Below are 115343 nucleotides of genomic sequence, written 5' to 3'. Positions count from 1 at the left end.
CAATATCAGAAATATGAGTACATACCGCATCTAAAAAGTGACGGTCATGCGATACAACAATAACACAATTATCATAGTTTGCTAAGAAATTTTCGAGCCATGAAATGGTTTCATAATCTAAATCATTTGTTGGCTCATCCATAATTAAAACATCTGGGTTACCAAATAGTGCTTGTGCTAATAAAACACGCACTTTTTGTTTACCATCCAAATCACTCATTAAAGTATAATGAAATTCTTCCTTAATACCTAAATTAGACAACATAGCAGCTGCATTACTATCGGCATTCCATCCATCCATTTCTTCAAACTTTACTTGAAGCTCCCCTATTTTATCGGCATTTTCATCCGTATAATCTGCATAAAGAGCATCCATTTCAGATTTAATCTTAAACAAAGGCTTATTCCCCATTAAAATGGTTTCTAAAACGGTATGGGCATCATATAAATTATGATTCTGTTCTAAAACAGACATACGTTTTCCAGATTCTAAAGAAACATGTCCAGATGTTGGATCTTGCTTACCAGAAAGTATCTTTAAAAATGTTGACTTCCCCGAGCCATTGGCACCAATAATTCCGTAACAATTACCATTATTAAAGGTTGTATTTACTTCATCAAAAAGAACACGTTTTCCAAATTGAACTGAAAGATTTGATACTGATAGCATAAAAGTTGTTTTAATTTACTCAGAAATTTTATTATAATAAATCTTGATAGACTTACATATTGATAAGGGTACTCCTTGACATACACCTTGATTGTAAGTTTTTGCAAAAGTAGAAAATTCAAATGGTACAAAACAACTTAGCTTGTTTATTTTTAAACAAAAAAGGGCATTTTTTTTAGCTATAATAATTTTTAACAACGCATTAACAGCTCTTTATAAATACAACGCATATTTTTGTATAGTAATACGTATTTAATTGAATACAATTAGGGGGATTTTATGAAATTATACTTTTCAATAATATTAGCAATATTAGCTCTTTCGGCCTGCAAACAAGATACGAGTGAAGCGGACATTAATTACGCGTATATTGGTGGTGAAATTATTAATCCAACCACTAATTATGTAGTATTATTAAAGTCTGAGGCTACTATTGATACTATTATGCTTGACGGTAGAAATAGGTTTTTATATAAAATCAATGATTTAAAAAAAGGCTTATATTCATTTAGTCATGGTTATGAATTTCAAATGATATTATTAGAACCTAAAGATAGTGTTCTTTTTAGGTTGAATACTTTGGAGTTTGATGAATCACTTGTTTTTACTGGTAAAGGCGCTAAAAAAAACAATTATTTAATAAATGGTTTTTTAGAAAATGAAGTTGAAGAAAAATATATTTTTAAGCTTTGCCAATTAACCCCATCTATTTATCAAAAACGTATAGATTCTTTAAAAGCTGTAAAGGTTAAAAATTTGAAGGCTTTCAAAAAAAAGTATGAGACGTCTCCTCTATTTGAAAAAATAGCACAAGTAAATATAGATTTTAGCTACTATTCCAGTAAAGAGGTATATCCATTTGTACATTATGGTAAAAACAAAAGAGCTATTTTAAAATCACTTCCAAAAGATTTTTATGACTATAGAAAGGATATAGATTATAATAGTAACTTTTCTAGTAATTATCATAAATACAATAAATTTTTAAGGTACAGTTTTAGTAATATGGCTTTAAGAGAGCATAATCTACATTCTAATAGTAAGCATTTTAACAGAAATTCGTTATGCTATAATTTAGACAGATTAAAGCTTATTGATAGCTTATTAACAAACGTTGCTATTAAAAATGATTTACTTTATGAGTTAGCAATAAATTATATATCAAAAAACGAAAATATAGAAAATAACAATACTATTTTAAAATCTTATTTAAGCAAAAGCGAAAGTAAAAAAGGCAAAAAGAAGATGATAAGCTTCACAAAATCGCTAAACAGGTTAAAAAATGGTTCCAAACTCCCCAATGTTAAACTTGTTGATTATAATAATGTAGAATTTGATATTAGTACTATTATAGACGCTCCTTCGGTTATAAGCTTTTGGTCTCACACCTATCATGAGCATTTTAAGGACAGTCATAAACAAATCAAAGAATTAAAAAACAAGTATCCTGAAGTCGCATTCATTACTATTAATGTTGATAATTACGGATTAGAAAAATCGAGAAAATCATTAAAAATAAATAGATTTATTTTTGAAAACGAATATGTACTTAAAGATTCAAAAGAAGCTAAAAAAACTTTAGCTATTCACCCCATAACAAAAACAATCATTGTAGATAAAAACAGTAGAATAGTAAATAATAATACAAATGTTTTTTCTGTAAAATTCGAGAATCAGCTTTTGGGATTAATTAATAACTAAAGTATACGTTTTAGAAGTATTATCAGAGCATAGTCTCCCATTAATTCTATCATTTCCATAGGTATTATAATGAGGTACAACCTCTAAATAAGCTCTAATAACAAAACTTCCAGATGCTTTCGGTATTCCTTTAAAAACAACTTCTCTATGTCTGTTATAGTAAACATCTATTCCTTCTGGAAGTCTGCCTGAAATATCAAAATAATAGTCATAATCATTATCATTCGCTTCATTCTTAATTTCAGCAGAAATAGTTTCAGAATAATATGCATCAACAAGTCCTACTGCTAAGGTTTTATTATGCAATTCTGGTCTTACATTAATAACACAATCTAATACATCTTCACAGCCACTAAAAGAAAAAAAGGAAACTAGAAGAATTACAAATACATACTGCTTCATCGGTTTTAATTTTGAAACAGTAATATCAAATAATATGCCGAAAATATTTTTAAATCCGTATGAGCCATTATACTGCGAAAATGAAGAGTGAAAATACCATGAAATTTAGAGTTTTATTAATTTCAACAGAATTAAGTTTACTCTAATTTCTTTTAGTGCATGACAAAAATTATCAAATACTTTTAATGTTTAGGTACAACCTGCTTAGCACTTTACAAAGCCAAAAGCATGGCAGGTTTCAAATCTATATATGTTTGACAAACTGAAAGTCTGATTCGTGTTTATTTAACCTACAGAAATCCTCAAACACAAGAAACTCAGTTCGTATCTTAATAATATTTAAGAGCGCTTGTTAAAGCTTATAATGATTCATTAAGAGTTTTTCATAAACCTTATCTGGTAATAGTCTTTTTAAAACAATTGAGAATTTTTGCATAAACTCTCCAACCTTATAATGTACTTTCGGATTACCTGTATTTATAATGTTATGCACAGCTTCTGCCATTAAGTTTGGATTACTGCCATTATCAACATGCTCGTCCATTAAACTTAATGTATCTCCATATGGCTTTTTATAAGGGGATGTTTCAAGAAGTGGTGCATGATAGCGCCCCGCTGCTATATTTGTTGCAAAATCACCAGGAGCAACATTGGTCATTTTAATATTAAAATCTTTAAGTTCCATTCTAAAAGCTTCAGTTAAAAGCTCTAAAGCTCCTTTACTTGCACTATAAACACCTCGATATGGTAATCCCATATAACCTGCAATAGAAGTTATATTTATAATTAACCCAGATTGTTGCTCACGCATTTGTGGCAATACAGCTTTAATAACATTAATAGGTCCAAAAAAATTAGTATCAAAATTATTTTTAATTTCAGCTTCTGGTATTTCTTCAATAGGTCCAGTAATACCAGCTCCAGCATTATTTATAACAACATCTAACCTCCCCTCCTTTTCTATAATAGTACTCACCGTTTTTAATATGGTGTTGTTTTCCTTAACATCTAATGCTAAAATAGGAAACTTACTCTCTTTATACTTCTCAGGATTTCTACTAGTACCATAAACTACAAAGTTTTTTTGGATTAAATATTCTCCAATAGATTTTCCGATTCCTGAGGAACCGCCTGTAATTAAAACAACTTTACACATATTTTTAAAATAATTGAAGGGTTAAAAATACAAATAAAAAAATTCTTAAAACAGACCAGATTATTATCAATATTGATAAATGGAGACAACCTACTTACTCGTTGTATTTAGGCTATTCCTTATATCCTATAAATCGTAATTTAAGATACTTTTAACACAAATAGCATAAGGTTAATTTTCAAAAACAGTGTATTAAGCTTATATATTACCTAATGGTATATCTAAATTTATATTTATGAAGAAAATCACTTTACTATTTAGTCTCATTTTGCTAAGCAACTATTCTTCTTTTGGACAAGAGGTTAGCCCAGAGATACCAACACCTAATTATCAATTAGCATCAAAGTTTTCACCAAAAAAAATTAGTAAACTTGTACATTCTACTTCTGTTACACCTAATTGGTTAAAAAACGGAAATCGCTTTTGGTATCAATATAAAACGACTGAAGGTTCTAACTACTACATCGTAGATGCCGATAAGCGCACTAGAACAAAATTATTTGACAATGCGAAAATGGCTAAATGGTTATCAGAAATAACTAAAGACCCCTATGATGCAAAACACTTACCACGTTTTAATTTTAAGTTTGTTAAAAACGAAACAGCGATTAGATTTAGAGTAACTTCCAAAGAGAAAGTTGAAGTTGTTGATGAGAAAAAGGAAACCTTAAAAACGAAAGACACGACTTCTATTAAACAAAAGACTAAAAAGAAGACTCCTAAAATGACGAATAAGGTTTATCATTTTGAATATAAATTAGGTGGTAATGGTTTAACCATAATCGACAATAAAAAAGAAAATAGAAAATGGAAAGCATGGGCGAACATATCCCCAGATAGCACCATTGTTCTATTCTCTAAAAACTTCAATTTGTATTGGATGGATAAAGAGAATTTCTTAAAAGCGTTAAAAAACGAAAAAGACTCAACTATTGTCGAAAACCAATGGACTAAAGATGGTGTGGAACATTTTGGATATGGATCTGAGAGTAGAGGCGAAAACAACGAAACTAAAGATAAGAAAAAGGGCGAACGTAAAAATATTCATGGGTTTTGGTCTCATGACTCTAAAAAGTTTGTATTTCAAAAAACTGATTCCAGACATATAAAAGATTTATGGGTAATTAACTCGATTTCCAAAAAACGTCCAACTTTAGAAACTTATAAATACCATATGGCTGGCGAAAAAGAATATTATAAAAGAGAGATTCTTATTTTCGATATAGCATCTAAAGAAGTCAATAAAGTTAAACTAGATACTACTGTACAACAAGACTTATTTATTTATAGAGCTCCAAGAAAAAAATCTAGTTGGTCTGATGAATTTAAACCATCGTTATTACTTTCTAAAAAAGGAAAGATTTACTTCAATACTACAAGTAGAGATAAGAAAAAAATAAATATTTGTGTTGCCGATATTAATACAGGAGACGTAAAAACATTAATTAAAGAAGCACTAAACACTTATGTTGAAGTTAAGCCTTTAGTGTTATTAAACAACGAACAAGAGCTACTACATTGGTCTGAACGCGATGGTTGGGCACATTTTTATCTTTACGATAATAATGGAACATTAAAACATCAGGTAACAAGCGGAGAATATCATGTTAATAAATATACTAATTTTGATGAAAAAGAACGCGTTTTATATTTTACAGCAAATGGTGTTACCAAAAACCAAGACCCATATTATGAGCATTTATTTAGAATTAACTTAAACGGAACAGGCTTAAAAAACATAAATCCTGGTAACTATAATACAAGTACAAGTATGTCTGACTCTAACAAATACTTTGTTAGCAACTACTCTAGAGTGAATACCGTTCCTAAATCTGAATTACGTAGTAGTACAGGCGCTGTTATTATGAATCTTGAAGAAGCTGATTTATCACAATTAATGGCTACTGGGTATAAATTCCCCGAACCTTTTAAAATGAAAGCGGATGATGGTATTACAGATATTTATGGTGTTATGTATAAACCTTTTGATTTTGATAAAACGAAAACTTACCCCCTATTAGAATATGTATACCCAGGACCTTGGACTGAATATGTAAACAAATCATTTTCGGTTAAAATGGATAAATTGGATCGTATGGCACAGGTAGGTTTTATTGTAGTTACCTTGGGTAATAGAGGCGGACACCCAGCACGATCGAAATGGTATCATAATTACGGTTATGGTAATCTAAGAGATTATGCATTAGCAGATAAAAAGTATGTAGCCGAACAACTTGCTGATCAACACTCATATATAGACATTAATAAAGTGGGGATTTATGGGCACTCAGGTGGCGGGTCTATGTCTACTACTGCCATGTTAGTTTATCCAGATTTCTTCAAAGTAGCGGTATCTTCGGCTGGAAATCATGATAATTCTATATACAATAGTTGGTGGAGTGAAACCCATCATGGTATTCAAGAAGAAAAAGATGCATATGGAAACAGCAAATACAAATATGCTATTGATAATAACCAATCATTGGCTGGAAACTTAAAAGGACAATTGATGCTTATAACTGGCGACATAGATAATAATGTACACCCAGGAGCCACTATTAGAATGGCGAATGCATTAATTAAAGCAAATAAGCGTTTTGATTTTATGCTCATGCCAGGGAAACGTCATGGTTTTGGAAATATGAATGAATATTGGTTTTGGTTAAAAGCAGACCATTTTAGCAAACACTTTCTAGGTAAAAAGGCTATGAGTGTTGATATAACAGAAATGAATAGAGATAAACCTTTGAAGAATTAATATTTTTAGAATAGGGTTCTGTTATATAAACGTGAATTCGAAGTAAATTAAAAAAACAAATAATTTATATTATTGATATATAGTGTTTTGTCAATGTAGACAGAGCGAAGCATGTGTGAGGTCGTCTAAAAATTACTTTTTAGACGACCTCTTTTTCTATCACTCACTTTATTATTTATAGTCTGGTTAAAAACAGCAGCTAGTCTGTCTTCCTTAAACGTATAGGTTAAACCTTTAGTAGATCTACCCCTACTTGCTTTTATTTATAAAGAAGATTGATTGTTATTAGCCACCATATATATACTTACATATCACCTTTGTTTTCTTTCTTACCTATAGATGCTATATAATTTTGCATATATTCAATTAAATGCTTGCGCACATTATATTTCAGTGGAATTTCAAAACGAGAAAACCAACCAGACCTAACACTAGATTTTACCATATCAAACTCCTCTGCTACTTTTTCAAAAAAATCTTCTTTATTAGATTTATTTATTTTACTAAAAAGCTGCTTAATATGGTCTATGTCATTAATATCTCTCATAATGCTTTTTTAATGTTTTTTATGTTTTCACTTAGGAACGTACAGGTTTTCGCAAATCCATGTATAAGACAGTTGCTGAACTAAATAGCTGTCATCACTTTTTCCCGAAAACCATTAAACACTAAATGAACTATTCTGTTTTTCTTACTCTGTAGGTCTTTATGTATTAATAATACTTTACTAGTAATTTAATCTCATTTGTTGTTTTACAAGATTTTACAACATATATTTGTTGTAGTATCGCAAATAACACATCGCATACAAATGTACGAGTATTTTTACTCATTTACAATAATTACAGAGTAATTTTACTCAACAAATTAATAACAACACCCCCTAGATAACACATAGTCAATTATTTTTCAACATGTTAGACATTAAAAAAGAAAGAGAAAAATTAGACATGACTCAGAAAGAGTTAGCAGATCTTCTTGGTGTCACCAGAAAGACTATAGTAAATTACGAAGGAGGGAGTAATATTCCTGAAAGTAAAGAAAAAATTTTTAAGCGCTTACTGAATAATCACTATGCTCAAAAAAAAGCCAGTTATAATATCGATAACGCAACCCATCGATTTAATGAACCAAAAAAGCATAGGAAATTAGAACAAAAGGAAATAGACTTCATCACATGGGGCTTTGAGAATAACTTTGATCAATTAATGACTCATAAGCCATTTAAAAAAGAGTTTTTATATAGAAATTCAGAATATTCAGACTCTCTTACTCCTAAAAAATCGAAGCAATAACCTATTTAAGTATAGTATTCTTTTTTTGTCCATACTCATTATCTCCTCTGCAAAATAATTTCTTCAGTAATCTCTTCACATTTTTTCAAATTCTTAGTTATAAAATACCAAGGTTATTTTGAGATATTTTACATGTACCATATCATACACCCACAACAATAAATGTGGAAAATTCTGTAAATCATCTCTAAAATTTAACCATAAGTATACTTAAATAAATTTATTTTACATATATATATAATTTTACCCACCCGAAATTTTGTTGTTGTTGTTGTAGTTATACATATTAGAAATTAAAAAAATGCGGAAATATATAATTGGATTATTTTTTACAATAGTTCCTATTTCATTATCTCTATATCATATTGGAATTAATCATGGAGAAAACAACAAAAATGTAGAATACCTCGAAAAGGACAAACGATATGATTCACTAAAAAAAAATGTGTTAAAGTTTAAAGATTCAATAGCAAAACTTAACACAACTATAAGTTCTCTTAAGAGTAAAAATAATAATGATTCTGAGGCAAAAAAGAATTACACTATTTTAGTTATTAATAATGAACCAGATAAATATAGATTGATATATTGGTTACAACACTAATAAAACAAAAGGAAATACTCTAAAATATCAAAACTAAATCACTCCTATGGACTGGAAGTCCATAGGTTCGTTTTGGCAGACTGAAAGTCTGCTTCGTGAAATATGGTAAAACTGAATTCGTGTGAATTCGTGAAATTCGTGTCAAAAGTTTTTAGAAGCTGAAAGCGACATGCATTAAAGTACATAGTTTTAACTCCATTTGAGACCAATAAAAAGGGATCAAGGTTTTAACTAACTTATATATTGGTTTTTGCAATTCTTTACAAAATCTTATCAAACACCACAAACCCTACAAAAACAAAAAGCCTCACTATGTCTAGTGAAGCTTTTTGTGAGCACTGAAGGATTCGTATTCTATAGTGTTGAAATCTTATTTATAAAATTCTATCTGTTATAAAACGTTCTTCTAGTTCAGGAAGTTTGTGTTGTTTTTTAGGATCAAAACTTTCTTTATGAAAATTAATGATTTCTATACATGCATCATCTTCTGGAGTTGGATCATCAATATCTTCTTCAAAAGTACCTCCAAGAACCATATAATCTCTTCTGGGAAAAATATATCCATGACCACTATATAAATAAGGTAAGTCCTGGGCTTTTAAAAGTGCTAACTGACCTTTTATTGGTTTCATTTTTTCATCATTAAAAATAGCTTTTGCACCATAACCAGAACAATTAATAACGATTTCTTCGGGTAAGTCTAACACATCCTGAACATTTAAAAACGTTTTTTCAATAAGTTTAGAGCGACCTGTTATTGTATTTCTCACTACTTCATCAAGTAATCTTTTTAGAAAAATATAAGGTTCAATCAATAAAGTTTCGTACGAATAGCCTTCCATATCATGTCCTTCAAAAGGAAGTCGGCTATAATACTTAGGCTCAGGAATAATATCTTTAGGAACCAATTCGAATGATCCCTTATTGTTACGTACATAATTCGTTCTTCTTGAAACACCATATTCATCTCCTATTTGACTTTCAAACATTCTAAACGATCTTCTTAAAATTCTATGAAATCTCTCTATATCTTTTTCTTCAAAAGAAACGGTGGAGGGATTCCATTGTCCCCCAGCGACATCTGAAGTAGTCCCAGGTGGAGTTTTTTTAGTATAAATCGAGACATGATGCCCTAAATGAAGCAAGCGAATTGCAACTGTTAAGCCCATAATGCCACAGCCCATAATAGCTATATTAGTTTTATTGGTATACGAATCAAGTCCAACAAGCAAGTCTTCAACTTCTAAGGCACAGCCCCAACTTAAGGTTACCCCTGCTCCTCCATGACCATAATTATGTATAATTAATTTTTCGTTAATCTGCTCTTTTTCTAAACGGTAAGTTTCTTCCCTATAAGGCCTTATTCCAGCAATAAATTTTGAATCGTTTGGTGTAAAATCAAAATTGGGTGAAGGTAGGTTAATTTTCATTGTATTTAAATTTAATATTTAGTGATTGCTTACATAAATATAAGAAAAAACACAAATAAATTCAAAGTAATAGTTTACAATATTCTTGCTCATTAAAAATGACATACCCCTCTCTTCAGCTATCACCTTGAGACACAAGAAGTCAATATATATCAGGTACAGAAAAGTTTATCCCTGCACAAATGGGTGGGGTATTTAGTTTGTGTGTGAAAGCGTGAGGTGTTTTAAGGTAGGGGTGCGTATACACTATATTAAAGTGAAGGTATTTTTTATAAAAAATTCAGAAAATAATATATTTATGTAACCCAAACTGGCATCTATACCCCTTATAGTCCAAAACATCCTTCTAAGATACGTTTTCATCCCTTAAAAATAAGTTTAATTTCATATACTAATAGTAACAGCTATAGGGGGTAAGACCGAAAACCCGTAAAATAGAGTAGGTCATTAATATTAAATACCTACATTATGAAAACAAAACTTTTCAAAATCATTTTACCAGCCTTCGCATTTATACTTGCTATTACGGCTTCGTTTGCGTTTACTTCTTCTAAAGAAGATATAGAGAGTCAACAATATGCTACTAGTGGTTATATTCAAACCAATCTTTTTGGTTCTCCTGAATGTCATCCTGTTTTTCTATTTCCAGATGAGTATTGCACTACTAATTTTGCCCCATTCTTGTGTACTATTTATTATTTTGGTCAACAAGAACAAGTATATCAACATAGATTAGATATTACGACTTGTATAGTTCCTATGTGGAGATATCTTGAATAAAAATTTATAAGAAAAGCTATCTGTCTTTATTATTTTCATTAGGAAAAGAGGTTTTTTGGGATTAACAACTAGTAGTTTTTGGATCCACTTTATAATTCAATAAAATTTTAGTAAAAAGGCATAAAAACAAAAAAGCCTCACTATTTCTAGTGAAGCTTTTCGTGAGCCCTGAAGGATTCGAACCTTCGACCGCCTCCTTAGAAGGGAGGTGCTCTATCCAGCTGAGCTAAGAGCCCTCAAAGAAAACATTTTTGTTTTCTGGTGTGCAAATATAAAATTAACTACATACCTAGCAAAAGAAAAGTTCATAATTTTTATCATAAAATCATAATATTCTAAAAACCTTGTAAATAGCATGGATTATTCATTTATAAATAGACTTATTGAATTAAAACATAACAAAAAAGCACCATATAAAATGGTACTTTCGTAATGTATTATTCATTTAACTACCAAAACAAGCTATATAAAACCGTTAAGATAATCATAACTGCAAACGATCCAATATTAAATAATGGCGATGTTTTAAATAGTTCTTTTGTAAGAGGAATAGCTTTAGGGTCATCCGCACCTTTGTTTTGCATATTACTTAATACCGCTATAATTAACATCGTTAACAATGTCGTTATACCCATTTGGTGCATCCATGGCTCAAATACTGGGATAGGTAAAAATTTAAGAGCTAATGCAATTGGAATAGATAAAATAGCTCCCCAAATAGCTGCATTGTTTGTTGTTTTTTTCCAGAATAAACCTAAAATAAACACGGCTAATATTCCTGGACTTACAACACCTGTATATTCTTGAATGAATTGAAATGCCTGATCTATACCTCCTAAAAGAGGCGCTACAATTACAGCGATTAATAAAGCTATGGCAGCAGAAATACGTCCAACATTCACTGTCGTTTTATCATCAGCATCTTTATTAATATATTGCTTATAGATATCCATAGTAAATATAGTCGATGTAGAATTTAACATAGACGCTAAAGAAGATACTATAGCAGCAGCTAAAGCAGCAAAAGCAACACCTTTAAGTCCTGTTGGTAAAAACTGTAACAACCATGGATATGCTTTATCAGCTTGATCGGTTGTAGGCACATTTAACATACCAGCTTCACCTAAATTAGCCATAATTGACGGATCATTAACCATCACATAAGCAGCAATTCCTGGAACAACAACTACTACAGGAATGATCAGTTTTAAAAAAGCAGCCAATAAAATTCCTTTTTGAGATTCTTTTAAAGATTTTGCTGCCAAAGTTCTTTGTATTATATATTGATTGAAACCCCAGTAATATAAATTAGCGACCCATAAACCGCCTACTAATACCCAAATACCAGGTAAGTTCACATAATTATCATTTGTTTCTTCAAGTATCATATGGAATTTCTCTGGAGCAGTTTCAACAACTTTGGAGAAACCAGCTAAAACGCCTTCTCCTCCAGACACCGTATTCAATGCTAAATATGTAGTAACCAAACCACCTAATACTAAAAATACAACTTGTATCACATCGGTCCAAGCAACAGCAGATAATCCTCCATATAAAGAATAAGCAGCAGCAAATAATGCCAGACCTATAATAGCATACACCATATCAATTCCCATGATCGTCTCAATAGCCAAGCCACCTAAATATAAAACAGATGCCAGATTCACAAAAATGTAAAGAGCTAACCAAAATACAGCCAGGATCGTTTTTAAATTCGTTGAAAATCGTTTTTCAACAAATTCAGGAATTGTGTAAAGGCCTTTTTCAATAAATATGGGTAAGAAATATTTACCAACAATAATTAAAGTCAAAGCAGCCATCCACTCATAAGATGCGATAGCAAGCCCTAGAGCAAATCCAGATCCAGACATCCCAATAAATTGTTCTGCCGATATATTTGCTGCAATTAGAGACGTACCAATCGCCCACCACGGTAAAGATTTACTTGCTAAGAAATAATCTTCTGCATTTTTTTGATGACCATCTTTATCTCTAGATACCCATAACCCTACTCCTAAAATTAAAATGGCATAAGCTATAAAGACTACATAGTCCCACATTTCGAATCCTGCTGTCATAGTAAAATAATTTAGTTTAAATTAGTAAATTAAGACTCAAATATAAAAATTAAATTTAAGATTAATGCAAGTTTAGCACAAAAAAACCAAACTAGTAGGGTCTAGTAGTTTTTTTAAAAAATAAATGATACATTTGTAGTCGTTTATGATAAAGATCAAAAAAGCAATAGGAATTCCAAAGTATAAGCAAATAATCAATTCAATTGAAGATGCTATACTATCTGGCACTTTAAAAAAAGGGGATCAAATCCCTTCCATTAATAGTATTAAAGACACCCATAAACTGTCAAGAGACACTGTTTTAATGGCTTTTAACGAGTTAAAAAACAGAGGGATTATTCAATCTATTGTCGGAAAAGGCTATTACATTACTAGCGAGGATGTCAATGTAACTCAAAAAATATTTTTACTTTTTGATGAGCTAAATTCTTTTAAAGAAGACCTGTATAATTCCTTTTTAGAAAACTTAAAAGGTAATATTCAAGTAGATATTTTTTTCCATCATTTCAATGAAACCATTTTTAGCAAGTTAATTAATGACAATGTTGGCAACTACAATTACTATGTAATCATGCCAGCAAACTTAACAAACACAAATAAACACATACAAAAATTACCAAAAGATAAAGTCTATATTTTAGATCAAATACACGAAGATTTATTAGAATACGCTGCCATTTATCAAGATTTTGAAAAAGCAATATTTAATAACCTTAACAAAGCTTTGCATCTCATTAAGAACTATAAAAAGATGATTTTAATCTTTTCTGAAGACAAACAACCACAAGGCATGCTAAAAGGTTTTAATCGATTTTGCAAAAAAAACAAAATACCTTTTGAAGTTATAAACTCACTAACAGATAGGGATTTAGAAAAAGGAGAACTATATATAATGCCCGACGACAAAAGCTTACTTCAAATTATTAAAGAAATGAAAAGTAAAAACCTATCATTGGCTAAAGACATTGGAGTTATCTCATACAACGACACCTTGCTTAAAGAAATTGTTGAAGGCGGCATTACCACCATTTCTACAGATTTTAATATGATGGGACAGCGTTTAGCAGACATGATATTAAATAAAGAACAAATTAAAATAGAGAATTATAACCATTTAATTATCAGGAATTCATTATAAAAATTAAATCAAAAAACAGTGTACAAAATCAATCACAATAACACGTTAAACATTTTAGAGATTGAAAACTCCCTAAACAATGTGTATGGAAAAATCCACCTTAACTCTGGAGCTAGTTTACAAGAGTTAACATTAAATGGACATGCTATTATAAAAGACCTATCGCCTTTAACCTACGCCAATACCTATGCTTCTTCAATCTTATTTCCTTTTGCAAATAGGATTAAAGACGGAGCATATACTTTTAACTGTAAAGATTTTCAATTTGAAATCAATCAAAAAGAAGAAAACAATGCCTTGCATGGATTGGTTTACAACAAAACATTTCAAATTATAGACCAAGAAACCAGTAATGATTCAGCATCTATTTTGTTAGAATATAATGAAACCGAATTCTCTACAGGCTTTCCTTACACATATACTATTCAGTTAAAATATATTTTTACTTCAACCAACTTAAGCCTAGACGTATCTGTAAAAAACACAGACACTAAAGAGTTTCCTTTTACTTTAGGATGGCACCCCTATTTTTCAAGCGCCGATTTATTTAATAGTTCACTAGATTTTAATAGCAGCAAAAAAATAGTTTTAGACGAAAAAAATATAGCGACTGATATTGAAGATTTCGAATTAGAAAATGTTTTCAATATTGAAGACAAACAATTGGATGATTGCTGGATTTTAGATTCAAACAAAGTCACTTTCCATACACCTAAATATCGATTAATAATTGAATCTTCTGCAGAGGATAATTTTCTACAAGCTTACACGCCCCCTAAACCAAATACTATTGCTATTGAGCCTACAACAGGTGTTTCAAACAGTTTTAATAATAATATAGGATTAGAAATTTTAGATGCGAATGATACTTATAATATTAACTGGAACATAAAAATAAATAGCAACTTTAACTAATAGCAACAAATGAGTACCACATTAATAAACGATGTAAAAACAACATTCATAAATACATTTAAAACCGAGCCAATTCTTATTTTCTCTCCAGGTCGAATTAATATTATTGGAGAACATACAGATTATAATGATGGCTTTGTGTTTCCTGCAGCAGTAGATAAAGGCATTGCAGCTGCTATCCAAAAAAGTGATTCAAATATATCTACAGCATATGCTTTAAACAAGGAAAGTCGCATAGAATTTGAATTAGATAAATTAAAACCATCAGCCGAGGGCAGTTGGGAAAATTACATCTTTGGTGTTGTTGCCGAAATTCAAAATAAAAACAAAGTCGTAGGTAATTTTAATATTGTCTTTAAAGGTGATATTCCAGGAGGCGCAGGCATGTCATCATCTGCAGCATTAGAAAACAGTGTTGTATTTGGTCTAAATGAGTTATTTAATTTAGGATTAACTCAACATGAAATGATTTTAATATCCCAAAAAGCAGAGCATAATTATGTGGGTGTAAAATGTGGAATCATGGATCAATATGCCAGTATGTTTGGTATTAAAGACAATGCTTTACTACTAGATTGTAGAACTGTAGAATCTAAACCCTATAAGATAGATTTTAAAAATCATCAACTCATGCTAATTAACACGAACGTCAAGCATAGTTTATCTGATAGTGCCTATAATGACAGACGTTCTGCCTGCGAAAGCATTGCTGAATTACTCGGAATAAAAGCATTAAGAGATACTACTGAAGCCGATTTAGAAGCTATAAAAGACAAAGTAACCCCAGAAAATTATCAAAAAGCATTGTATGTTATTCAAGAAAACAATAGAGCTATAAAAGCGTCAAAAGCTATTGAAAATAACGATTTAGATACCTTAGGAAGCTTAATTTTTAAATCGCACCAAGGTTTACAACATCAATACAAAGTAAGCTGTGATGAATTAGATTTTTTAGTAGATCAGGCAAAAGCAAACAAGCATGTTTTAGGTGCTAGAATGATGGGAGGTGGATTTGGTGGTTGCACCATTAATCTAATAGCAAAAAGTGAAGCCAAAGCCTTTGGAGAAACAGCATCTATAGCATATAAAAATAAATTTAACAAAGCGTGTTCCGTATACTTCATAAAATTATCTGAAGGCACACACCTAGTTAAATAATCAATAACAATTTCTTTAAAATGAATCATACAGATTTACAGGACTATTCACATAAACGCTTAAATATACTTACTGGCGAGTGGGTTTTAGTATCCCCACACCGTGCAAAACGTCCTTGGCAAGGACAAAATGAAGCCGTATCGAATGACGTTAGACCTGCTTACGATGAAACATGCTACCTATGTGCAGGAAATACTAGAATTAATGGAGAAATCAATCCAAAATATCAAGATGTATTTGTTTTCACTAACGATTTTGCTGCCTTACAAAAAGATTCTAAATCTTTTTCGGTTGAAGATGGTTTATTAGTAGCCGAAAGCGAAACAGGAATATGCAAAGTTATTTGCTTCAGTCCAGATCACTCAAAAAGCTTAGCAGACATGGATGCTAAAGATATCCAAAAAGTGGTTTTCGCATGGCAAAGAGAATTCAAAGAACTTTCAGAAAACCCCCATATAAATTACGTTCAAATATTTGAAAACAAAGGCGCTGTAATGGGTTGTAGCAATCCGCATCCACACGGACAAATCTGGAGCCAGTCTACCCTTCCAAATGAAGTTGATAAAAAAAACACACGGCAACTCGCTTATTACAACAAAAATAACAGCAGTCTTTTAGGAGATTATTTAACTCAGGAATTAGAAAAGCAAGAACGCATTATTTTTGAAAATGATTCATGTGTTGTTTTAATTCCGTTTTGGGCAGTATGGCCGTTTGAAGCTATGATTGTTCCTAAAAAACAACAATCAAATATTCTAGAACTAAATAATACCGAAGCTTTAGATTATGCCGAAGCCATTTCGGTACTAACAAAAGCATACGACAAATTATTTAATACATCCTTTCCTTATTCCAGCGGTATACACCAGGCACCAACCAATGGAAACGATAATAAACACTGGCATTGGCACATGAGTTTTTATCCCCCTTTATTAAGAAGTGCCACAGTAAAGAAATTTATGGTAGGTTATGAAATGTTTGGATCTCCGCAACGAGATATCACTCCTGAAATTGCTGCAAAAATGATTAAAGCACAAATTTAACCACCATCAATTGATTGATAGCAAATATTGTTTAAAAAACCTGATGTTACCCATCAGGTTTTTTTATATCTCATGTTAAGAGTTTATTAAAACCGTTGTTAAAATATCTTAATTATCAATAATTCAGATTATAAAATACGTTAATTTGAAAAACGTTAACCAATAAAAAAATCTTGAAACTGATTATCCTTTAGGCAATCCCAAGAGGCGAAGAATTTTAGATTAAAACAAAAATGAAATACCTCATTTTTATTCTTGTACCATTTTCGATGCTTTCTCAAAATATAACAGGAAAAGTATACGATAACGATACTACAGTAAAAGGAATAGATGTCTTTAACCTTAGCAAACAAACTAAAACGTATACAGATAATTATGGTAACTTTACTATTAAAGCGAGTATAGGCGACACCCTTTCATTTCATTCCATATTCCATAATAAAAAAATCGTAGAACTTACTAAAACCGATTTTAACCATATTATTGTTATTGAATTAAGAAAAACTATAAATAGACTTAATGAGATTTTAATACAGAATAATATAAGACCTAAAACATTTACCCCCGTTCAAGTACAAAACACGCTTGAAGAGCAAACCAAAGAAGATATAAAGAGAAATCCGCATAAATATGGATCTTCTTCAAAATACGGACTTGATATTGTTAGAGTAGCCACATTAATTGGTAAGATTTTTAAAAAGAATAAAACAAAAAACGCTGCTACAGTTCCTATCTCGTATAAAGATCTGGATTCGTTATTTTCCAATAATACATTTTTTAATGAAGCATTACTTATTAATGATCTAGCAATTCATAAAGACTATAAACACCTCTTTTTTGAATATTGTGGCACCAAAAACTTAAATAAAGAATTACTCACAAATAAAAATGACATAATTCTTTTAGACAGCCTAGTAACCTATAGCAAAGCATTTTTAAAAATAATTGAAGAATCTAAAAAAAAGTAGTCCTTTATTTATTTTTTCGATTAAAATAAAGCATATCATACTAAATCATTGTTTCAAAAGTTATATTTTTAGCCTCTAATAGGCTTTTAATTTATACATGTCAATGAAACGTTACCTATACTTCACACTAACCTTAGGTTTTTTAATATTTTGGAGTTCTTGCAGAAAGGATTTTGAATTTTCCCCAAGCACTGGTAATCTTGAATTCTCAAAAGACACCGTTTACTTAGACACCGTTTTTACTAATATTGGTTCCAGTACCTATAACTTAAAAGTTTACAACAGAAGTAATAATGACATTTCCATACCATCACTAAAATTAGCATTAGGTGAATCTTCCAATTACAGATTAAATGTAGATGGTGTATCTGGTAAAGTTTTTGAAGATGTACAAATATTAGCCAAGGATAGTTTATTCATTTTTATTGAATCGACTATAGATATTACTAATTTTACAAACACAGATCGTAGTTATTTATACACCGACCAAATTGAATTCGATGCCAATTCAAACTTTCAAAAAGTAGAACTTGTTACGCTTGTACAAGACGCCATCTTTATTTATCCTAATCGAGATAATACCACAAAAGTTATTGAAACACTAACACTTGATATTGGTGGTGAATTAATTGAAACCGAACTCCAAGGGCGCGAATTATTACCAACCGAACTCACTTTTACAAACGAAAAACCCTATGTTATTTATGGTTTTGCAACGGTTCCAAGTAATGAAACCTTAACGATAGAAGCAGGTGCACGTGTATATTTTCATGATAACTCAGGAATAATTGTATCTAATAATGCATCATTACAAGTAAATGGTGCCTTTAGTAACGATCAAGACCAATTAGAGAACGAGGTTATTTTTGAAGGCGATCGTTTAGAACCTAATTTTGCTAATACGCCTGGACAATGGGGAACCATTTGGTTATTAGATGGTAGTATTAACAACTCAATAAACTACGCCACCATTAAAAATGCATCAGTTGGAATACTATGTGATGGTAATCCTAATACTATTTCCGATAAACTTACCATCACCAATTCACAAATTTATAACTCTAGCAATTTTGGTATTATAGGAAGAAACACCTCAATTTCTGCAGAAAACATCGTTATTAATAATACTGGCTTATCTTCGTTTGCAGGAACATTTGGAGGTAAATATAATTTTACACACAGTACGATTGTAAACTATTGGGATAATGGGTTTAGACAATTCCCCTCAGTATTACTCAATAATTTTGTTGTAGACGAGGACAATAATGTTACAATTACAGATTTAACCGAAGCCAGTTTTAATAACTGTATTATCTACGGAAATGATAACCCTGAAATCCAGTTTGAAGAAGAAGAAAATGACGCTGTTGTTTTTAATTTTAAATTTACGAATTGTTTAATCCGTTTTGAAGACAATAACAACAATTTTACTGGATCCAATTATGATTTGGATGATACCAATCACTATGAAGGGAATATTTTTAATGAAAGCCCTAATTTTCTTGATACAGAATTAAATAAGCTTGTTATAGGAGAAGAATCAGCCGCAATAAACCAAGGTTTATCAACTTTTGCTACACAAGTACCAACAGATATTTTAAATGTAAATAGAACAACATCTCCAGACTTGGGAGCCTATCAACATATTACGTTTCCTGAAGAAGAATAAAAATATTGTGAGATTAGGAAAGTTATCACTGAAACAATCATTTTTATTTAAAGCTTTACATAAAATATACTTATAGCTAAAAATATACTTATAGCTAAAGTTAAAAGGTTCTCACGTTCTTCCCCCAATGTCATTAAATATGCTTAAAAATAATACAATGCTAAACTCAGTTTAAAGATGTCAAAAATGTAGAATTCTTTTTATTCAGAAATAACTAGAATCTTTGTCTAAATACAACCTTTGCACATAGTATCTAAAACATTTATTTGCATATTAGAAACAAAAAAATCCTGCATAAAGCAGGATTTTCTCAATTAACACATTGTATTAAAGCTTCTACACGAATAAAGGTTTATCCCTCATCATAGCGTTCACTTTATCTTTTATTGCTTCTAAAGCTGATTCATTTTCAAAATTTGTAATCACTTCATCGACTAATTCTACTATAGCCAACATAGCATCTTCTTTTAAACCACGAGTTGTAACAGCAGAAACCCCTAAACGAATTCCAGACGTTACAAACGGAGACTTATCATCAAAAGGAACCATGTTTTTGTTTACAGTAATATCTGCTTTTACTAAAGCCTGTTCTGCATCCTTACCAGAAAGGTTTTTATTTCGTAAATCAATTAACATACAGTGATTATCAGTTCCTCCAGAGATAATATTATACCCTTTAGATACCAAAGCTTCAGCCATAGTTGCAGCATTTCGTTTTACTTGCAACTGGTAATTTAAAAAGTTATCTGTTAACGCTTCTCCAAAAGCAATTGCCTTAGCAGCAATAATATGCTCTAAAGGCCCGCCTTGATTTCCTGGAAAAACAGCAGAATCTAATAAAGAAGACATCTTACGAAGGTTTCCGTTTTTTAAAGTAATACCAAACGGGTTCTCAAAATCTTCCCCCATCATAATAATTCCTCCTCTAGGACCTCTTAGTGTCTTATGAGTTGTAGTCGTTACAATATGACAATGTGGTATCGGATCGTTTAAAATTCCTTTTGCTATTAATCCAGCAGGATGTGAGATATCTGCCATTAAAATAGCACCAACACTATCTGCAATCACTCTAAAACGCTTAAAATCAATATCGCGAGAATACGCAGAAGCACCTGCAATAATTAATTTTGGCTGTTCTTTAGTTGCTATTTCTTGAATCTTATCATAATTTAAAACACCTGTCTCCTGCTCTACCCCGTAAAATACAGGATTGTAAAGCTTACCAGAAAAATTTACAGGAGATCCATGTGTTAAATGGCCTCCGTGAGACAGATCGAAACCTAAAATTTTATCCCCTGGCTTTAAACACGCATGATACACCGCTGTATTTGCCTGACTTCCCGAGTGCGGTTGTACATTTACATATACAGCACCAAACAATGCTTTTGCTCTATCGATAGCAATTTGCTCAACTTCATCAACAACTTCACAACCTCCATAATACCGTTTTCCAGGATAACCTTCAGCATATTTGTTTGTTAACACAGATCCCGCAGCTTCCATAACCTGATCACTTACAAAATTCTCAGATGCAATAAGTTCGATACCATGTAATTGGCGTTTTTTTTCAGCTTGAATAAGTTCAAAAATTTGTTCGTCGCGTTGCATAAAATTAAATTATGATTAAATATTCGGCAAAAATAGGAAATAGAATAATTAATATCATTAAAAAAGGGTTATTTAAGATGAAGTTTTCAACCATTTTATTAACGGTTGTATTAAATCTATTTTTTTATCCATTTTTTCAATTAAAATAAAAAAAATGTGTAGGTTTGATACGAATTTAATAAACAATAAAACATTTTTAAGTTATGCCATTATCAGCTAACAATCCAGATAGAAAATCGTGGTTACACGTAGATAAAAACTCAGATTTCCCCATTCAAAATATTCCTTTTGGAGTTTTCTTAACTCGAGATGATATCATTACAATAGGAACACGTATTGGTGACACCGCTATAGACCTTGGAGCTTTACATCAATTAGGGTATTTTAAAGGAATTCCTTTAACCGAAGATATTTTTCTTCAAGATACTTTAAATGATTTTATTGCAGACGGGAGAAAAACATGGCGTTTAGTACGTGATAGAATTGCAGATATTTTTGATTCTGAAAACACATCCCTTAAAAACAACAAAAAACATAAAGAAGTTGTATTATTTCGTTTAGATGAAATTGAAATGCAATTACCCGTACTTATTGGAGATTATACAGATTTTTACTCCAGTAAAGAACATGCTACTAATGTAGGTACCATGTTTAGAGATCCAGACAATGCCTTATTACCAAATTGGTTACATATTCCTGTTGGATACCATGGTAGAAGTTCTTCTATTATTCCTTCTGGGATTCCAGTTCACAGACCACAAGGACAAACACTTCCTGGTGATGCCAAAGAACCTGTTTTCGGACCAAGCAAATTAGTCGATTTTGAATTAGAAATGGCTTTTATAACAACAGATGCGAACGATTTAGGAGAACCTATTCCAATTGAAGAAGCCGAAGCATATATTTTTGGACTCGTTGTTTTTAACGATTGGAGTGCCAGAGATATCCAAAAGTGGGAATATGTCCCATTAGGACCGTTTTTAGCTAAAAACTTTGCATCTTCTATCTCCCCGTGGATTGTAACACTAGATGCTTTAGAGCCTTATAGAGTTGAAGGTCCAAAGCCTATAAAACCACAACTTGAGTACCTTCAATACAAAGGAAAAAAGAGTTTTGATATTAATTTAGAAGTTGCTATACAACCAAAAGGTGCTAAAGAAACAGTAGTTAGCAAATCGAATTTTAAATATATGTACTGGAATATGGCGCAGCAGTTAACACACCATACCGTTAATGGCTGTCCTATAAATTCTGGTGATATGATGGGAAGCGGTACCATTTCTGGACCAACGCCAGATTCTTATGGATCTATGCTAGAACTTTCATGGCGAGGTGAAAACCCTATAAAAATGAAAGATGGTACAGAACGAAAGTTTATTAATGACCATGATACTGTTATTATGAGAGGGTTTTGCGAAAAAGATGGTACACGTATAGGTTTTGGTGAAGTAAAAACGGAGTTGTTGCCTGTTTTTAGTAAAAAATAAAAGGTATTAAACATAGATCCCGCTAAATACTGAAACAAGTTCAGCACAGGAAGTGGGATTAGCCAGCCACGATAAAACAATAGTGCACCCACAAATATTAGCAAAGGCGTAGTTCAACTTACAATTTTGAATGCGCCTTACTAAACTTCTTATAATGAGTATTCCTGCCACACAATAAGCGTGGATTAATAAAAGCTAACTTCAGTCAGGATTAAATACAAATCTTTTCGAGAAAGGCAATGATACTTTTTAGCACTTCAGAATCCTCTATCCCTTGATTTGGCATAAAAGTACCTGGAGCAAAAGATTGCGGATCTCTTAAGTATGCCTCTAAGTTTTCCTTAGTCCATTTACCATTCTTAGAACGTAAACCTTTAGAATAATTTTTATAATCGGTAGTAGCTATTTCTCTATCAAAAATGGCACCTAAGCCTGGTGCTTTTTCATGATTATAATTATTAAACTCATGACATTCCATGCACTTATTTGCATACGATAAAAACTTATTCTGCTGAATATCATTCAATTTTTGCGTTTTGCAAAAATTCTCTAACTGAGACTGAATATCTTTATTATTAATAGGTGATATAAATTGTATCTTTTTACTATCAGTCCATAAAACAATTTTGCCGTTACTATGCTGGTGTACATACCTTATTCTTTCCCCAGTATCAATCGGTTCTGCAAACAACACTCTTTTGTCCTTGATGCGAATTCGAACTATTTTTTTGGCAATAAGTGAGGATACTAACAAATCACCATCCCAAGCGGGATGAAAATTATTAATTTGAGTAATCCCAGAAACAGCTATTGAGGGAATCCATGCGTAAATTGGAGCCGTATATTTCTCATGCCTACCGTAACTACTACTCATTGGCCAAGGATTATGGTTATAAGCAGTGCCTAAGGTTTCATTAGGCCATCCATAGTTTTGGTCTAGTTCAATTAAATTAAGCTCATCCCCGCCTCGTACGCCATGTTCGGTAATCCAAATTTGACCTGAATCATCTACTACCACACCTTGCATATTACGATTTCCAATTGATAAATGCTTAGAAGTTCCTAAGTCCAAATCTATCTCTAAAACTTTACCATAATCATTGTCTGTTGCCTGAGCATAAGATTTTGGAGCATATACGCCATCCCAATGGTAATCACCATTACCAAGAACCATTTTATGCCCCGAACGTATCGCTATTCGCCCGCCCGCCATGTGGCCTTCTATAGCCCTGTATTTTGATTTAAGTTTCAGGCAAGGTTGCGTACGGTATACAACATCCCAATCTGTAGGTTTTATTTTAATATCGAGTAACGAATTCGTATTTGCAGGTAATTTAATCCTGGAAATGGTTGTTCCATAACATTCATTTTCAGCAATCCATTCGGTATAAGATAAGACTAAATAATCATTTTCATTTTCAGAATAATAGAGTATATCGTTATATCTAAACCAATCAAAGACATGTGTTAAATCCTTAAACTTATCAGATAAGGATGCTTTTTTGTAAGCTTCAAATCCATTATCAGGAGCTAAAATTTCTGTTTCTTTATATCCAGCTTCATTTACCAAAAAAATTCTACCTTCATGGGTAATTACTACAAGCTCGTCTTTAAAAGACGTTACAGCCCCACCTTCTCCAATGCGATCTGTTGGAATAGAAACCGATACAGTCTCTAATTCTGTAAATATGGATGTCATTTTCACTATTGGTTCAGAACTTAATTCAAGTCCCTTTAACAAACTCCTAATCTTTGAATGACCTCGCATCTCATCCTCAGATACAAGAAAACCTAAAAAAAATATACAAGCACAACAAAACATGACCAATAAAAGTAAAAGAAGTTGTTTAAATCTTGAGAATTTCATGTAGTAAGTGTATTTAATTGTAATAGTTGTTCTAAATCCGAAAAGGCAGTTCTTAATTGCTTACGAATATAAAACAAAAGGATTTATATTCCCTTTAATACTTTTCCGAAATATAATATTGATTACTCAATAAAAAAGACACTTAAAATCTTTGTTTATAAAATAGAAATTGAATAAAAAACTTAACCTGTAAGCCAATGAAGACGAGACATTTTTCGTAAATAGACTTTTATACACATAATTAGCTTTAGTTATTGTAGAACGTTTTTTCATAATTTAATTTCCATCTTTTTTACAAAATCAATGGTGGTCACTAGCAATGATCACACACCTGTAAATTATCATTCATAATAACCATTGTGAGAATGATGGAACACTAATTGGTTTTGGTGAAGTTTCTAAGAAACGACTTTCCGTGTGTAAAAAATAGTACAATATATTATGATTCAATAGATTAAGTTAAAAATAAATGACTCAAAATTTTGTATTTAAAGCTTTGGCATTATATTTGGCATATAAACATCATAACTGTAAACCCCTAACATTATGAAAAAACTACTACTTTTTACTATAGGTCTTATATTTATAGCTTGCAGCGGACGAAAACAGGTTGAAGCAGCCGTTAATTCTGGTAACTACGACCAAGCTATTGTAACAGCTTTAAATAAACTTAAGATTAATAAAGACAAAAAACGTAAACACGATTATGTTTTAATGCTGCAAGACGCTTACTATAAAGCGGCAGAACGTGACTTAAACACTATAAACCATTTAAAAAAGGATAAAAATCCTGAATTATATAAGGATATTTATGAAATCTATCTGGACTTAAATGCACGCCAAGAAGCTATTAAGCCTATTTTACCATTGACTGTAGATGGGAAAAACATTCCTTTTAAATTCAGTGATTATAGTAATGATATTGTACAATCTCGCGAGAATGTTTCAGATTTCTTGTATGAAAAAGGATTGGATTTATTAGAATTAGAAGATAAAACAAAGATTAGAGAAGCTTACGGTGTGTTAAGCTATATTGAATCTATTAATCCAAATTACGAACATACCAGAGATTTAATAAAAGAAGCTCACGAACGAGGTACTGCTTATGTAAGCGTATCCATAGAAAACCGTACCCGTCAAATTATTCCACAGCGTTTAGAAGAAGACCTGCTAAACTTTGATACGTATGGATTAAATCAATTCTGGACAGTATACCATGCGCAAACAAGCAAAGACATTAATTACGATTATGCCATGCAGTTACAACTAAAACAAATTAATGTTTCTCCAGAAAGCGTTAAAGAGCGTGAGTATATAAGAGAAAAAGAAATTATTGACGGTTGGAAATATCAATTAGACAGTAAAGGTAATGTTGTTAAAGATAGTTTAGGCAACGATATAAAAATTGATAAAATAGTTAAAGTAAAAGCGCGATATAGCGAATTTACTCAAATAAAATCTACTCAGGTAATTGCAGATGTTGTTTACTTTGATGTAAAAACAAATCAGTTATTAGATACTTTTACTATTGATAGCGAGTTTGTTTTTAAAAACCTTTTTGCTAGAATGCGAGGCGATAAAAGAGCTTTAGCATCTAAGGATCGCAAAATATTGAACAAAAAAAGAATCCCCTTCCCTAGCAATGAACAAATGGTTTATGACACTGGCGAAGATCTAAAACTCAAACTTAAAGATATTATTAGCTCTTATAGAGTTAGAGGTTAACTAAAAAACTCCTAATTTATGTTGGGAGTTTTTTAATAGTAATCATTTTATTGTTGCACCCTTCTAGAAATTAAGATGCTCAGAATTCAATTGCAATAAATCCCATAAATTTCCATATAAATCCTTGAATACAGCGACCATCCCGTAATCCGCTTCCTTGGGCTCTCTAACAAACTCAATGCCTTTTGAGACCATTTCATTATAATCTCTCCAAAAGTCATCCGTATTTAAAAATAGAAAAACACGTCCGCCTGCTTGATCCCCTATAAACGTTTCCTGTTCTGGTTTTGATGCTCTTGCAAGCAAAATTGTAGTTCCAACAGATCCTGGTGGAGCAACAACAACCCAACGTTTATCCTGTTCTGGTTGGTAAGTATCTTCAACCAGATCAAAATTTAGTTTCTTGGTATAAAAGGCTATGGCCTCATCGTAGTCTTTAACTACTAATGCAATATGAACTATTGACTGTTTCATTTTTAGTTATCGATAAATAAAATAACATATTGATTTTGCAAAGCAGTTATCCTTTAATAATAACTAACTTCTTTTTTCGAGAACCCCAAAAAGTTCTTGCCCCTTTCTACTCGAAACCGAATTATAAGCTTCTTCAAGGGTTTTAATTTTAAAATACGTTGAGAATAATGCTACATACTCCGACTTTGTTCCTCCAAACGGACGTTTTTCTAAATCCCCAGAAAGCGGGATATCAAACCAAAGACCTACTAACTTTCCATTAGCATTTAAGAGGTCATACATTTTTTTAATATACTGCGGTCTAATAGTATCAACAGGTGGAAAAGAACACATAAAAGTTTGTTCTATAATTAAATCGAAAGTACTGTCAAGTTTAAAAAAGTCGTTATGAATAATCTGTTTAGAAGGAAAATCTGAAACCCTGTCTTTAAAACTATTTAGCGGAAGTTCCGATATATCAACAATATAAGTATTCTTAAAACCAGACCTATACAAATATTCAGCCTCATAAGCATTACCAGCGCCAGGCACTAAAATCTTAATATCTTTATTCTTTAACTGATCCACATAACAACGAATAGGCTCTGAAACATGCCCCAAATCCCATCCAGTAGATTGATCGAGATACCTTTTAGACCAATATGTTTCTAAATCATTGTTATTATCCGCTTTCACTATAAAATGTTGAAGTTAATAATAGTATGAATTACACAAAACTATTTAAATCAATTTCATTAATAGCACCATGAGATGCATGCGCAACCACTACGCCATTTCTAATAACTAATAACTGAGGAGATTCATGCATAACTTGAAACTTATACCCTACCTCATTAGAAACGTCTCTATAATTTATTAAATCCAAATAATATAAGTCTAAATCTTTTTCGGTTAAATTATAGCTACTAACAAACTGTCTCATAACCATACTACTAATTCCGCAACGCGTAGAATGCTTAAAAATAACTTGCGTTTTAGTAGCCGATTTTTTTTCTATAAAGTTTAATTGAGGCATTTCATTTAAAGGAATCCAAGGGATTACCTTCTCCTCCTTTGTTTCACCAGTTCCTCCAAATATTTTATTTAATAATCCCATAATTTAAAATTTCTATGACACACAAACTCATTAATATATTCAATTATTGCCAATGTAGTAATTTTGGAGAGAATATGATTCTTGAACCCATTAAAAAAGAATTAGCATCACTTTTTCTAATTGAGTCCATTTATTTTAACTTAGCTTACAAATTTGACGTAAGTAATTTGATTGTTTCTTTACAATTTTTAAACCCCTTAATATTTTAAAAACTTAGCTATATTTTTATTTATTGCAGTATTAGCTTTAATAACGTAGATACCATCACTAAATTTAGACATGTTTATTCTATTAGCATCTAAAGATTTAAAGTTTAGTACTTCTTGACCAACAGAGTTATATATGGATATAGATTGTATATCATTTAAAATGCTATCATTGTTTATTATTAAATTTTCAGTTTTCTTATCATAAAAAACCGAAAGATTTTGATTTTCGTAATTACCCGTTGTTAAACTATTATTTTCCTGAAATACAATAACATATTGATCTTCGTATGTATTCTTTTGTAAATACAATTCAATAGTCTCATCTTTTAAATTATAATAGGAGTTACTGTAATTATCTTTCAAGAAAACATTTAAATCCTCAGGAACATTTTCCTTTTTATCAATAGCAAATTTATATAAGCCATCATCAGTTACTTTTATAGTAACAGGCAATTGATCTTCAATATTAATATTGGGTAAAGCTTGAATGATTAATTTTTTATCATTTAGCATCCAATACATATCATTTTCTTGGTCTCTGTATAATTTGCCATCATACCCTTTATCATACCCCGTAGTAGCATTATTAGAATCATATCCTAAACCTAAAAAACTTGTAAATTGACTAGGATCTGTAAAGGAGAACCAAATTTTCGGTCTTAGATCCTTATCACTATTTACTTTTGCTGTTTTTTCGTTTGTGGTTTTATGGAATATAGGAGCATCTGTAATATCTGATTCTTTAGCAAATATTCTTTGCTGGTTATTAAAAACAATACTCCCAGTATTATCTATAGCTGTAAAGAAACCTTGAGCGACACTAATATTACCAGTAGGTATTCCTTTCGCAGAAAAGCTAGTACCGCTTGCAAGCCCCGATGCATCTGGTATTGCGGCAGCGGCGACTCCCATTAGTGAATTGTAAGTAGCAAATCCGCCTATATATTGAGATAGATAATGACTATTGTTTGTTGTTCCCTGCTCCCAAAAATATAATGTGCCTTCTATAACCGAAGCGTTATCAGTTATAAATTGGTCCGCATTTAAAGCCGAAGGGTATGGATTTCCTATTAAAATCTCATTACCAGCGGTAACAGATATAGAGTAATTACCATCATTAGGTGTGCCTTTAAATATATATTCTTGTTCAGGGTCTGTGGTACCAGATCCTTTCATAGTATAACCAATACCTGGGGGTAAATCGCTAGTTGTTGTAAATGCGCTCCATTCTGAAAACGTATTTAACAATCCATTATACCCATATAGCCATCTACTACTAAGCGTAGTAGGAGATGTAGCAGCATTAGCATTAATGTTACTATGAAAATTTATAACGCCAGCGGCATCTTCTAAATACCCAATTTGCCAAAAACCACCAGTGTTTACAGGTGCACTCCAATAATTATAATTAAATAAGCTATTAGTTCCTTGTTGTCTTTTTACTAAGACCCCAGTACCAGAGTTGGACGTTGTGTTAGTATGTTGTTGAATAAGTTGTGCTTCACCTAATAAATCGATAACTCCATCAATAACAACTTGGTCATCCACTTCTAACAATATACCATCGGCAACATTTAATGTACCTCCAGATTCAACTTCCACTTCACGAACATAAGCATCAAAAGTAAGCAAACCAGTTATACCAGATTTTACAGTAAGTTTTAAACAGTTATCTGAACTGTTAGGGGCATTAGCAGCACCAGAACCATTAAAAAAAGAAGTGCCATCCCACACGATTTGATCTAAATATCTAAGTGAGAAATAGTCTCCATCATTAAAATTCACTAGAGTTGCTGTCGCTGTAGACCCAGAAATGGTTAAGCTGTATACAGTAGGTGAAGAAAAATCACTATCATTATCAACAACAAATTCTAAATCTCGGCAACTTTGCTTAGCAGATAAATCTATACCAGAAATATCGAAAGAAACAGTAACAGTACCTAAATCGTTTATTTTACTAACGCGCCATTTAGAGTTTAGGTGTTCTCTATATGTTGAAGAATTAGTAGAAAAAGTATAATCTTTAGTGTCTTCACCCCAAAATAAATAATCACCATTAGAAAGCGCAGAAGGGTTATTTATTCTAACAATACCTGTACCTTGAGAATCTGAATGAGAATTAGAACCATTAACTCGGCCTATACCAGCTACATGATGGTCAAAATCTCCGTTCCCAGAATCATCTTGTGTATATAAATCGTTTGCAGCAAGTGTGGTACCATATTTAGCAGAAACATAGTTATGAATAATAATAAACTCTGCATCATTAATTTCCCTATCAAATACAATAAGTTCACACATATCACCATCATAAAAACGGGTAATATTACGATTAGCACCTATCCTAGCAATTTCATTATCTGTGTTTATAGTTTGGACGTTACCGGCAAGACCAGATGATGCTATAAGTCCACCATTATCATAAAATGTAAACTCATCAGAATCTGTACTACCTACCGGAAAAACAATAGTTCCTACACGTAAAGCTGTAGAACTTGTTAAAGTACTTCCGTACCTCTGGCCATTTATAGCCATACTAATTTCATTATGATTATTCGTTATGTTAATTCGCCTTCCATAACCAGCTACAGTAGTGTTGGTAGATCCATGATAAAGAAGGTTTTGATTTCCAGCACCAGAAGAACCTTCTCCAACAAATATATATGTCCTGTCTTCGTTACCCGATGGAAAATTAGTATAATCAGGAATATTCATATACTCACTACTTACACTTGTAAAATGTACAGCAGGGTAACCATTATGTTGAGCCGTTTGGTAGTTAGGCGCATTAATTGAGCTAGCATCATTATTATCGCCGCTTTGATCAAGCCATGAAGATACATTGTCGCCATTTGTAGCATCAATACCAGTTGAAGATTCAACACCTACATCGGCACGTAGCCATAACATTAAATTTGCAGATCCGTCGCCTACACCACCAGGACCAGTTTGAGAATTAGTTTTTAAAAAAAAGGTAAAGCATACCAATAATAGCAGTAGGTTTTTGGGACTATACATAATTTTAGAGAATTGAGAGTTGAGAGATTGATAATTAGGGTCTTAATTTGAGGTTAAATTGCAACGCAAATTACAGATTAAATTTAATCTGTTGGTAATTAACAAGCTACTAATTTTAAAATTATTAATAATTTCATAAAATATAGCTTATTACGTATTAAACCACTGTCAATACAGTTATTTTAGGAAGAATAAAACTCTAATTAATATAATAAATAACTTTCAAAAAAATAATTTATGAGGCTATATAACCCTTAAAAAAATAGCGTAATTTCATACAAAAAGGCATTAATTACATCATTCAATATGCATAGATTTAAAAAAAATGGAAGAGTCTATTTATAATTATGCCAATTTTTTCATATTGGTGTATAAATTTAATACTATATATTTATTTTCTTAAAATGAAAATTATATTAATTCGATATATCATTTAAACCAAAGCTAATTCCAAATCTTATAAACTGACTAAAAGTCAGCAAACTAATGCTTTTGTATGACATTTTGTCTCTCGAAATGTATTGGTAAGATTATTGACTTAATCAAGTTGTAAAAGTAATAAACACATTCCTTATTGCGAGAGAATGATAAAAAACAAATCGATGAATTTAAATAATTATACCATAAAATCTCAAGAAGCCATCCAGCAAGCACAGCAAATTGCACAAGGCTTCTCGCATCAACAAATTGAAAATGAACATCTTTTTAAAGGTATTTTTGAAGTTGATGAAAACGTATTGCCATTCATTTTAAAAAAATTAAATGTAAATATTTCCATACTTCAATTAGCTTTAGATAAACAATTGGAAAGTTTTTCGAAAGTTTCTGGTAGTGAATTAATGCTATCTCGTGACGCTGGTAAAAGCCTTAATGAAGCATCCATTATTGCAAAAAAAATGAAAGATGATTTTGTTTCTATAGAACATCTCATCCTAGCTGTTTTTAAATCAAATAGCAAAATAGCACAAATGCTAAAAGACCAAGGGGTTAATGAAAAAGGCTTAAAAGCTGCTATTGAAGAATTGCGTAAAGGTGATAATGTGACCTCACAAAGTCAAGAAGACACTTATAACTCATTAAATAAATACGCAAAAAACTTAAATCAATTAGCAAAAGATGGAAAATTAGACCCTGTTATTGGTCGTGATGAAGAAATACGTCGTATTCTTCAAATTTTATCACGTAGAACCAAAAACAACCCCATACTTGTTGGAGAACCAGGTACTGGAAAAACAGCCATTGCAGAAGGTTTAGCACATAGAATTATTGATGGTGATATTCCCGAAAACCTAAAAGACAAACAAATCTTTGCTTTAGATATGGGAGCCTTAATTGCTGGCGCCAAATATAAAGGTGAATTTGAAGAACGCCTAAAAGCCGTTATTAAAGAAGTAACTACAAGCGAAGGCGATATTGTTTTATTTATAGATGAAATCCATACCCTTGTTGGTGCTGGTGGCGGACAAGGTGCTATGGATGCCGCCAATATTTTAAAACCAGCTTTGGCACGTGGTGAACTTCGTGCCATTGGAGCAACTACTTTAGATGAGTACCAAAAATACTTTGAAAAAGATAAAGCTTTAGAACGTCGTTTTCAAAAAGTAATGGTTGACGAACCAGATACAGAAAGTGCCATTTCAATACTACGTGGGATTAAAGAAAAATATGAAACACATCATAAAGTTCGTATAAAAGATGAAGCCATTATTGGAGCTGTCGAATTATCTGAACGTTATATTACCAATCGTTTTTTACCTGATAAAGCTATCGATTTAATGGACGAAGCTGCTTCTAAACTGCGTATGGAAATTAATTCCAAACCAGAAGAACTGGACGTTTTAGACAGAAAGATCATGCAGTTAGAAATTGAAATAGAAGCTATTAAACGTGAGAAAGACGAATCTAAATTAAAAAGCCTACGTGCCGATCTTGCCAATATAAAAGAAACCAGAAATGAAATTAATGCAAAATGGAAAAGTGAAAAAGAAGTGGTTGACACGATTCAGAATACAAAGCAAGATATTGAAAACTATAAGTTAGAAGCAGAACGCGCCGAACGTGATGGCGACTACGGAAAAGTAGCAGAATTACGTTATGGAAAAATTAAAGACGCGCAAGAACAGCTTGAAACATTTCAGGTACAATTACAAGCACAATCTGAAAACTCATTGATAAAAGAAGAAGTTACTTATGATGATATTGCAGAAGTCGTTGCCAAATGGACAGGAATACCAGTAACAAAAATGGTTCAAAGCGAACGTGAAAAACTACTTAAACTTGAAAATGAGCTACATAAACGCGTGGTTGGTCAAGAAGAAGCCATTGTTGCTGTTAGTGATGCCGTTAGAAGAAGCCGAGCAGGTCTTCAAAATTCGAAAAAACCAATAGGTACGTTTCTTTTTTTAGGAACAACAGGCGTTGGAAAAACAGAATTAGCAAAAACTTTAGCTGAATATCTTTTTGATGATGAAAATGCAATGACCCGTATTGATATGAGTGAGTACCAAGAGCGACATGCTGTAAGCAGACTAGTTGGTGCGCCTCCTGGATATGTTGGATACGACGAAGGCGGTCAGTTAACCGAAGCTGTAAGACGCAAACCTTATTCTGTGGTACTTTTAGACGAAATTGAAAAAGCGCACCCAGACACATTTAATATTTTATTACAAGTTTTGGATGAAGGACATTTAACAGATAACAAGGGTCGTATAGCAGATTTTAAAAACACCATTATTATCATGACTTCAAATATAGGAAGCCATTTAATACAAGAACGTTTTGAAGCTACCAAAGATATTGATTCTGCCATTGAAGCAGCAAAAATCGATGTCTTAGGATTACTAAAACAAAGTGTTCGTCCAGAGTTTTTAAATAGAATTGATGATATTATTATGTTTACGCCCTTAAACAAAGAAAATATTACAGCTATTGTTGAGTTGCAATTAAAAGCACTTAAAAAAATGATAGGTCAGCAAGACATTATTTTTGATGCAACACAAGAAGCCATACTATATTTAGCTGAAAAAGGATACCAGCCAGAATACGGTGCAAGACCAGTAAAACGTGTGATTCAAAAAGAAGTTTTAAATGCCTTGAGTAAAGAGATATTAGCAGGAAAAATTACGACGGATAGCGTTATTTTATTAGACGTTTTTGATGATGAATTAGTTTTTAGAAATCAAGGTAATTTAATCGCAGAAGAGTTTTAAAATTTAACAGACTCAATAAAAAAACTGTATTTCAGTAGTTTATTAATTGATTGGTTAGTTGAAAAGCAACATGAATCTTTAATGAGATAATTGTTGCTTTTTTAATAAAGGATTTTTTGAAATATTATAATTTGTTAATAATTAATAAATTACGTAAATTCCCACATGGGGATAATCAAATATATTAAATTGAAAGACACGGAAGTTTTTGTCTTTGATGACTTCATTATAAATCAAATTAAAGAAGGTGTTTCTATTGAAAGTCATCACAATGATAAATTGAATGAGATTGTGCAGAAATATTTTAGTGGTAAAAACATGGTTTATATTTCTAATAGGGTAAAATCTTATTCCGTAAATCCACTCATTTATTCAGAAACTGAAAAAATACCCAATTTATTGGCCATTGCTGTGATTGCTAAAACTCAATTAATGCGTAATAATGCAGAATATGAATTAAAGTTTTTTGATAAGCCTTATCAAATTTTCGACTCTTTAAGCCTCGCTATGGCTTGGGTACATAAAATCATAATGGAAAATAAACCTGTCTCTCTTCAATAGTTTGTTGTTTATCATTAACAACCAAAACTTCAGTACTATATAAACGATCAACATAAGCAGTTAAAAATATCATTTTTATTTAAAATATACCAATTGGTATATTTTTTTGTATCTTTGTAAAATATGACAACAAAAGCAGAACTTACATCACAATACATACTGGAAATAGTAGCGCCTATTTTTAATAAGAATGGCTATGCTGCTACCAGCCTAAGCGATGTTACTAGTGCCACAGGCTTAACAAAAGGTGCTATATATGGTAATTTTAAAAATAAAGAGGATTTAGCTATAGCTTCTTTTAAGTTTACTGTTAAAAACATGATGAAACGAATTGCTGATCATTTATCAAATAGTGATTCCCCAATTAAAAAATTATTTCTTATAACCGATTTTTATAGAAACTACTATGACTACAGTAAAGAACTTGGTGGTTGTCCTATTATAAATATTGGTGTGGATGCAAACAATCAAAATACCCTTTTGCTTCAAAGAGTAAGACAAGTTATAGAGCGTATTCAAGATCAAGTAGCAACACTAATCGAAGATGGTATTGATGCAGGCGAAATCTCATCAGAAATAAACGCCATGCATTTTGCTAAACGATTAGATACTATGATACAAGGTGCCATATTTATGACTTATACCATGGATGATGATTTTTACTTACAAGACACTATGGACATGATAGACAATGTAATAAACACAGAACTAAAAATATAATATTTTTTTAATCAAAACATACCGTTCGGTATATTTAAATAATATCCATTATGAACCAATTATTAGATATTTTACAAAGTAAAACGAAAATCAGATTTCAAGACTGCGATCCTTTCAATCATTTAAATAATGGAAGTTATATAAACTATTTTATGAATCATCGTGAAGATGCACTCATAAAACATTATGACATAGACATCTATAAAATGGCAAAACTAACTGGAAAAAGCTGGGTATCAAGCAGTAATCAAATTGCCTATCTAAAACCTGCTTTTTTAATGGAAACTGTAACTATGGAGTCTCAATTAATACGTTTTACAAATAGTGAATTACAAGTAGAAATGCGTATGTATAATGAGGACAAAACTCATTTAAAAGCTATTATTTGGTGTGGTTTTGTTCATTTTAATTTATTGAAACAAAAACGAGACATCCACACAGAAGATTTAATGCAACTGTTCGAAAATGTCAATAATCCTGTAAATGCATTTACCTTTGATGAGCGACTCAGCCTTCTAAAATCCAACCTTGTTAACAATATGTAAGTTTACTCATACAGAACGGTGGTTTAGTAGTAAAATATTAGGTCTTGATGTTAATAAAAATAGGATTTTGTAAATTTAATATCAAGATAAATATGTAAATTTGTGTCTTGTGTAAGTCCCTAAACTTATACAAAAAATAGACAATTCAAGTTTATACCCTTAAATGAACTTTTAAAACCTACTAATAGCAATGGACATTTCCAAGTATATTGATTATACACTTTTAAGCCCTACTACCACAGAGCGTAATATTATTGACCTATGCCATGAGGCAAAAAAAAACAAGTTCTATGCCGTTTGTGTTAGCAGTTCTTACGTAGCATTAGCAAAACAATTATTAGAACAAACAAGTATTAAAGTTTGTTCGGTTATTGGATTTCCTCTCGGTTCTACGGCTACACCATCAAAAGTGTACGAAGCAAATCAGGCTATTAGTGATGGAGCTGATGAAATTGATATGGTTATTAATCTTGGATTTCTTAAGAGTAAAAATTATGTATCTGTTTTAAAAGATATTAGCGATGTTAAATTTGCTATAGGAGAAACCCCTTTAAAAGTTATTATAGAGGTTTCTGAGTTAAACAAAAATGAAATCATAAAAGCTTGTGAAATTTCTTTAGACGCCAAAGTGGACTATATTAAAACCTCTAGTGGATTTTCAAAAGGAGGTGCCACATTAACCGTTGTTAAAATTATTAAAAAAACGGTTAAAGATAGTATTAAAATATGTGCATCAGGTGGCATTGATGATATTGAAACTGTACAAAAATATATTGATATAGGCGTTAGTAGAGTATGTGTTTCATCAGATTTTAACAAAAAAAAGCAATCTATTTAAGATCGTTTAAATTATAGAAAAAGGCTTTTGAAAACATTTTTAAAAGCCTTTTTTTTATGAAACAAATCGAGAAATTCTAAACTTCTGCATGCTTTAAAATCTGATTAAAGTTATTGTACGTATATAAATAAGATACGCACATTTAACTTAATCTAAATTATACTTTTAATCCAATTTTCGGTTTAGAAAAATAATCTTAATTTTAACCAACATTACATGAAACCAATTAATCAATATATAGATCATACACTTCTAAAACCAACTGCCACCTTAAATAATATTGGTAAACTTTGTGAAGAAGCAAGAAAACATAAATTTTTCTCTGTTTGTGTGAGCGGTTGTTATGTAACTTTAGCCAAAGAGCTATTAGTAAATACCAATGTTAAAGTTTGTAGTGTTGTTGGTTTTCCATTAGGGTCAATGGGTACTAAATCTAAAGTAACAGAAGCAACTGTGGCTTTAAAAAATGGTGCTGATGAAATCGATATGGTTATTAATATTGGTTTATTAAAAAGCAAAAACTTTGATGCCGTATTGAAAGATATTGAAGCTGTAAAAAAATGTATGCCAAATAATACCTTAAAAGTTATTTTAGAAACATGCTATCTTGAAGAATCTGAAATAATTATAGCTAGTGAATTAGCTATACAAGGCGGTGCAGACTTTATAAAAACATCAACAGGATACGGAACTGCTGGTGCTACATTAAACGATGTAAAACTTATAAAAAGTGTTTGCTTAGATGGTACTAAAATAAAAGCTTCTGGAGGTATAAAAAACTATAAAACGGCTATAGAATATATTAACTTAGGAGTGGATCGTATAGGCACATCATCTGGAGTTACTATACTAAGAGGAGCTTCTACACATACAATTTACAGAAAATGAGCTTACATATAGAAGCTAAAAAAGGTGACATTGCTGAAACTATTTTACTTCCAGGCGACCCTTTAAGAGCTAAGTGGATCGCTGAAACTTTTTTCGAAAACCCAGTTTGTTTCAATAAAATAAGAGGCATGTATGGATATACTGGGATATATAACGGTAAGCGAGTTTCTGTAATGGGAACTGGCATGGGGATTCCTTCTATATCTATTTATACACATGAGCTAATTACTGAATATAACGTTAAAAATTTAATACGTGTAGGTAGCGCTGGATCGTACCAAAAACATGTAAACATTAGAGATATTGTTCTAGCAATGGCTGCATCTTCAAATTCTGGTGTCAACAAATTACGATTTAGTGGTGCCGACTACGCTCCTACTGCTAATTTTGATTTATTTCAGAAAGCTATAGAAGTTGCTAAAAATAAAAATATTCCATTAAAGGCAGGAAACGTTTTTACTTCGGACGAATTTTATGAGGATGACTTTGAATCTTATAAAAAATGGTCTAAATTTGGAGTACTTTGCGTCGACATGGAAACTGCTGGTTTATATACCATCGCAGCAAAACATAGTGTAAGTGCTTTAACTATTTTAACAATTTCTGATTCTTTAGTTACTGGAGAACATACTACAAGCAAAGAACGCGAAACTACTTTTAAAGAGATGATAGAAATCGCGTTAGAACTGGCTTAATTTTATGATATCAATTTCTAAAACGCTTCTTCTTCAAAGTATCAAATTTGAAAACCATTCGGTATTAGTTGAGCTTATGGATCGTATTTACCCGCCACCATACAAGCATTTATGGAAACATGAAGATTGTAGCTGGTATTTAAATAAAAGCTATGGTATAAATAACTTTAAGGAAGAGTTAAAGAACACCGATGCTTCTTATTTTTTCGTGATTTATAATTCAAAAATCGTTGGAATATTAAGACTGGTTGTCGATCAAGAGTTAAAAGAATTTCCTAATCAATTAACAACTTATTTACATCGTGTTTATTTAAGCGACGAAGTACAAGGTAAGGGAGTTGGGAAACAATTATTTAATTGGGTTGAAAAAATAGCAAGACAAAATAATAACACACATATTTGGTTAGAGGCTATGGATACTCAGCAACAAGCTTTAGCTTTTTACACCAAACAAGGCTACAAAGAAATTAATAATATGTCATTAGAATTTGATCGTATTCACAAACATTTAAGAGGGATGTTACTTATGAGTAAATCACTATAAAACTATTGCTATTCAACTTTTATTTCCTCAAGATCAATTCTTGATAATTCTTTTAAACCGTTAACAGCATATAAACTATCTAGAGATAATAGATTTGCATTTTTATCAAGTGGTTTAAAATTAATATAATCTACAAATCTTATTCCTTTTATATAACGCTCATTATAAGCTGCTCTAAAACGAAATCCTAATTCATCATCTTCTGCATAAGAATAAGCCAAATAATCCATTTTAAATGTTTTAGTATCTACCCAATAGATAAATTCATCTTCAAAATCTTCGCCGCCTCCTTCTTCATTAAAAGTAATTTTAATTTTATAATACGTTTTTTTCTTAATAGTAGCTTTACCTAAATATTGCTTATTCACCGCCTCACTATTTAAACCATATGGCAATACCGAAAAATAATGTACAGAATTTATAGAACTACTATATTTTACTGCCATACTATCTGGTGTGTCAACAAAATTGTTATTTATAAAACGTTCAAAGCCTTTATTCGTTAAAATATCTAAAATGGAATCAGTGGAATTTGTAAATGATCTCCCGTATAAAAAACTGCCTTTATTACGCTTTGCGATATAATGTTTATCTCTAAAATTAAAACTAATATTCGATGAATCTAATAATGAGCCACCAGAAACATTTATTGCTGTATCTATAATAAATTGTGCATTTTTATTTTCACAACTTGAGAGGCACGTTACTATAAAACAAAATAATGCTACTTTTTTAAAAAATTTCATGTGATTTTTTTATTGTAAGTCGTAAAGCTAATTATTACTTACTTTGGGAATTATTAAAATTATGCCTTTTTTCTTTATTCTTAGGGGTTAGGTTTAAGTCTTTATATTTTTTAAGACGCTAAGACGCAAAGTAGTACTTGGACTTTTTATGATATAATAGATACTCACTTTTATTGGATTTTTTAGATATGTTCTTATAAATGTGGATTACAATGATCTAAGATTACTATATACATGTTTTTTTTATTGGTTCTATGGGCTTTGGTATGGGGCTCGCTAAGACGCTAAGGCGTAAAGATATACTTGGACTTTTCTATGATATTATAAATACTCACTCTTATTGGATTTTTTGGAAATGCTTTTAGGAATATGGACTACTATGATTTAAGATTACTAGATACATATCCTTTTTATTGGTTCTATGGGCTTTTGTATGGATCTCGCTAAGGCGCTAAGGCGCAAAGATACTTGGACTTTTCTATGATATTATACTCGACTTTTTAAAACTAATATTGAAAACTACTTCTTATAAATATGAATTACAATGCTTCAAGCTAACTATAAACAAATCTTTTCTCTTTCGTCTTACTTCTTATGTCTTTCATCTTTTTCCCTCAACCCAAAATCAATAATTATTTAAGATCAAAACGTATAGAATCTCCTGTAATTTTTTGTGCTAAACTGTTAATCGAAGACTCTTTTAACTGCAAGACTCTTGGGTAGCCTCCTGTCGTTTGACAATCTCTCATTAAAATAATAAGTTTTCCAGAAGGTGTTAATTGTATGGTTCCTGGTAATACTGAAGATGTAATAATGGGTTCCAAATTGTTTTCTAAAGATTCTGTTAATTGGTAAGCCATCCTATTGTTATCTTTAGAAATAGTAAAAGGTTGTGAAAACAATAAATCTTGTTGTTTTTTTGAAAGTTTATCAAATTCTGGTCCTTTAAAAACGTCCATGGTTTTATTAGTAAAATGTGTATTTTTTACTTTTATTCCAGCGTGATTCTTATCAAGACCATCCAATGATGTATCAATTATTAGCGTCATGTTTTTAAATAACATAGCATACTTAGTAATACCAGGATACATACTATAACTATTCATCACCTTTTCAGTCTTAAATCCCCCTAAAACAGATAAATAAGATCTAAATCCAGAAACTAATTTACCAAAAGATACTATATCGCCACTTTTTACTGAAATTGGCTTATTTAGCCTTATTTGACTCTCGTTCAGTCTAGGAGAGAGATCTGCTCCCGAAATACAAATACTAGTCTCACAGTTAAATTCTAAAGTTGGTCCAGTCATCGTAATTTCTATAGTGGCAGAATTGGCGTCATTCCCTAATAACACATTCGCCATAGATGCCGAATAAATATCCATAGCTCCAGAATATGGCACACCATATTCTTGATAGCCATGGCGCCCTAAATCTTGAATTGTGGAATATAAGCCTGTTTTTAAAACTTTAACCATCAAGCACCTCACTTTCTAACTGATAAACACCAGCGTCAACCAGCGTTTTAATATCTTTATATTCTTTAAGCGATATCGGTTTAAAAATAATTTTATCGCCTGCATTCACAAAGCAAGGCACATTATTATTAGGATTAAAAAATGCTATAGGAGAATTTCCTATAATATTCCAACCGCCAGGACTATGACTTGGGTATACCCCTGTTTGTTTTCCTCCAATGGCTACGGCTCCTTTTTCTATCTTTAATCTAGGCGTAGCTTTTCGTGACATGTGAAGCTTTTCATTTAGCCCACCCAAATACATGAATCCTGGTAAAAAACCAATAAAATAAACGGTATAAACAGTCTTAGAATGGAGTGTGATAATGGACGTTTTAGACAGATCCTTTTCAAGAGACATCTGCTCTAGGTCGATAGCAAAAGTAGCATCATAACACACAGGTATTTTCCATTGTTTTTGTGTGAATTTAACATCGTCACTTCTTTGAATATATAATTGTTTAAGTGTATCAATACTGTTTTCTAATGACTTAAAAACAATATCATATACAACTAACAACGAATTATATGCAGACCTTAACTCAATGACACCTTTAATATCATTGTTTTTGATTTTTTCTTTAAATATAATAATATCAGAAAGGGTATGCTCATCAATAACTGCTGGCCACTCAATTAAGACAGACCGTTCCCCAAAAGGTTTATATGTGAGTTTATAGGTCACTTAATTTGAATACTGTGTTTTTTTAAACGAAGTTCTAAATTCTTAATCAAATTTACCGCATTAGGATTATCTCCATGAATACAAAATGTTTGGACCTTTATGTCAATATCCTTTCCTGTGATTGTTTTAACCTTTTGTTTTAAAATCATATAAAAGATATGCTCAAACAAATGATTTTCATTGTGTATGGATGCTGCTTCTTTTTTTCTAGAAACGAGCGTTAAATCATCATTGTAATTCCTATCTGCAAAGGCTTCATAAATAATTGGAATATTTTGGGATATGGCTAACTTTTCAATTTCCGATTTAAAGGGTACATAGAGCTTAACAGGTGAGCTTATGGTTTTTATAACTTCTATAACAATATGCGCTATTTTTTCATCAACGGCTGCCAAATTATATAAAGCACCATGTGGTTTTACATGATGTAAAGGTTCTTGTTCTTCATCAAGAATAGCTACTAAATCATCAATCTGGTCTTTAATGCTTTTAAATAAAGCTTCATTAGACATTTCCATATTAATTCGACCAAAATTCACTTTATCTGGAAACGAAGGGTGTGCTCCTATTTTTACACGATATTTTTTAGCCAACTTAACGACGTTCCGCATGGTATCTGTATTTCCAGCATGACCGCCACATGCAATATTACAGGAAGAAATGAATGGCATGAGTTCTGACTCATTACCAATCCCCTCTCCTACATCTACATTAATATCAATAGTTTTTGGTATCACTAAAAAATATTTAACTGAAAAACTTTGTTAAGTGTCGCAACAGATAGCAAGATACTAATTCCTAGAATTATAAACCCGAAGATATTCTGCTTTATAGTATTCTTATAGATCCCTAAAACGGATGGTTTGTTCATAATCCAAATTAAAAAGCCCGCAATAACTGGTAATAAGATACCATTGGCTACTTGAGCAAATTTAATAATATCGATAGGTTTTATTCCTAAAGACGAAAATAAAACGCCTAATAGCAAAATAAACATCCACACGCTTCTAAATTTTTTAGATTTTAAATTAGAACGCCAACCCAAACAGCCACTCGTAACATAGGCAGCTGCCAAAGGTGCTGTAATCGCACTAGTAATACCCGCTGCAAACAATCCTAAAGCCAAAAAATATGTAGCAAAACTTCCGAATAAGGGTTCTAATCCTTTTGCTAAATCTGAGGCACTATTGATATCTTGAGATTGAATGGAAGCTGCAGAAATAATAATACACATAGACACCAAGCCTCCTAAAACGATGGCGATAATAGTATCTTTTCTCGCGTATTTCAAATCGCTCGTTTTATGCCATTTTTCTTTAACTAAGGCGGCATGTAAAAACAAATTATAAGGTACTACCGTGGTTCCAATTAATCCGATAACAGTTAATATACTATCGTTTGAAAATTTTGGAATAAAAATACCTTTGAAAATGCCGACTACATCGGGCTTTGTTATAATAGCTGTAATTAAAAAAGCCAAACTCATTAACGTTACCAATCCTACCAATACCTTTTCAAGGAGTTTATAATTGCCAATATATAGTAAAACAAAAGCTATGGCGCCAATTACCATACTTAAAAAATTCAGCGAAATACCTCCTATTTCTATATTCGGATTTCCAACAATGGTTTGTAATCCCAAAACACCACCACTTATATTACCTGCTTCGTACGCTGCATTACCAATTACGATAGCAGATAGGATTAATACAATGGTAAACCATTTTAGAATAGGGTTCTTGATTTCTGTTCGTATAATTTGTGATAACCCTCGCTGAGAAATAATTCCCAAACGCACAGACATTTCCTGAAGCACGATAGTCGCTATTACAGATAACAACATGGCCCATAGTAAGGAATAACCAAAGTCAACACCAGCAAGTGTACAAACGGTAACAGTACCAGGACCGATAAATGCCGCAGCGATCAACGGTCCAGGGCCTATATTTTTAAAAATGTTTTTCAGGTGGCGTAAAAATTAATTTTCTAGCTTAAGAACCTGTTTAAATTTTATCCTTTAGTTTATCCAAAAACAAAACTTAAACAGTTTCTAAATTTATTACTTTATTTGGGTTAATAAAACCTCAACCGCTTTTTTTAACTGTGTATCTACTTTTTTAGACTTATCATCTGGGTTGTTATATACTAAAACATCTGGTACTGCTGGTCCTAATTCCATATTAGATTCAGAATCTTTCACATACCATCCTCTAAAAGGCATTCTAACAGTAGAACCATCAATTAGTGATGCTCTTCCTGTAGAGATAACAGCTCCAAAGGTCGGGACTCCAACCAGCGTCCCTATATTTAATGCTTTATAGGCATGCGAAAATATTTCAGCATTAGAATAACTGGATTGGTTACACAACGCTACAGATGGTTTTGTCCAGGCTGCTAGTGGTAATCGTTCACTAAAAGGATAATGATTTTTAAACGTTTTGTGTTCTTTTTCTAAGTTTTTCGCGGCACCTCTAGGCACTGTATACGCATGTTGTTTTACACTAAGTACAGCCATTAAATAATCGGTAGTCCAACCACCTCCATTAAAACGCACATCTATTACAATACCTTCCTTTCCTAAACCAGCTGCTGTAAGTTCTCGCTCAAAACGCTCAAAACTTGACCAATTCATACCTTCTATATGAATATATCCTAACTTTCCATTAGAATACGTATTAGTTAATTGCTTGCGTTCTTTTACCCAAGCATTGTATTTTTCAACACGGTTGCTACTTTTTGGTCTTATAACTATTTCTTTTGCTGTACCACTTCTATTTACTTCTAAGTAAATTTTTTCGTCTGAAGTGCCTTCTAATAGACTATATATATTTAGGTTTTTAGTAAGTTTTGTACCATTAACAGCAATAATAACATCTCCAGGAGATACTTTACTTGTACTTCTATCGCTTGGCATATTATTAACGATTGCTACTACTTTAAGATTTCCATTTTTTTCTGGCATTAGTTCTAGTCCTAATAACCCTGTTCTTTCTCTTTGCAAATCTTCTCTTTGTTCTCCACTTCTAAAGCCCATATGACTAGCGTTTACCTGACCCAACATCCAATTAAACATATTTTGGAAATCGATACGAGTAGATGCTTTTATTGCCAAAGGTTTATAAGTCTTTTTAAGACTTTCCCAACTTTTTCCATGGAAATTAGGATCATAAAACCCATCATTAATAACTTTCCAGGCTTCATCAAAGATTTGATTAGACTCTAAATTGTAATCAATATCTAGCTTAGCTTTTATAGGTAGGCTTTCAGATTTATCATTCGATAAATTAAGACTAGTAAGGCTTCCAGAACTTTTCGTCATAAATATTTTAGAATATTTTTTATCGACTATAATATTAGAAGGTTTACTATTTTTTGTTGTAATTGCTTTTTTATCTTTTCCTTCCCATGAAATTTTAAATAAATCGGATTCGACACTAGCATCTCCTCTACTTCCATTTCCTGTTGTATAATAAATAGTTTTTCCGTCTTTAGAAAAGGCGTGACCAAACTCGCCTCCTAAAAATGATGTTACCTGAACTTGACGCTCATGAATGTCTTGAAAATCAATAACAACATCGTCTACAGCATCTTTTTGTTTTTCTTTGTCTCCTTTATCAGTATCCTTTTTGTCTTTTTTCTTTGGTGTATCTTCTGAATCTTCTTCCCAATCACGTGTTGTTTTTTCCCAATCTTTCTTTTTCAGCCATGTAAACCAAACATCATAATCGTTATTATTTCTATTAGATGAAAACATTAATTTTTTCCCATCAGCACTCCAAATAGGATTTCTATCTTGTTTAGGATGCATCGATATATTTACTGGTTTTCTACTATTATCTGCTTTATGAATATATATTTCGGAATTAAAATCTAAATCTTTTAAACTATAGGCTAACCATTTGGAGTCTGGAGACCAAGACACACTACCAGCAGTATCCCAACCATCTAATAATGTTATTTCGTTAGATAACTTTCCTTCGTTATTAATATTTGCAACGACTAGTTTTCCTCTACCTCTATTAAAAACAAGTGATTTCCCATTAGGTGAAAGTATAGGATTAGATTCTGGTGCATCCGTTTTAGACAATCTTACTACTTTACGCTTTAATGTTTTGAATAAATTAGTTTCTTTATCATCTTTAGATTTCACAAGATATAAATCATTTTGTCCATCTCTATCCGACACAAAAATCAAGGTACTATCATTTAACCACGTAGGCATTCTATCTCTAGAAGACGACTTAGAAACATTAACTGTTCTGGGTTTTTCTTTTTTGTTTTCTCGTATAAAAATTTCTCCTCTAATTACTAAAGCTGTATGCTTCCCATTAGGAGACAAGGCTATATCTCTAATACCACTACTATATGTTTTGTGCTCTATCGGGTCTAATCTATTATCTGAAGAAATATTTATTTTAATTTCCTTTTGTTTTTTTGAGGCTGCATTGACTAAAAATACTTGATCGCCTTTCGTCATAATCAAATCTTTTCCATTTCTGCTTATACGAAATGAAAAGATCCCCATATCTTTAAATGAGGTTATTGATGTTAAGTTTCCTTGCTTCTCTCCTGCACTATCAATTTCTAGTTTATGTATATTATACTTGCCACTTCTAGCCGATTGAAAATAAATAGTTGTATCGTTACCCCATTGTGGATAAAAGTCCTGACCATTAAAAGTAGTGAGCTGTGTATAAGTATCTTTTTCAATATTGTATAGCCAAATATCATTATTTGCGGGTCCTTTATAAGCTTCACGTTGTATTCTACAACTCCCTTTTACAAAAGCTATAAACTTTCCGTTAGGTGATACGGTTGCCTGAAGTCCCAAAGCACTCATATATCTATATGGAGTCCCTCCTTTTTCGTTCACTATATGTATTTCGTTTTCCCACTCAACCTGAGCAAAGTTTCTTCGTGTTGAAAAGAGAATATCGCCATTTTTAGTATAATCTGTAATATTATCACTTGTAGAATGATAGGTTATTCGCTTTGCAATGCCTCCTACAGATGCGATAACATATACATCATTATTACCATATCTATTGCTTGTAAATACTATTGACTTGCCGTCGAAACTCCAAATTGGATTCGTATCGTAAGCTTCATGTATTGTAAGTCGCTTTGCATTTTGTCCAGTGATATCTGAAGTCCAAATATCGCCCTGATAATTAAAGGCTATAGACTGTCCGTTTGGACTTATTGAAGGAAAATTAATTAATGGATTCTGGGCAGAGATACTAATACTTAATAGAAAACTAAGCACTAATGTCGATTTGAAAAATAACTTCATTTTTGATGGTTAATTTATATATCCATCAAATCTAAAAATATTATATTTTATGAGTCAGTTATTAGGGTTTCTTTAACATTTAGAATGGTTATTAAGTGAATAAATAGCCAAATCCCCAACTTAACATCTATTTTTATTAGCACCTCTTATCACTTAAGAATACGATTCAATCCTCTATATAGATTTTGCTCTAAAATGTCATATTTATTATCACTTAAAAAGAGCGTTTTCATCTCTTCAAATAAGCGATCTACTGCATCATTTGTATAACCATGATCTTTAATTGATGATCTGATCTTTTGGATACTTTGATAATCATTATCCTTCTTAAACTCATCATGAATTTTTTCAAAATCACTAGTTTCTATTTTCGACTTGATATAGTCTATTTCTGCTTTAGATTCTGAAAAGTCGGCGTTAGCGCAATAGATTAGTATGTAAATTTTCAGTTCTTCTTTTGTCCAATCTGTCTTGAAATCTTTCATCAATTATTTTTTAATGATTTTCAATAATAGTTATTATCGATTAACGAAGTTTGTACATTTTGTTGGGCGGGATATCAAAACATCTCCAGAATAAAATAAATTACCTTTTAAAACAACTTGCATACAGAATAGAAACTGCCTCAGTTTTATATTAGCAGAAAGCCCCTTCTGAAATATTTTTAACCTTATGTCGAAGCAGTTTCTATTCTGTATCCTAGCCTATCTATATTCTGAAATTAATTAACTTAAATAAAACAAAACACCTCTTCAGTATTTTGTGTTATTTTTAATACAACAAAAGATAAAAATGGGTGGTACAATTTTATATGAATTTTTAAATAAATGTCATTACTACTTTTTTCTATTGAGTAAATCAAATAAAGGTTGATAACATCAAGAGTTGAAGAGTTTTATATTAACCTTTAGATCTAAAATATTCACTGTAAGTAATTTCCTTTAAATCAAGTGTATTTTTGTACAAAAATGACCCATAAGTTACATTTATTGGTCTAATTTTTACAATTACTCTCCTCACTAAGTCATATCTTTATTAAAATCCCAATTATTTAGTTAAAATTTTAACAACTAAGCCACTCCTAGACAGGAAGTCCATAGGTTCGTTTTGGCAGACTAAAAGTCTGCTTCGTGAAATATGGTAAAACTGAATTTGTGTGAATTCGTGAAACCTGCCAGCCGGCAGGCTGGTTCGTGTCAAAAGTTTTTAGAAGCTGAAAGCGACATGCGCTAAAGTACATAGTTTTAACTCCATTTGAGACCAATAAATAAACTAATAAATCTAAAAGTTTGACTAAAAAAATTGAAAAACGATAAACCCTATTTAATCTGTAAACTATAACTAAAATTAATTAAAATGAAAAAATTATTCTATTTAACAGTATTAACACTATATTTTGGGGTAGTCAATACCTTAAACAGTCAAACTTTACTCAGTCACCATTTTAATAATGGTGAAATTTACCCCTTTGAGATCCCAAAAGTAGATCAAGAGGCCAGGGTTAGCATCGTAAACAAGCGAGTAGAAACTCATTGGGATGAGGATTTATATAACGGTACTAACTCTGGCAGAAAAGCACAAATAAGACCAGAAAATAATGCCTATCACTTCACCCAAGAATTTTGGACAGGCTTTTGGCTTAAAATTCATCCAGATTATATGGCAAACAACACCAATACAGATGCTTGCCTGATGCAAATTTGGGGACACAATGATGCTACTGGAAGCGCAAACCATTATGCCATGCTTAAATTTGATGGTCGTAATGGAGGTGCGCTGGTCTGGCAACATCGATATAATAGTGTTGCAAATAAGGATCATTATCTTATATACGGTAATTTTCCAAAAGACACCTTTGTAAGAGTTGTAATTCGTGTTAAATTAAGCAGTAACGGGGGTATCGTTCAAATTTGGGTAAATGATGTTCTAAGATTAAGTAAGACAGGCCAGACAATAGGCTGGGGTGATATGAATGCTAATGGCATGTATAATCAGACATATTCCTCAATTTCATATGGACAGTACAATTATCGCGAATCTGCTGGCTATGATCAAACTTATGACTCTGAAAATCATTTGTTCGACGGACATATGGATGGTGAAACAAGAACAGTTACTTACGATGAGCTTTCTCTTTGGAATGGTAGTAATGGGTATGCCATTGTAGATCCTAATGGTGGTGGTATTCCCAGCAGTGATAATTTTCAATTAATTAAGCGAAACGCAACAGGCTTTGCCATCAATGGCGGATCTACTAATGCTAGCCTGGATGGTCGTTCTGTGAGGCTATATACAAATATTAATCACAATAATTTAACCTGGACAGAAATAGACCGTGGAGGAGGCTATTATTCCTATGAAAAATTGAATTCTGGCTATTGCATGGATGGTGGTTCTGGAGGTAGTAATGGACAAGATATTACTATGGCATCATGTAACGCATCCGATTATAACCAACAATGGGAAAAAATAGATGCGGGAAATGGGCATTATCGCTTGCAAAAACGTGGAACTAATTACTCAATAGATGGTGGTAATGGAGGTGCGAGTAGTCAAAATGTTTACCTATGGACTTCAAGCGCTACAAATCAAAACCAACAGTGGCGGTTTGATACCTCTGCAGCAAGTACATCTAAAAATTCTATTCCAAAAGCAGAAGCAGAAGAACCATTGGAAGAGAATTTAAATGCTTTTAGTGTATATCCAAGTCCCGTAGAAAATCAACTAACTATCAAGTTTAATAATAATTATGATCAAGAAACAGCTATAACACTACATGCTGTTAATGGCCAAAAAGTTATACAAACTAAACCAAACGGAGAAGAACTTAAGTTAGATTTATCTAAATTAAATAGCGGTATTTATATTTTAAAAGTAAACTCTAAAACGCAAAATTTGACTAAAAAAATCGTGAAATTATAGTAGAACGAAGGTATATAAACTAAACCTATGGACTAGAAATCCATAGGTTCATTTTGATAGCCTGAAAGTCTGCTTCGTGACATACTGAAATAAAAACATAAACATACTAAAACTGAATTCCTGTGAATTCGTGTCTGAAATTTTTAGAAACTGAAAGTGACATGCACCAAAGCACATCTTTTTAACTACAGTTGAAACTAATAATATAAGACTGACTATCTAGGAATGATCCTTTTTCATTCAAAACAAAACAGCTTTAAGCTGCTTCTCAATAGACTTACTGATTTAAGATTTTATTGCAAAAAAATCTTTTCAAAATACACCTTTTCCCTTTTTTAAAGATCACAGAATAATGCAAACGGAACTAAAACTCGCGCTTACCAAATTCGCTATCAATAAATTTCGATTTGTTTTTTACTTTATTAAATGTGTACGACAGATTAAAAAATACCATATCTACTTCGTAAACATAATTGGTGGTGGTATAAAACTCATTAGGTCTAGATGTGGTAATACGCTGTTCGTTAGTATTTAATAATCCCATATCTATATTTTGCCATTGTAGGGTCGCTACTAATTTATCATCAAGAAACGTTTTCCTAAAGGCCAGATTAGGCGAGTAATATCTGGAATCTTCACCCATAGCTGTATTTCTGTCTGATAAATAATTAAATGTAAACTGTAAAGAAGCATTATCCCAAAAACTAACGGTTGAATTTAGATTAACTGAGTAAATAGTAGATTTCGTATCTATATCGTACGATCTGTCAATACCATCTCTATGCTTAAAATTCAAAACACCATCTATAGCATAATTGTAAATATTCGCACCAATAAAATTAGTCCAGTTTTTAGTAGGTTTTATGGTTGCTCCTACTTCTAAACCAATCGAATTACTTTTTCCAACATTAGAGTAAACTCTGTTTATAATACTATCTATAACAGCACCATTAGGTTGATAAGCTAAGGTATTTACACGATTTATTACATTATCTACATGTCTAAAATATGTGGTAGCATATACCGAATTTCCTCCTTTTAATTTTTTTGTGACTCCTAATTCAACCAAATCTATAAACTCTGGAAGTAAGGTGTTATCGCCTTGTTCAAAAACTTCAGAATGCTCACGTTCGGCAAAACTATTCATCTTAAATGTGGTGGTACGCTCTACCCTTTTGCTATACGCTGCTTTTAAATCGGTAGTTTTATTTACTGTATATTTTGCAGACGCTGAAGGAAATAATTTTAGAAAATCGTATTTATAAATATTGCTGTTATTTTCACTTGCTAAAGCTTCTGTATAGGTTCTATCCATAGATTCTAAACGCACACCCGCAGCATAATCCCATTTGTTTTTTGCTCCTGTAAGTTGTGCATAACCAGAATGTATCGTTCTTTTTAACTTGATATTACTAGAGAATTCTGGAACTAAATTACCATCACGTTCGTAAACAAAATCGCCTGTATGATCTAAATCTCGGTATTGATAACCCGTTTCAATAGTTCCGAAAGACAAAGGTTTCAACGCATAGTCCAAATTGATTCGAGTACCATATAAAGGATTATCATTTGTATTATATTCTTCCTGATAAACAATGTTATTATCTGGGAAACCTACATTATCATTTTCGGTTGGACCACCTAAAAAAGTATATTCATATAAAAATGAAGCAGATAGTTTCGATTTATCATTAAAAGTATGAGCATAATCAAAACTACCCAAAGCAAAATCACCTTTTCTAATTCTTAAATTATGATTGAAATACGCAAAGGTATAAAGTCTGTTTTCACTTCCTATTGGAGATACGGCATGATTATCGAAATACACAATATCGGCAAGTCTTTCTTTGGTGTGTTTCCCTGCAAAAAAACCTAAAGAATACGTGTTGTTATCATTAGGCATAAAATCTACATGTAACCGTCCATTATATGTGATTTCATCAAAACTACGCTCCCCGTCCGATGGTAAGAATGTGGTGGTATTTTCAGCATTATTTACTATAAACATATCCCCTTCTCGTCTACCTGTTTTATCATTTCTTTGATAACTGGCTCCTAACGAGATATTCCATACATCGGTACGTTTATTTAAAGTAGCATCAATCCCATAACGTTGCGCATCTTCTTGGGTATCGTATGCTTCGATTGATGGAAACCCACTACGGATATTAACTTGTGCATAAGTCCCATTAGCAGCCCCTTTTTTAGTAATTATATTTAAAATCCCACCTTTACCTTCAGGGTCATATTTTGAAGAAGGCGCGGTGATTAATTCAACTGTTTCTAAAGCGTTTGCTGGCAGTTGTGCTAAAATAGCACTAACATCACCTTGGGTGGGTTTCCCGTTTACTAAAACAGCAAAACCTTGACTCCCACGAACGTTTATCTCTCCTTGACCGTCAATGGTTACTGATGGTAAGTTTTTAATCACATCAATTGCATTACCTCCTTGGCTATTTTGATACTTTTTACTATCAAATACCTGCCTGTCTATTTTATGTACAACCGAAGCACGTTCTCCTTTTACAACAACTTCACTTAACTGACTCCCTAATTGTAATGTTATAATACCCAATTTGAGGGCTTCATTTTTTCTGCTTACTATAATATCTCCTATTCGTTTTGTGGTGTACCCCATAAAAGATGCTTTTAAATAATAAGTACCAGGTTTAACACCTTCAATAGAAAAAACACCAGCTTCATTGGTTATAACACCTGTTACTAAACTATTGTCTAATCCCTTATATAGTGCAGCTGTAGCATATTCTAATGGGTAGTTATCTTCAGATTCAATAATTTTTCCTGAGATTTGAGCAAATAGGCTATTTGTTATAAAAAAAAATAGAGTAGCTAGTAGAATACCTTGTATTGATTTCGTCTTATCTAACCTTGTCATGTGATACATATATATTTAAGTTATAGGGACAGTAAATGTAAATAATAAGACGTTTTTGGAGTATAAGCGTTTAGGGAAATCAATAAAATTTCGGGAATCGTTTTTATTAAAACGGTTTTATTAAAAGAATCTAAACAATCAATCTAAAATATTATTGATTTCATAAATTGAGATTCTAAATAAGGGAGTGATACTGAAATTAAATACAGTACTGGCATTCTTTAAGGTTTATAGGTGTTTGAGTTCTTATTTTTAAAAGCTAATCTATTGCAATAATGTCTTTGTTTCACCTAAAGAGAAGCTTCGAATATTAAGCATATAAAGTCCAGATACAGAAATAAAAAAAAGCTTAACATATCTTATTTAGGTATTCCTTAGTTTTTTTACTTCTAACTCATCAAGTTCTTTCTCTAATTTCTCTCTTATTTCTTTATAAGCTGGATCGTAAGCCAAATTAGTAATTTCTGTGGGGTGTTTATAAGATCATATTGTTATAAAAAGAGCCTAATACTGTAATTATTCTTTTAAAAGTCTTGCTAAATTCTCTGAATTTATACTATACTTTTTTTCAATGAATAATTGCTTTTCTAAAGATGTAATTTCTGATAAAACGTTTATTTCAAAATTTTCTATATAGTTTTTTACCTTAAAAATATAAATAGTAATATTTTTATTTGGCTTGGAAAATGTTTCAGGAAAATTAATTGTTCCATAACCTTCATCCAATTTTTGTACCGTTTCATTTTCTCCGACGGTTCGCTTAGCTAATGGATCTGGAAATTCTGTAAAATAGATTAACTTACCATTTTTGTAAGCAACTAGAAATAGATCAATAGGAGATACTAAAAAATAGTTTAACTCTCCTTCTTGTTTATCGGCAGAAATGAATTCTATTTTTGACTCTGTGAATATATAGTTTACGGCAAAATAATGTGCTTCTTGTTTCAACCCATCACCTTCAGGTTTTATATCTACTAAATCTTTTGTATTCTTATTTGAGCTTTGAGCTGTTTTAGAAAAGTTATTACAACTGAAACTTAACCAAAATAAACTTACTATTAAAATGTAGTTTTTCATGAGTTTTTCTTTATAACAGAATACATTCAGTTTTGTGAAATTAATAATATATATTTAGAACACAGGATCTTTTCCCGTGTTCTAAATATATTAACTAAACACCTATTTTTTTAGTACCATCCATAATCATGGTGCTTAAATGCGTGAATATAATCTTTATACATTCCCTTAATATATAAACCTGAATTACCAGACCACATATAACTAAACCAATTGGTATTATGTATAAACAAATTATCTCGTCCTGTTTTTCGGTTACCTACAATCAATTTATCCGAATTACCTAAATTCCAGCCACCTATCCAGTTGCTTTGGTAATTTACATTTACTGTACTTCCATTAGTAATAACTCTTCCCAAATATTGCGTTGACCAATCTTGGTTATTAAACACAAACAAATCCTCTTTTCCATTACCATCTATATCGGCAACATAAAATTTGTCACGGTTGTTCATATTCCAGCCTGGTAAGGCATCATCGTATCGCTTAGTATAATTATATTTAGTTCCATCTGAACGTAATAAAAGTAAATATTCTGGTCCCCAATTCGTACCATTAAACACATAAATATCATCCTTTCCATCTCCATTAATATCTGCTATATAATATTTGTCTCCAGATTTACTTGTCCAACCAGGAAGATTAGCAAAATACTCTTTGGTTTTACTTAATGAGGTTCCAGAAGATTTAAACATTCTGGTAACTTTAGAATTTGGATTAAATAATACTAATTCCTCCTTATTATCTCCAGTATAATCAGCTACATGATATTTATCTGATGCTGACATATAGTGCCCTGGTAAATATTTATCATATCGTTTTACATAAGAAAAATTGCTCCCAGTGGATCTAAACATTCCCATGTACCCTTGATTCCAATTGGTTGCATTGAAAATATAAAAATCATCTTTATTATCGCCATTAAAATCAGCAATAAAAAATTTATCACCATCACGCATTTGCCATCCTGGAAGGTTGTAATATACCTTTTTAATACATTCAAAACCATTTGGCACCGATTTTAGAATTCCGAGTCTTGAATATTGTCCATTTGGATAAAAAACCAACAAATCGTCATAACCATCTCCTGTAAAATCACCAACATAAAATTTATCTTTACTGGAAATATACCAAGTACCTCCAGAGCCTTTTACTTTTTTAGTTGTGATATACGAATTAGCAGGCCTCGTTGTACTCGCACCACTTCCTGTAAACCCTTTAGGACGTTCTGTTGGGTAAGCTGTTATATAGTTTCCATAATGTAAGACGACATCACTATAACTATTGCCTTGAAAATTACCAATAATTGGTTTATTGAAATTATACTTACTTTTTGGTTTATTTCGTTTCCAAAATTCGTTATAACTAGGAGGATTGAATAAATTGGTATTTCCTTTCATGGTACTGTTACTAGATGGACGATAAATACAATCTGTTTTATAATGTCCTCCTTCAAAACCATCAACATTATACTCTAAAGGATTTCCTGTTGTAATAGAACTTCTGGCAAATTTATTCCATTTATTTGGATTACTATTTTTATCCACATTAACAGCTGAAGGGTTTGATGGTCCATGGCAACCTGCTCTTGTGTATTCGTCTGCTAATTTCCCCACAGAATGTCCTAATTCATGCAACAATACTTTGTTGCTGGTCGTTTTAGTAATAGACAATACTTTACCATAAGAACAACCTCCAAAACCAGTTTCATTAAGTATAACTACTACAAATTCTGCTCCTGACAAACCTACAGCACTAAGTGCGTTATTTATTTTAGTGTTCGTATTTGAAGATTTACTCATCCAACAGCAATTCCAGCATCCTGAATATTTAAAATTTAATGAAGTGTTTTTTTGATTTGGTGAATTATTACTGCAATCATCATTATTACAGGTATATTGAGTAACTCCAGATTCTGCAGATGTAAGGTTTACCCTGTACACGTTAAAAGCGTCTTGTAATTCTGAAAGTACGTTATCTAGATTACCATTATCATGAGTGAACATAGCTTTAAAATAATCGGCTACCATATTGTTATATTCCGTCTGGTTAGCTGAAGAAAAACCATCTCCCATAAATACAATATCAAATTTAGAAGCTGTACTTCCATTGTATAATAAGGTACTTTTAGTTTGTGAAAAACTTATACTTTGAATACAAATACTCAAAATAAGAACGAAAATTATTTTTATATGTTTCATTTTTCTAATTATTAATAATTATTGATTTTTTTAACTTTGAAAAATCTGCTTTTTGAGCTGTTTTTAATACTTGAAAAGAGGCATTAATGCCAGCACTTTTCAGTTCTTTTGCTTTTACTTTTTGTAACACGCTTTGCGCTTTTGATTCATCTTTAAATCGAACCATTTTAAGTTCTAATTTTTCAGAAGCTACTGCAGATTTATATTTTATTGGCATAGACACATTAATATAAGCCTCAGTAGCTGTAAATTCTTTATGGTCACTTACCCCTGGTTCAAAAATGGCTCTATATGTTAATGGGTTTTCAAAAGTTTCTACTAAAACGGCTTTTCCGTTTTCTACCCCAATAATAGCCTGATTTCCTGACACTTCAGTTGACGAGGCATATTCTCCATTTGCTTCTATAAGAGATACTGGAGAAATACCGTTTTCTGTAACTCTATATGTTACTACTAAATGCTTTTTTGCTTTTTGAGTTGTTACTATTTCGCCATTAGTTAAAACTGCCTTATCAAAACTCCTTATTTTAGAAGCTGTAACAGGAGTAATTTTGTTTACCGCTTTCATCTTTTTAGAATTTTTGAAAACTGCATTTTTAACCTTGAAAGGATCTTTTATTTTAGAAGAAGTCCTTAATGCCAAAACAGGTTTAGAAATAATTAACTTATTGGCACTTTTAAGTTGTGGTTTATTTTTATCTGAAGCTCCGTTTTTATCACCTTTTTGGCTTGAGATCTTGCCAACTGAACTCATAACTGTGGGGGTTCTAAAATTACTTTTTGCTACAAAAGCTTTTTCTTTAGTTTCTGAAATTACTTTGTAAAAGTATTTAACACGCTTTGGAATAATCTTCGACAATACACGATCAATATCTGTATTTGCATATACACCACTTACTTTAAAATTTTGATTATCACTTAATATATACAATTGTAGACCTTGCTTGATTAGCTCATCTATTACTTTTGTAATAGGTGTTTGATTTAAATTTACTGATAATGTATTATCCTTTGAATTGTATTTTATTGCTGTATTTTGAGCAATTAAACTATTACAAAACAAAAGACATAAAATTACCTTTACTATTTTATTTTTCATCTCTAAAAATTTTATGGGTTAATGTTTTTACTAAAAATTGAATTCATTTTTATAAACAACTAAACTACAATGAACTACATTTGTTTTAATCTAGTTTTACCCTCTTTTTAAATAGGTTTTATCCTCTTTTTTAAATAGGTTTTACACTTTTTCAAATAGGGAAATCACTTATTTTGTTTCAACCTTTTTGTGCATATTACTCACAATACGACACAGAAAAATATTTAGTGTACTTAAAAATTCTTATCAAAATTGGGAATGGAACCATAATTTTCCTGATATTAAAAGCAGAAAAAAGTAGCTAATTTTTTGGACTTTAATTACTGGGATGATGGTATGGATTCACTTTCAAATAAAGTTTTGTTTTATCGTATTAAATCTGAATTGGCTATGAGTAAATTTGCTCAAAAAATTAATGTTTCAGTACGAACAAGGCATTGAAAATAATGAAAATGCATATTTCTGAAAAGAATGAACAAAAAAGCTGAGAAGCATATTAAAAGACTAAATTTTGTCTTTATCGTATATCTAATTAAGATACCTTCTTTTGTATTATATACCACCTCTTTATTTATTTTTTTGTCATAACTTTATAGAATCCTTAATTTAGATTTTTTTAGAGTGTTCAAATCATATACACCAGATATCAGAAGATTGGAATCAGATACGAAAAACTAAATTCAACTCAGTTTTAAACTAGAGCCATTCATAAATATTTAAATTATTATTTATTTTTAATTCAGAATTACTTACTATAAAATTAAAAAGCCTCAATGATGAATAATAGCATAGAAAAAGCCATAAATTCTATTCCATATTTTTTTTATGATTTATTTGCATATATAATACCAAGTGCTATTCTGGTTTTTACTATGTTTATTGAGATATTGACCAAATATTCAAACTCAAAATCCGAAAATATAGTTTTAAAAAATCTTAAAGAAATTTTTTATGAAATAGTATCACATGACTCTTGGGTCTATGAATTAATATTTAGCTTGATATTTCTAGGCGCATTATATTCTTTGGGACTTATCATTTCTTCTTCTTCAATTTATTTAACAAAATCATTAAAATTAATTGAGTGGCTTAAAAGCAGAAAAATAATTATAAATTTATATCAGAAGATCGGAATAAATAATAAACAAGATGAAATATCAACTAATCTTGGGAGTTTAATGCTAAAACTTGCTAAAAAAATAGATATAAAGCCTCTAGTATATTCTGAAATGGTTAAAAGATATACAAGAGTTATCATGCTTAGAAATCTAGCTTTTGTGACGCTACTACTGTTAATTATAGGTGTAATAATTAATTACAGCAGAGCAAAACTCCTCATCGAAAGTTTAATATTTATATTCATTTATATTTCTTTTAGAAATAGACATAAATGGTTTAATGCGCAACTTAATTACTTTCTAAAAAACGAGAGTGTAAAAACTAATGATTAATCGTTTTTTGTTGCAGAAACAATTCTAATCTCCTGAAAATTGGATATAAGGAAAGAATAGTACTTATTCTTAAACCTTAATGTTTATTATGATACTTAACTAAATCATTATTTAAGTGATGATATACCTTATTTTTAATAATGAAGGCTTGATTATTTTTTTGTAACAAAAAATATATTCGTTTTTAATTACTTGTTATATATTCTGCAAAAACAATAATTTCATCAGTCGTGGGAAATATCAAATAGTCAAAATATAGTTAAAAAAAATATCAGAATGTTTCTTTTAATCACAGAAAACATTGTCTTTCACAAAATAAGTGTTAATATACTCATTTTTAAAACTTTAAATATCAAAAAATCGTACCTTTAATATACTTTTTTTAAGCCTGTAACGTAACTATTTAGCTTATGAAAAATTGTATTTTTTTATTCATTTTACTCCTTGTTTCTTGTAGCCAATCAATGGGGAGTACAGCGAATTATATTCGTGAAATGACCCCTCATGAAAGTGGGAGTTATCAATACGCTAATATCCACATTAGCCAATTGAGGAAATTACAAAAGAAGTATAATAGAAGTTACCAAACCACAATGCATCATAGGAAAACTGGAGCCAATCATGACCATAGTGAAGCTATGTGGAGGGACTTATATAATCTTGGAAGATCTTTTATAAAACTTGCTCCTGATTCTAAGCAAAAAATTATTGTTCCAGAATCTATGAATGGTATTAAATATGCATTTAATGCAATTAAAAGAAAAGGAAAAAGCTTAGTTTCAGAAATAGGCTCATCTAATAGCCTGAAAAATGTTTCTAAAGAGTCTTGGAATGAAGTAATAAAACTTACTCAGAAATTATTAAGCGAAGATAGTAAGTTTCGCTCTCTATATTATTTTCCAAAATATGGCTACGGAAATAGCAGCAAAAAATTCACACATAATTTATCCGTTCAATACAGTGGAATACCTCTTGCTTTGGATTTAACGGATGGAAAATTTTCTATAAAAGGAACGGCTAGAATTGGTCCATGGAAATTTACATCAAAAGTAGGGTATCAAAAAACATCGAGTAACCTTGGAATTAAAATACTTAAAATCGTTCACAGTGACGGTAGAATTTTCCTTTATGATGTCCGGAAAACAAGCTTATCCTTTTATTTTGAAAAAGTTTACGTCGATATAAATAAGGATATTATCACATTGAATGTTATTTAGGGACTTATCATATTCATGAAAAAGACTATCTAACACATATTAAACAAATTTTGATTGAACTCCCCCTAGCTAGTTCGAGCACAATGTCAATAAGTTAAGGGTTTTTAGTACCTCAATTGTCTGTTCGAGCATTACTGAACGACAAAATATATTTTGTTGTGAAAGCAGCAAGCATAGCTTGTCTAGAACTCATCATTTTAACAAACAAAGAGGTTTTAACTGTTCTCGAACAGACATACCCCATTAACTTATTGACATTGAGTCTATCTAGCACGAACATCTTGTTCATGCCGTTAACGTTAAAGATTTACTTTAAAATATCAAATCTATACTATTTCTTACTCATGCCTTCATCAGCGTGACGCACACACTAGTGCAGGAATGACAATGTCAATGGAAACCCCGCCTTTACTAACCAAGCAGACCCGAGACTCCACATCAGGAAATTCTTTTCGATCAAAAAAAGGAAAAAAACCTTCAAAAAAAGGGAAATACTCCCTTTTAAAAAAGAGGAAAAATCCCCTGCAAAAAAAGGGGAATTTCAAAAAAACAAAAGCGAAAACATTAATAATTTTACTCAAACTATCAATGCCATGATCTACGAAACACTCGAAATTGTAATGGACCAAATCACCAAGTTCTTAGAAACAAAGTCAAATGACGACAGTATTCTTGTGTTAGAAAATATAGCAAAACAGGATGATGCTTTGGTAACCAGATTGAAAGATCGAGTTGCAGTTTCCTTGCTTAATATGGAAGAAGAAGCTACCCTTAAAAATATTCCCAATACAAGTTTTAAGAATGGGAAAACAATCTATAAAAACAACAAAGTTAATTTAAACCTCTATGTACTTTTCTCAGCAAATAGAATAGCCTATGACAAAGCACTTATATCTATAAGTAATATTGTTGAATTCTTCCAATCGAAAAAAGTTTTCACACAAGTTAATACACCGTTCACTTCTACGAGTTCCATTTTTGATGACCTCAAAGAATTCAAATTCATTGTAGACTTGTATACACCAACCTTTGAACAACTCAATTATATCTGGGGAACACTCGGTGGCAAATCCGTTCCAAGTGTCCTTTATAGAATAAGTATTATTGAAATAGAAAGCACAAACATGCACGATACAGGCATCCCTATTAGCAATGTAGCAGGCGTATTAAAAGACCATACAACATGAGTTTTAATCACAAATACCGTACCCTTTGCACAGTCAATCTGTACCATCAATATTTTCTAAATGATGGTGTAGAAAGATTTGATAATCTTGCCAATCCTGATTTAAAAAAAGAACAGTTAGAAAAATATAACGTCCAAAGTTTTCTGCAAATCAAGCCTACAGAACGAACAAAAAAACTTATGTCTGGACAAAAAATAGTGATGAAGCAAAACCGAAGTGGTTTTGTATTGTGGATCCAAGCAGAAGACACTATAACAGACGGGATTTATAAACCAAAAATAGATGTATCTCAAACCGATCAATTTGACTTTTTGTTATATGTAACAGACCCTTTATTCGAGAACTATTCTACTGTGGTTGGTGTGCCAGATATCCCCTTTTATTTTTCAAATAAAAAACCAGCAACAGAGTTAGGAGTATTCAGCGAAATAAATATTGAAACTGATATCCCTCAAACACCAATAGAAGATTATGATATCACAGCTTTTACTTATGAAACGGTTTCAGAAAAACTCTCCTCAAGCGAGAAAAAAGGTTTATTTGGTATCATTTCATTAAGTGTTCAAGCAGATACTGCAAGTAATAGCCTTCTTGATACAAGCGGGCTAACACAAGCAACCACACCTACCTTTAAAGTTCAATTAAGAAATAGAGAAACCTTCTGGAGCTATTTAGACGCAACAGACGGGACTCTAATACATAAATCTCCAACTCTTTTACCATTAGTACAGAATGGTATCGTTGGATACACTTTTGATACAACAGCCAAAAGAGCATCAGCAGAACCAAACCGCCTCGTTTTTGTAAAAGACGGGAGTGGTACTATTATAGAAACAATTTCAGAAATATTCATATCAAATTAAATTTAGAAAATTATGGGAACATCCTTCAAAACACCTGGAGTCTACGTAGAGGAAATTTCAACGTTTCCTCCCTCAGTAGCACAGGTTGAAACAGCTATACCTGCCTTTATAGGGTATACAAAAATAGCAAAGAAAACAGTCACTGGCGACTTATTAAATGAGCCCACGAAAATTTCATCAGCACTTGAATTCGTGACCTTTTTTGGAGGAGCACCAGACGTTAATGTAAATTCTATTGACCTAAATGCTTTACAGCAGGTTACAAAAGTAGATATAAAAGAATTGTACTATCTATACGAAGCAATAAGGATGTTTTATGCGAATGGTGGCGGTGATTGTTATATCGTATCAGTTGGTACCTATGGAGATACCATAGAAAATGGAGACCCTAGCGATCCTTTAGCCAACCCAGGGCTTTTAGTTGGTCTTGACAAAATTAAGAAGGTCGATGAACCAACGCTACTAATTGCACCAGATGCACCAATGATGTCTCAAAATGACATGAATTCGCTATACCAAGCCATGCTAGCCCAATGTAGTAAACTTCAAGACCGATTCGCTATTCTTGATACGAGAGAAAATAGTGATCCACATGATAATGCAGTAGAAAATTTCAGGAATGGAATTGGAATGAATAACCTTAAATACGGTGCAATTTATACACCGTGGATAAAAGCAAATTTGCCAAGAACTGTCAATTATAAAGATATTAAAGGCAAAATTACCTTAAACGGTCCAACAGTAAACCTATCCGATTTAATTTCAGATGCAGAAGCCAAAGCCTTAGCAGATGGGTTAGACGATCTTGTAAATGATCAAGCAACCGTAGAAGCAGCCATTGCAGCTATAATTGGAAGTTCAACATCCTTAGACGTGCATTTTGAGGGATTAATGACTACTCTGAGAAACAGTACAACAATTGGTAACCTTGAAGATGTTTTACAATTCTTAGCCAGTGTAACAGATCTAATTGTAGATTTAATTGATGCCGAATTTGGAGCTGCCGTAGGTGCTTTGAGTTTAACCCATGACAGTGGAGATGCCTTAACATATCCAATTCCTGAAGCAAATCGTGCGTTTTTATTAGACTTCCTTTATCAAGAACTTTTCCCTTCCTTAGATACAGGAGGCTCTCTACTTGGAGTTATTGATGAAATCATGAAAATGCAAGACGATTGGGCAGCTGGAACCCCGTTAGGTACAGGGTTATCAATTCCAGATAATGCAGTTACAGGAATTGATTACGACTCAGGTGTTCCAATATCTGTTAAAGCTTATTTCCCAACAGAAGCTACACAGACAGAAAGAATTACACCATTTTTAAATGACATTGCAGCACTATGGAATCCAATAAAATCTGCAATAGAGATGATAAGTTCTTCTACCGAGAGTTTTACATCAACTTTTGAAGAGTCTGCAATAGAAGCCATTCCTGCACTTAAAAATATTGTTTCTGCCATTGCTGAAGAATATCTCGAATTACCTCCTAGTTCTACTCTCGCTGGTGTATACGCACAAGTAGACAGTAACCGTGGCGTATGGAAAGCACCTGCAAATGTAACGCTTAACAGTGTTATTGGTGTAACCGAACTAATCGATAAACAAGAACAAGAAAGCCTTAATGTAGATGTTGTAGCAGGTAAATCCATAAATGCCATTAGACCCTTTAAAGGCAAAGGAATTATGGTTTGGGGCGCTAGAACTCTGGCTGGAAATGATAAAGAATGGCGCTATATCCCAGTAAGACGATTCTTTATTATGGTTGAAGAATCTGTAATGAAAGCAAGTGAACAATTTGTTTTTGAACCTAACGACGCTAATACTTGGGTAAAAGTACGTGCCATGATTGAAAATTTTTTAGTACTTCAATGGCGTGCAGGAGCTCTGGCAGGTGCTAAACCAGACGATGCCTTTTACGTACGTGTTGGATTAGGTGAAACCATGACAGCCGATGATATTTTAGATGGATTGATGAATATTGAAATTGGTATGGCAGCAGTTAGACCTGCTGAGTTTATCGTTTTAAAATTCTCACATAAAATGCAAGAATCATAAAATTTAAAAATAAAATAACTATAAAAAAATAAAAAGATGGCAGAAATATATCCATTAGTAAAGTTTCATTTCACAGTAGATTGGGCTGGAACAAACATAGGTTTTACTGAAGTCTCAGGATTAGATTTAGAAACCGAATTAATAGAATATCGTCATGGTGCAAGTCCAGAATACAGCAAAATTAAGATGCCTGGCATGCAGAAATACAGCAACATTACCTTAAAACGAGGATCATTTAAAAACGATAATGAGTTTTATCAATGGTGGAATACTGTAAAACTAAACACTATAGACCGAAGAGACATTACCATCAAGCTTTTAAACGAAGAACATGAACCCGTAATTGTATGGAAAGTAAAAAATGCTTTCCCAATAAAAGTGCAGTCCACCGATTTAAAAGGAGATGGCAATGAAACCGCAATTGAATCATTGGAAATTGCCCATGAAGGTTTAACCATTCAAAACGGTGATTAATGGCAACGTACTACCCTCCAGTTAGTTTTCATTTTAAAGTAGAATTCAATGGAATTTCAACTCAAGAGACAGATATTCAATTTCAATCTGTTGCTGGGCTTTCTGTCGATATCGAAACAGAAGAATTTGCTGAAGGTGGTGAAAATAGATTTAAGCACAAATTTCCAGTGAGAACAAAATTCCCAAACCTTGTTTTAAAACGAGGTCTGGTCACAGACTCAAAACTCATAGACTGGTGCAGAGACGCCATCGAGAGTTTTCAGTTTGCTCCCATAGACCTTACTGTGAAATTACTTAATGAAAAACATGATCCGCTAGTTACATGGAATGTAGTACACGCCTTTCCAGTAAAATGGACAGTTGCAGATTTAAATGCTGAAGAAAACAAACTTTCAGTAGAAACCATAGAATTAGCCTATAACTATTTTACACTCGTATAAGATGCCAATTGAAATTAAAGAGCTACACATTAAAATTAATGTAAACGACAGCAACCAAAGCAATGCAAGTGCTAACAAAGCACCTGGAGGAAATGCTGCAAATCTTATATCTACTTGTATAGAAAAAGTATTTGAAATTCAAGACCGTAAAAACGAACGATAGATGAGCACTGGAGAATTAAAAAAACTAAAACTTATTGGGTACAAGGATGACAAATTCACCGAGAAAATTGCAGACGGTGAGTTTACCACCTTATTAAACCCAGAAAAGTACACGTTTAAGTATAAAGTCGAATATACCGAAGCTCAAGGACAAGGAACCAGTGCCAGTGCTCCTAAGTTTGTTAGAACACCACCCGAAGATTTTGAACTCGAGTTTCTTTTTGACAGAACTGGTGTTATCAAGGGACAGAATAATGAATCGGGAGACGGCATAATTGATGACATAGAAAAGTTCAAGAAAATAGTTTTCGATTATAACGGCGATGAGCATAAACCAAATTATGTTATGATAGGTTGGGGCACCCTCCTTTTCAAAGGATCCCTTCTCGAAATGTCCATAGACTTCAAACTCTTTGCCTCAGATGGTACACCATTAAGAGCTGTAGCAAAGACTAAGTTTAAAGGCACCGTTGAGGATGATCTCCGTGTGGCAAAAGAAAATAACAATTCACCAGATTTAACTCATATAAGAACAGTAAAAGAAGGTGACACATTACCACTTATGACTTTCAAAATTTATGGAGATAGTAAGTATTATTTACAAATAGCACAAGTAAATAATATAACCAACTTTAGAACATTAACAACAGGACAAAAAATCAAATTTCCTCCTATAGAAAAAGTATCCTAATGGACAATAGCAGAACCATAAACACATCACAAAGTTCAGATCTTATTACCTATACGGTTTTAGTTGATGGAACTGCGCTATCTGAGGTTTATCAGGTTGCTAGTATTACTGTTGACAAAGAAGTAAATAGAATCCCGTTTGCCCAACTTATTTTTTATGATGGAGAAGCTAATTCTCAAGATTTCAATTTAGGAAATGAAAACACCTTGATTCCTGGAAACGAGGTAGAAATTAAAGCGGGTTATCACAATGATGAAGAAACCATTTTTAAAGGTATAATTATCAAACACAGTATTAAAATTCGGGAGAATAATTCCTTATTAATTGTCGAATGTAAAGACCAGGCCGTAAAAACTACATTAGGGAGAAAAAGTTGTTATTATTACGATAGTGCAGATAGCGATATTATTGAAGAAATTCTTTCTAAACACAATCTCGAAGCAGATGTAGAAAGCACGGCATACAAGCACAAAGAATTGGTGCAATACCGCACTTCCGATTGGGATTTTATAATGACAAGAGCCCAAGCAAATAGTAAAATATGTATTGTTGAAAACGGTGCTATAAAAATCGTAAAACCAGATTTTTCATCAGAATCAGTACAAACAATAGCATACGGAGCAACCCTTTTAGCCTTTGATGCCGAAATAGACGCCCGTAATCAATTCAGTAAAACAACAACCTATGGCTGGAATCCTTCCGAACAAGAAATTGTAGAAACAGAAGCGAATGATCCAGCTCTAAATTTAAATGGGAACCTAAGTATTTCCGACTTGACCGATGTTCTGGCAATAGAAAACTTAGAACTAAAACATGGAGGTAGTTATAACTCAACCATTCTACAAGACTGGTGTGATGCACATGCACTATTTCAGCAAGCTTCAAAAACACGTGGAATAATCAAATTTCAAGGAATTCCCGAAATAAAACCTGGAGTTGTAGTAACGCTGGAAGGTGTAGGAGACCGCTTTAACGGAACCGTATTTATTAGTGCCGTTAGACATGAAATAACCGATGGAAATTGGACTGTCAATGCAGAATTTGGAATCAATCCGAAATGGTTCAGTGAAACATATGACATTCATGAAAACCCCACAGCTGGATTAGTATCTGCAGTGAACGGATTGCAAGTTGGAGTCGTCTCACAACTGGAAGATGACCCCGATGGTGAAGACCGAATCCTTGTACAAATACCTATTATTAACAATGAAGAACAAGGTATTTGGACACGAATTGCCTCATTAGATGCAGGTGAAAATCGAGGTGCTTTTTTTAGACCTGAGATTGGTGATGAAGTTATTGTAGGTTTTATTAATGACGATCCTAATCATGCCGTAATACTTGGTATGATGCATAGTAGCGCTAAACCATCACCAATAGCGGCGACAGATGACAACCACGAAAAAGGATTTGTTACTCGCAGTGAAATGAAACTGTTATTTGATGATGACAAAAAATCAATCACTATCGAAACACCTGGTGGTAAAAAAGTTATAATCGATGAAGATGCTGGCTCCATAGTAATAGAAGATGACAATAACAATAACATTACTTTAGACAGTAATGGCATCTTAGCCGAAAGTGGCTCAGACTTCATCATAAAAGCTACAGGAGATGTTAAAGTAGAAGGAACAAATATAGAATTAAAAGCCAATGCTAATTTTAAAGCAGAAGGTAGTGCTGGAGCAGAAGTTTCAACAAGTGCCGTAGCTGTTTTAAAAGGATCATTAGTTCAAATAAATTAACACAATGGGAGCACCAGCAGCAAGAATTAATGACATGCATGTATGTCCTATGGTAAATCCAGGAGGCGTGCCACACGTAGGAGGTCCTATTCTTCCTCCTGGCGACCCAACAGTATTAATTGGAGGAACACCAGCAGCAAGAGTTGGTGATATGGCGGTTTGTACCGGGCCTCCAGATTCAATCATCATGGGATCATCAACAGTCCTCATCGGAGGCATGCCCGCAGCAAGAATGGGAGATAGTACAGCACATGGAGGTACCATCGTTCTTGGAGAATTTACAGTATTAATAGGATAAAAATAAGAACAAACAAAATGATTAACGAAGACATATTTTTAGGTGAAGGCTGGAGTTTCCCGCCACACTTCGATCGAAATACAGGCACACTAGTCACTACATCTGGTGTGGTAGACATTAACAAAAGCTTAGAAATTCTATTATCAACAAAATTAGGCGAACGCATTATGGTTCCTGGCTATGGCTGCAATTTAGAAGAGCTTTTATTTCAACCATTAGATATTACGCTTAAAACCTATATCCGTGATTTAATAAAAACAGCAATCCTTTATCATGAACCCAGAATTGATGTCCTTAAAATCGACTTAGATACAACTAACGAATTAGAAGGCGAAATTCAAATTATAATAGAATATATAATCCGAAGTACAAACTCAAGAGCAAATATGGTATTTCCATTTTACAAAGTGGAAGGATCAGAAATATAGATATGGCAAAAAACTGCGAACATACCTTTTTAATAAACCATAGTGGTACTGGACAAGCCGAACGCGTTAAAAGTGCTTTGGTGCCTGAAAATCTCAAACTGAATGATTTTACGCTTTCAGAATGGATGGAATTTGCATATACCTTCGCTAAAGAAGTAAATTATTTTAGTACTCAAGATACCAACACACCATTAGGCAACTGGGAAAACTTTTTTATAGAAAAAGAAGAAATTACAAGTTTTCTATCCGAAATTGAAACAGGGACTTCACTCACCCCACACCTAACGCTGTTTGTTTGCTTTCTTAAACTCATAGAACATTCCAAAACACGATTTAATGGAATTACAAAACGACATCTCGATTTTTACTACAAGGAAATTCTTCAAATTGAAAAGAAAGCCCCTATTGAAGATAGTGTACACCTTATTTTTGAAGTAGCAAAGAATATATCATCTACAAAAATAAACGAAGGCACATTACTAGAAGCTGGTAAAGATCCTGATGGTAATAAATTACAATACGCCACAGATGAAGAAGTTGTAGTAAATAAAATAGCTGTAAGTTCTTTAAAAAGCATTTATCACCATATAAAACAAAAACCAACAGAAGAAAGTGCTTTGTATGCCGCAAGTCAAGTAGATTCTATCGATGGAAAAGGAGGAGCATTTAAAGAAGAGCCTCAATGGCTTCCATTTGGGTATCCAGAACACTATAAACCAACTACAGTATTAGAAACTCCAAAGCTAGGTTTTGCAATCGCAGCACCTACTTTAAATCTTCAAGAAGGAGATCGTGATATACTTGTAAAATATACAACAGAAGATCACATAAACACTATAAGCACAGCCAATCTTGCAAACGTCTTTGAGGTGTATGCAACAGGAGAAAAAGGCTGGCTAGGCCCTTTTACCTTGGAAACGACATCCAAAACAGGTTACGCAACCCAAGTTTCTGACAATAATATGGAGCTCTATCTTGCACTAGATAAAAGTCAGGAAGCTATCTTACCTTACGATAAAAAAATCCATGGTGAGAATTTTGAAACCACACATCCAGTTTTAAGATTTTTACTTAAAACACAACAACCGGAATTTAATGAGGGCTATAAACTATATACCCAACTTTTAAAAAAACGTATTCTAACTACAACAATAAAAGTAGCAGTTGCAGGAGCAGAAAAAGTAAGCCTAAGAAATGATTTGGGCGATTTAGCAGAAGATAAGCCTTTTCATCCTTTTACAACACAACCCATTGAGCGTTCTTCCTTCTATATAGATACGCCTGATGCATTTAGTAAGAACTGGAAAACGATAACAATAAGGGCGCCATGGCTAAACACGCCGTCAGATTTCATGGATCATTACATAGCATATAGAAAAACCGACACTAGTAAAAACCTATCCCCTGCCATTTATCAAAATGCTCTAAGTAATGTAGATAATCTATACGTAGATAGTAACGATTATTTTAAAGCCAAACTTACTATCAATAATAATGAAACTTCAGATGTCATAAATGCCGAAACCTCCTTATTTACATCAGCAGAAGAAGGGTTCGAATTACAACTTTCAATACTAGCAGAAACAAGTCCCAAAATTAGAAAAACGGGACCTCTAAAGCTTTCATTAAACCAATCATTTTTGCATGCCATCTTTCCGCAAGTATACGCTTTAGCTCTTACAAGTAAAGTCGATACCTTATTACCAAATGAGCCATATACGCCATTCATCGAAAAGTTATATGTAGACTATACTGCAGAACAAATAGTTGACTTCCAAAATCCATCAGATACAACAAAGAATTTAGACACGATTCAATTATTTCATGAACATCCTTTTGGGCAAGCAGAAAACAACCTATTCGTAGCACCCGAATATTGTCAAGGAGGCACCCTATACATAGGCCTCACAGGTACCGTTACATTGCAACAAGTGCAACTATTATTTCAATTAATTGAAGGTACCGAAAATCCATTGGCAGATTCCTTTGCAACAAACGAAAAAATCACATGGTCTGTACTACAAGGCAACGATTGGGAGGAGTTAGATAGCAACTATCTATTAGGAGATAGTACTGGTAATTTCTTAAAAACAGGTATTGTTACAATTACAATTCCCTCAGAAGCAACAACAGAACACTCGTTATTACCATCAGGAATGGTTTGGCTAAAAGCAAATACACAACGAAATTTTGACGTCGTTTGTCGTTTCAAAGCGATTCATGCGCAAGTAATTAAAACCACTTTTAGCAATAATAAAAACGAGCTTTCCCATCTAGTTGATGGTCTTGAGGCTGGTACCATAAGTAAGCTTACCGAAAGAAACGCGCATATAAAGAGCGTAACTCAACCATACGGAACTTTTGGTGGTAGCCCAGAAGAAGGAGACGAAAATTACTATCAGCGCATTTCAGAGCGTATCAGACACCGCGATCGTGCCATCAATTTATGGGATTACGAACATCTAATTTTAGAAGAATTTAAAGAAGTTTATAAAGTTAAATGCCTTAACCATACAAAAGATAACAATTTTCATGCACCAGGACATGTAGCCATTGTTGTAATTCCAGATACTGTAAATCAGAACGCGTTCGATATTTTTCAACCAAGACTTAGCACAGCAAAAAGAAATGAAATACAAACCTACATAAATGGTCTAAACACCATGTTTGTTGAAGCACAAATTATCAATCCCGATTATGAAGAAGTAAAAGTAACCTTGAATGTTCAATTTAATACAGGCTATGATCAAAACTATTATACCAAGCAATTAGAAGAAGATATTAAAAGGTATTTATCGCCATGGGCCTACAAGGAAACAGCTAGCCTACATTTTGGAATAACCTTTCATAGAAGTAAACTCATTGCCTATTTAGAGCAGCTAAAGTATGTAGATTATTTAGACAGTGTTGTTTTAAGACATATTAAAACTCCAGGAACAACTGGTACTGCCAAAACTAATATAATTCCAACAAGCGCAAAAGCCATTTTGGTCTCCGCTAAAGAACATAGCGTAACCGCAATTACATCAAAATGTAAATCCACCGAACCAATAAATTGATATGCCATGTCTACCTTAGTTAAAGATACAACCATAACTAAAAGCACTCAAACCTCAGACGATCTAGATTTCGATTTTCTAAGAAAGCAAGGCGTGTCTTATATTGAAGAACTGGGTAGCAAACTATGGACAGATTACAATTCGCACGACCCAGGTATTACCACTTTGGAGGCATTATGTTATGCCATTACAGATTTAGGTGCTCGTATGGCACTTCCAATGGAAACCTTACTCGCCGAAGAAAGTAATTTTGATTATCTAAAAGAGCAATTCTTAACCGCCGAAGGTGCTTTGCCTATTAAACCCGTTACAGCACAGGATTATAGAAAAATATTTATTGATATAAAAGGCATTAAAAATGCCTGGCTAAGAAAACATGAAAAGACCGTATATATCGATTGTAAAGAAGATAAACTCTCCTATCAACCTTTCGAAATTGACTCCAATAACCAACATGAATTTGTTCTTAATGGCTTGTATGATATCCTTATTGAAATAGCCCCTTTAGATGAAGATGTATTTGATACAGATGCTAAAAAAAATACTGAGTTAAAAAGATTAAAAAAATTGGTTCGTGAGACCTATCATGCACATCGTAATTTATGTGAAGATCTTATAAATATTGAAGAAGTTGATGAGTTTCCTATTGCGGTTTGTGCCCATATTGAATTGCTCCCAGATGCAGATGAAGAATTAGTACATGCCCATATCCTGCGAGCAATCAAGAATTACCTTTCGCCATCCCTGCGGTTTTATTCACTAAAAGAAATGCTTGAAAAAGGCTATCCAACCGATAAAATCTTCAACGGTCCACTATTAGAAAATGGATTCCTAGACGTGACAGAATTAGAAGCCTCAGAATTGGTAAAAGAAGTTAGATTAAGTGATCTCATTCAAATTATACAAAAAATTGAAGGCGTTGACGTCATCCGAGATATAACCATAAACACATGTGATGGCAGTACTTCAGACAGCTTAGAATGGAACATATGCGTAACTAAGAACATGAAACCTATTCTTTGTGATAAGAGTGCATTTAGTTATTTTAAAGGCTACCTTCCACTAAACCTGAACCAAGATGCAATAGATAATCATTTAGAAAACTTAGAGACAACAGACCATACAGCCGCTAGTATTGTGGCATCAGCATCGAAGGAACTGGAGCTTCCATCTGGATCTTATTTAGATACAGGCTCCTATAGTACCGTGCAAAATGATTTTCCAGACGTCTACGGAATAGGTCAATTAGGAGTAAAAGCTCGTGCCACAACAGCAGAAACATCTCAAGCAAAACAACTCAAAGCGTACCTCCTGTTCTTTGACCAAATTTTAGCATCTTATTTCGCTCACTTACAAAAAGTAAGCGAAATCCTTTCCATTAATGGAGAACTGCGTGATACCTATTTCACCCAACTGGTAGCCAATGTTAAAGACAGAACAGAATTGGTTTCTTCAGAATACAGTACAGATGAAAATCTTACCTCTCTACTATTTCAAACATTAGATGATAAAGTAACAAGAAGAAATGAAACCTTAGATCACCTATTAGCACGTTTCGCAGAAAATTTTAGTGAATATGCTTTTCTGATGAAACAACTATACGGCTCTTATTCAGATGAAGAAGTATTAAAAACCAAGGAGGGATTTATTCAAAACTACAAAAACATAGGATGCCAGCGTCCTTTAAGCTTTAATTATTGGAAACAAGCACCAGAAGACTTATGGGATACATCAAATATTTCTTCATTTCAAAAACGAATAGCACTCCTTACGGGCAATACAAATTACTTCCGAAGAGATTTTTCTAACGATCCGTTAGAAATCTACGAAGAGATTGATATGGATGGGAAAATTGAGTACCGTTTTAGGTTTACTAATGAAGCGGACACCATTTTATCATCATCTAGCAAACATTATCATACGCTAGCAGCTCTTTTTGCTGAAATATTAGATGTAAAAAACTACGGCCGATATGTAGAAAATTACGAAATCAAAACAAATATCGCTGGTAAATTCTATTTTAATTTAACCAATCCCTTATATCCAGATCCAACGGACGAGCGTCATGTGATAGCACGAAGAATCCCAGCCTTCGATACGCTCGCAGAAGCAGAAGCTGCCATCGATGAAGTAGTCGCCTTTATGAATGAACTCAAACCCAACGAGGGGATGTACGTGATTGAGCATATTTTGCTAAGACCGAACGTGCACAAACCGTCACTAACTCCACATTTCATGCCTATTTGCACTGAAAATTGTGATAGTTGTGAAAGTGTAGACCCCTACTCTTTCAGGGTTTCTATTGTATTACCTGGTTGGACAGAACGTTATTCAAATATTGACTTCAGGCGCTTTATGGAAGATCTCATTCAAAAAGAACTACCATCTCACATACTCGCAAAAATATGCTGGATTGGATATCCATCAAGCTTTGATACAGCAACCGAAGAAAATGAAATGATGGTTCTGGAAGATGCTTACAAAGCATGGTTACTGGACAAAACTAATATGGGACAAGATCAACCCATTACAAAAATGAAAAACCTTATTTCCATTATGAGTAGTCTACACACGATTTATACACAAGGTAGATTACACAACTGTGATAATGATGACCCACAGCAAAGTGTCATTCTTGGACGCACAAATTTAGGTAAACTTTAATGCAAATGTTATGAGCAGAAAACTTTTAGAAATTACACCGCAGTACAGCTCCTTCGTGGATGACCAAGTACTTACCTCCGCAAAACTTAATGAGTTTATGGAGTATTTTGATGAACAAGATAGACTCACGCGTGTTTGCCTTACAGGTGTTGGTATTGCTTGTGGATTTAGAGTTGAATTTGATGCAACAACTTCTCAAATCGTAATACACCAAGGTTGTGGAATTACCACAGATGGTGATCTAATTAAACTCCAAAACGATATCGAAGTTGAAGAAGAAGCTGTTTCAGGAAGCTCTTTCAAAAACATCAACGAGATGGTGGATAGTATAACATTTACGCACTCCAAATTATTTACAGATGAACACGTTTTATATCAACCCTTCCAAGACGAAGGCAGTGTAATCACATTGCATGAATTAGTATCAGATGAAGATGCATCAGAAGATGAAGAAGCTTCTTTACTCACATCTGCGGTACTCGAAAACAAAGTAGTTGTTCTATACTTAGAATGCTACGAAAAAGATGCAGACATCTGTACAACTACCAATTGTGACAACCAAGGGCAACCCAATATTCAGAATGTAAAAGTGTTACTTATTGATAAAGATGCTGTTGAAAATATTGTTAACAGTGAAGATTCAATTTTTAATAAACATAATATTTACGAGACAATTCTGGCATTGCCCAGAACTGCAGTTCAGCGTGTCATTCTCAATGGGGAAAGTGGCGGAAACAATAATATTTCTAACTATGCAGAAATTGCTGCTACCTATAAAACTAAAATTACAAATGCAAAAAACGAATTAAATACCGCTTTTGGTGATTTTTTCCTTGGTTTCTCAGAATTACTCAACATTTCAAATGGCGTAAGTAATACCATTCTAAACCAAATTGACGATTTGGATAATTTTTCAAATGACGAACGTGTGCAATATCGCTATACACTCACAAAAAACGTGAGCGACACCTTCAATGAAATAGCCGATTTATTATTGAAATTAAAAGCCGAGTGCTGTCCAGATATTCATGCCTTTCCAAAACACTTACTCCTTGGCTGTTTAGAATCTGAAAAAGTATACCCAGAATTACGACATAGTTTTTATCATGCTCCTGTAAATAATGATTATCACACGATTATTAAAAAGGTAAAATCCTTAATAGAACGTGTTCGTTTTATGTTAGATAATTTCAATTTGAACAATGCCCAAGAAATTGAAATCACCCCCTCCTTAAGTTGTGGGCCTTTAGGATCAAAGGCTATTCCTGTTTATTTTGATGTTGATGAATTCTTATTAAAAGCCTGGGATTTCGATAAAACTGAAAATTATAAGCAACAATACAATCTTAGCTTTCATAAATCTCTTTTAGCACCAGGTAGTTGGGTACAAAATCCGTTGAATGTTGAATTAGACTGTACCGATTTATATAGAATCGAAGGTCATTTTGGAGAAGAGCCTTCACAAAGTAAAAACTTTGTAGATAGCACTAAATCAAACAAAGGACTTGATTTCGATTGTTTAATGTTTGATATCGATAAAGACAAAGAAGAGTTTTCAGCATTCGTTCGGGAAAACCCTTCCATCACGCATAAAGGAGGTGTAGACAAAGGAGGCACATTCATTTTACTATCAAACGATAAAGAAATCCTCGCAGATTTTACATTATCTTATAAAATTGCTCCAGAATCTGGAGGCATAGGCTGTTGTAAATTAATTGAATGTTCCTACCCTTGGATTAGCTCCTTAAAATATTTAAATAATTTATCGCGTAGTTTACTTGGAACACAAAGTAAAAATATGCTGATGCCCCAAGAATATGTATTTACTGTACTGAGTTACAAAATAAACGGACAACCTTTAATTTCTTCGCAGCAAATAATACGTATTCCCATGGGAGAAATCTTTTTAAGAAGAATGCATGCTGTAACAGCTGCATTAAACAATAAATTCCCTGAAGGAGTTGTGTTCGATTATAATGAGGACCAAAAACGGTTATTAATTATAAGAGCAAAAGATGATACATTTTCAATCAGATTAAAAGAAAGCTCATTAAACACAGATAACGCTGTCTATTCATATTCAAATAATGGAATGTTTAAGGACAATAAAGTCTTTAGACCAAAATCAATGATTTGTCGGGATATTGACGGTGCTAAACCTTCATTTTATAGAAGCCTTCACAAACAATACGATCCATCAATTACAAAAGATGATGATTATGGCAGTTATGATGAAAAATGGAGAAAATGGGAAAACCTTGTTTTTATTGAACTACCAAAACATGAACTTTATTCAGATAATCAAGTAAGATTTATTACTAGACAATTCCACTTCCCTAGTAATATAAGAGCAAAATTAGAAAGTATAAGAGATGCCTTTATAGGTATAGACCAAACAATTGAACTGTACATTGATGGAGATTGGGTTAACGGAACTTGGGTTGATGACCAAATGTTAAAACATTACAATGCGAATAAAGATGATAAAAATGATGCTGTCGTTAGCTTTATTAACCTAAGAGCATCGCTTCATAACAAAGCAGTGGCAAAAACAACTAAGCTTTCTGTATATATTGGAAATATAAATTATGATGAATCACATCAAGCAATAATTGATAGATTCTGTCATGATGCAGATTTCTATTATTCAGTACCAACAGGGAATACAATGAGAGAAATACGATGAAAACAAAAGCTTCAACTTTACTCAGTATTACCTGATTTAGGTTGAAGCTTTTATGGGGAGCATATCGCCCCTAGTCCAGTAACACATTACGTGCTCATTTCGAGTTGTAAATATAGATAAAAAATTTCAATTAAACAATGGTTCAAGAAAAAAATATAATAAAAAAACTAAATGTAGAAGTTAATACTTCTTCTTTAGCAGACGCTTTCTATTTTAAAGACCATTTAGATACTTTTTTTCGTGATGAAATTTATCCAGAGATTAATAGCATTTTTGAAAATTTGCAAATAGAAACAGGGAATAATTTTGTTCGATTTGATAGTATTCCTCTCGAAATAAACATTTCAAGTAAAGATTCAATAAAAGACATTAAACCATTTATAATAAGCAAATTAAATAATATATTAACAAAAAAAGAAAAGCAAAAATCAAACATAAAAAAGACCACTTATAAAGCATTAGAAAATGACGTAAACGTTCTAGTGTTTTATTTAGAAAAAGGAAGATATCCCTGGTTTTCCTCAGAAAAAAAGCTGGACTCAAAAGCTATTAAAAGAATACTAAACACCCCCCTTTTTCAATCTAAATTACAGCGAATTATACCCAGTAAAAATGTTCAAAAAAGACTCATTTACCAATTCGATGATAAGCTCTTAACTGAGCTCGTTTTTTCCATTTTAAAAGTTAAAGAACAACCTAAAACCACCGCATTAAATTTAACTATAATTAAAGATTTTAGATTGGAATTTTGGTCAATAATTTTAGACCAGATTACAAATAAAAACACAACGCAATATTTACAAAAAACAAAAACATTGGTAAAGCGTGTTTTAGGAAAATCACTGAGTTCTAATAAGCCCATTATTATTCCAAAAAAAACATGTGAACTACGCATACTTCCGCTTATCAATTTATGTAATTTATTGAGTCCGTTGACTATTGTTTTTCAAAAATCAATAGACCATACAATCAGTCTACAACTTTCTAAAAAGTTATCACAAAAACAAGCAAACGTAAACAACCACATATTTTTTAAAGATTTCAAAGCTAAAGAAACAATTTTCAAGTTAAAACCCGAAGAATCAGTCATAAAATCTAAATCCGAATACGTAGAAACAAAACAAGTTAATGAACCTTCAGATAATGGTATCCTCGTCAACAATGCTGGATTAGTACTACTTCACCCCTTCTTAAAACAATTTTTTAAAAACTTAAAGTTTCTTTCTGAAAATAATGAAATCCTAAACGAAAAAATTCCTGAAGCCATATACGTGCTTCATTATTTGGCAACAAAACAAGAAAACCCAAATGAGCACGATTTGCTATGTGAAAAATTTATATGCAATATTCCTTTTGAAGAAGCCATTTTACCAATTAAATCAATAACAAAAGAACACAAAACAGCCTGTAATGACCTTTTAAGCTCGGTATTAACACATTGGCCAGCACTTAAAACAAAAGATGTTGATGTATTGCGTAGTGAGTTTTTAACACGTGAAGGAAAAATTACAATAACAGCGGAAAAAGAGAAATTATTCGTTCAACGTAAAACCGTAGATATCCTCTTAGATCGTTTACCATGGAATCTCGGAATTATGTCATTACCATGGAAAAAAAATATGGTGTTCTTGGAATGGTAAATTTAAATAAATACGCGGAAAAAATTATAAGAATATGAGAAAGCGAAGAAAAAGACCAAATTTAAACACATCTATTGGAGATGGAGGACAATTCTTTCCAGGAGTACAGAAAAAATTAGCCGTAGGTCAACCAGGAGATGCTTTTGAAGTTGAGGCAGATAAAATGGCCGATACCGTTGTGAGTGGCACTGAAAGTGGCGCTGTTCAAAAAAAAGAAACCGAAGATGAAATACAACAAAAACCTTTGGCCGAATCTATAAGCTCAGTTCAGAAAAAAGACATGCCTGCTGAAGAAGAAACTGTTCAAAAAATGGAGGAAGAAGAAGCCGTTCAGAAGAAAAGTACTAATGTAAACACGTATGCAACAAACGGAACTGAAACGACGCTAAAGCAACAAAAAGGTATGGGAAATAAAATGGATACTCATACACAAAATGAAATGGAACGTGGTTTTGGAGCAGACTTTAACAAAGTCAATATTCACTCAGATTCAACAGCAGAAAAGCTGAGTAGTCAATTAGGGGCTCAAGCTTTTACTCACGGAAATGATATCTATTTCAATAAAGGCAAGTACAACCCTAACTCCACAGAAGGCAAACACTTACTGGCACATGAGCTTACTCATACTATTCAACAAAACGGTAGCAAAGAACAAGTAAATCGAGCTCCAGAAGAAGCAAATACGTCTCAAACCTGTGAAGGAAAAGAAGATATTAGTGATTTATTTAAGATGCTTGCGAAAGATGCTAACACAATTATTGACGGAGCTGAAGATCTTTCTACTGATGAGAAAAAAGCTAAAAAAAGCGCTGTGACCAGAGTACTATCCCCAGAAGGAGTCTTTTCTACTCAAACTACTACGTTCTTCGCTTGCGACAAAATTAACTTACCTGGTCTGGATGGTGCTTCAGAAAACGGGTTTAATGGATATTCTGACGAACAATCAAATGAAATTGGTATGCTAAAGAACTTCAAGGCGGACATTGCTGGTTTTGTTTCTAACAAAGATATGGATGCTTTACTTAGAGTTCTGAAACTTGTTGCGCATGAAAAAACACATATGAATATAAAAGGGGCTCCTATTGTTGCTCCTACGGACTTACAAGAAGGAAGTCCTGAAAATGCTGCTGCATTAAGTAGTTACTATGTAGAAGAGATACTGGTAAACGCAGAAGAAATCGTCGTTAATTATTACTTCACAAGTGGAGATTACGATGTTCCTCATTCCTTATCCAAGGAAATTCATGATTATTGGAAAAAAATCACTGCTATGTTAACACTTGAAAAAGCAGAAGAAATGAAACAATTTATTGTTAAATATTTAGAACAAAAATATAGTTCCAAAAATAAGGAGAATGCTATTTCCATTGGAATCATCAATGCTATGGAACGTGGTAATTGGAGAGCAAACCCTATGCATGAAGATTAACTTAAAAATTACTTTAATTAATCCTCAATGAATTTGTATTAAAATGATTTAATGAAAGCTTTTACTAAAAATAATAATGATTCATCCACTTCGTCTACACGAAGTCAGGATAGTACACCTTTTTTTGGAATTCAGGCAAAGCTTTCAGTGGGAGAACCCAACGACAAGTATGAAAAAGAAGCGGATTCAATGGCTGATCAAGTAGTTGCAAAGTCCGGTCAATCTGATTCATTTTTTAGCAGCAGTGATTTCTTCCCTGCTTCAACTCCTAATACTGTTCAAAAGCTTCCATTCGAAGAAGTTCAACAACAAGACGAAGCAGAAGAAATTCAAGAAAAACCATTAGCCGATTCCATCACACCTGTTGTACAATTACAACCCTTAGTTATTCAAGAAAAATGCTCGGCTTGTGAAGAAGAAGATAAGAATGTACAAACCAAAAGTAGTAGACCAAATCAATCTAGCGCAAGTGGCGCCTTTGAAAACAAACTAAGCAGTTCGAAAGGTTCAGGTTCTCAGCTTAATGGCAATTCTAAAGCCGAAATGGAAAGTGCCTTTGGAACAGATTTTAGTAATGTTCGCATTCATACAGACAGTAATGCCGTAGCTATGAGTCAGGAAATTGGAGCTCAAGCATTTACCAATGGAAGGGATATCTATTTCAATGAAGGAAAATACAATCCTACGAGTAATTCTGGCAAACATTTATTGGCGCATGAATTAACACATACCATTCAGCAAGGTGGAAGTAGCGGGGTGGCACAAAATAAAATACAAAGATGGCCCGGATGGGCCGACAGTGCAGCTAATTGGGTGACCGATACCGCATCGAGTGCGGCGAGTAGTGTTGCAGATGGAGCTATGTGGGTAGGTGGACAAGTTGCAGATGGCGCTGAATGGGTTGGCGGACAAGTCGCAGACGGTGCAGCTTGGGTAGGAGACCAACTAAGCGAGGCCTATGATTGGTTAATTGAAAGAATAAATGGAGCTATTAATTCGGGAACTGACTATTTAGACAATAAATGGGAAGAAATAAAGGCTTTTGGAACCTCATCTTTTGATGATATAAAAAATGGTTTTTCTGCACTTGCAAGTTTGATTACCTCACCAATGTCAACTATGGTTGCAGCATTATCAGATATGAACGCAGACTTTCTTGAAGGTACTTTTAATGATTTAAAAGCAGGAGGAAATGCTTTATTAGCAGGTATTAATTCAGTAGTTAATGATGTACTAGCAGCAGGTGAAACTATTTGGAGTACTATAACTGGATTCATTGATGGAATTTTTGATACAATCGACGGTCTTTTCAATAATTCCGCATTTAATTTATTGCCAGATTTTATAACAAGTGGATTACGATCTGCACTTAGTGGTCTCAGATCATTATGGAACCGTGTATCTTCTTTCTGGACGGATCTTTGGGATCGATTAACAAGTTTTGCACGAGAAATAATTGATGCAGTACAATCATTCGTGGAGAATGCTATTAACTTCGGAATCGAACAAATAATTTCTATGGTGAGAAATCTTAAGGAATTATACGATTTCGTCATGGCGACATTGATGGATCCGGCGGGAACGGTCGCTCCTATGGTAGAGGCTATTGCTAGAAAGATTAGCGAAGAGGGACCCGGAAAGTCTCACGAACTAGGTAACCAACTTGCCCTTGATAATTTCACAGGAGATAATTCACAAGCTCAAGATAATGGCACCATCCAACGAGTTGTGATCGACGGGGAGGAAAGAACAACGGCGTCAATATCGGAAGTAATAGAAGGGATCATGTACTACCTCGGTGAAGCGTGGAAAGGGTTAACCATGTCAAAAATCCTAGAGATGCTCTGGAAGACCGTCACAGACCTGATCTGGCCATGGAGTTCAATTGGCCAACAATTCGTTACGCTTTGGAACGATGAATGGGCAACGGCCTATAATAGTCTGTATATGCCCAGAAACTTATTGGTTAACCCCATCGGGTGCTTACATGATATTTGGTCGAATTACATGATTCTTTTTGATTTCCCAATAGCTTTAATGAGAACACTCAATAATGTTGTTGGTTTATTGATGGGGTGGATAGCCATTCTTATGATGCTAATAGGAGCTGTTATAGGTGGATTGGGTGGAGCTATGTTCTTTGGCGTGGCGATACCTGCAGGAATTGGAGCCGGAGCAGCTGCGGGACTTGCAGTTATGGAACCTTTAGGGTTAATATTAGCTGCATCCATTATTGGTACTGAATCCAATGCGGCCGCAATAATTATGGGACGACTATTTACCGCCAATCAAGTTTGTGAAAAAAGACAAGTGGATATTATGCAGGCAGTTACTAGTGTTATTACTGCAGCAGTAACAATAGTCGTAGCCGTATTAATGGCACTTTTGGCCAAGTTAATAGCATTGATAGCTGAGTTCTTGAAAGGAGCGCCAAAAGGCATACCTACCCCAGATCCTGTACCTGTACCTGCACCTGGACTACCAGCACCAGCACCCGCTCCACCATTACCTGTGCCAAGCCCACCAGCTCGACCTGTGCCGGTTCGCCCAGCCCCATCACCAGCCGCTCCTCCACCAAATGTGATTCCTTTTCCAGGTAGACCACAACCAGGAGTTCCACAGCCAGGTGTTCCTGATAGAATTGCTGCAAAGTTTGAGGATGATGAAGATGGCGCTACTTTGGCACAAATGATGTCGGAAGAAAATGAAGAAACTCCAATCATTCAAACTGCGAGAATTGATAACATTAATCCTGATGCCTGTGATGATGATGATGATGAATTACCTCAAACAGAGGTAAATAATAATATGGACAGTATAGGTCGTGCAAGTTATGTGATCGCGGATCCGCTAACGAGAATTCCTGGAGATCCAGGTGGCTCGAACCCAACCACTGACCCATCTGTTCCAAGAGGTTGGCCCCACGTAAGATCATTTGATCTAGATTATGACAAGGACAAGGTATTAAGAGTAATGAATTGGGTCAAATTCCACTTACTTCATAATCTGAGAATGCATGGGCCAGGCGAAGGATGGAATTTGGTTCCAGCTAGTAAAAAAGATAATTCCGCATATTACGGTGACTTTGAAGAAACCATGGTAAACAAACTGGGGCCTACTTCCAATGGTATTTATACCTATGAAATTACTGTGGACGGATATCGCGAAGCTACTGATGAAGCACCTTATTTATCAGATTTTCCAGTTTCCTTAACTATTAATGCAAAAGAATATAATGACTATCACAATGATCGTTCCAAAACAACACCAATCTTTTCTGGGAAAAATTTCACATTCAAAGATTCACCATTAAGATCAAGATCTCCAGATGAAGTTAAGTCCTTCATCATGAACAATGGTGGGCGGACTAACCTCGTAAACTTTACGCAGCTTGGTGAATGGGGCGCCAGACAATTCGCCGCGATTAGCGGTGCTTCCTCAGTTTCCGATATAGGCCGACAGCTGGTAGAAGAACCATCTGATAATAGGTCCCAATTTGAAACAAAACTAGGATATTTGAGAGATGTTAGGGATAGTTTAGGCCCATTCCTTAGAAACGATGTTCATGAAGCAAATGTGTTTTTGTTTAATGAAAACGAAAATGTAGATGTCATTCGAGGGGAGGTAAGTCAAAAAATTGCAGAATATGAATCTGTATTAAGAGATAATAATCATATCACATTAAAAAGTAAATTTGATAAAGTCGTAGAAGCCGATAACGGATTAGGCTCAAACGATGTGAAAAATAAAATTCAAGATGAATTCGACATCAATAGAGATCTTGTGAATAAATATTTGAGAGGCGCAACAAGACCTAATCCATATGTAATACGCGATATTATAACATTTTTAAACACCCTTTATAATGACTAATAGTTCAGAATTTTGGTGTAAGTACACTGATAGACAAATCTTAGAAGCAATTAAGCGATATTTATACCAACTCTATGGGTTTAAAAAAGACAGTATACCTAAGATTAAAGATGAATTTTTGAAAAATATATATTTTTCTACACACGTTCTTGAGTTCTTAATAGATGAAAGCTGGGCCGTATTCAACGAAAGTATTTGGAATATAAAAGACTTTTATCAGGCGATAGGATATTTTAACGGTCGCTTTTTAAATAAGTTAGAAAAAAAGATCACTTATTACGATCCTTATGAAGATGATAGTGTTCAAGAATTTGTTATTGATACTCAACTTCGATTGGACATCAATATTTCTGAAGCCATGAGATTACATCAATCGAAGTTCGATTCAATTATTAGTGAACTAGAGTTGCTTATTCAGCAAAACAAAGAAAGAAGAGATAATATTTATATAGAAAAATGGAAACAATAAGAAATATAATAGCCTTATCATATAAAGTAAATAAACACGATACAACAAATGATAACTACCGAAATAAATAATAATATAAACATACTTTTTTCATTCCTTAAAGAAGTTATACTATGGCGTCTTGAAAACCTCGAAATTTCCTTTGATGAAGAAGCCCCTAAAATAGATTTGACTGCACTTCCAGCAACAACAATAACATCCTTTCTCATAAACAGAAAAGTGTCGCAATGGGAACTTGTAACTTTTCTAATTGCTTTAAGTCCAAATATAAAACCTAGTTTTTTATTGGACTGCATTGCAGAAGCATTTCCCAACGGTACAGATTTACCACAATTTGGTGGTGTTAAAGGGAAACAACATCGCGGTATAATCCCAACAGGAGAAACAATACAATTCATATTAGGGGGAAATAATACACAGGATCGCATACAATGCATGTCTTTATTTTCTGCAACAAGTACACTAGAGAAAAGAAAGGTTTTATTTCTTGAAAAGGCCTTACCTGGCGAACCAGTTATGAGTGGTAAAGTATTACTTTATCCAGAATCATTTTCTCTTGCTACAACAGGAGTTGTTCCCCCTCCAAAAATGAGTGCACAATTTCCAGCAGAAAAACTTGAAACTGGATTAGCATGGGAGGATTTAGTATTAAATGATTCAACAAGTAACGAAGTAAAGGAACTCAAAATATGGCTTAAACACAGTGTGACTTTTCTAGAAGATTGGGGTATGAAAAACCGTGTAAAATCAGGATTTCGTGTATTATTTCACGGTCCCCCTGGTACGGGTAAAACCCTTACAGCTTCCTTGCTTGGAAAGTACATTAACAGAGACGTATTTCGAATTGATTTATCGACTGTAGTATCTAAATATATTGGAGAAACAGAAAAAAACTTATCAAACTTATTCGATAAGGCCGCACATAAGGATTGGATTCTATTTTTCGATGAGGCAGATGCAATCTTTGGAAAACGAACAAACGTTAAAGATGCTCATGATAAATATGCCAATCAAGAAGTATCCTATTTGCTTCAACGCGTAGAATCTCATTCTGGATTGGTTATATTAGCTACCAACTTTAAGGAAAATATTGATGAAGCCTTTATGAGAAGATTTCAATCTATTTGTGAATTTCATCTTCCTGCTTCGAAAGAACGACTCATCTTATGGCAATCTAATCTTCCTAAGCAATTAAAACTAGACCATACAATTAATTTAGGTGAAATAGCCGAAAAATATGAAGTAAGTGGCTCTAATATAATGAACATCATTCAACACTGCTCGTTAAAAGTATTAAATCTAAATAGTACCGTTTTAACCCTAGAAATTCTTCTAGAGGGTATAAAAAAAGAATATATAAAAGAAGGTAGATTGTTTTAAAAACTGTTTTTTAACAAATTCTAATTTATATTATTCCTCTGATTTAAATACATTTTTTTTAATTTTAAGAACAGTATAGAGAACCTTACACCTAATCAAGTACATCAAAACAATTTATAAACAGAAAAACTAAGGAAGAATTATTATGTAAAAAGCCAAGCCCTATTATTGTAAACCAATAACAGGGCTAAGAAAATAAGTTGTAAATCTATTTAAGGTGCCTTATTAGATATACCTTGGGTTATCTTTTTTAAACAATTCCAAGTCAAAACAATACGGTTGTTTTGAAATATCATATTTTGAAATAAGTTTATAGTTATGATTTACTATACTCTCATAAACATCCATAAACCATTTAAAAAGCTCCTCCCCCATACTTGAAAAAATATTTTCGAATGATAAACCTTTTAAATCATAACCAAATCTGGTTAAAATATAAGTAAAGCGCCCTAGCATTTCAAATGTCATCTCTTGTGTGAAATCATTTTTTTCGTTACAAGAATTCCAAAATAAATTCATCCATGTTTCCGTATAAATACCATGTAAGACCTCAAAAACATTTCTCGTATCTCTATCATTATTATTAAGGTTAACCATTAGGGTTTCCTTTGAAATATTCATAAAATTTTTAGTTTCAGAAATTGCATTAAAAATGACATGCCCTCCTTGATGTATTAAATCCTCAGAGAAAAATATTTCATTAGAATTTTTAGGAACATTCAAAAAAATTGTGCCATGACAGCCAAGTGATGCAAATGAAAACGGCATATCATGCCTATAGATAACTATTCTTTTAACGGCTTTAACTAATTTAGAATAGTATTTCGGAAGATGTTGTTTGATTAATATAAATGAGTTTTCAATTTCCTTTATATATGTTTTTGAAAAAAAAGGGATTTCAAATTTACTGTCAGCATTTGAACTGCCTGTTAAAAAATAGTTGAGATATGGGTTATTGTAAAATGATAATTCAATTTCTCTGTTTAAAACAAACATTGATGGTTCAAATTTATATTTAATTTCTTTCCCCCTTTGAGTCAAATCAAATGAATCGGGAAAAGATTCTGTTCTTAGAGTTAGTTTTGTATTTGTTACATCTGTTTGGAGATATCCTATACCAGGTAATTCAATGACTCCTTCTTTGTTAACATAAACCTCAATCTCATTTTCGTTGCTAAATGCTACTAAATTTTTAATTAGTATTTGTTCAAGTGTCAAAGATTTTTCTTCGCAAACAAAATAGGTAAACAAATAAGGATTAAGGAATGTATCGTCATTGTTAAAATCCAAATAACTAAAAAGGTCAGGTGCTGTTTTGTAAATAAGAAACTTGATTTTTTCTGCTAATTTTTTTTGTCCCTCTTCAAAACCTTTAGACAAAAAAGCTGGAGGTGTTATTTTTTGATCTATCATTTTATTAAAGATTTTAAAGATTCTACATATTGTTTTTCCCGCATTCCAACTAATACATGATCAACACCAGAATCTATACAAAATTTACAAGCTATTTCTGATAAAGACATATTGTTAAAATCCTTAATTGTACCATTCTTTTTTAAGGTATTTAAATAAGAATTCGTTAAGGTCATCATATTTCTTTTTGCGTAACCTCTTAATATGGCCTTGAGGTTTGACAGGCTTTGTAATATTTTAGGGGGCAAATCATTGTCAAATATTCTCATTACAAATGGAATAAGATGCTTGTTAAAAACACCATCAACAACATCTGTATTTGGAAAAATGTTCCAACTAGTTTTAACTACTTGAATTGGTACAAAACTGAGAATATCATCATGAACATCTATAGCTAAAAGTTGCTCTTTTATCTGATTTAAAAAGTTAGTGATCACCTTGAAATCAAATTCTTCATCTAAGTTTGATATGTCTTTTGTGTAATTAGCAAATCTAACAGTTCCTTTTTCTGTTACAGCTGTCAACGTTCTATTAGAAATTGTTATTAAGCCATTTAATTTGGCAAACTCTATTAAACTTTTACCTTCATAATTAGGTTTAGACGGTTCATATTCAGCAAGATTTAAAGGAAATTGGATGAATTTAAAATGATTGGTTTCTGAAATATTCTGAGCAATTTTTATAATCTTTAACAAATTTATTCCATTGTCATTATTCGGTAACTGAAACATATTAGAGCTAATTCCGTAATATCTAATTTTACCTTTCTTAACTTGTGTTTCTAAGAAAACAAATACCTTTCTTATTAACTCATAAAATCTATTATCAGAAATCGATATTTTATTTTGGTTAAAGTAATATTCAGGATTATGTAATAGAAAACCATCTATATAAGACGTTTTCAATCTTTTTAATGATGTTTTAATTTCATTCTCTAAAAACTCAGCTCCAAAGGAATGAAAGCTATTATCTGATGTTTGAAAAATTTCTTCTTTAGGAATTTTTAGTCTTTTAGACACCTGATCTATATCCTCATTGTTAGATCTAATATAACCAGCTTTTGTTATTACGAATAAATGTTTTCGCCTTTCCGAAATAACATCTCCTATAAGCATTTCGGATTCTCCATTAGTATAATTTGATGATGTATCAATAAGGTTGCATCCATTATCAATTGCATATTGGAGTGCTTGATTATGCTCATTAGAAAATTTTGAGATTCTATAAGCTCCAAATCCAATTTTATTCAATTCTTCAAGACTTAGCATAATTACTATAAATTTAATATTGAAAAAACATAGCTACCTATTGCATAGAATAGATAGCTATACTAGATTAGACTTGTAACTCAGCAGGAAGATCTCTTGTCATTAATTGAGCATCCAGTTTTTTGAAAACTGGGACTAATTCAGGAATCCATAACCCTGTTGATTCATAAAATTCTACATGACATTTCATAAAACTACCTCCATTCAATGAATCTGCCAATTTCTCAACACTTGGCGTGTCTTTCATTGATTGAAAATCATTTAATGAAATCTTTCTAAACCTTTGTTTATTTTCCATAAATATTTAAGTTGTGCCAAGATTTAATAAAATCAAGGCTGGTTATACAATGATTCAAAATTATTAGATAAGCACATATTAAAACAGAAGAAAAAACTCTCTTTTAAAGAAGGAAAAACCCTTATTTAAAACAAGGAAAAACCTTATTTTAGTTTTTGTGATTGCTTGTTCTAAATTATCTTTTGGTTTTGACTGTTCATTTATGGTTAGAATAATAAAGAATATATTACTATTTTAAATTTACTTATAGATATACTATTGTTTAATAATAGTTAAATTTCATTATTAAGACTCACGTATATTATGTCGCCAAGTTGTGCTTAGTATCTGGTAAGATTAAGAAAAAATAATACAAGGAAGCTACTTTAAAAACAGGACATTTTTTGTATTTTAAGTGTTTAAAAGAGCCCCACGCTACCTCTAGTTTCAAAACTAGTAGAGGCAAGAGTAAGCAAAAACAATTAATTCATTTTAATTTAGATTTACATCTGTGCATATAAAACTAAAAGATTCCTGCCTGCACAGGAATTTATCACCCCAACCCCCCCTCACGATCCAAACTCCTATACTGAATCGCTTCACTAATATGCGAACCATTTACATCTTCCAAGCCCTCTAAATCAGCAATAGTCCTAGAAACCTTCAAAATACAATCATAGGCTCGAGCAGAAAGATTCAAATGCTCCATGGCCGTTTTTAATAATTGTTTAGAAGCATCATCCAACAAGCAATACTTCCGAATCTGCTTCGTATTCATTTACGCATTATAATGTACCACATCCGACTCTTCAAAACGATCGGTTTTGAATCTCTCTAGCCTACGTAACTCGTTTTCTAATGTCTACCGAAGTTTCTCCTTTTCAATCTTCCGACAGCTTTCAAAAGGCACAGGCGTTACTTCAATATGAATATCGATCCTATCTAATAAAGGCCCAGAAATCTTACTCAAATACCGTTGCATTTCCGTAGGGCTGGAAGTAACAGGAGCGTTAGGATCATTAAAATAAAAACTTTTGTAACCGCATGAACGACAAAATCATGACGAAGCCTTCTGACGCAACTTTGAATACTTGTTATTTTTACACGGAGCATAACATGCTTAACATAACGGGATTCAGAGCGCAGAGAGAACCGCTACAAACATTTCTCAAGACCATGAAACCATATATAATGCTATCTACAAGTGGATTAAAGTAAAAAATCCGTTAGAGTTAAATTTTTATCCCTTAGAGATATACAAAGGACAAATATTATCTAGTCCTTTAGTATAAAAAAAAATATGATATGATACGCTCTAAAATAGTCTATGAAGATGTGCCAAAAACAAACAGTATTTTATTTATTCTTTTATTTGTGTATACTGCTACCAGTAAATCCATAGGTTTTACCCATTTTAACACGCAATTGGAGGGATTTTCCATAATAGGCGACTACGCAACATGGGTTACTTGGAGCGTGCCAATAGTGCAGCTCGTTATTGCTATTACATTTTCTTTTGCAGCTAAAGATGTAGAGGGTGCTTCGATGAATGGTTATTATGAAGATTCGTCGGGTACTATTCATCAAGAGACTGTTGACTATTCTGAGATTGCATCTCTTTCCTTTGTACACACACATGGATATTATTAAAACCTAAATATTAACTCAATTTAAATAACCCTTGAAACCAATGAAAAACAACATTATGTTAATGCTGTTGGTGTATTGCACCATGAGCATTTCTCTTTTTGCACAAAAAAGTAATAAAGAGCTCGCCAATGAATACCTGAACCTAAAAGGGGAAGTGATTTTTAGCTTCACAATCAACAACAAAGCAGAATTAAACACTATTACTAAGGAATTAGCTATTGTTCACTTTGATGAAAAGACCAATAGCGTTAAAGTAATGGCAAATAAAAATCAGTTTTCATCTTTTTTACAAAAAAACGTTGCTTTTACAGTCATTTCAGAAGATAACATTATAGGGTATAGAACTATGACTTCTGATTTATCTATTAAAGCCGCTACGTTTCCACTTACGGCATACCCAACATATGCTGATTATGTAGCAATGATGAATGATTTTGCTACCAGTAATCCGTCCTTATGTAAAGTAGAAAATATTGGAGCTACAGACGAAGGAGATAAATCACTACTATTTGTGAAATTATCAGATAATGTAAACCAAAATGAACAAGAACCCCGAGTAATGTATACTTCCTCTATGCACGGTGATGAAATAGCAGGGTATCCTATGATGCTTAATCTTATTGACTATTTACTTGGAGCATACAAAAATACAAGTCATCCAAAACATATCGAGATCAAAAATCTTTTGGATAATAGTGAGGTTTGGATTAATCCACTGGCAAATCCTGATGGTACGTATCGCAATAGTGCTAATAACACATCTGTCGCTAATGCTACCCGAGGAAATGCTAATAATGTAGATTTAAACAGGAATTATCCTGATCCTGATGATGGTGCTCATCCTGATGGAAATACATATCAGACAGAGACCATTGCTTTTATGAATTTTGCTGATACTAAACATTTTGTATTATCTGCTAATTTTCATGGAGGAATAGAATTAATCAATTACCCATGGGATACATATGCTGGAGCACATCCTGATAAGGATTATTTTGTACATATTTCTAAAGAATATAGAGATCACTGTCAGGCGAATAGTCCTTCTGGATATTTTACTGCATTAAATAACGGAATTACGAATGGTTATGCCTGGTATGAAGTACAAGGAGGAAGACAGGATTACCAAATATATAATCAGAAAGGGAGGGAGGTAACTGTTGAATTGTCAAACAATAAAGTGCCTGCTTCCAATCAATTAGTGAATTTTTGGAACTATAATAGAGATGCTCTTCTTGCATTTTTGAAACAAGTAAATTATGGTATCCATGGAGTAGTAACTGATGCAGTAACCAACCAACCGATACAAGCTAAAGTAACAGTTGTTGGCCGTGAGAGTTATGATTCCTGGATACCAACAGAATTACCAGAAGGAGATTATTACAGACCTATAAAGGCAGGAACTTATAATGTTTTGTATGAAGCAGAATGTTATGAATCCCTTACTTTAACAGGAGTAACAGTAGCAGACTATGCTACGGTTATTAAAAACGTTCAATTAACACCTATAGGTGGAGTAACACCAACAGGATTAACAGCATCAAATGTACAGCCTACTACGGCAACGTTAAGCTGGAGTGTTAATTCTGGAGCCACATATAATGTAAGGTATCGCGTAATAGGAAGTTCGAATTGGACAACCTTATCTTCAAATACAAATACGATTAACATAACTGGGTTAATTGCTACAACTCAATATGAAGCTCAGGTAAAAAGCAATTGTGAAGGGGGAACTAGTTCTCCTTATGGTACCTTAATGAACTTTACAACTACGTCGGGTACCCCGATTACGTACTGTGCTTCTAAAGGAACTAATGTAAATGATGAGTATATAGATTATGTGGGGTTAGGTGGTATTACTAATACGACAGCTGCAAATGCAGGATATGGAGATTTCACCAATTTAATAGCGAATATCGGAACAGGAACAAATACAATTGTAGTAAGTGCCGGTTTTACAAATAAGGCATACAGCGAATATTGGAGTGTTTGGATTGATTATAATCAAAATGGCACCTTTGATACTGAAGAGCAGATTGTATCAAATTTGTCTAATAGTAGTGCTAATCTATCTTTTAATTTTGATGTTCCTGCTACAGCTTTATTAGGTAATACAAGAATGCGTGTGTCTATGAAATATAGTACAGCATCGGCACCATGTGATACTTTTACCTACGGAGAAGTAGAGGATTATAGTGTAAATATTAGTACCTCCTTACTTTCTAAAGGAAACGAACCTTCTTTGGTAAATGACTTTATATTGCATCCAAATCCAATAAAAGAAGCAGAGGATTATAGTGTAAATATTAGTACTGCCTTACTTTCTAAAGGAAATGAACCTTCTTTGATAAATGATTTTATATTGTATCCAAATCCGATAAAAGAAGGAGTGTTATTTATAAAAAACATGAATCAAAAAAATGTATCCTTCAGAATTGTTAACTATATGGGGCAAACGGTTATGAAAAATCAATTATCGGGAGATAAAATTAACGTAGCGCGTTTATCTAATGGGCTGTATTTTTTAGAAGTAAATACAAGCAACAAGACTATTACCAAAAAGTTTATTATAACTAAGTGATTTTTATATGTAAAATAGAAGCTTCCAGAAGATTTATCTTTCGGAAGCTTTTTTGATTGAACCTGTTCGGTTTTTAAAATTACCCCAACCACCCCTCACGATCCAAACTCCGATACTGAATCGCTTCACTAATATGCGAACCATTGACTTCCTCTACCCCTTCTAAATCCGCAATAGTCCTAGAAACTTTCAAAATACGATCATAGGCTCGAGCAGAAAGATTCAAACGCTCCATGGCAGTTTTTAATAATTGCTTAGAAGCATCATCCAACAAACAATACTTCCGAATCTGCTTCGTATTCATCTGTGCATTATAATGTACCACATCCGACTCTTTAAAACGATCGGTTTGAATTTCTCTAGCCTTCGTAACCCGTTTTCTAATATCTACCGAAGTTTCTCCTTTTCTATCGTCAGATAACTTATCAAAAGGCACGGGAGTCACTTCAATATGAATATCAATTCGATCCAATAAAGGCCCAGAGATCTTACTCAAATACCGTTGCATTTCCGCAGGGCTGGAAGTAACAGGAGCGTTAGGATCATTAAAATAACCACCTGGGCTCGGATTCATACTCGCCACCAACATAAACGAGGATGGATAGGTTACCGTAAACTTCGCTCTGGATATGGTTACTTCTCTATCTTCTAATGGCTGGCGCATAACTTCCAGAACTTCACGCTTAAATTCTGGGAGTTCATCTAAAAACAAAACACCATTATGAGACAATGAGATTTCCCCTGGTTGCGGGTAGCTGCCACCTCCCACGAGGGCAACATTTGAGATGGTATGATGCGGACTTCTAAACGGACGTTGTGCCATCAATCCCGTATCTTTTACACGACCAACCACCGAATGTATTTTAGTGGTTTCCAAGGCTTCATACAGTGTCATAGGTGGTAAAATACTAGGCAAGCGTTTTGCTAACATGGTTTTTCCTGCTCCTGGCGGACCAATTAAAATAATATTATGCCCTCCAGCTGCTGCAATTTCCATACAGCGTTTAATACCTTCTTGTCCTTTTACATCAGAAAAATCAAATTCTGGAAACTCCAAATTTTTATAAAACTCTTCTCGTGTATTGATAATGGTTTCCTCGAGAGGTTCCCCCTTATCAAAATAATTAATGACTTGCTTAATACTATCAATACCATAAACTTCCAACCCATCTACTATGGCAGCTTCTTTAGCATTTTGACTAGGTAAAATAAACCCCTTAAAACCTTCTTCCTTTGCTTTCACTGCAATTGGTAAGGCGCCTTTTATGGGTTGTAAACTTCCATCAAGCGAAAGTTCTCCCATAATTAGATAACGCTCTAAATCCTCAGCTATAATTTGCTTAGAGGCTGCTAGGATTCCGATGGCCAAAGTAAGGTCGTATGCACTCCCCTCTTTTCGTAAATCGGCAGGAGCCATATTAATGGTTATTTTCTTTCCTGGAATTTTATAACCGTTATTCTGTAATGCCGCAGCTATGCGATAATTACTCTCTTTAATAGCATTATCAGGGAGTCCGACAAGATGATACCCTATTCCTGAATCCACATTAACCTCAACTGTGATCGTTGTGGCTTCCACGCCAAAAACAGCACTTCCAAAAATTTTTTTAAGCATATAGTTTGTTTACTGGATAAATGTAAGAAAAGTATTCTTTATTGTAAACAAAATAAAATATAAGACCCTGAAAATATTTCAAGGTCTTAATTAATACTTAACATAACTAAGTTTACAACCATCCTAAAATAGAATATGTTAAGTTTTTTTAATTTCTTTATATCGTCTTCCTCAAATTCCAGGAAAATAGCCTTAATCAACGCTACATCATTAAGCTAGATTGGTTATACCTACCATTGACGTGCTTTATAAACAACTAACTTTCAATTATTCATTCAGAGCATAACGAAGAATCTTTATTATTAATCTCTAAAGATTCTTCAGTCGTACCTCCTTTATTATAAATACCTAATTTTCAATTGTTTGTAATTCAGAGCGCAGCGAAGAATCTTTATCATTAATCTCTAAAGATTCTTCAGTCGTACCTCCTGAATGACACCCCAATTACGTCATTTCATCCGCTTGCTAAAATTTTAGCAGATGTCTCTTAATGACACCAACCTAAGAACTAGAGATAGCATAACGTACTTTAGTTAAAATAGACCTACTAAATACTGATTTTGACATTCTTTTATAACTTTTATCTTCATTGTATTGTAAATGGTAGGTACTGGGCAAGAAATAAAAAAATCCTGGTGTTTCCCTTTTAATAGTATATTCCTCTTTTATAGGTTCTTGTTTATATAAGTTAAGTCTGGTAAAATTTTCAACAAAAATTTCTGATTCTTTAGTAGAAGACTTATAAGCTCGTTCATATCTTACTTCCATTTTATTTTTGTTTATAGTAAATATGAATGTAGATTTTGAAGTACTAGTATCGAAAATAGTCCAATACATATTTGTACTATTGCTTTCAGGGATTAAGTCTTCTGTCCCCCAGTCACAATCTTTTGAATTTGCTTTTTCAAATATCTGAACATGTTTTCCATTATTAGAAATTATGATTTTGGTGGTACTTTTTGTGTCTTCATTATCATTAACCCAAGTATCATCAATAGACCTTTTAGTATTTAATATGCAACTAGTTGCTTCCATTAGACAAGTTTTAAACTTTAGATTTATCTATATAGGTTCAAAACTATTTTAAAAGATATGACAAATCAAGAGTGAAAAGCTTGAAAAGTTACTAGGAGATTATTCCAAAATATAATAGGTGTAATATTTTTATATAAGGGTGTTTTTCCCCTTTTTTCAACAATACATATGCCTTATAATTGCTCAAAAACCACCACAAACACCTATTAAACAGCTATTTAACTAGAAAAAAGCATTCCAATCGACTTACCAGTAGTCTCTAAAATTCGAATATTAATATGTATTTTTGAATTGAACCATAATATTAATAATCTTATAATGGAAACAAAATCAAATCAAAAATTAGCTGTTTTTCTAATAATTATGACATTGATCTTTCAGTCATGTAAAGAAAAACCAAAAAAGATCGATCGGCCAGAGAAAAGTATTGATTACAAGCATGCTATTCTTTTAGAAGCCGAATTTATTAGAACCAGAGAAAAAATTATTAATGAGTACCTTAATATAGAAGATACTCGTGAATACTGGTTTGAATTAGAAAAATTAAAAGAATACATTGCATATGTAGAACAAGAAGCGAAAACATTGGGTTACCAAAATTTAGGCATTCGTATTTATAAGGGAGCATATCCAAATGACCCAAAATATCCAGACCCAGGACTTTCAACGGTGTTTTTAGTTCCAACAGGAAACAAAACAACTTCAAAAGCAAGTTTTTCACCCATAAGTACCACTTTGGTTATTAACGATAACATTGCAGAAATTCCAGCATATAATTATGGACATGCAGGAAAACCTCCAAAAGAATTATAAAGAAATAATTCTCCCATAATATGAGTGATTTTTACGTAGATATTTTTTCATATTCAATTAATGTACTTGAATTTATTGCTGCTCTAGTTGCATTAATTCATTATGAAAAATACGTAAATTCATCAGAACGTTATTTTTTACATTTTTTATGGGGAACTTTTTTTGTAGATGCCATATTAGGGCCATCATCAAGATTTTTTGAAATTGATAGTACATGGCTCTATTATGGATATACAGGTATTAGTTTTTTATTTTATTACTGGTGGTACTACACTATTTTAAAAGAAAAATTATATAAGAAAATAATAATTGTATTAAGTATAATATACATAATATTGTATATTATAAACAGTACCAATTTTGAATTTCATCAGTATAGTTTTGTAATAGGTACTTCTTTTGCATTGGTTTTAGCAGGGTTTCATTTACATCAGTTATTTAACTCGGATCATATTTTAAAAATAAAATATAAATTAAGTTTTTGGATAACTACAGCTCTTTTATTATTTAATATAGGCGTGATACCAACTATATTATTATCTAAATATTTTAACATTTATGCCAACAATTCTGTATTTAGTATTATTTTATTTTTTCTAAACATAGTATTATATGGCCCTTATATATTAGGCTTTATATGGACGAAAAAGAAATACAATCATTTTTAATTATATCATCTGTTGTATTATTTATGTTAATAATTACAATGATTTCCCTTTTTCTTCTTTTTAAAAAAAGAAAAAATGCCTTAATTTTAAAAAATGAATTTGCCGAAAAACATTTTGAACAAGAAATTTCTAAGACTAAAATAGAGATTAGAGAAGAAACCTTTAGGAATATTAGTTGGGAATTGCATGACAATATTGGACAATTAATAACTTTAGCAAAAATACAGTTACAAAATAATTCTTCTGTCGAAGATGTCAAAGAAACATTAAATAAATGTATTAAAGAGTTAAGGGTTTTATCTAAATTAATTAACCCTGATGCCCTAAAAAACATGTCTTTAGATCAAGCTGTAACTCAAGAAATTGATCGGTTTAATAGACTTAATTTTATAGAAGCTAAACTTTCTATTAAAGGCTCTCAAATAAAAATAGATAACAAAATTGAGATTGTATTCTTTAGAATTTTACAAGAATTTTTTTCAAATACTATAAAACATGCAAAAGCAACTCATTTAGATATTATATTAGACTATCAAACTGATATGTTGACTATTATTGCAAAAGATAATGGTTTGGGATTTGATTTAAACGAACAAAACCATTCTGGAATAGGTTTGTCTAACATAAAAAATAGGGCGAAATTGGTTAATGCAAATGCTACAATCTTATCTGAACCCAATAAAGGAACCGAATTAACTATTACATATAAACTTTAACCATGGAAGCATCGTATACAATAGTAATTGTTGAAGATCATATTTTACTATCTCAAGCCATTGCAAGTCTCGTAAATTCGTTTAAAGATTTTAATGTGCTATATACTTGTAAAAACGGTAAAGAGCTCCTAACAAAGCTAAAAACACCAAAAAACATTCCAGATATTATACTTATGGATGTTAATATGCCTATCTTAAATGGTATAGAAGCAACAGAAATTGTAAAAAAGGAATACCCTACTATTAAAGTTATAGCACTTTCTGTTGAAGAAAATGATATAACTATTATAAAGATGCTAAAAGCTGGAGCTAAAGGTTATTTATTAAAAGATGTTGAAAAAGATGTTTTAGAATTAGCTTTAATTGAAACTATAAAAAATGGTTATTACCATACCAAAGATGTTTCAAATATTTTAATAAACTCTTTAAATAGTGATAATACAGACGAAATTCAACTAAAAGCTAGAGAAATAGAATTTATAAAACATACCTGTTCTGAAATGACTTATAGGCAAATAGCCGAAAAAATGTTTTTAAGCCCAAAAACAATAGATGGTTATAGAGATAATCTTTTTCAAAAACTGCATGTTAAAAATAGAATAGGACTTGTATTATATGCTATTAAGAATGGTATTTATAAAATATAATCCAGAGCTTAAAGAGATCACTATTCTAAACACTGTAAAACTTTAACAAAAAAAGAATCCTCTTACGAGGATTCTTAAATTGGATTAACACTAAAACAAGATTTTGTATCCAATTTTATATAGAATATATCTTGTCAATTATTTAGTACCATTTAAAAATTTAGGTTTTAATACTAACATAGCCCATCCCCAGTTTTGTATATCGGATGCAGCATCTTCAGTAACTCCCTTTAATTCATACATGCCATCGCTTGCAAACATTTGAGAATAACCAACTACTAATTTATAACCTTTAAATGCTTTTGAATATACCAAATCAACCTCTGTTCCTAACGATTTCTCACCGCTAGTTAATTCTTGCTCGCCACTAAAGTTTAAAGCTTTAATCATAAGGTTTGAAGTATCATTCAATTTGAAGTTAGCACTTACATGAACATCAAATAAACCTATTTGAGTTGGTTCAGCATGATTACTTACATAAAAATAATCCATAAATCCGTTAAATTTATGATTGGTACCATATAATGGAAAAAATGCGCTTGTTTCACCAGCATCTGCGTCATTTCCACTAATAATCTCAAGACCAGCACCTAAACCAACTTTAGGAGATGCTTTGTAAGTTAGATCTAATCCTAAAAGGTAAGCCCCTTTTACATCAACAGAACCTTGTCTTTCTCCTGTCTGTAAATAAGCATTCGCAGCCAGACCAAATTTTCCTTTTTTAAAGTTTAAATGTGTCCCTACAGTTGTTAAATTATTAACCCCATCTGGTGCATCCGTATCATCATATTTTTGAAACCCATTATTTAATAGCAGTAAGCTACCTGTAAAGTTTTCCCATTTCTTATTTAAATGCAACATTTGCATGGTTTTATAAGAAAACAAACCTGTTGTAGCATACTCTGTTCCTGTTGATACAAAACCTGTTGGGTTAGAATAATCCTGATTAAATGCTAATGCAAAATCTAATGCAAAACCATTTTTCGCATATTTTAATAAAGCAGCATCATGGTTTCTACCTTGTTGTGCCCAATCTAATCCACCTAATATACGTTGATCATCATAAGATAATACCTGACGCCCTATTTTAGTTGAGAACCCTTCTCCTAAATTAATCTCTGCCCAAGCTTGAAAAACGGCAAAAGAATTATTTTGATCATAAGGTAAAATCTGTCTGTTTTCACCCCAAACCATAATATCTTGTAAGCTTACAAATACCTTGTAAGTATCTGTTTTATATCCTGTATTTAAACGTACTCTTGTCGATATACCAAACCCAGCATCGGCATCATCGGCTATTAGGCTTCCAAAACCATTGCGGTATTCTGTACGTGGTCGAAATTCACCATCTAAAGTAAATTGCGCTTGTGCAAAATTTAAACATCCTGCTAATAATAGCCCCAATATTACATATTGTTTTTTCATTTTTTTAAGTTTAAGTTATTTTATTCTTTTTGAGTTTAATTTTATTGTTAAATTATTGATAGCCAAATGTAAAAAGACATAAACATCTTATTTATGACAAATCTCATATAACCTAACATTTATAATATTATGATTTTTATTAATTTTTTATTAATTAATGTTCTAAAAAATCTATCAAATGTTTTCTGTATTTATAATAATCGTCGTGTTCTAAAACAGATTTTCTCGTCCGCGGTCTTTCAAAATCAATATTTAATATGTCTCCTATTTTTGCTCTGGGACCACTTGTCATCATCACCACCCGATCTGCCAAAAAAATGGCCTCATCAACATCGTGGGTAATCATCACCGCAGTAATTTTTTCTTTATTCCAGATTTCAATAAGAATATCTTGAAGCTCGCCTCTGGTAAGAGAATCTAACATTCCAAAAGGCTCATCCAACAACAATACTTTTGGTTTTATAGCAAAAGCTCTGGCAATTCCCACACGTTGCTGCATCCCTTGAGATAGTTCTGAAGCTTTTTTATTAAAAGCATCCTCCAACCCTACTTTTTGCAGATAGTATTTAGCAATATCATTTCTTTGCCATTTAGTAGCATCTGGAAAAACTTGATTAACACCTAATAATACGTTCTGAAGTGAAGTCATCCATGGCATTAAGCTAGGTGATTGAAAAATCACTCCCCTATCTGGTCCTGGGCCTTTTATATGTTTTCCTAATACAGAAATGTTACCTCCAGAAATCTCATTAAGCCCAGCAATCATAGAAAGCATGGTTGTTTTACCACAACCTGAATGTCCTATGATAGTTACAAATTCTTCTTTTTTTATTTGAAGATTCAAATTTTCAAGAACCACATAATCACCCTTAGGGGTTGGGTACACTTTCTTTAGATTTTTTAAATCCAACATTACCTGAGATGAAGGAAAAAGTCCGTTATCAGTAATAATATCTGTTTTTTTATTTTCTATTGTAGCGTTCATCTAATTCCTTTATTAAAACTGATTAACAAAATCTTTCGGACTCAAATCTGGAAGTACAAATGCTTCTTTAGCCTGAGATTTTCTTTCGTTTCCAATATCCATTAAGTACTCTATAATGGCGTTTCTGGTTTCCTTAAAATTCACATTATCATTCATCTCCGTTTTATCACGAGGACGCTCAATATCGATTTTAAATTCGGGTCCTAAGGTTGCATTTGGTCCTGGTCTTAAAGGAATAATACGATCTGCCATATAGATCCCTTCATCAACATCATTAGTAATCAATAAAGCAGTGCGCTTATCTTTCCCCCAAATGTTTAAAATCTCATCCTGAAGGTTCCCTCTCGTTAAAGCATCTAACGCTCCCAAAGGTTCATCCATAATAATCATTTCTGGTTTCATGGCTAATGCTCTTGCCACTGCTACACGCTGACGCATACCTCCCGATAATTCTTTAGGACGTTTATTTATTGCTGGAGTTAAACTTACCATATCAACATAGTCTGCAACAATATCATTTAGCTCCTTTTTACTTTTCTTAGGAAAGGTTTCTTTAACAGCCATAAAAATATTTTGTCCCACCGTTAACCATGGTAATAATGAGTAATTCTGAAAAATCACACCACGTTCATGACTCGTTCCAGAAACAGGTGCTCCTTTAAATAAAACGGTGCCTTTTGTTGGTTCCAGCAATCCATTAATTAAGTTTACTAAGGTTGTTTTTCCACTTCCGGTAAACCCCACAATAGCTACAAACTCACCCTCTTCAATCGATAAGTTAATATTCGAAAGCACTTCGGTAGCATTGTCACCTTGTCCGTAAGTTTTATAAATATTATTTAATTCTAAATATGCCATTTCAAAAATGTTTATTCGGTTATTTGTTTAAATGCTTATACTCTCATCCGTTAAAATCTTCCAATCGAATCCAGATATAAAGAAACCAGTTTTTTTTTGGGCGTTACCACAAGGGTCGGGCTTTCACTACTCGCTTCCTCCTACGTCGGCGAGCTCAAACATTTAGCCTGCGGTGAGCGCAGTCTAACCGTTCAATCCCTAACGCTGGTTAGTCCGCAATTATCAATCTTCAGTAAACAGTCATTACCCATCCGTAAACCAGATAACTTCTATCTCCCAGCTTCAAACTTCTATCATTTTTATATCGCATCAGATTTATCAAAAGACACCGCATTTTGTATCGTTAACATCAATCGGTCTAATAAAAAACCAATAATACCAATAACAAACATGGCAACTATAATTTTTGCATTAGAATCGTTGGCACCATTCTGGAATTCTTCCCAAACAAATAAACCTAAACCTGGACTTTGTGCTAACAATTCAATAGCAATTAAAACCATCCATGCGACCGATAAAGTAATCTTTAATCCTGTAAAAATTAATGGTAAAGACGATGGTAATACCACTTTAAAGATTTTTTGAAACGCTCCTAATTTTAATACTTTAGCCACATTTATAAAGTCTTTATCTACAGACGACACTCCCATAGCCGTATTAACTAAAGTGGCCCACATAGAACAGAGTCCCACACTAATAAAAGAAATGGTAAAAGAGCTGTCTTCATTAGAATCTATTAAAAGTGTTTTCACAATCATAAAAACTAATAAGTACCAAACAACTGGCGATACAGGTTTAAAAATTTGAATAAACCAATTAAAAGCACTCTTCAACGTTGGACTTAACCCAATGAAAACACCTAAAGGAACAGCAATTAATAACGCTAATAGAAAACCAGCAAATACCGTTTTTAAACTTCTAAATATTTGATCTACAAATGATGGTCTTCCTGTATACGTAATAGCATCTTTTCCTTCGGCAATTCGCTTTTCATTTAAAGCCGCCGTTTTTTCTATAAATGCTGCTTTATCAGCGCTAATAATATTATGGTCTCTCAATAAAGACTTATAAGAATCCCAAACCTGACTAGGCGATGGCAATGTATTTGGCTGACAACTAGATGCTCCCGATGCTATACAGGCACGTAATGCTTCGGCAGCTTCTGGCCCTTGATCGTTAAATGCCTTTTCTATTTTAAAATCTGCTTCTATGTTGTACAAGGTTTTTGCGCCCATATGCCACAGTCCAATAAATAATAATATGGAGACAAGCGGTACAACTGCTTTACGTAGAAAACTCTTAAAATCTTCCTTTTCCAGCTTCCCGGTAAATAAGTCTTTTAATGTGCTAAAAAAACCTAATCCCATAAATTTGGTAACTTTTCCTAATGTTATACTTTGCTTCATTTTCTCTTGTTTAGAGTTTTTATTATTTTAAAGTTTAAAACTGAATTTCAATGGTTTGTCATTTCGATAGAGCGAGGCACGAGCGACGAGAAATCTCAAAAGTGATGAGATTCCTCCTCACAAGCTCCGCTTGATATCTTCAAACAAAATATATTTTGTTTTCGATAGCGTTCGAAAGGGCAAAAAGCAATTACTGTACAGCCTTATCCTTATTACCAATTTTAAAACTATTGATATATGCAATCGGGTCTTTAGCATCATAAGATGTTCCATCAATAAAATCTGCAGTTGCAGGTTTATAACCGTCTGTCGTTGGAATATCACCAGCTGGAATATGACCTTCTTCTACTAAAAGCTTAGCTGCTTTTGTCCAGATATCTGGTCTGTAAATATCTTTAATCGTGTTAGGATACCAATCTGCTGCCTTAGCTTCAGGAATTTGTCCCCATCTACGCATTTGAGTTAAAAACCAAATACCATCAGAATAGAATGGATATGTTGCATGGTACTTGTAGAATACATTAAAATCTGGCATATCACGTTTATCTCCTTTTTCAAATTCAAAAGTACCAGTCATAGAGTTTGCTAACACTTCTTCTGGAGCACCAACATATTGAGACATTGATAATATTTTTACCGCTTCGGGTCTGTTTCCTGGTTCATCTAACCATTTTCCTGCACGAATTAAGGCTTTAGTTACAGCAATTGCAGTATTAGGGTTTTCTTCAACAAATTTCTTAGTCATTACAAATACTTTCTCTGGGTTATTTTTCCAGATATCATAGTTGGTAGTAACTGGCACACCAATCCCTTTAAATACAGCTTGTTGGTTCCATGGCTCCCCAACACAGTATCCATAAATAGTTCCTGCTTCAAGCGTTGCAGGCATTTGTGGCGGTGGTGTTACAGATAATAAAACTTCAGCATCAATTTGTCCTTGTACGTTTTCGGCAGTATACATACCTGGGTGAATTCCTGCAGCTGCCAGCCAATATCTTATTTCGTAGTTATGTGTAGAAACAGGAAACACCATCCCCATTTTAAAAGCTTTACCAGAATTTTTGTATTCAGTAATAACAGGTTTTAAAGCATCTGCTTTTATAGGATGTATTGGTTTTCCATCTGCTCCTTTTGGTACATTTGGTTTCATTTTAGACCAAACATCGTTAGAAACTGTAATACCATTTCCATTTAAATCCATAGAAAAAGGCGTCACTAATTCCGCTTGGCGTCCAAATCCTGCTCCTGCTGCTATAGGCTGTCCCGCTAACATATGAGAACCATCTAACTGACCATCAATTACACGGTCTAATACATTTTTCCAATTTGATTGTGCTTCTACTGAAACAAACAAACCTTCATCTTCAAAAAAACCTTTTTCTTTAGCAATGGCTAAAGGTGCCATATCTGTTAACTTGATAAAACCAAAAGTTAATTGAGGCTTTTCAATTTCTAAGGCTTTTGTTTTTGAAGTTTCTGCTACAACGGCTTCTGCTGTTGTTTTCTTTTTATCTCCGCCACCACAAGCAAAAAGCAGTAAAGCTAGAGAAAACAGTAATGATGTTTTAGTAATTAGTGATTTCATATGAATAGTTTTAAATTATTTCTAAGTATTAATACTTATTTATATGGCAAATATATAAGTAGTCTTAATTCTATTTCATGATGAATTCCACGTTAAAACCTCTTTTTAAACCATGATAAAAGCTGTCAAAAAACAGGTTTTTAACATAACCAACTGTAAAACATATTTTTAACTAAGAAAAACACAATAGGTATAACCTACGTATTTTTACTTGCAACATCTTTTATTTTATCTGATTAAGGAAAAACTCCAAGGAATTTCAAGAACAAATTTTTATTTATTTCGTGTAAAAATTTACCATACATTATACTCTTTAGAGGGTATCATTTTAAAAGTATTTGATAGTAAGGGTTCTGAGATGTCTTCAAATATTAACCTTCACGAATTTTATATCGTAGTAGGTTATGATAAAACCACCTCGAAACGCTACTCTACCAAGGTTGTTTTGCAATAACCTTGTAAACTCACTTTGATACAATTCTTTATTATAAACTATTGATAATGATAGGGTTTTTCTTGACTTTTATATAAAATTTATCGAACTTCTATTCTGTTAGAATAGAAAACATTAAAACGGTTTTATATTCTTAATAAGTTATGTTTCATACCCGAAACTTGCCGTACAAAGCAAAGAGTGCTATCGCACACATTGTTTTCTTCCCAACTCTGAATGAGATTTTTTTCATAACTTGCGATTATAAATCTAAACAAACAAAAGTGCTTCTAAAAGAGAAAATATCGATTGAAAATTTTGAAGATAAAAAATTCAAAATCAGACTTATAGAATCTAAAAAAGATACAGAAGCTGCTTTTACACATTATTTGCATAATCACAGAAATGGAGTTTCTCAATTCTATAAACCTGATGCAATAGAGCACGTTAAAAACTTATTTGAATATAAATTTCCAGAAGAAAAAATTTCAAATTTAGCAGCCGAAGAAGCTCTACAATATTTGATTTTCCAACAAGAAAACATTCCTTTTCTTGCACCGAAAAAGCCCAAATTTAAATTCATTGACCTTTTTGCTGGAATTGGTGGATTTAGATTAGCATTTCAAAACTTGAAAGGAAAATGTGTCTTTACAAGTGAATGGGATAAATATTCTAAACAAACATATCAAGCAAATTTTGGAGAAGTTCCTTTTGGAGATATTACAAAAAAAGCAACCAAAGATTATATTCCAGACAATTTTGATGTTTTATGTGCTGGTTTTCCTTGTCAAGCATTTTCGATTGCAGGAAAGCGTGGCGGATTTGAAGATACCAGAGGAACATTGTTTTTTGACGTAGCTGAAATTATTAAAAAGAAAAAACCCAAAGCTATTTTCTTAGAAAATGTAAAAGGGTTAAGAAATCACGATAAAGGAAAAACCTTAGCTACAATTCTAAATGTCCTACGAGAAGATTTGAACTACTTTATTCCAGAACCTCAGATAGTGAACGCAAAAGAATTTGGAGTTCCTCAGAATAGAGAACGAATTTTTATTGTTGGATTCAGAAAAGATTTAGAAATTACGGAATTTGAATACCCCAAACCAGTTAAGAAAAAAGTAACACTTGAAAATATTTTAGAAACCGAAACGGTTTCGGTAAAATATTATTTATCTGAAACTTATGTAAACACTTTACGGAATCACAAAGCAAGACACGAAAGTAAAGGTAATGGATTTGGCTACGAGATTATTCCAAATAACGGAACTGCAAACGCAGTTGTTTGTGGAGGAATGGGACGAGAAAGAAATTTAGTTTACGACTTTAGATTAAAAGATTTCACACCAATAACGCATATTACTGGAGAAGTAAACAGAGAAGGAATTCGTAAAATGACACCGAGAGAATGGGCTCGTCTACAAGGCTTTCCAGATGAATATAAAATTGTTGTTTCAGATGCTCAAGCGTATAAACAATTTGGTAATTCTGTTGCAATTCCAGCTATTCAAGCAACAGCTAAAAAAATTATAGAAAAACTTAAAACTTTATGATTACAGGAAATAAAGGAGAATGGAGTGAAATATATACTCTTTTCAAATTACTTGGCGACAAACAATTATTTCTTGGTAATAAAAACATTGAAAAATTAGAAGGAATTGTCTATCCAATTTTACGTGTTTTAAGGACAGAAAACAATGGGGATTTTGAATATTCAATAGAAGACGAAATCATACTTATTTCTGGAGGAGAGGAAGTTTTAAAAATTGCAATTACAGAATTTAAAGAAAAAGCAAAATTCTTACTTGAAAAAATCAAAACAAACAAAGAAAGAACTTTTTCAGTCCCAAAGATTGAAGAATTTATGCAATCTATTAGTTGTCTTTCTCTAAAAGCAAGTTCAACTTCAAAAACAGATATTACAATTATTGTTCACGACCAAAGAACAAATCAACAACCAACTTTAGGTTTTAGCATAAAATCACAATTAGGAAGCCCTTCAACTCTTCTCAATGCAGGTAAGACGACTAATTTTATTTTTAAAATAAACGGAATAATTGAGAACAAAGAAATTGAGCGTATCAACTCAATGATGGTAAAAAGAGGTAAAAAAGAATCTGCGGATTTAAAAGGAAGACTAAAATCAATTTGTTTAAATAATAGAGAACTTAAATTCTATAAAACAGAAAGGCAAATATTTTCAAACAATTTAGTTCTTATTGATAGTAGATTGCCAGAAATATTATCTGAAATTGTTTATGAATTTTATTCCAGTAAAAAATCAAGTGTTGTCTATTTAGTTGAGAATATCAATTTTAAAAACCCACTAAATTTTGATGTTTCTAACGAACATAAATTTTACGAATATAAAATTAAACGTTTTTTGACAGACATTGCATTGGGAATGATGCCTTCTAAAGTTTGGGCTGGCCAATATGATGCAACTGGTGGATATTTAATTGTAAAAGAAAACGGAGATGTTTTATGTTATCATATTTACAACAGAAACGAGTTCGAAAATTATTTATTTAACAACACCAAATTAGATACAGCAAGTTCTAACAGACATGGTTTTGGTTCTATTTATGAAGAAAATGGAGAGTTTTACTTTAAACTCAACTTGCAAATTAGATTTCTATGATTTACAAAATGTTAAATAAGATAAATACTCTTCAACAATTAAGAACGAATAGTATTCATAAACAATATTATAGAGCATATTAGATTTCCATTTTTTAGAAATTTAGAAACTAACACTAAAATAACATTTGATTTTCTAATTACATTTTTGTAAAAAAACTTATGAATTAAAAGTTCGATTTTACAATCTCTTTATGGTTGTCATAAAGGGTATAGTCTAGTAGACTATTGGTTTACAACTGAATTTGATAAAACAAAAGAGTTTGATAAAAATCGAAATACAAAAGCCCTTCTACTGATAAACTCTGCTTAGTTGCGGTACAGGAAGGTTAAACAAGAATTTCAAATATCTCTCGCCCTAGCTATCCTAAATCACTCTTAGGTAATGTAACATCACGAAATGTTGGAGAATTCTCGGTAATTCTTCCTGCTCCTTTTTTATTAATTTTAAAAGTAACATCTTTTGTTGTAGTAAATAAAAGCACAGATGAAAAAGATGTTCTGAGGTATGGTTTTAAAAACACAAAAGCCTCATCTAAAGTAAGCTCGTTTTCTTCATCTTCGGTCTCTCTCGATTGGTAACGCAATTTTACTAAAACCTTAAAGTCACCTTTATAAGACAATGGTCTGACAAATATATTTTTCAAGTCTGGCTTACCAATGGTTTTTGCCATAGTTAATTTGGCAAAACGGCCTTCTTGAAAACTTTCTTTTACTTGTTCCCAGAAAAGAACAAATACTTCTTGGTACGGCATAAACTAAGAATTGATGATACAATATTTTGATGCTTCAAAAATAAGATTAATAAAATTTGATTGTCTGTTAATAATTATAAAATGCGCGTCACTCTGTACTTGTTTCAGGGTCTCAATTATAAATAAGTATTTGAATACTAAAGTTTATGAGATGCTGAAACAAGTTCAGCATGACGAAAAATTAGCGATATGATACAAAAACGAACATTAGCAAAAACAAATCGGCTTGTATTTAAAACCAAAAGCTAGCAGGTACTTGCGTTCAATGTCGTTAAGTTAAGGATATAACCAATTTTCACCCTATTTAAGATGCCCCTACTGTTAACTACAGACAAAAAAACCATCTAAAAATTGTTAGATGGTTTCTTATATTGTTTGACCTTATTCTTACAAAGGCAATCTTAGTGATTTATTGAGAAGTAACTATATTTAACAGTACAGGTTTTATCATTACCTTCTGAGTAAACACCCGCTTTTAAATAATATGTATTACTCTTACTACTCCACGCACTGCTGGGAGAAAGTGTTTTTGTCCAACTATTTCCATTAGTTTGCACTTTCACCTCTGCTTTAGACTGACCACTTATACCTGTCTTAACTGTAACTGATATAACATCTCCTGAAGTATATTTTGGCCCTGTATAAGTAGAATAACTAGAACTGCTACCAGTTGGGTTTGTTTCGGTTTCTTTAATTCTAATATATCTATCATCGTCTATATAAAGTCTTATCCAGGGTCTTTTAATCCCACTGCCTCTGTTATGGATTTGAGCTATACTCATACCATATTTCGCTATATTAGTATACTTGGCTGTAAATGTCATAGTTTTGGATGTACTTAATGAGGATTCATCTCCAGTATTCTCTTTTAATTCGGTTCTATGTCCGTCACCCGATAAACATCTCATCATAACAATTCCATCGTTATATTTATCCATCCAACTTTCACCATCTACACCACAGGCTCCAAAAGTACTTCGGTTTCCTGTGCTACCAGAAATCCAACTAGTTTCCACAACCAAATCTTTAAAATTAACATTAGGTCCACAGAATCCTCCAGAAGTTTTTGCTGATAGGTTTTCAGACTTTAAGTTAACCGATTCTGAGTTAACTGATTCTTTTTGCTCTGGAGTTTTCCCTTCATCTAAGGAGCACCCCATAATAATTAACAATAAAACAAATGTTTTAAGCTTCAATAAATTTTTCATAATAGTTTAGTTTAAATTAATATTAAATAACATTAATTAGCAACTTTTGTCTGAAAATGAATTGAAAAACTAAATTGGTTTCCCAAAGTGGTCAACCAAATTGGTTTACCAAATATACTGATATTTATTAATTATTTTGAATAAAATATACTTTTTTAACAAAAAAAATACACATTTACCTACAAAAACATCAATTTTATAAATGATAAATCTTTTTTCGTAAAACAAGAGAACCATTCCTTAAGAAGGAATGGTATTTTAATACGATCTAATTTAGAGAATTAATTAACAGCTTGCTTAGTGCGACAAAAAAACCGCTTATAAAAAGAAAGCGTAATTAAAGATAAGTTTATGGCAAAAACGAAGAAGTTAGTTGTTTTCTAATTGTTTCCCTCGCTACCGCTAAGCTCTGCTTAGTGGCGTTACAGGAAGATATAACAATTTTATATATCTTCACCCTAACTATTCTAAATCTCCAACTGCATTAGATTTACGATCTGGTCTTTCTTCTTGTCGGATACATCACCTGTTGTTTTTTGAATTGACCGATTTCCTCTCTTAACGTTTGATTGATATTGTGAATCAAATCATTTTGAAATTTCATGATTCCTAATAAATCGTGCATAGCATTTAGATTTTCTAATTGCTTATAAACAATTTGTTCTAAATCTGCTTTGGTATATCTTTTGCTCATAACTATGTGTTTTAAATATTCAAAAAAAATCTTATTAGGTTTATTTAATGCTTTTAAAGCATCACAAAGATATTAAAAATATTCAATTGAACATTATAAAGCATTAAATAATGCTATTAGCATTTAAAATGAAGTCATTACATTTGGCTTTCAATGATATTAATTCATTATGGACAAGGAAGTTTACAACCGTATAAAGGCTGTTTTAGCTGAAAAAGGAAAAACCAACAATTGGTTGGCTGACCAATTAGAAATGAATAGAACTACTATTTCTAAATGGTGCAGGAATGAAATGCAACCAAGAGTAGAAACTTTATTTCAAATTGCTAGAGTACTGGAAATTGATGTAAGAGAATTATTGATATCCACAATAAAAAATTAAAAGGCATACAACAACGTTCTATGTAATTTGACCAATGAACAGATTTCAAGATAAAAATATTAGCATTTACCATTTCGATGATGAAATACTTGTCGAATGTCCAAAGTGTGAAAAAAGAGCAATTGTTACTAAAGATAATCCGAAATCTTATCTCTCTCAAAGAACATTAAAATGTCCGAATTGTTTTCATTCACAGAATGGAAGAAAAGAATCTTTTGCGATTGAATTAAATTGTCATTGTTCTCATTGTACATCTGAATTGAAAGTAAATATTCCTAATGTTAATGAAAAGAAAGAAACCATTGCTGTTAAATGTCATAATTGCGGAGAAACTGAAAATTATTCACCACGGAATATAGCGCAAGAATGGATATTTGATAGTAATGGAAAACCTTCCGAAAATTATTTTGGACTACCATTATGGCTAACCGAAAATTTCAGAGGAAATAACTTTTGGGCTTTCAATTATGACCATTTAGAATATTTGAAACAATATATTTCTGCCGAATTAAGAGAAAAGAATGGTCGAACTCATTGGACAATGGTAGAAAAATTGCCTAATTGGATGAAATCAGGAAAGAATAGAGATAAGGTTATTAAACTAATATCCGAATTAGAACGGAAATAAAAAAGGCATACAACCCTAGCTACTGCTAAACTCTGCTTAGTGGCGTTACAGGAAAGTAACAAGAATCTTATATATCTATCACTCCAACTATTTTAAATCGCTCTTAGGCGGCGTAACATCACGAAATGTTGGTGAATTTTCGGTAATTCTTCCTGCTCTTTTTTTATTGATTTTAAAAGTAACATCTTTTGTTGTGGTAAATAACAAGGACAGATGAAAAAGCCGTTCTGAGATATGGTTTTAAAAACACAAAAGCTTCATCTAATGTAAGCTCGTTTTCCTCATCTGAGATCTCTGTGTTTCAATTAATAAATGAAACAGTTTTAAAGCTTTATTACGGATTCCCGCCTTCGCAAAAATAACAATTTTGAATGCCTCTTACAGACTCCCAAGGATCGGAGAATTTTTAGATTAAAGATAAGTTTATGGTAAAAACGAAGACGTTAGTTGTTTTCTAATTGTTTCAACCATTCAGATTGTGACAAACCAATATACTTTTTATTGGTACCAAACGGATCTTCACCGCCTTCAAAATAAGTTTTAATAGCCTTCATAGGAATGGTATCTTTCAATTTAGTTGGGACATCATATTTATGATTTCCATGAAAATCATGACATTGGATGCATGTAAACCATTCTTCTTTAGCTATTAAATCTTTGTGTGATATATCTAACGGATCATTCTCAACAGCCAGATCCTGATGACAGTTCATACAGTAATTAATAGAAACTACGGAGACCCGTTCTTCGTGATGTTCGGAATGACAAGTTATGCAGGTAGTTGCATCTATTTTTTTAATGGCCTCTTTAAATCTGGGTTCTGAAAAACGGTAGCTGGGGTGTCGGTCGTTAGGCCTGTCATGACATTGCAAACAATTATCTACAGTAACATCTTGTGTACCAAAATCGACCCCTTCTTTTCTGCCTCCGACTGCATGGGATATATTTGACTGGATTTGCTGTATTAGGTTTCCTTTAGCATCTGCATGACAAGCAATACAAGATATGTTTTGATGTCCTGTATTCATTGGTCCAATAGAAACATATATGCCAGCCGATTCTAATGTTAAAAAATAAAAAACAGCGCCTCCTATAATAATACCAATTATACCACCTATAAACTGTCTTTTCCTTAACGGACTTACTTTATACATAAATGCTAATTAAATTTCAATAACTATTTTTTCACTTATAGGGTAACTTACACAGGTTAGAATAGTACCATTTGTTACATCACTTTCCGAAAGAAAATGACCTTCAGTCATTTTAACTTCTCCAGAAACACATGTAGCCTTACAAGTAGAACACATGCCTGACCTGCATGAATACGGCAATACAATATTATCCGACATTGCTTGCCATAATATCGATTTATCGCCTCTAACCTTAATTTGGTGGGAGCTCCCCTTAACCTTTAATGTTACATCACTTATCAAATCTTTACCTACAAGCTTTACTTTAGGGCTTTTAAAAACTTCAATTTTTATTTGCTCTCTGGAAATACCATTTGTTTTTAAGATCTCTTTTATTTTTTCCATGTACCCAAAAGGGCCACAAATCATATAAACATGATCCTCATATTTAATGTTATTCTTTAAAAACAGTGTATCTAACAACGTTTTATTGGCTAAACCTGCATGATAGTTTTTAGCTTCATTAGCACATGTAGATAAGATATACTCCACACAAAACCTGTTTGGGTATTGGTTTTCTAAAGCTTTTAATTCGTTATGAAAAATAATAGACTCTATGTTTTGATTGGCATATACTAACACTATTTTAGATTGTTCTTCTTTTGCTAAAACTGATGTTATTATAGAATAAATGGGAGTTATACCACTCCCTCCAGCGAATAAAACATATTGTTTTTTTACTTCTGGTTTAGGGGCTACGTAAAATGACCCTGCAGGTTTGTCTATTACTAATTTATCTCCAATTTTAATGTGATCGTGCAGATAATTAGAGACCAAGCCCTTTTCAACACGTTTAATTGTTATTTTTAGATCCTTATCGGTATACGGGTTACTGCAAAATGAATAGGCTCTCTTATGAACAACATTATCAATAGGCACATGAACTGTTAAAAACTGTCCTGGTTTATAAGATAATTTGTTAAATAAATTTCCATTTTTAAAACTCAAACTAACTGAATCTTTGGTTTCTTGAATGATATGTTTTATCTGTAGCTTCATACATTAATATTTATTTATAATAGAAAACAACACCTATATGGAACAGCATAAGTATTGATATAATCATAGAGCATGCAACATGAACAATCATCCAACCTTTAAATAATAAGTCGCCACTATTTTTAATAACATCTAAGTTTATATAGCCAAATAAAGCGCTTGAAAAAAATGTATATGAAAGTAATAGCAGGTAACCATAGCCTAATCCCATACTATGCACATAAAAAAACAAAGGACTTAAAGCGCCTAACCATTTATGCATAGTCGTCATTTTAATTGAGTAGTTCCGCCATTTCTTAACAACTCTGGTAATGGTAAGCAACCACTGAAATGTGATTAGTAAAGCAATTGCCAGACCAGACCAACGCTTATACATTTCATTTTGTTGAAGATTTAATAACCAAACCCATTCTAGCTTTAAGAAAAACTGAATAAAGAAAAGTACGAGCAAGAGGATGCCTAAAATAGTAGGTCTGTTATCGGTTGTCATATATCAATATTATACTCTGGAGAATTAAGTTACTACAATCAATCTGCCTATAGCCTAAAATTATAAGCTATAGACATGATTGCATCGAATAAATATCTATTTATCTATTTCGTAGTCACCAAATGTTTCATTGTTTCGTAAGATGCTAGTTTTTTAACACTATCCAGAAAAACGGCAGCAGTCGGTAAATAGTTTCCTTCTGCGGGCCATTTATCTCCTATAACTGGTTTTTCGCTTTTTTCAAAAGCTTCAATTTCATCCAGGTATTCCATATAAATAGCTACTGTTCCTTTAGCATAAGAATTTAACACAGCAATTGTTTCTTTATAGTTTAAAGAATCCTTAGGATATTGCCATGTTGTTGCTCCCATAACATCTCCTAATTTCCAGTCGTTTTTTGCGGTTTGCGTATGGTTATTATGACAGGTTACGCATGCGTCTGCACTTGCTATATCTACAAACATAGCTGTATGCAATTTTTGATCTTGATCATAAAAAAACTGTGGCTTTTGATTCTCCTTAATTTGTTCAAATAAAACAGCCTGTTTCCCTTCAAATTTATTAGCTGCATTAATAGGAAAGTCAGATCCCAAATACAATCCAAGCGGTACTGGACTTTTCTTTATACTTGTGGCTACCCCTCTTAAAAACAATGCTGGTAATGGTCCTGCCTCGACATCATCTTTTCTCCAATCTTCATCGAACTTCATTCCCTGAGTTTTGCCCTTACCAACAATAGCTTTAGTATATAATGTGCGTGTCACATCATTTTCTTTAGCGACCATTTCCAATACTTCTTCTACCGAAAATACATTCTCAGTACTTGCCAAAACCTTATTATCTTCAGGTACGCCTCCACAAGAAATTAAACTAATGCTTCCTGCAGCTATAGTACACACGATATTTAAAAACTTAATAATGTTTTTCATAATTCATTTTTAATGATTATACTTTTTCATATGCAGCTTCTATCATGACATTAGACATGGTAGTATACACCGATACCCAAGCTTCTTTTACCTCTGTAGTAAAATCATCTCCTAACCCTGCTTCCAAAGTCCCTAATAAAGCTTCTCCAACTGTTTG

Annotated in this window: 93 protein-coding genes, 1 tRNA gene and 1 pseudogene (2 of these 95 only partly in view); 52 read left to right on the top strand and 43 right to left on the bottom strand. The window is 32.5% G+C overall.

Annotated elements, in window-relative coordinates; all coding sequences use genetic code 11:
• Positions 1-670 carry the start of an ABC-F family ATP-binding cassette domain-containing protein gene (locus Q4Q40_RS13800; RefSeq protein ID WP_303302449.1) on the bottom strand. 956 nt of this gene lie to the left of the window's left edge, so only the first 670 of its 1626 coding nucleotides appear in the window; the start codon lies at positions 668-670; the stop codon falls past the left edge of the window.
• A gap of 279 nt (positions 671-949) precedes the next feature.
• On the opposite strand from Q4Q40_RS13800, the gene Q4Q40_RS13795 reads away from it, so the two are divergent.
• Positions 950-2371, top strand: coding sequence for a TlpA family protein disulfide reductase (locus Q4Q40_RS13795; RefSeq protein WP_303302448.1), 1422 nt, complete (start codon positions 950-952; stop codon positions 2369-2371).
• On the opposite strand, the gene Q4Q40_RS13790 is transcribed toward Q4Q40_RS13795, so the two are convergent.
• Both Q4Q40_RS13790 and Q4Q40_RS13785 read right to left on the bottom strand, forming a co-directional pair.
• The gene (locus Q4Q40_RS13790) at positions 2357-2773 is read right to left on the bottom strand and encodes a hypothetical protein (RefSeq protein ID WP_303302447.1); all 417 of its coding nucleotides are present in this window, start codon (positions 2771-2773) and stop codon (positions 2357-2359) included. The genes Q4Q40_RS13795 and Q4Q40_RS13790 overlap by 15 nt on opposite strands.
• Positions 2774-3125: 352 nt before the next feature.
• Positions 3126-3929 carry an SDR family oxidoreductase gene (locus Q4Q40_RS13785; RefSeq protein WP_303302446.1) on the bottom strand — a complete coding sequence of 268 codons (804 nt, stop codon included), beginning with the start codon at positions 3927-3929 and terminating at the stop codon, positions 3126-3128.
• A 235-nt stretch (positions 3930-4164) separates the two neighbouring features.
• Between Q4Q40_RS13785 and Q4Q40_RS13780 the strand changes: the two genes are divergently transcribed.
• Complete coding sequence (locus Q4Q40_RS13780; RefSeq protein ID WP_303302445.1) at positions 4165-6687, top strand: S9 family peptidase; 2523 nt, start codon at positions 4165-4167, stop codon at positions 6685-6687.
• A 304-nt stretch (positions 6688-6991) separates the two neighbouring features.
• On the opposite strand, the gene Q4Q40_RS13775 is transcribed toward Q4Q40_RS13780, so the two are convergent.
• A complete protein-coding gene (locus Q4Q40_RS13775) occupies positions 6992-7234 on the bottom strand; it encodes a hypothetical protein (protein ID WP_303302444.1) in 243 nt (80 codons plus the stop codon).
• Between the two features lie 367 nt (positions 7235-7601).
• Here Q4Q40_RS13775 and Q4Q40_RS13770 point away from each other — a divergent pair, with 367 nt between their 5' ends.
• Together Q4Q40_RS13770 and Q4Q40_RS13765 are read left to right on the top strand one after the other, a co-directional pair.
• The gene (locus Q4Q40_RS13770) at positions 7602-7982 is read left to right on the top strand and encodes a helix-turn-helix transcriptional regulator (RefSeq protein WP_303302443.1); all 381 of its coding nucleotides are present in this window, start codon (positions 7602-7604) and stop codon (positions 7980-7982) included.
• A gap of 301 nt (positions 7983-8283) precedes the next feature.
• A complete protein-coding gene (locus Q4Q40_RS13765; protein ID WP_303302442.1) occupies positions 8284-8586 on the top strand; it encodes a hypothetical protein in 303 nt (100 codons plus the stop codon).
• A 374-nt stretch (positions 8587-8960) separates the two neighbouring features.
• On the opposite strand, the gene Q4Q40_RS13760 is transcribed toward Q4Q40_RS13765, so the two are convergent.
• Positions 8961-10016 carry an FAD-dependent oxidoreductase gene (locus Q4Q40_RS13760; RefSeq protein ID WP_303302441.1) on the bottom strand — a complete coding sequence of 352 codons (1056 nt, stop codon included), beginning with the start codon at positions 10014-10016 and terminating at the stop codon, positions 8961-8963.
• Positions 10017-10484: 468 nt separating this feature from the next.
• On the opposite strand from Q4Q40_RS13760, the gene Q4Q40_RS13755 reads away from it, so the two are divergent.
• Entirely contained in the window at positions 10485-10796 is a 312-nt protein-coding gene (locus tag Q4Q40_RS13755; RefSeq protein ID WP_303302440.1) for a DUF6520 family protein, read from the top strand.
• 162 nt (positions 10797-10958) lie between these two features.
• Here Q4Q40_RS13755 and Q4Q40_RS13750 read toward each other — a convergent pair.
• Positions 10959-11032: transfer RNA gene (locus Q4Q40_RS13750), tRNA-Arg, on the bottom strand.
• Between the two features lie 213 nt (positions 11033-11245).
• Positions 11246-12874 carry a sodium/sugar symporter gene (locus tag Q4Q40_RS13745; protein ID WP_303302439.1) on the bottom strand — a complete coding sequence of 543 codons (1629 nt, stop codon included), beginning with the start codon at positions 12872-12874 and terminating at the stop codon, positions 11246-11248.
• Between the two features lie 145 nt (positions 12875-13019).
• Between Q4Q40_RS13745 and Q4Q40_RS13740 the strand changes: the two genes are divergently transcribed.
• From Q4Q40_RS13740 to Q4Q40_RS13715, 6 genes are all read left to right on the top strand, one after another.
• Positions 13020-14012: a GntR family transcriptional regulator gene (locus tag Q4Q40_RS13740; RefSeq protein ID WP_303302438.1), complete on the top strand. Its 993-nt coding sequence runs from the start codon at positions 13020-13022 to the stop codon at positions 14010-14012.
• A gap of 18 nt (positions 14013-14030) precedes the next feature.
• A complete protein-coding gene (locus Q4Q40_RS13735; RefSeq protein ID WP_303302437.1) occupies positions 14031-14927 on the top strand; it encodes an aldose 1-epimerase in 897 nt (298 codons plus the stop codon).
• 9 nt (positions 14928-14936) lie between these two features.
• Positions 14937-16085 (top strand): galactokinase, encoded by a 1149-nt coding sequence (galK, locus tag Q4Q40_RS13730; RefSeq protein WP_303302436.1) that lies wholly within the window; start codon positions 14937-14939, stop codon positions 16083-16085.
• A 20-nt stretch (positions 16086-16105) separates the two neighbouring features.
• Entirely contained in the window at positions 16106-17128 is a 1023-nt protein-coding gene (locus Q4Q40_RS13725) for a UDP-glucose--hexose-1-phosphate uridylyltransferase (protein WP_303302435.1), read from the top strand.
• Between the two features lie 233 nt (positions 17129-17361).
• Positions 17362-18096, top strand: coding sequence for a carboxypeptidase-like regulatory domain-containing protein (locus tag Q4Q40_RS13720; protein ID WP_303302434.1), 735 nt, complete (start codon positions 17362-17364; stop codon positions 18094-18096).
• A 103-nt stretch (positions 18097-18199) separates the two neighbouring features.
• Positions 18200-19765 (top strand): hypothetical protein, encoded by a 1566-nt coding sequence (locus Q4Q40_RS13715; RefSeq protein ID WP_303302433.1) that lies wholly within the window; start codon positions 18200-18202, stop codon positions 19763-19765.
• A gap of 336 nt (positions 19766-20101) precedes the next feature.
• Here Q4Q40_RS13715 and glyA read toward each other — a convergent pair whose 3' ends face one another.
• Positions 20102-21373, bottom strand: coding sequence for a serine hydroxymethyltransferase (gene glyA / locus Q4Q40_RS13710; RefSeq protein WP_303302432.1), 1272 nt, complete (start codon positions 21371-21373; stop codon positions 20102-20104).
• 203 nt (positions 21374-21576) lie between these two features.
• Between glyA and fahA the strand changes: the two genes are divergently transcribed.
• A complete protein-coding gene (fahA, locus tag Q4Q40_RS13705) occupies positions 21577-22860 on the top strand; it encodes a fumarylacetoacetase (protein ID WP_303302431.1) in 1284 nt (427 codons plus the stop codon).
• A gap of 211 nt (positions 22861-23071) precedes the next feature.
• On the opposite strand, the gene Q4Q40_RS13700 is transcribed toward fahA, so the two are convergent.
• Complete coding sequence (locus Q4Q40_RS13700) at positions 23072-24559, bottom strand: PQQ-dependent sugar dehydrogenase (protein ID WP_303302430.1); 1488 nt, start codon at positions 24557-24559, stop codon at positions 23072-23074.
• A gap of 714 nt (positions 24560-25273) precedes the next feature.
• Here Q4Q40_RS13700 and Q4Q40_RS13695 point away from each other — a divergent pair.
• Positions 25274-26452 carry a hypothetical protein gene (locus Q4Q40_RS13695; protein ID WP_303302429.1) on the top strand — a complete coding sequence of 393 codons (1179 nt, stop codon included), beginning with the start codon at positions 25274-25276 and terminating at the stop codon, positions 26450-26452.
• A 63-nt stretch (positions 26453-26515) separates the two neighbouring features.
• On the opposite strand, the gene Q4Q40_RS13690 is transcribed toward Q4Q40_RS13695, so the two are convergent.
• From Q4Q40_RS13690 to Q4Q40_RS13675, 4 genes are all read right to left on the bottom strand, one after another.
• Positions 26516-26926, bottom strand: coding sequence for a VOC family protein (locus Q4Q40_RS13690; RefSeq protein ID WP_303302428.1), 411 nt, complete (start codon positions 26924-26926; stop codon positions 26516-26518).
• 63 nt (positions 26927-26989) lie between these two features.
• On the bottom strand, positions 26990-27601 hold the full coding sequence (locus tag Q4Q40_RS13685; protein ID WP_303302426.1) for a methyltransferase domain-containing protein: 612 nt from the start codon (positions 27599-27601) through the stop codon (positions 26990-26992).
• 31 nt (positions 27602-27632) lie between these two features.
• On the bottom strand, positions 27633-28022 hold the full coding sequence (gene ytxJ, locus Q4Q40_RS13680; RefSeq protein WP_303302425.1) for a bacillithiol system redox-active protein YtxJ: 390 nt from the start codon (positions 28020-28022) through the stop codon (positions 27633-27635).
• Positions 28023-28219: 197 nt separating this feature from the next.
• The gene (locus Q4Q40_RS13675; protein ID WP_303302424.1) at positions 28220-31249 is read right to left on the bottom strand and encodes a DUF8693 domain-containing protein; all 3030 of its coding nucleotides are present in this window, start codon (positions 31247-31249) and stop codon (positions 28220-28222) included.
• A gap of 602 nt (positions 31250-31851) precedes the next feature.
• Between Q4Q40_RS13675 and clpB the strand changes: the two genes are divergently transcribed.
• The 8 genes from clpB (at position 31852) to Q4Q40_RS13635 (ending at position 39249) form a co-directional block, all read left to right on the top strand.
• On the top strand, positions 31852-34458 hold the full coding sequence (gene clpB / locus Q4Q40_RS13670; protein ID WP_303302423.1) for an ATP-dependent chaperone ClpB: 2607 nt from the start codon (positions 31852-31854) through the stop codon (positions 34456-34458).
• Between the two features lie 189 nt (positions 34459-34647).
• Complete coding sequence (locus Q4Q40_RS13665) at positions 34648-35019, top strand: hypothetical protein (RefSeq protein ID WP_303302422.1); 372 nt, start codon at positions 34648-34650, stop codon at positions 35017-35019.
• Positions 35020-35142: 123 nt separating this feature from the next.
• Positions 35143-35739: a TetR/AcrR family transcriptional regulator gene (locus Q4Q40_RS13660; protein ID WP_303302421.1), complete on the top strand. Its 597-nt coding sequence runs from the start codon at positions 35143-35145 to the stop codon at positions 35737-35739.
• A gap of 50 nt (positions 35740-35789) precedes the next feature.
• Positions 35790-36284: an acyl-CoA thioesterase gene (locus tag Q4Q40_RS13655; protein ID WP_303302420.1), complete on the top strand. Its 495-nt coding sequence runs from the start codon at positions 35790-35792 to the stop codon at positions 36282-36284.
• A gap of 190 nt (positions 36285-36474) precedes the next feature.
• The gene (gene deoC, locus Q4Q40_RS13650) at positions 36475-37122 is read left to right on the top strand and encodes a deoxyribose-phosphate aldolase (RefSeq protein ID WP_303302419.1); all 648 of its coding nucleotides are present in this window, start codon (positions 36475-36477) and stop codon (positions 37120-37122) included.
• 216 nt (positions 37123-37338) lie between these two features.
• Positions 37339-38010 (top strand): deoxyribose-phosphate aldolase, encoded by a 672-nt coding sequence (deoC, locus tag Q4Q40_RS13645; protein ID WP_303302417.1) that lies wholly within the window; start codon positions 37339-37341, stop codon positions 38008-38010.
• Entirely contained in the window at positions 38007-38705 is a 699-nt protein-coding gene (gene deoD / locus Q4Q40_RS13640; RefSeq protein WP_303302416.1) for a purine-nucleoside phosphorylase, read from the top strand. The genes deoC (Q4Q40_RS13645) and deoD overlap by 4 nt, the downstream gene beginning before the upstream one ends.
• 4 nt (positions 38706-38709) lie before the next feature.
• Positions 38710-39249 (top strand): GNAT family N-acetyltransferase, encoded by a 540-nt coding sequence (locus tag Q4Q40_RS13635; protein ID WP_303302414.1) that lies wholly within the window; start codon positions 38710-38712, stop codon positions 39247-39249.
• Positions 39250-39257: 8 nt separating this feature from the next.
• Here Q4Q40_RS13635 and Q4Q40_RS13630 read toward each other — a convergent pair whose 3' ends face one another.
• From Q4Q40_RS13630 to Q4Q40_RS13600, 7 genes are all read right to left on the bottom strand, one after another.
• Positions 39258-39995, bottom strand: coding sequence for a DUF6503 family protein (locus Q4Q40_RS13630; protein ID WP_303302413.1), 738 nt, complete (start codon positions 39993-39995; stop codon positions 39258-39260).
• A 632-nt stretch (positions 39996-40627) separates the two neighbouring features.
• On the bottom strand, positions 40628-41473 hold the full coding sequence (locus tag Q4Q40_RS13625) for a 5-oxoprolinase subunit C family protein (protein WP_303302411.1): 846 nt from the start codon (positions 41471-41473) through the stop codon (positions 40628-40630).
• Positions 41466-42197: a 5-oxoprolinase subunit PxpB gene (gene pxpB, locus Q4Q40_RS13620; protein ID WP_303302409.1), complete on the bottom strand. Its 732-nt coding sequence runs from the start codon at positions 42195-42197 to the stop codon at positions 41466-41468. Before pxpB ends, Q4Q40_RS13625 begins: the two co-directional genes overlap by 8 nt.
• On the bottom strand, positions 42194-42934 hold the full coding sequence (gene pxpA / locus Q4Q40_RS13615) for a 5-oxoprolinase subunit PxpA (protein ID WP_303302408.1): 741 nt from the start codon (positions 42932-42934) through the stop codon (positions 42194-42196). The genes pxpB and pxpA overlap by 4 nt, the downstream gene beginning before the upstream one ends.
• Complete coding sequence (locus tag Q4Q40_RS13610; RefSeq protein WP_303302497.1) at positions 42934-44163, bottom strand: Nramp family divalent metal transporter; 1230 nt, start codon at positions 44161-44163, stop codon at positions 42934-42936. The genes pxpA and Q4Q40_RS13610 overlap by 1 nt, the downstream gene beginning before the upstream one ends.
• Before the next feature lie 93 nt (positions 44164-44256).
• A complete protein-coding gene (locus Q4Q40_RS13605) occupies positions 44257-47490 on the bottom strand; it encodes a S41 family peptidase (protein ID WP_303302407.1) in 3234 nt (1077 codons plus the stop codon).
• A 149-nt stretch (positions 47491-47639) separates the two neighbouring features.
• Entirely contained in the window at positions 47640-47975 is a 336-nt protein-coding gene (locus Q4Q40_RS13600; RefSeq protein ID WP_303302406.1) for a hypothetical protein, read from the bottom strand.
• An 871-nt stretch (positions 47976-48846) separates the two neighbouring features.
• On the opposite strand from Q4Q40_RS13600, the gene Q4Q40_RS13595 reads away from it, so the two are divergent.
• On the top strand, positions 48847-50412 hold the full coding sequence (locus tag Q4Q40_RS13595) for a T9SS type A sorting domain-containing protein (RefSeq protein ID WP_303302405.1): 1566 nt from the start codon (positions 48847-48849) through the stop codon (positions 50410-50412).
• Positions 50413-50776: 364 nt separating this feature from the next.
• On the opposite strand, the gene Q4Q40_RS13590 is transcribed toward Q4Q40_RS13595, so the two are convergent.
• From Q4Q40_RS13590 to Q4Q40_RS13575, 4 genes are all read right to left on the bottom strand, one after another.
• Complete coding sequence (locus tag Q4Q40_RS13590; RefSeq protein WP_303302404.1) at positions 50777-53308, bottom strand: TonB-dependent receptor; 2532 nt, start codon at positions 53306-53308, stop codon at positions 50777-50779.
• 516 nt (positions 53309-53824) lie between these two features.
• Positions 53825-54385, bottom strand: coding sequence for a hypothetical protein (locus Q4Q40_RS13585; RefSeq protein ID WP_303302403.1), 561 nt, complete (start codon positions 54383-54385; stop codon positions 53825-53827).
• A gap of 110 nt (positions 54386-54495) precedes the next feature.
• On the bottom strand, positions 54496-56586 hold the full coding sequence (locus Q4Q40_RS13580; RefSeq protein ID WP_303302401.1) for a M64 family metallopeptidase: 2091 nt from the start codon (positions 56584-56586) through the stop codon (positions 54496-54498).
• A gap of 4 nt (positions 56587-56590) precedes the next feature.
• Entirely contained in the window at positions 56591-57685 is a 1095-nt protein-coding gene (locus Q4Q40_RS13575) for a hypothetical protein (protein WP_303302400.1), read from the bottom strand.
• A 773-nt stretch (positions 57686-58458) separates the two neighbouring features.
• Here Q4Q40_RS13575 and Q4Q40_RS13570 point away from each other — a divergent pair.
• From Q4Q40_RS13570 to Q4Q40_RS13475, 20 genes are all read left to right on the top strand, one after another.
• Entirely contained in the window at positions 58459-59136 is a 678-nt protein-coding gene (locus Q4Q40_RS13570; protein ID WP_303302398.1) for a hypothetical protein, read from the top strand.
• Positions 59137-59546: 410 nt separating this feature from the next.
• The gene (locus Q4Q40_RS13565; protein ID WP_303302397.1) at positions 59547-60353 is read left to right on the top strand and encodes a hypothetical protein; all 807 of its coding nucleotides are present in this window, start codon (positions 59547-59549) and stop codon (positions 60351-60353) included.
• 593 nt (positions 60354-60946) lie between these two features.
• Positions 60947-61540 carry a Pvc16 family protein gene (locus Q4Q40_RS13560; protein ID WP_303302396.1) on the top strand — a complete coding sequence of 198 codons (594 nt, stop codon included), beginning with the start codon at positions 60947-60949 and terminating at the stop codon, positions 61538-61540.
• Positions 61537-62403 (top strand): hypothetical protein, encoded by an 867-nt coding sequence (locus Q4Q40_RS13555; protein ID WP_303302395.1) that lies wholly within the window; start codon positions 61537-61539, stop codon positions 62401-62403. The genes Q4Q40_RS13560 and Q4Q40_RS13555 overlap by 4 nt, the downstream gene beginning before the upstream one ends.
• A 12-nt stretch (positions 62404-62415) precedes the next feature.
• Positions 62416-64458, top strand: coding sequence for a phage tail sheath subtilisin-like domain-containing protein (locus tag Q4Q40_RS13550; protein ID WP_303302394.1), 2043 nt, complete (start codon positions 62416-62418; stop codon positions 64456-64458).
• A 36-nt stretch (positions 64459-64494) separates the two neighbouring features.
• Positions 64495-64932 carry a phage tail protein gene (locus Q4Q40_RS13545; protein ID WP_303302393.1) on the top strand — a complete coding sequence of 146 codons (438 nt, stop codon included), beginning with the start codon at positions 64495-64497 and terminating at the stop codon, positions 64930-64932.
• On the top strand, positions 64932-65372 hold the full coding sequence (locus Q4Q40_RS13540) for a phage tail protein (RefSeq protein ID WP_303302392.1): 441 nt from the start codon (positions 64932-64934) through the stop codon (positions 65370-65372). The genes Q4Q40_RS13545 and Q4Q40_RS13540 overlap by 1 nt, the downstream gene beginning before the upstream one ends.
• 1 nt (position 65373) lies before the next feature.
• On the top strand, positions 65374-65535 hold the full coding sequence (locus Q4Q40_RS13535; RefSeq protein WP_303302391.1) for a DUF5908 family protein: 162 nt from the start codon (positions 65374-65376) through the stop codon (positions 65533-65535).
• Entirely contained in the window at positions 65536-66225 is a 690-nt protein-coding gene (locus Q4Q40_RS13530; protein ID WP_303302390.1) for a CIS tube protein, read from the top strand. It begins immediately after the preceding gene.
• Complete coding sequence (gene vgrG, locus Q4Q40_RS13525; RefSeq protein WP_303302389.1) at positions 66225-67970, top strand: type VI secretion system tip protein VgrG; 1746 nt, start codon at positions 66225-66227, stop codon at positions 67968-67970. Before Q4Q40_RS13530 ends, vgrG begins: the two co-directional genes overlap by 1 nt.
• Positions 67971-67974: 4 nt before the next feature.
• Complete coding sequence (locus tag Q4Q40_RS13520; protein WP_303302388.1) at positions 67975-68268, top strand: PAAR domain-containing protein; 294 nt, start codon at positions 67975-67977, stop codon at positions 68266-68268.
• A gap of 17 nt (positions 68269-68285) precedes the next feature.
• The gene (locus Q4Q40_RS13515) at positions 68286-68696 is read left to right on the top strand and encodes a GPW/gp25 family protein (protein WP_303302386.1); all 411 of its coding nucleotides are present in this window, start codon (positions 68286-68288) and stop codon (positions 68694-68696) included.
• Positions 68697-68698: 2 nt separating this feature from the next.
• Positions 68699-71755, top strand: a complete 3057-nt coding sequence (locus Q4Q40_RS13510) for a baseplate J/gp47 family protein (RefSeq protein ID WP_303302385.1) — start codon at positions 68699-68701, stop codon at positions 71753-71755.
• A 6-nt stretch (positions 71756-71761) separates the two neighbouring features.
• A complete protein-coding gene (locus Q4Q40_RS13505) occupies positions 71762-74419 on the top strand; it encodes a baseplate wedge protein (RefSeq protein WP_303302384.1) in 2658 nt (885 codons plus the stop codon).
• A 10-nt stretch (positions 74420-74429) separates the two neighbouring features.
• Complete coding sequence (locus Q4Q40_RS13500; RefSeq protein ID WP_303302383.1) at positions 74430-77105, top strand: hypothetical protein; 2676 nt, start codon at positions 74430-74432, stop codon at positions 77103-77105.
• A 137-nt stretch (positions 77106-77242) separates the two neighbouring features.
• Positions 77243-78745: a contractile injection system tape measure protein gene (locus tag Q4Q40_RS13495; RefSeq protein WP_303302382.1), complete on the top strand. Its 1503-nt coding sequence runs from the start codon at positions 77243-77245 to the stop codon at positions 78743-78745.
• Between the two features lie 34 nt (positions 78746-78779).
• Positions 78780-80174, top strand: a complete 1395-nt coding sequence (locus tag Q4Q40_RS13490) for an eCIS core domain-containing protein (RefSeq protein ID WP_303302381.1) — start codon at positions 78780-78782, stop codon at positions 80172-80174.
• Between the two features lie 51 nt (positions 80175-80225).
• Entirely contained in the window at positions 80226-84047 is a 3822-nt protein-coding gene (locus Q4Q40_RS13485; RefSeq protein ID WP_303302380.1) for an eCIS core domain-containing protein, read from the top strand.
• The gene (locus tag Q4Q40_RS13480; RefSeq protein WP_303302379.1) at positions 84040-84516 is read left to right on the top strand and encodes a hypothetical protein; all 477 of its coding nucleotides are present in this window, start codon (positions 84040-84042) and stop codon (positions 84514-84516) included. Before Q4Q40_RS13485 ends, Q4Q40_RS13480 begins: the two co-directional genes overlap by 8 nt.
• A 48-nt stretch (positions 84517-84564) precedes the next feature.
• Positions 84565-85896 carry an ATP-binding protein gene (locus tag Q4Q40_RS13475; RefSeq protein WP_303302377.1) on the top strand — a complete coding sequence of 444 codons (1332 nt, stop codon included), beginning with the start codon at positions 84565-84567 and terminating at the stop codon, positions 85894-85896.
• Positions 85897-86121: 225 nt separating this feature from the next.
• On the opposite strand, the gene Q4Q40_RS13470 is transcribed toward Q4Q40_RS13475, so the two are convergent.
• The 4 genes and pseudogenes from Q4Q40_RS13470 to Q4Q40_RS13455 all read right to left on the bottom strand — a co-directional run.
• Complete coding sequence (locus Q4Q40_RS13470) at positions 86122-87309, bottom strand: hypothetical protein (RefSeq protein WP_303302376.1); 1188 nt, start codon at positions 87307-87309, stop codon at positions 86122-86124.
• Positions 87306-88577, bottom strand: a complete 1272-nt coding sequence (locus Q4Q40_RS13465) for an aldo/keto reductase (protein WP_303302375.1) — start codon at positions 88575-88577, stop codon at positions 87306-87308. The genes Q4Q40_RS13470 and Q4Q40_RS13465 overlap by 4 nt, the downstream gene beginning before the upstream one ends.
• Positions 88578-88644: 67 nt before the next feature.
• On the bottom strand, positions 88645-88824 hold the full coding sequence (locus Q4Q40_RS13460) for a hypothetical protein (protein ID WP_303302374.1): 180 nt from the start codon (positions 88822-88824) through the stop codon (positions 88645-88647).
• A 583-nt stretch (positions 88825-89407) separates the two neighbouring features.
• Positions 89408-89887, bottom strand: a pseudogene (locus tag Q4Q40_RS13455) (magnesium chelatase subunit ChlI family protein); the annotation flags it as partial.
• Positions 89888-90159: 272 nt separating this feature from the next.
• Here Q4Q40_RS13455 and Q4Q40_RS13450 point away from each other — a divergent pair.
• Positions 90160-90504 (top strand): MauE/DoxX family redox-associated membrane protein, encoded by a 345-nt coding sequence (locus tag Q4Q40_RS13450; RefSeq protein ID WP_303302373.1) that lies wholly within the window; start codon positions 90160-90162, stop codon positions 90502-90504.
• Between the two features lie 40 nt (positions 90505-90544).
• Positions 90545-93085: a M14 family zinc carboxypeptidase gene (locus Q4Q40_RS13445; RefSeq protein ID WP_303302372.1), complete on the top strand. Its 2541-nt coding sequence runs from the start codon at positions 90545-90547 to the stop codon at positions 93083-93085.
• Between the two features lie 79 nt (positions 93086-93164).
• Here Q4Q40_RS13445 and Q4Q40_RS13440 read toward each other — a convergent pair whose 3' ends face one another.
• Together Q4Q40_RS13440 and Q4Q40_RS13435 are read right to left on the bottom strand one after the other, a co-directional pair.
• Positions 93165-94700, bottom strand: a complete 1536-nt coding sequence (locus Q4Q40_RS13440) for a YifB family Mg chelatase-like AAA ATPase (protein ID WP_303302371.1) — start codon at positions 94698-94700, stop codon at positions 93165-93167.
• A 501-nt stretch (positions 94701-95201) separates the two neighbouring features.
• Positions 95202-95735: a hypothetical protein gene (locus Q4Q40_RS13435; RefSeq protein ID WP_303302370.1), complete on the bottom strand. Its 534-nt coding sequence runs from the start codon at positions 95733-95735 to the stop codon at positions 95202-95204.
• 318 nt (positions 95736-96053) lie between these two features.
• Here Q4Q40_RS13435 and Q4Q40_RS13430 point away from each other — a divergent pair, with 318 nt between their 5' ends.
• Genes Q4Q40_RS13430 through Q4Q40_RS13415 form a run of 4 tightly spaced genes read left to right on the top strand, consistent with a single transcriptional unit; the run spans position 96054 to position 98579 of the window.
• Positions 96054-96548: a hypothetical protein gene (locus Q4Q40_RS13430; protein ID WP_303302368.1), complete on the top strand. Its 495-nt coding sequence runs from the start codon at positions 96054-96056 to the stop codon at positions 96546-96548.
• 20 nt (positions 96549-96568) lie between these two features.
• Positions 96569-97216 (top strand): hypothetical protein, encoded by a 648-nt coding sequence (locus tag Q4Q40_RS13425; protein ID WP_303302367.1) that lies wholly within the window; start codon positions 96569-96571, stop codon positions 97214-97216.
• Entirely contained in the window at positions 97186-97932 is a 747-nt protein-coding gene (locus Q4Q40_RS13420) for a sensor histidine kinase (RefSeq protein WP_303302366.1), read from the top strand. Before Q4Q40_RS13425 ends, Q4Q40_RS13420 begins: the two co-directional genes overlap by 31 nt.
• Before the next feature lie 2 nt (positions 97933-97934).
• Entirely contained in the window at positions 97935-98579 is a 645-nt protein-coding gene (locus tag Q4Q40_RS13415) for a response regulator transcription factor (protein WP_303302365.1), read from the top strand.
• Between the two features lie 138 nt (positions 98580-98717).
• Here Q4Q40_RS13415 and Q4Q40_RS13410 read toward each other — a convergent pair whose 3' ends face one another.
• The 5 genes from Q4Q40_RS13410 to Q4Q40_RS13390 form a co-directional block, all read right to left on the bottom strand.
• Entirely contained in the window at positions 98718-100004 is a 1287-nt protein-coding gene (locus Q4Q40_RS13410) for an alginate export family protein (protein WP_303302364.1), read from the bottom strand.
• 154 nt (positions 100005-100158) lie between these two features.
• Entirely contained in the window at positions 100159-100989 is an 831-nt protein-coding gene (locus tag Q4Q40_RS13405) for an ABC transporter ATP-binding protein (RefSeq protein ID WP_303302362.1), read from the bottom strand.
• A gap of 12 nt (positions 100990-101001) precedes the next feature.
• Entirely contained in the window at positions 101002-101847 is an 846-nt protein-coding gene (locus Q4Q40_RS13400) for an ABC transporter ATP-binding protein (RefSeq protein ID WP_303302361.1), read from the bottom strand.
• A gap of 299 nt (positions 101848-102146) precedes the next feature.
• Complete coding sequence (locus Q4Q40_RS13395) at positions 102147-103253, bottom strand: ABC transporter permease (protein WP_303302360.1); 1107 nt, start codon at positions 103251-103253, stop codon at positions 102147-102149.
• 190 nt (positions 103254-103443) lie between these two features.
• Entirely contained in the window at positions 103444-104838 is a 1395-nt protein-coding gene (locus Q4Q40_RS13390; RefSeq protein WP_303302359.1) for a CmpA/NrtA family ABC transporter substrate-binding protein, read from the bottom strand.
• Between the two features lie 717 nt (positions 104839-105555).
• On the opposite strand from Q4Q40_RS13390, the gene Q4Q40_RS13385 reads away from it, so the two are divergent.
• Together Q4Q40_RS13385 and Q4Q40_RS13380 are read left to right on the top strand one after the other, a co-directional pair.
• Positions 105556-106821 (top strand): DNA cytosine methyltransferase, encoded by a 1266-nt coding sequence (locus Q4Q40_RS13385; protein ID WP_303302358.1) that lies wholly within the window; start codon positions 105556-105558, stop codon positions 106819-106821.
• Positions 106818-107909, top strand: coding sequence for an HpaII family restriction endonuclease (locus Q4Q40_RS13380; protein WP_303302356.1), 1092 nt, complete (start codon positions 106818-106820; stop codon positions 107907-107909). The genes Q4Q40_RS13385 and Q4Q40_RS13380 overlap by 4 nt, the downstream gene beginning before the upstream one ends.
• 361 nt (positions 107910-108270) lie before the next feature.
• Here Q4Q40_RS13380 and Q4Q40_RS13375 read toward each other — a convergent pair whose 3' ends face one another.
• From Q4Q40_RS13375 to Q4Q40_RS13365, 3 genes are all read right to left on the bottom strand, one after another.
• A complete protein-coding gene (locus Q4Q40_RS13375) occupies positions 108271-108663 on the bottom strand; it encodes a hypothetical protein (protein WP_303302355.1) in 393 nt (130 codons plus the stop codon).
• Between the two features lie 401 nt (positions 108664-109064).
• Entirely contained in the window at positions 109065-109871 is an 807-nt protein-coding gene (locus tag Q4Q40_RS13370; protein WP_303302353.1) for a polysaccharide lyase family 7 protein, read from the bottom strand.
• Positions 109872-110361: 490 nt separating this feature from the next.
• The gene (locus Q4Q40_RS13365; RefSeq protein ID WP_303302352.1) at positions 110362-110565 is read right to left on the bottom strand and encodes a hypothetical protein; all 204 of its coding nucleotides are present in this window, start codon (positions 110563-110565) and stop codon (positions 110362-110364) included.
• Between the two features lie 169 nt (positions 110566-110734).
• Here Q4Q40_RS13365 and Q4Q40_RS13360 point away from each other — a divergent pair, with 169 nt between their 5' ends.
• Together Q4Q40_RS13360 and Q4Q40_RS13355 are read left to right on the top strand one after the other, a co-directional pair.
• Complete coding sequence (locus Q4Q40_RS13360; protein ID WP_303302350.1) at positions 110735-110947, top strand: helix-turn-helix transcriptional regulator; 213 nt, start codon at positions 110735-110737, stop codon at positions 110945-110947.
• A gap of 34 nt (positions 110948-110981) precedes the next feature.
• Complete coding sequence (locus Q4Q40_RS13355; RefSeq protein ID WP_303302349.1) at positions 110982-111575, top strand: hypothetical protein; 594 nt, start codon at positions 110982-110984, stop codon at positions 111573-111575.
• 443 nt (positions 111576-112018) lie between these two features.
• Here Q4Q40_RS13355 and Q4Q40_RS13350 read toward each other — a convergent pair whose 3' ends face one another.
• The 5 genes from Q4Q40_RS13350 to Q4Q40_RS13330 form a co-directional block, all read right to left on the bottom strand.
• On the bottom strand, positions 112019-112729 hold the full coding sequence (locus Q4Q40_RS13350; RefSeq protein ID WP_303302348.1) for a cytochrome c3 family protein: 711 nt from the start codon (positions 112727-112729) through the stop codon (positions 112019-112021).
• A gap of 9 nt (positions 112730-112738) precedes the next feature.
• The gene (locus Q4Q40_RS13345; protein ID WP_303302347.1) at positions 112739-113767 is read right to left on the bottom strand and encodes a ferredoxin--NADP reductase; all 1029 of its coding nucleotides are present in this window, start codon (positions 113765-113767) and stop codon (positions 112739-112741) included.
• 10 nt (positions 113768-113777) lie between these two features.
• The gene (locus tag Q4Q40_RS13340; RefSeq protein ID WP_303302346.1) at positions 113778-114257 is read right to left on the bottom strand and encodes a hypothetical protein; all 480 of its coding nucleotides are present in this window, start codon (positions 114255-114257) and stop codon (positions 113778-113780) included.
• A gap of 104 nt (positions 114258-114361) precedes the next feature.
• A complete protein-coding gene (locus Q4Q40_RS13335) occupies positions 114362-115186 on the bottom strand; it encodes a c-type heme family protein (RefSeq protein ID WP_303302345.1) in 825 nt (274 codons plus the stop codon).
• A gap of 16 nt (positions 115187-115202) precedes the next feature.
• A protein-coding gene (locus Q4Q40_RS13330) for a globin family protein (RefSeq protein WP_303302344.1) crosses the window boundary here: on the bottom strand, positions 115203-115343 show its final stretch. The gene runs 282 nt beyond the window's last position; only the last 141 of its 423 coding nucleotides appear in the window; its start codon lies beyond the right edge, outside the window; the stop codon is at positions 115203-115205.

Source organism: Flavivirga jejuensis (assembly GCF_030540765.1).
GTDB lineage: Bacteria > Bacteroidota > Bacteroidia > Flavobacteriales > Flavobacteriaceae > Flavivirga > Flavivirga jejuensis.
Note: the sequence above shows the minus strand (reverse complement) of the source record. Positions and strands in the feature narration are given on the sequence as shown.

Excerpts from the sequence above, each read along its gene's own strand:
- fahA (WP_303302431.1), top strand. The coding sequence starts at position 21,577 with ATGCCATTATCAGCTAACAATCCAGATAGAAAATCGTGGTTACACGTA.
- Q4Q40_RS13460 (WP_303302374.1), bottom strand. The coding sequence starts at position 88,824 with ATGAAAGACACGCCAAGTGTTGAGAAATTGGCAGATTCATTGAATGGA.
- Q4Q40_RS13630 (WP_303302413.1), bottom strand. The coding sequence starts at position 39,995 with ATGAAATTTTTTAAAAAAGTAGCATTATTTTGTTTTATAGTAACGTGC.
- Q4Q40_RS13420 (WP_303302366.1), top strand. The coding sequence starts at position 97,186 with ATGGACGAAAAAGAAATACAATCATTTTTAATTATATCATCTGTTGTA.
- Q4Q40_RS13465 (WP_303302375.1), bottom strand. The coding sequence starts at position 88,577 with ATGCTAAGTCTTGAAGAATTGAATAAAATTGGATTTGGAGCTTATAGA.
- Q4Q40_RS13605 (WP_303302407.1), bottom strand. The coding sequence starts at position 47,490 with ATGAAGTTATTTTTCAAATCGACATTAGTGCTTAGTTTTCTATTAAGT.
- Q4Q40_RS13470 (WP_303302376.1), bottom strand. The coding sequence starts at position 87,309 with ATGATAGATCAAAAAATAACACCTCCAGCTTTTTTGTCTAAAGGTTTT.
- Q4Q40_RS13550 (WP_303302394.1), top strand. The coding sequence starts at position 62,416 with ATGGGAACATCCTTCAAAACACCTGGAGTCTACGTAGAGGAAATTTCA.
- galK (WP_303302436.1), top strand. The coding sequence starts at position 14,937 with ATGAGTACCACATTAATAAACGATGTAAAAACAACATTCATAAATACA.
- Q4Q40_RS13720 (WP_303302434.1), top strand. The coding sequence starts at position 17,362 with ATGAAATACCTCATTTTTATTCTTGTACCATTTTCGATGCTTTCTCAA.
- Q4Q40_RS13390 (WP_303302359.1), bottom strand. The coding sequence starts at position 104,838 with ATGAAATCACTAATTACTAAAACATCATTACTGTTTTCTCTAGCTTTA.
- Q4Q40_RS13445 (WP_303302372.1), top strand. The coding sequence starts at position 90,545 with ATGAAAAACAACATTATGTTAATGCTGTTGGTGTATTGCACCATGAGC.
- Q4Q40_RS13760 (WP_303302441.1), bottom strand. The coding sequence starts at position 10,016 with ATGAAAATTAACCTACCTTCACCCAATTTTGATTTTACACCAAACGAT.
- Q4Q40_RS13575 (WP_303302400.1), bottom strand. The coding sequence starts at position 57,685 with ATGAAAAATAAAATAGTAAAGGTAATTTTATGTCTTTTGTTTTGTAAT.
- Q4Q40_RS13380 (WP_303302356.1), top strand. The coding sequence starts at position 106,818 with ATGATTACAGGAAATAAAGGAGAATGGAGTGAAATATATACTCTTTTC.
- Q4Q40_RS13770 (WP_303302443.1), top strand. The coding sequence starts at position 7,602 with ATGTTAGACATTAAAAAAGAAAGAGAAAAATTAGACATGACTCAGAAA.
- Q4Q40_RS13410 (WP_303302364.1), bottom strand. The coding sequence starts at position 100,004 with ATGAAAAAACAATATGTAATATTGGGGCTATTATTAGCAGGATGTTTA.
- Q4Q40_RS13795 (WP_303302448.1), top strand. The coding sequence starts at position 950 with ATGAAATTATACTTTTCAATAATATTAGCAATATTAGCTCTTTCGGCC.
- Q4Q40_RS13590 (WP_303302404.1), bottom strand. The coding sequence starts at position 53,308 with ATGACAAGGTTAGATAAGACGAAATCAATACAAGGTATTCTACTAGCT.
- Q4Q40_RS13415 (WP_303302365.1), top strand. The coding sequence starts at position 97,935 with ATGGAAGCATCGTATACAATAGTAATTGTTGAAGATCATATTTTACTA.
- Q4Q40_RS13335 (WP_303302345.1), bottom strand. The coding sequence starts at position 115,186 with ATGAAAAACATTATTAAGTTTTTAAATATCGTGTGTACTATAGCTGCA.
- Q4Q40_RS13790 (WP_303302447.1), bottom strand. The coding sequence starts at position 2,773 with ATGAAGCAGTATGTATTTGTAATTCTTCTAGTTTCCTTTTTTTCTTTT.
- Q4Q40_RS13430 (WP_303302368.1), top strand. The coding sequence starts at position 96,054 with ATGGAAACAAAATCAAATCAAAAATTAGCTGTTTTTCTAATAATTATG.
- Q4Q40_RS13515 (WP_303302386.1), top strand. The coding sequence starts at position 68,286 with ATGATTAACGAAGACATATTTTTAGGTGAAGGCTGGAGTTTCCCGCCA.
- Q4Q40_RS13740 (WP_303302438.1), top strand. The coding sequence starts at position 13,020 with ATGATAAAGATCAAAAAAGCAATAGGAATTCCAAAGTATAAGCAAATA.
- deoD (WP_303302416.1), top strand. The coding sequence starts at position 38,007 with ATGAGCTTACATATAGAAGCTAAAAAAGGTGACATTGCTGAAACTATT.
- Q4Q40_RS13585 (WP_303302403.1), bottom strand. The coding sequence starts at position 54,385 with ATGAAAAACTACATTTTAATAGTAAGTTTATTTTGGTTAAGTTTCAGT.
- Q4Q40_RS13475 (WP_303302377.1), top strand. The coding sequence starts at position 84,565 with ATGATAACTACCGAAATAAATAATAATATAAACATACTTTTTTCATTC.
- Q4Q40_RS13625 (WP_303302411.1), bottom strand. The coding sequence starts at position 41,473 with ATGGTTAAAGTTTTAAAAACAGGCTTATATTCCACAATTCAAGATTTA.
- Q4Q40_RS13395 (WP_303302360.1), bottom strand. The coding sequence starts at position 103,253 with ATGAAGCAAAGTATAACATTAGGAAAAGTTACCAAATTTATGGGATTA.
- Q4Q40_RS13745 (WP_303302439.1), bottom strand. The coding sequence starts at position 12,874 with ATGACAGCAGGATTCGAAATGTGGGACTATGTAGTCTTTATAGCTTAT.
- clpB (WP_303302423.1), top strand. The coding sequence starts at position 31,852 with ATGAATTTAAATAATTATACCATAAAATCTCAAGAAGCCATCCAGCAA.
- Q4Q40_RS13360 (WP_303302350.1), top strand. The coding sequence starts at position 110,735 with ATGGACAAGGAAGTTTACAACCGTATAAAGGCTGTTTTAGCTGAAAAA.
- Q4Q40_RS13520 (WP_303302388.1), top strand. The coding sequence starts at position 67,975 with ATGGGAGCACCAGCAGCAAGAATTAATGACATGCATGTATGTCCTATG.
- Q4Q40_RS13545 (WP_303302393.1), top strand. The coding sequence starts at position 64,495 with ATGGCAGAAATATATCCATTAGTAAAGTTTCATTTCACAGTAGATTGG.
- Q4Q40_RS13400 (WP_303302361.1), bottom strand. The coding sequence starts at position 101,847 with ATGGCATATTTAGAATTAAATAATATTTATAAAACTTACGGACAAGGT.
- Q4Q40_RS13450 (WP_303302373.1), top strand. The coding sequence starts at position 90,160 with ATGATACGCTCTAAAATAGTCTATGAAGATGTGCCAAAAACAAACAGT.
- ytxJ (WP_303302425.1), bottom strand. The coding sequence starts at position 28,022 with ATGGGATTATTAAATAAAATATTTGGAGGAACTGGTGAAACAAAGGAG.
- Q4Q40_RS13365 (WP_303302352.1), bottom strand. The coding sequence starts at position 110,565 with ATGAGCAAAAGATATACCAAAGCAGATTTAGAACAAATTGTTTATAAG.
- Q4Q40_RS13675 (WP_303302424.1), bottom strand. The coding sequence starts at position 31,249 with ATGTATAGTCCCAAAAACCTACTGCTATTATTGGTATGCTTTACCTTT.
- glyA (WP_303302432.1), bottom strand. The coding sequence starts at position 21,373 with ATGCAACGCGACGAACAAATTTTTGAACTTATTCAAGCTGAAAAAAAA.
- Q4Q40_RS13340 (WP_303302346.1), bottom strand. The coding sequence starts at position 114,257 with ATGACAACCGATAACAGACCTACTATTTTAGGCATCCTCTTGCTCGTA.
- Q4Q40_RS13355 (WP_303302349.1), top strand. The coding sequence starts at position 110,982 with ATGAACAGATTTCAAGATAAAAATATTAGCATTTACCATTTCGATGAT.
- Q4Q40_RS13425 (WP_303302367.1), top strand. The coding sequence starts at position 96,569 with ATGAGTGATTTTTACGTAGATATTTTTTCATATTCAATTAATGTACTT.
- Q4Q40_RS13535 (WP_303302391.1), top strand. The coding sequence starts at position 65,374 with ATGCCAATTGAAATTAAAGAGCTACACATTAAAATTAATGTAAACGAC.
- Q4Q40_RS13350 (WP_303302348.1), bottom strand. The coding sequence starts at position 112,729 with ATGTATAAAGTAAGTCCGTTAAGGAAAAGACAGTTTATAGGTGGTATA.
- Q4Q40_RS13600 (WP_303302406.1), bottom strand. The coding sequence starts at position 47,975 with ATGAAAGATTTCAAGACAGATTGGACAAAAGAAGAACTGAAAATTTAC.
- vgrG (WP_303302389.1), top strand. The coding sequence starts at position 66,225 with ATGGACAATAGCAGAACCATAAACACATCACAAAGTTCAGATCTTATT.
- Q4Q40_RS13490 (WP_303302381.1), top strand. The coding sequence starts at position 78,780 with ATGAGAAAGCGAAGAAAAAGACCAAATTTAAACACATCTATTGGAGAT.
- deoC (WP_303302419.1), top strand. The coding sequence starts at position 36,475 with ATGGACATTTCCAAGTATATTGATTATACACTTTTAAGCCCTACTACC.
- Q4Q40_RS13375 (WP_303302355.1), bottom strand. The coding sequence starts at position 108,663 with ATGCCGTACCAAGAAGTATTTGTTCTTTTCTGGGAACAAGTAAAAGAA.
- Q4Q40_RS13370 (WP_303302353.1), bottom strand. The coding sequence starts at position 109,871 with ATGAAAAATTTATTGAAGCTTAAAACATTTGTTTTATTGTTAATTATT.
- Q4Q40_RS13725 (WP_303302435.1), top strand. The coding sequence starts at position 16,106 with ATGAATCATACAGATTTACAGGACTATTCACATAAACGCTTAAATATA.
- Q4Q40_RS13440 (WP_303302371.1), bottom strand. The coding sequence starts at position 94,700 with ATGCTTAAAAAAATTTTTGGAAGTGCTGTTTTTGGCGTGGAAGCCACA.
- Q4Q40_RS13555 (WP_303302395.1), top strand. The coding sequence starts at position 61,537 with ATGAGTTTTAATCACAAATACCGTACCCTTTGCACAGTCAATCTGTAC.
- Q4Q40_RS13435 (WP_303302370.1), bottom strand. The coding sequence starts at position 95,735 with ATGGAAGCAACTAGTTGCATATTAAATACTAAAAGGTCTATTGATGAT.
- Q4Q40_RS13485 (WP_303302380.1), top strand. The coding sequence starts at position 80,226 with ATGAAAGCTTTTACTAAAAATAATAATGATTCATCCACTTCGTCTACA.
- Q4Q40_RS13690 (WP_303302428.1), bottom strand. The coding sequence starts at position 26,926 with ATGAAACAGTCAATAGTTCATATTGCATTAGTAGTTAAAGACTACGAT.
- Q4Q40_RS13660 (WP_303302421.1), top strand. The coding sequence starts at position 35,143 with ATGACAACAAAAGCAGAACTTACATCACAATACATACTGGAAATAGTA.
- Q4Q40_RS13480 (WP_303302379.1), top strand. The coding sequence starts at position 84,040 with ATGACTAATAGTTCAGAATTTTGGTGTAAGTACACTGATAGACAAATC.
- Q4Q40_RS13595 (WP_303302405.1), top strand. The coding sequence starts at position 48,847 with ATGAAAAAATTATTCTATTTAACAGTATTAACACTATATTTTGGGGTA.
- Q4Q40_RS13500 (WP_303302383.1), top strand. The coding sequence starts at position 74,430 with ATGAGCAGAAAACTTTTAGAAATTACACCGCAGTACAGCTCCTTCGTG.
- Q4Q40_RS13530 (WP_303302390.1), top strand. The coding sequence starts at position 65,536 with ATGAGCACTGGAGAATTAAAAAAACTAAAACTTATTGGGTACAAGGAT.
- Q4Q40_RS13505 (WP_303302384.1), top strand. The coding sequence starts at position 71,762 with ATGTCTACCTTAGTTAAAGATACAACCATAACTAAAAGCACTCAAACC.
- Q4Q40_RS13560 (WP_303302396.1), top strand. The coding sequence starts at position 60,947 with ATGATCTACGAAACACTCGAAATTGTAATGGACCAAATCACCAAGTTC.
- Q4Q40_RS13700 (WP_303302430.1), bottom strand. The coding sequence starts at position 24,559 with ATGACATCCATATTTACAGAATTAGAGACTGTATCGGTTTCTATTCCA.
- Q4Q40_RS13715 (WP_303302433.1), top strand. The coding sequence starts at position 18,200 with ATGAAACGTTACCTATACTTCACACTAACCTTAGGTTTTTTAATATTT.
- Q4Q40_RS13345 (WP_303302347.1), bottom strand. The coding sequence starts at position 113,767 with ATGAAGCTACAGATAAAACATATCATTCAAGAAACCAAAGATTCAGTT.
- Q4Q40_RS13405 (WP_303302362.1), bottom strand. The coding sequence starts at position 100,989 with ATGAACGCTACAATAGAAAATAAAAAAACAGATATTATTACTGATAAC.
- Q4Q40_RS13785 (WP_303302446.1), bottom strand. The coding sequence starts at position 3,929 with ATGTGTAAAGTTGTTTTAATTACAGGCGGTTCCTCAGGAATCGGAAAA.
- Q4Q40_RS13655 (WP_303302420.1), top strand. The coding sequence starts at position 35,790 with ATGAACCAATTATTAGATATTTTACAAAGTAAAACGAAAATCAGATTT.
- Q4Q40_RS13540 (WP_303302392.1), top strand. The coding sequence starts at position 64,932 with ATGGCAACGTACTACCCTCCAGTTAGTTTTCATTTTAAAGTAGAATTC.
- Q4Q40_RS13635 (WP_303302414.1), top strand. The coding sequence starts at position 38,710 with ATGATATCAATTTCTAAAACGCTTCTTCTTCAAAGTATCAAATTTGAA.
- Q4Q40_RS13780 (WP_303302445.1), top strand. The coding sequence starts at position 4,165 with ATGAAGAAAATCACTTTACTATTTAGTCTCATTTTGCTAAGCAACTAT.
- Q4Q40_RS13755 (WP_303302440.1), top strand. The coding sequence starts at position 10,485 with ATGAAAACAAAACTTTTCAAAATCATTTTACCAGCCTTCGCATTTATA.
- Q4Q40_RS13565 (WP_303302397.1), top strand. The coding sequence starts at position 59,547 with ATGAAAAATTGTATTTTTTTATTCATTTTACTCCTTGTTTCTTGTAGC.
- Q4Q40_RS13765 (WP_303302442.1), top strand. The coding sequence starts at position 8,284 with ATGCGGAAATATATAATTGGATTATTTTTTACAATAGTTCCTATTTCA.
- Q4Q40_RS13695 (WP_303302429.1), top strand. The coding sequence starts at position 25,274 with ATGAAAAAACTACTACTTTTTACTATAGGTCTTATATTTATAGCTTGC.
- Q4Q40_RS13775 (WP_303302444.1), bottom strand. The coding sequence starts at position 7,234 with ATGAGAGATATTAATGACATAGACCATATTAAGCAGCTTTTTAGTAAA.
- Q4Q40_RS13580 (WP_303302401.1), bottom strand. The coding sequence starts at position 56,586 with ATGAAACATATAAAAATAATTTTCGTTCTTATTTTGAGTATTTGTATT.
- Q4Q40_RS13510 (WP_303302385.1), top strand. The coding sequence starts at position 68,699 with ATGGCAAAAAACTGCGAACATACCTTTTTAATAAACCATAGTGGTACT.
- Q4Q40_RS13495 (WP_303302382.1), top strand. The coding sequence starts at position 77,243 with ATGGTTCAAGAAAAAAATATAATAAAAAAACTAAATGTAGAAGTTAAT.
- deoC (WP_303302417.1), top strand. The coding sequence starts at position 37,339 with ATGAAACCAATTAATCAATATATAGATCATACACTTCTAAAACCAACT.
- Q4Q40_RS13570 (WP_303302398.1), top strand. The coding sequence starts at position 58,459 with ATGATGAATAATAGCATAGAAAAAGCCATAAATTCTATTCCATATTTT.